At 49.9% G+C, this 115,343-nt stretch carries 118 protein-coding genes, 1 tRNA gene and 3 pseudogenes (1 of these 122 running past the window's edge); 70 read left to right on the top strand and 52 right to left on the bottom strand.

The genetic code is table 11. The features are described 5' to 3' along the window. Positions 1–39: 39 nt before the first annotated feature. The 4 genes from ghrA to WES_RS12780 all read left to right on the top strand — a co-directional run bounded on the left by ghrA (position 40) and on the right by WES_RS12780 (position 2,941). Positions 40–978, top strand: a complete 939-nt coding sequence (gene ghrA, locus WES_RS12795) for a glyoxylate/hydroxypyruvate reductase GhrA (protein ID WP_016158042.1) — start codon at positions 40–42, stop codon at positions 976–978. Between the two features lie 54 nt (positions 979–1,032). Beyond that, entirely contained in the window at positions 1,033–1,770 is a 738-nt protein-coding gene (locus tag WES_RS12790) for a phosphatase (RefSeq protein ID WP_000283652.1), read from the top strand. 23 nt (positions 1,771–1,793) lie between these two features. Then, positions 1,794–2,348, top strand: coding sequence for a molecular chaperone YcdY (gene ycdY / locus WES_RS12785; RefSeq protein WP_001001895.1), 555 nt, complete (start codon positions 1,794–1,796; stop codon positions 2,346–2,348). A gap of 101 nt (positions 2,349–2,449) precedes the next feature. Then, positions 2,450–2,941 (top strand): DUF1097 domain-containing protein, encoded by a 492-nt coding sequence (locus WES_RS12780; RefSeq protein ID WP_032147879.1) that lies wholly within the window; start codon positions 2,450–2,452, stop codon positions 2,939–2,941. Between the two features lie 62 nt (positions 2,942–3,003). Here WES_RS12780 and csgG read toward each other — a convergent pair whose 3' ends face one another. From csgG to csgD, 4 genes are read right to left on the bottom strand one after another with little or no spacing between them, the layout of a single operon-like run. After that, on the bottom strand, positions 3,004–3,837 hold the full coding sequence (gene csgG / locus WES_RS12775; RefSeq protein WP_001189336.1) for a curli production assembly/transport protein CsgG: 834 nt from the start codon (positions 3,835–3,837) through the stop codon (positions 3,004–3,006). Positions 3,838–3,863: 26 nt separating this feature from the next. Beyond that, the gene (gene csgF, locus WES_RS12770) at positions 3,864–4,280 is read right to left on the bottom strand and encodes a curli production assembly/transport protein CsgF (protein ID WP_001264079.1); all 417 of its coding nucleotides are present in this window, start codon (positions 4,278–4,280) and stop codon (positions 3,864–3,866) included. A gap of 23 nt (positions 4,281–4,303) precedes the next feature. Beyond that, positions 4,304–4,693 carry a curli production assembly/transport protein CsgE gene (gene csgE / locus WES_RS12765; RefSeq protein WP_000833234.1) on the bottom strand — a complete coding sequence of 130 codons (390 nt, stop codon included), beginning with the start codon at positions 4,691–4,693 and terminating at the stop codon, positions 4,304–4,306. Positions 4,694–4,697: 4 nt separating this feature from the next. After that, positions 4,698–5,348 (bottom strand): biofilm master transcriptional regulator CsgD, encoded by a 651-nt coding sequence (gene csgD, locus WES_RS12760; protein ID WP_000481491.1) that lies wholly within the window; start codon positions 5,346–5,348, stop codon positions 4,698–4,700. Positions 5,349–6,104: 756 nt separating this feature from the next. Here csgD and csgB point away from each other — a divergent pair. From csgB to clsC, 6 genes are all read left to right on the top strand, one after another. Then, on the top strand, positions 6,105–6,560 hold the full coding sequence (gene csgB / locus WES_RS12755; RefSeq protein WP_010345644.1) for a curli minor subunit CsgB: 456 nt from the start codon (positions 6,105–6,107) through the stop codon (positions 6,558–6,560). 40 nt (positions 6,561–6,600) lie between these two features. Further along, positions 6,601–7,059, top strand: a complete 459-nt coding sequence (gene csgA, locus WES_RS12750) for a curli major subunit CsgA (RefSeq protein WP_000771421.1) — start codon at positions 6,601–6,603, stop codon at positions 7,057–7,059. A gap of 58 nt (positions 7,060–7,117) precedes the next feature. Continuing rightward, complete coding sequence (gene csgC / locus WES_RS12745; RefSeq protein WP_000992819.1) at positions 7,118–7,450, top strand: curli assembly chaperone CsgC; 333 nt, start codon at positions 7,118–7,120, stop codon at positions 7,448–7,450. Positions 7,451–7,566: 116 nt separating this feature from the next. Then, positions 7,567–7,872 carry a hypothetical protein gene (locus WES_RS12740; RefSeq protein ID WP_000489601.1) on the top strand — a complete coding sequence of 102 codons (306 nt, stop codon included), beginning with the start codon at positions 7,567–7,569 and terminating at the stop codon, positions 7,870–7,872. Between the two features lie 93 nt (positions 7,873–7,965). Next, positions 7,966–8,499 carry an O-acetyl-ADP-ribose deacetylase gene (gene ymdB, locus WES_RS12735; RefSeq protein WP_016158043.1) on the top strand — a complete coding sequence of 178 codons (534 nt, stop codon included), beginning with the start codon at positions 7,966–7,968 and terminating at the stop codon, positions 8,497–8,499. Continuing rightward, a complete protein-coding gene (gene clsC, locus WES_RS12730) occupies positions 8,441–9,922 on the top strand; it encodes a cardiolipin synthase ClsC (protein WP_016158044.1) in 1,482 nt (493 codons plus the stop codon). The genes ymdB and clsC overlap by 59 nt, the downstream gene beginning before the upstream one ends. Positions 9,923–9,929: 7 nt before the next feature. Here the strand turns inward: clsC and mdoC are convergent, their stop codons facing one another. Continuing rightward, on the bottom strand, positions 9,930–11,087 hold the full coding sequence (mdoC, locus tag WES_RS12725; RefSeq protein ID WP_016158045.1) for a glucans biosynthesis protein MdoC: 1,158 nt from the start codon (positions 11,085–11,087) through the stop codon (positions 9,930–9,932). Between the two features lie 392 nt (positions 11,088–11,479). Between mdoC and mdoG the strand changes: the two genes are divergently transcribed. The 3 genes from mdoG (at position 11,480) to WES_RS12710 (ending at position 15,927) form a co-directional block, all read left to right on the top strand. Beyond that, on the top strand, positions 11,480–13,015 hold the full coding sequence (mdoG, locus tag WES_RS12720) for a glucans biosynthesis protein MdoG (RefSeq protein WP_072132895.1): 1,536 nt from the start codon (positions 11,480–11,482) through the stop codon (positions 13,013–13,015). After that, positions 13,008–15,551 carry a glucans biosynthesis glucosyltransferase MdoH gene (mdoH, locus tag WES_RS12715; RefSeq protein ID WP_010351277.1) on the top strand — a complete coding sequence of 848 codons (2,544 nt, stop codon included), beginning with the start codon at positions 13,008–13,010 and terminating at the stop codon, positions 15,549–15,551. Before mdoG ends, mdoH begins: the two co-directional genes overlap by 8 nt. 148 nt (positions 15,552–15,699) lie before the next feature. Further along, positions 15,700–15,927: a YceK/YidQ family lipoprotein gene (locus tag WES_RS12710; RefSeq protein WP_001237191.1), complete on the top strand. Its 228-nt coding sequence runs from the start codon at positions 15,700–15,702 to the stop codon at positions 15,925–15,927. On the opposite strand, the gene WES_RS12705 is transcribed toward WES_RS12710, so the two are convergent. From WES_RS12705 to lpxL, 3 genes are all read right to left on the bottom strand, one after another. Further along, complete coding sequence (locus tag WES_RS12705; RefSeq protein ID WP_000180062.1) at positions 15,928–16,302, bottom strand: MysB family protein; 375 nt, start codon at positions 16,300–16,302, stop codon at positions 15,928–15,930. Positions 16,303–16,384: 82 nt separating this feature from the next. Beyond that, positions 16,385–17,611 (bottom strand): multidrug efflux MFS transporter MdtG, encoded by a 1,227-nt coding sequence (gene mdtG / locus WES_RS12700; protein WP_000050574.1) that lies wholly within the window; start codon positions 17,609–17,611, stop codon positions 16,385–16,387. Positions 17,612–17,779: 168 nt separating this feature from the next. Beyond that, positions 17,780–18,700 carry a kdo(2)-lipid IV(A) lauroyltransferase gene (lpxL, locus tag WES_RS12695; protein ID WP_010351771.1) on the bottom strand — a complete coding sequence of 307 codons (921 nt, stop codon included), beginning with the start codon at positions 18,698–18,700 and terminating at the stop codon, positions 17,780–17,782. Between the two features lie 224 nt (positions 18,701–18,924). Between lpxL and WES_RS12690 the strand changes: the two genes are divergently transcribed. After that, the gene (locus tag WES_RS12690; protein WP_010351773.1) at positions 18,925–19,977 is read left to right on the top strand and encodes an oxygen-dependent tRNA uridine(34) hydroxylase TrhO; all 1,053 of its coding nucleotides are present in this window, start codon (positions 18,925–18,927) and stop codon (positions 19,975–19,977) included. Positions 19,978–20,018: 41 nt separating this feature from the next. On the opposite strand, the gene WES_RS12685 is transcribed toward WES_RS12690, so the two are convergent. The 9 genes from WES_RS12685 to mdtH form a co-directional block, all read right to left on the bottom strand. Continuing rightward, the gene (locus WES_RS12685) at positions 20,019–20,594 is read right to left on the bottom strand and encodes a YceI family protein (protein WP_000749186.1); all 576 of its coding nucleotides are present in this window, start codon (positions 20,592–20,594) and stop codon (positions 20,019–20,021) included. 1 nt (position 20,595) lies between these two features. Beyond that, positions 20,596–21,162, bottom strand: coding sequence for a cytochrome b (locus tag WES_RS12680; RefSeq protein WP_001131605.1), 567 nt, complete (start codon positions 21,160–21,162; stop codon positions 20,596–20,598). A gap of 261 nt (positions 21,163–21,423) precedes the next feature. Beyond that, positions 21,424–21,537 (bottom strand): YceO family protein, encoded by a 114-nt coding sequence (locus tag WES_RS12675; protein WP_001253739.1) that lies wholly within the window; start codon positions 21,535–21,537, stop codon positions 21,424–21,426. A 47-nt stretch (positions 21,538–21,584) separates the two neighbouring features. Continuing rightward, a complete protein-coding gene (gene solA / locus WES_RS12670) occupies positions 21,585–22,703 on the bottom strand; it encodes an N-methyl-L-tryptophan oxidase (RefSeq protein WP_000872757.1) in 1,119 nt (372 codons plus the stop codon). 114 nt (positions 22,704–22,817) lie between these two features. Next, a complete protein-coding gene (bssS, locus tag WES_RS12665) occupies positions 22,818–23,072 on the bottom strand; it encodes a biofilm formation regulator BssS (protein WP_000414435.1) in 255 nt (84 codons plus the stop codon). A 276-nt stretch (positions 23,073–23,348) separates the two neighbouring features. After that, the gene (gene dinI / locus WES_RS12660) at positions 23,349–23,594 is read right to left on the bottom strand and encodes a DNA damage-inducible protein I (protein ID WP_001217754.1); all 246 of its coding nucleotides are present in this window, start codon (positions 23,592–23,594) and stop codon (positions 23,349–23,351) included. Between the two features lie 73 nt (positions 23,595–23,667). Further along, positions 23,668–24,714: a dihydroorotase gene (gene pyrC, locus WES_RS12655; RefSeq protein ID WP_016158047.1), complete on the bottom strand. Its 1,047-nt coding sequence runs from the start codon at positions 24,712–24,714 to the stop codon at positions 23,668–23,670. A 105-nt stretch (positions 24,715–24,819) separates the two neighbouring features. Continuing rightward, positions 24,820–25,380 (bottom strand): lipoprotein, encoded by a 561-nt coding sequence (locus tag WES_RS12650; protein WP_016158048.1) that lies wholly within the window; start codon positions 25,378–25,380, stop codon positions 24,820–24,822. Between the two features lie 171 nt (positions 25,381–25,551). After that, entirely contained in the window at positions 25,552–26,760 is a 1,209-nt protein-coding gene (gene mdtH, locus WES_RS12645; RefSeq protein ID WP_016158049.1) for a multidrug efflux MFS transporter MdtH, read from the bottom strand. A 235-nt stretch (positions 26,761–26,995) separates the two neighbouring features. Here mdtH and rimJ point away from each other — a divergent pair, with 235 nt between their 5' ends. The 4 genes from rimJ (at position 26,996) to murJ (ending at position 30,808) form a co-directional block, all read left to right on the top strand. Further along, positions 26,996–27,580: a ribosomal protein S5-alanine N-acetyltransferase gene (gene rimJ, locus WES_RS12640; RefSeq protein WP_000468197.1), complete on the top strand. Its 585-nt coding sequence runs from the start codon at positions 26,996–26,998 to the stop codon at positions 27,578–27,580. A gap of 10 nt (positions 27,581–27,590) precedes the next feature. Next, positions 27,591–28,238, top strand: a complete 648-nt coding sequence (locus WES_RS12635) for a YceH family protein (protein ID WP_000877127.1) — start codon at positions 27,591–27,593, stop codon at positions 28,236–28,238. 1 nt (position 28,239) lies between these two features. Continuing rightward, positions 28,240–29,163, top strand: a complete 924-nt coding sequence (locus WES_RS12630; RefSeq protein WP_000736173.1) for a Gfo/Idh/MocA family protein — start codon at positions 28,240–28,242, stop codon at positions 29,161–29,163. Between the two features lie 109 nt (positions 29,164–29,272). Further along, on the top strand, positions 29,273–30,808 hold the full coding sequence (gene murJ / locus WES_RS12625) for a murein biosynthesis integral membrane protein MurJ (RefSeq protein WP_001050689.1): 1,536 nt from the start codon (positions 29,273–29,275) through the stop codon (positions 30,806–30,808). A 39-nt stretch (positions 30,809–30,847) separates the two neighbouring features. Here murJ and flgN read toward each other — a convergent pair whose 3' ends face one another. The 3 genes from flgN to flgA form a co-directional block, all read right to left on the bottom strand. Further along, positions 30,848–31,264: a flagella biosynthesis chaperone FlgN gene (flgN, locus tag WES_RS12620; RefSeq protein ID WP_000197370.1), complete on the bottom strand. Its 417-nt coding sequence runs from the start codon at positions 31,262–31,264 to the stop codon at positions 30,848–30,850. 4 nt (positions 31,265–31,268) lie between these two features. After that, positions 31,269–31,562 carry a flagellar biosynthesis anti-sigma factor FlgM gene (gene flgM, locus WES_RS12615; protein WP_000020871.1) on the bottom strand — a complete coding sequence of 98 codons (294 nt, stop codon included), beginning with the start codon at positions 31,560–31,562 and terminating at the stop codon, positions 31,269–31,271. 75 nt (positions 31,563–31,637) lie between these two features. Next, positions 31,638–32,297, bottom strand: coding sequence for a flagellar basal body P-ring formation chaperone FlgA (gene flgA / locus WES_RS12610; RefSeq protein ID WP_016158054.1), 660 nt, complete (start codon positions 32,295–32,297; stop codon positions 31,638–31,640). 153 nt (positions 32,298–32,450) lie between these two features. Between flgA and flgB the strand changes: the two genes are divergently transcribed. The 11 genes from flgB to flgL all read left to right on the top strand — a co-directional run bounded on the left by flgB (position 32,451) and on the right by flgL (position 42,383). After that, positions 32,451–32,867, top strand: coding sequence for a flagellar basal body rod protein FlgB (gene flgB, locus WES_RS12605; RefSeq protein WP_000884707.1), 417 nt, complete (start codon positions 32,451–32,453; stop codon positions 32,865–32,867). 3 nt (positions 32,868–32,870) lie between these two features. Beyond that, the gene (flgC, locus tag WES_RS12600) at positions 32,871–33,275 is read left to right on the top strand and encodes a flagellar basal body rod protein FlgC (protein ID WP_001196460.1); all 405 of its coding nucleotides are present in this window, start codon (positions 32,871–32,873) and stop codon (positions 33,273–33,275) included. A gap of 11 nt (positions 33,276–33,286) precedes the next feature. After that, complete coding sequence (gene flgD / locus WES_RS12595) at positions 33,287–33,982, top strand: flagellar hook assembly protein FlgD (protein ID WP_016158057.1); 696 nt, start codon at positions 33,287–33,289, stop codon at positions 33,980–33,982. A gap of 24 nt (positions 33,983–34,006) precedes the next feature. Continuing rightward, positions 34,007–35,212 carry a flagellar hook protein FlgE gene (gene flgE / locus WES_RS12590; protein ID WP_016158058.1) on the top strand — a complete coding sequence of 402 codons (1,206 nt, stop codon included), beginning with the start codon at positions 34,007–34,009 and terminating at the stop codon, positions 35,210–35,212. A 19-nt stretch (positions 35,213–35,231) separates the two neighbouring features. Further along, positions 35,232–35,987, top strand: coding sequence for a flagellar basal-body rod protein FlgF (gene flgF / locus WES_RS12585; RefSeq protein ID WP_016158059.1), 756 nt, complete (start codon positions 35,232–35,234; stop codon positions 35,985–35,987). 137 nt (positions 35,988–36,124) lie between these two features. Then, entirely contained in the window at positions 36,125–36,907 is a 783-nt protein-coding gene (gene flgG, locus WES_RS12580) for a flagellar basal-body rod protein FlgG (protein WP_000625837.1), read from the top strand. Between the two features lie 52 nt (positions 36,908–36,959). Next, positions 36,960–37,658 carry a flagellar basal body L-ring protein FlgH gene (flgH, locus tag WES_RS12575; protein ID WP_010354268.1) on the top strand — a complete coding sequence of 233 codons (699 nt, stop codon included), beginning with the start codon at positions 36,960–36,962 and terminating at the stop codon, positions 37,656–37,658. A gap of 11 nt (positions 37,659–37,669) precedes the next feature. Then, positions 37,670–38,767, top strand: coding sequence for a flagellar basal body P-ring protein FlgI (gene flgI / locus WES_RS12570; RefSeq protein ID WP_000589336.1), 1,098 nt, complete (start codon positions 37,670–37,672; stop codon positions 38,765–38,767). Next, a complete protein-coding gene (flgJ, locus tag WES_RS12565) occupies positions 38,767–39,708 on the top strand; it encodes a flagellar assembly peptidoglycan hydrolase FlgJ (RefSeq protein ID WP_016158060.1) in 942 nt (313 codons plus the stop codon). The genes flgI and flgJ overlap by 1 nt, the downstream gene beginning before the upstream one ends. 65 nt (positions 39,709–39,773) lie before the next feature. After that, entirely contained in the window at positions 39,774–41,417 is a 1,644-nt protein-coding gene (gene flgK, locus WES_RS12560; protein ID WP_016158061.1) for a flagellar hook-associated protein FlgK, read from the top strand. A gap of 12 nt (positions 41,418–41,429) precedes the next feature. Then, positions 41,430–42,383, top strand: a complete 954-nt coding sequence (gene flgL, locus WES_RS12555) for a flagellar hook-associated protein FlgL (RefSeq protein WP_016158062.1) — start codon at positions 41,430–41,432, stop codon at positions 42,381–42,383. Between the two features lie 194 nt (positions 42,384–42,577). On the opposite strand, the gene rne is transcribed toward flgL, so the two are convergent. Beyond that, complete coding sequence (rne, locus tag WES_RS12550; RefSeq protein WP_016158063.1) at positions 42,578–45,766, bottom strand: ribonuclease E; 3,189 nt, start codon at positions 45,764–45,766, stop codon at positions 42,578–42,580. A gap of 572 nt (positions 45,767–46,338) precedes the next feature. Here rne and rluC point away from each other — a divergent pair. Continuing rightward, positions 46,339–47,298 carry a 23S rRNA pseudouridine(955/2504/2580) synthase RluC gene (gene rluC / locus WES_RS12545; RefSeq protein ID WP_024191101.1) on the top strand — a complete coding sequence of 320 codons (960 nt, stop codon included), beginning with the start codon at positions 46,339–46,341 and terminating at the stop codon, positions 47,296–47,298. Positions 47,299–47,414: 116 nt separating this feature from the next. Here rluC and yceF read toward each other — a convergent pair whose 3' ends face one another. Next, a complete protein-coding gene (gene yceF, locus WES_RS12540) occupies positions 47,415–47,999 on the bottom strand; it encodes a 7-methyl-GTP pyrophosphatase (protein WP_010352275.1) in 585 nt (194 codons plus the stop codon). A gap of 198 nt (positions 48,000–48,197) precedes the next feature. Here yceF and yceD point away from each other — a divergent pair, with 198 nt between their 5' ends. The 14 genes from yceD (at position 48,198) to ptsG (ending at position 60,705) form a co-directional block, all read left to right on the top strand. Next, positions 48,198–48,719 carry a 23S rRNA accumulation protein YceD gene (gene yceD / locus WES_RS12535; RefSeq protein ID WP_001174481.1) on the top strand — a complete coding sequence of 174 codons (522 nt, stop codon included), beginning with the start codon at positions 48,198–48,200 and terminating at the stop codon, positions 48,717–48,719. 51 nt (positions 48,720–48,770) lie between these two features. Next, positions 48,771–48,944: a 50S ribosomal protein L32 gene (gene rpmF, locus WES_RS12530; RefSeq protein WP_000290727.1), complete on the top strand. Its 174-nt coding sequence runs from the start codon at positions 48,771–48,773 to the stop codon at positions 48,942–48,944. 80 nt (positions 48,945–49,024) lie between these two features. Continuing rightward, positions 49,025–50,095, top strand: coding sequence for a phosphate acyltransferase PlsX (gene plsX, locus WES_RS12525; protein ID WP_000197577.1), 1,071 nt, complete (start codon positions 49,025–49,027; stop codon positions 50,093–50,095). Positions 50,096–50,162: 67 nt separating this feature from the next. After that, a complete protein-coding gene (fabH, locus tag WES_RS12520) occupies positions 50,163–51,116 on the top strand; it encodes a beta-ketoacyl-ACP synthase III (protein WP_000288127.1) in 954 nt (317 codons plus the stop codon). A 15-nt stretch (positions 51,117–51,131) separates the two neighbouring features. Then, a complete protein-coding gene (fabD, locus tag WES_RS12515) occupies positions 51,132–52,061 on the top strand; it encodes an ACP S-malonyltransferase (RefSeq protein ID WP_016158065.1) in 930 nt (309 codons plus the stop codon). A 12-nt stretch (positions 52,062–52,073) separates the two neighbouring features. Continuing rightward, positions 52,074–52,808 (top strand): 3-oxoacyl-ACP reductase FabG, encoded by a 735-nt coding sequence (gene fabG / locus WES_RS12510; RefSeq protein ID WP_016158066.1) that lies wholly within the window; start codon positions 52,074–52,076, stop codon positions 52,806–52,808. Between the two features lie 210 nt (positions 52,809–53,018). After that, on the top strand, positions 53,019–53,255 hold the full coding sequence (gene acpP / locus WES_RS12505) for an acyl carrier protein (RefSeq protein WP_000103754.1): 237 nt from the start codon (positions 53,019–53,021) through the stop codon (positions 53,253–53,255). Positions 53,256–53,343: 88 nt separating this feature from the next. Continuing rightward, on the top strand, positions 53,344–54,585 hold the full coding sequence (gene fabF / locus WES_RS12500) for a beta-ketoacyl-ACP synthase II (protein ID WP_000044679.1): 1,242 nt from the start codon (positions 53,344–53,346) through the stop codon (positions 54,583–54,585). Between the two features lie 119 nt (positions 54,586–54,704). Next, complete coding sequence (gene pabC, locus WES_RS12495) at positions 54,705–55,514, top strand: aminodeoxychorismate lyase (protein ID WP_016158069.1); 810 nt, start codon at positions 54,705–54,707, stop codon at positions 55,512–55,514. A gap of 2 nt (positions 55,515–55,516) precedes the next feature. Next, positions 55,517–56,539, top strand: a complete 1,023-nt coding sequence (gene yceG, locus WES_RS12490; RefSeq protein WP_016158070.1) for a cell division protein YceG — start codon at positions 55,517–55,519, stop codon at positions 56,537–56,539. After that, complete coding sequence (gene tmk / locus WES_RS12485) at positions 56,529–57,170, top strand: dTMP kinase (RefSeq protein WP_016158071.1); 642 nt, start codon at positions 56,529–56,531, stop codon at positions 57,168–57,170. The genes yceG and tmk overlap by 11 nt, the downstream gene beginning before the upstream one ends. Next, on the top strand, positions 57,167–58,171 hold the full coding sequence (gene holB, locus WES_RS12480; RefSeq protein WP_001267911.1) for a DNA polymerase III subunit delta': 1,005 nt from the start codon (positions 57,167–57,169) through the stop codon (positions 58,169–58,171). The genes tmk and holB overlap by 4 nt, the downstream gene beginning before the upstream one ends. Before the next feature lie 10 nt (positions 58,172–58,181). Continuing rightward, complete coding sequence (locus WES_RS12475) at positions 58,182–58,979, top strand: metal-dependent hydrolase (RefSeq protein WP_016158072.1); 798 nt, start codon at positions 58,182–58,184, stop codon at positions 58,977–58,979. Positions 58,980–59,271: 292 nt separating this feature from the next. Beyond that, positions 59,272–60,705 (top strand): PTS glucose transporter subunit IIBC, encoded by a 1,434-nt coding sequence (gene ptsG / locus WES_RS12470; protein ID WP_000475698.1) that lies wholly within the window; start codon positions 59,272–59,274, stop codon positions 60,703–60,705. A gap of 59 nt (positions 60,706–60,764) precedes the next feature. Here the strand turns inward: ptsG and fhuE are convergent, their stop codons facing one another. Beyond that, positions 60,765–62,954 carry a ferric-rhodotorulic acid/ferric-coprogen receptor FhuE gene (fhuE, locus tag WES_RS12465; RefSeq protein ID WP_016158073.1) on the bottom strand — a complete coding sequence of 730 codons (2,190 nt, stop codon included), beginning with the start codon at positions 62,952–62,954 and terminating at the stop codon, positions 60,765–60,767. A 333-nt stretch (positions 62,955–63,287) separates the two neighbouring features. Here fhuE and hinT point away from each other — a divergent pair, with 333 nt between their 5' ends. From hinT to WES_RS12425, 8 genes are all read left to right on the top strand, one after another. Next, positions 63,288–63,647, top strand: coding sequence for a purine nucleoside phosphoramidase (gene hinT / locus WES_RS12460; RefSeq protein ID WP_000807125.1), 360 nt, complete (start codon positions 63,288–63,290; stop codon positions 63,645–63,647). A 2-nt stretch (positions 63,648–63,649) separates the two neighbouring features. Beyond that, positions 63,650–64,027 (top strand): YcfL family putative periplasmic lipoprotein, encoded by a 378-nt coding sequence (locus WES_RS12455; RefSeq protein ID WP_001225286.1) that lies wholly within the window; start codon positions 63,650–63,652, stop codon positions 64,025–64,027. 13 nt (positions 64,028–64,040) lie between these two features. Continuing rightward, positions 64,041–64,682 carry a penicillin-binding protein activator LpoB gene (gene lpoB / locus WES_RS12450; RefSeq protein ID WP_000164442.1) on the top strand — a complete coding sequence of 214 codons (642 nt, stop codon included), beginning with the start codon at positions 64,041–64,043 and terminating at the stop codon, positions 64,680–64,682. Further along, positions 64,663–65,487, top strand: coding sequence for a thiamine kinase (gene thiK, locus WES_RS12445; RefSeq protein WP_001116777.1), 825 nt, complete (start codon positions 64,663–64,665; stop codon positions 65,485–65,487). Before lpoB ends, thiK begins: the two co-directional genes overlap by 20 nt. A gap of 10 nt (positions 65,488–65,497) precedes the next feature. Beyond that, on the top strand, positions 65,498–66,523 hold the full coding sequence (gene nagZ, locus WES_RS12440; RefSeq protein ID WP_016158074.1) for a beta-N-acetylhexosaminidase: 1,026 nt from the start codon (positions 65,498–65,500) through the stop codon (positions 66,521–66,523). A 22-nt stretch (positions 66,524–66,545) separates the two neighbouring features. Further along, on the top strand, positions 66,546–67,088 hold the full coding sequence (ycfP, locus tag WES_RS12435; protein ID WP_016158075.1) for an alpha/beta hydrolase YcfP: 543 nt from the start codon (positions 66,546–66,548) through the stop codon (positions 67,086–67,088). Between the two features lie 401 nt (positions 67,089–67,489). Further along, the gene (gene ndh / locus WES_RS12430; protein WP_010352391.1) at positions 67,490–68,794 is read left to right on the top strand and encodes an NADH-quinone dehydrogenase; all 1,305 of its coding nucleotides are present in this window, start codon (positions 67,490–67,492) and stop codon (positions 68,792–68,794) included. Positions 68,795–69,020: 226 nt separating this feature from the next. Continuing rightward, positions 69,021–69,560 carry a glycine zipper 2TM domain-containing protein gene (locus WES_RS12425; RefSeq protein WP_010350841.1) on the top strand — a complete coding sequence of 180 codons (540 nt, stop codon included), beginning with the start codon at positions 69,021–69,023 and terminating at the stop codon, positions 69,558–69,560. A gap of 61 nt (positions 69,561–69,621) precedes the next feature. Here the strand turns inward: WES_RS12425 and comR are convergent, their stop codons facing one another. Beyond that, positions 69,622–70,254, bottom strand: coding sequence for a TetR family copper-responsive transcriptional repressor ComR (comR, locus tag WES_RS12420; protein WP_016158076.1), 633 nt, complete (start codon positions 70,252–70,254; stop codon positions 69,622–69,624). 240 nt (positions 70,255–70,494) lie between these two features. Here comR and bhsA point away from each other — a divergent pair, with 240 nt between their 5' ends. Further along, the gene (gene bhsA, locus WES_RS12415) at positions 70,495–70,752 is read left to right on the top strand and encodes a multiple stress resistance protein BhsA (protein ID WP_000800147.1); all 258 of its coding nucleotides are present in this window, start codon (positions 70,495–70,497) and stop codon (positions 70,750–70,752) included. Between the two features lie 80 nt (positions 70,753–70,832). Here bhsA and ldtC read toward each other — a convergent pair whose 3' ends face one another. From ldtC to WES_RS12400, 3 genes are all read right to left on the bottom strand, one after another. Beyond that, positions 70,833–71,795 (bottom strand): L,D-transpeptidase LdtC, encoded by a 963-nt coding sequence (gene ldtC / locus WES_RS12410; RefSeq protein WP_077637662.1) that lies wholly within the window; start codon positions 71,793–71,795, stop codon positions 70,833–70,835. A gap of 143 nt (positions 71,796–71,938) precedes the next feature. Beyond that, positions 71,939–75,385: a transcription-repair coupling factor gene (gene mfd / locus WES_RS12405; protein WP_024195118.1), complete on the bottom strand. Its 3,447-nt coding sequence runs from the start codon at positions 75,383–75,385 to the stop codon at positions 71,939–71,941. Between the two features lie 127 nt (positions 75,386–75,512). Continuing rightward, positions 75,513–76,583, bottom strand: a complete 1,071-nt coding sequence (locus WES_RS12400) for an acyltransferase family protein (protein ID WP_016158080.1) — start codon at positions 76,581–76,583, stop codon at positions 75,513–75,515. Positions 76,584–76,843: 260 nt separating this feature from the next. Here WES_RS12400 and lolC point away from each other — a divergent pair, with 260 nt between their 5' ends. From lolC to cobB, 5 genes are read left to right on the top strand one after another with little or no spacing between them, the layout of a single operon-like run. Next, entirely contained in the window at positions 76,844–78,043 is a 1,200-nt protein-coding gene (gene lolC, locus WES_RS12395) for a lipoprotein-releasing ABC transporter permease subunit LolC (RefSeq protein ID WP_016158081.1), read from the top strand. Further along, positions 78,036–78,737, top strand: coding sequence for a lipoprotein-releasing ABC transporter ATP-binding protein LolD (gene lolD, locus WES_RS12390; RefSeq protein WP_016158082.1), 702 nt, complete (start codon positions 78,036–78,038; stop codon positions 78,735–78,737). Before lolC ends, lolD begins: the two co-directional genes overlap by 8 nt. After that, positions 78,737–79,981 carry a lipoprotein-releasing ABC transporter permease subunit LolE gene (lolE, locus tag WES_RS12385; protein ID WP_016158083.1) on the top strand — a complete coding sequence of 415 codons (1,245 nt, stop codon included), beginning with the start codon at positions 78,737–78,739 and terminating at the stop codon, positions 79,979–79,981. Before lolD ends, lolE begins: the two co-directional genes overlap by 1 nt. Positions 79,982–80,009: 28 nt before the next feature. Then, positions 80,010–80,921 (top strand): N-acetylglucosamine kinase, encoded by a 912-nt coding sequence (nagK, locus tag WES_RS12380; RefSeq protein WP_016158084.1) that lies wholly within the window; start codon positions 80,010–80,012, stop codon positions 80,919–80,921. A gap of 15 nt (positions 80,922–80,936) precedes the next feature. Then, positions 80,937–81,758 (top strand): Sir2 family NAD+-dependent deacetylase, encoded by an 822-nt coding sequence (gene cobB, locus WES_RS12375; RefSeq protein ID WP_000952723.1) that lies wholly within the window; start codon positions 80,937–80,939, stop codon positions 81,756–81,758. Between the two features lie 138 nt (positions 81,759–81,896). On the opposite strand, the pseudogene WES_RS24485 reads toward cobB, so the two are convergent. The 5 genes and pseudogenes from WES_RS24485 to potA form a co-directional block, all read right to left on the bottom strand. Further along, a pseudogene (locus WES_RS24485) lies at positions 81,897–82,193 on the bottom strand (hypothetical protein); the annotation flags it as partial. 351 nt (positions 82,194–82,544) lie between these two features. Continuing rightward, entirely contained in the window at positions 82,545–83,591 is a 1,047-nt protein-coding gene (potD, locus tag WES_RS12365) for a spermidine/putrescine ABC transporter substrate-binding protein PotD (protein ID WP_000759309.1), read from the bottom strand. Then, positions 83,588–84,382, bottom strand: coding sequence for a spermidine/putrescine ABC transporter permease PotC (gene potC / locus WES_RS12360; RefSeq protein WP_000580316.1), 795 nt, complete (start codon positions 84,380–84,382; stop codon positions 83,588–83,590). The genes potD and potC overlap by 4 nt, the downstream gene beginning before the upstream one ends. Then, positions 84,379–85,236, bottom strand: a complete 858-nt coding sequence (potB, locus tag WES_RS12355; protein ID WP_000799415.1) for a spermidine/putrescine ABC transporter permease PotB — start codon at positions 85,234–85,236, stop codon at positions 84,379–84,381. The genes potC and potB overlap by 4 nt, the downstream gene beginning before the upstream one ends. Continuing rightward, positions 85,220–86,356 (bottom strand): spermidine/putrescine ABC transporter ATP-binding protein PotA, encoded by a 1,137-nt coding sequence (gene potA / locus WES_RS12350; RefSeq protein WP_000531593.1) that lies wholly within the window; start codon positions 86,354–86,356, stop codon positions 85,220–85,222. The genes potB and potA overlap by 17 nt, the downstream gene beginning before the upstream one ends. A 249-nt stretch (positions 86,357–86,605) precedes the next feature. Between potA and pepT the strand changes: the two genes are divergently transcribed. Further along, entirely contained in the window at positions 86,606–87,832 is a 1,227-nt protein-coding gene (gene pepT, locus WES_RS12345) for a peptidase T (RefSeq protein WP_016158086.1), read from the top strand. A gap of 48 nt (positions 87,833–87,880) precedes the next feature. Here pepT and roxA read toward each other — a convergent pair whose 3' ends face one another. The 8 genes from roxA to rluE all read right to left on the bottom strand — a co-directional run bounded on the left by roxA (position 87,881) and on the right by rluE (position 95,702). After that, positions 87,881–89,002: a [50S ribosomal protein L16]-arginine 3-hydroxylase gene (roxA, locus tag WES_RS12340; RefSeq protein ID WP_016158087.1), complete on the bottom strand. Its 1,122-nt coding sequence runs from the start codon at positions 89,000–89,002 to the stop codon at positions 87,881–87,883. A 75-nt stretch (positions 89,003–89,077) separates the two neighbouring features. Continuing rightward, positions 89,078–90,538, bottom strand: a complete 1,461-nt coding sequence (phoQ, locus tag WES_RS12335; RefSeq protein ID WP_000735426.1) for a two-component system sensor histidine kinase PhoQ — start codon at positions 90,536–90,538, stop codon at positions 89,078–89,080. Continuing rightward, positions 90,538–91,209, bottom strand: a complete 672-nt coding sequence (phoP, locus tag WES_RS12330) for a two-component system response regulator PhoP (protein WP_001265481.1) — start codon at positions 91,207–91,209, stop codon at positions 90,538–90,540. The genes phoQ and phoP overlap by 1 nt, the downstream gene beginning before the upstream one ends. Positions 91,210–91,366: 157 nt before the next feature. After that, positions 91,367–92,737, bottom strand: a complete 1,371-nt coding sequence (gene purB / locus WES_RS12325) for an adenylosuccinate lyase (RefSeq protein ID WP_016158088.1) — start codon at positions 92,735–92,737, stop codon at positions 91,367–91,369. A 3-nt stretch (positions 92,738–92,740) separates the two neighbouring features. Further along, positions 92,741–93,382: a high frequency lysogenization protein HflD gene (gene hflD / locus WES_RS12320; RefSeq protein WP_001297479.1), complete on the bottom strand. Its 642-nt coding sequence runs from the start codon at positions 93,380–93,382 to the stop codon at positions 92,741–92,743. 35 nt (positions 93,383–93,417) lie between these two features. Next, positions 93,418–94,524, bottom strand: coding sequence for a tRNA 2-thiouridine(34) synthase MnmA (gene mnmA, locus WES_RS12315; RefSeq protein WP_010345559.1), 1,107 nt, complete (start codon positions 94,522–94,524; stop codon positions 93,418–93,420). A 53-nt stretch (positions 94,525–94,577) separates the two neighbouring features. Beyond that, positions 94,578–95,039 carry a phosphatase NudJ gene (gene nudJ, locus WES_RS12310; protein ID WP_016158089.1) on the bottom strand — a complete coding sequence of 154 codons (462 nt, stop codon included), beginning with the start codon at positions 95,037–95,039 and terminating at the stop codon, positions 94,578–94,580. A gap of 9 nt (positions 95,040–95,048) precedes the next feature. Further along, the gene (rluE, locus tag WES_RS12305) at positions 95,049–95,702 is read right to left on the bottom strand and encodes a 23S rRNA pseudouridine(2457) synthase RluE (RefSeq protein ID WP_016158090.1); all 654 of its coding nucleotides are present in this window, start codon (positions 95,700–95,702) and stop codon (positions 95,049–95,051) included. Between the two features lie 170 nt (positions 95,703–95,872). Here rluE and icd point away from each other — a divergent pair, with 170 nt between their 5' ends. After that, entirely contained in the window at positions 95,873–97,123 is a 1,251-nt protein-coding gene (gene icd / locus WES_RS12300) for an NADP-dependent isocitrate dehydrogenase (protein ID WP_016158091.1), read from the top strand. 111 nt (positions 97,124–97,234) lie between these two features. Here the strand turns inward: icd and WES_RS24005 are convergent. Next, positions 97,235–97,508: pseudogene (locus WES_RS24005) on the bottom strand (IS3 family transposase); the annotation flags it as partial. Positions 97,509–98,338: 830 nt separating this feature from the next. On the opposite strand from WES_RS24005, the gene WES_RS12295 reads away from it, so the two are divergent. Continuing rightward, positions 98,339–98,414, top strand: a tRNA-Ile gene (locus WES_RS12295). 775 nt (positions 98,415–99,189) lie between these two features. Then, positions 99,190–99,544, top strand: a pseudogene (locus WES_RS12290) (hypothetical protein); the annotation flags it as partial. Positions 99,545–99,657: 113 nt separating this feature from the next. Here the strand turns inward: WES_RS12290 and WES_RS12285 are convergent. Together WES_RS12285 and WES_RS0121260 are read right to left on the bottom strand one after the other, a co-directional pair. After that, on the bottom strand, positions 99,658–100,374 hold the full coding sequence (locus WES_RS12285; protein ID WP_000532905.1) for a YebC/PmpR family DNA-binding transcriptional regulator: 717 nt from the start codon (positions 100,372–100,374) through the stop codon (positions 99,658–99,660). Between the two features lie 309 nt (positions 100,375–100,683). Continuing rightward, the gene (locus tag WES_RS0121260; protein ID WP_010345776.1) at positions 100,684–101,013 is read right to left on the bottom strand and encodes a YkgJ family cysteine cluster protein; all 330 of its coding nucleotides are present in this window, start codon (positions 101,011–101,013) and stop codon (positions 100,684–100,686) included. A gap of 871 nt (positions 101,014–101,884) precedes the next feature. Between WES_RS0121260 and WES_RS12280 the strand changes: the two genes are divergently transcribed. Beyond that, on the top strand, positions 101,885–103,408 hold the full coding sequence (locus WES_RS12280; RefSeq protein WP_016158094.1) for a cyclic diguanylate phosphodiesterase: 1,524 nt from the start codon (positions 101,885–101,887) through the stop codon (positions 103,406–103,408). 171 nt (positions 103,409–103,579) lie between these two features. Continuing rightward, the gene (gene ymgF, locus WES_RS12275; protein ID WP_001043534.1) at positions 103,580–103,798 is read left to right on the top strand and encodes a cell division-associated protein YmgF; all 219 of its coding nucleotides are present in this window, start codon (positions 103,580–103,582) and stop codon (positions 103,796–103,798) included. Positions 103,799–104,104: 306 nt separating this feature from the next. Here ymgF and WES_RS12270 read toward each other — a convergent pair whose 3' ends face one another. The 6 genes from WES_RS12270 to minC all read right to left on the bottom strand — a co-directional run bounded on the left by WES_RS12270 (position 104,105) and on the right by minC (position 107,190). Next, positions 104,105–104,440 carry a YmgD family protein gene (locus WES_RS12270; protein WP_000178040.1) on the bottom strand — a complete coding sequence of 112 codons (336 nt, stop codon included), beginning with the start codon at positions 104,438–104,440 and terminating at the stop codon, positions 104,105–104,107. A 3-nt stretch (positions 104,441–104,443) separates the two neighbouring features. Next, positions 104,444–104,788, bottom strand: coding sequence for a YMGG-like glycine zipper-containing protein (locus WES_RS12265; protein WP_000730702.1), 345 nt, complete (start codon positions 104,786–104,788; stop codon positions 104,444–104,446). Between the two features lies 1 nt (position 104,789). Next, positions 104,790–104,942 (bottom strand): hypothetical protein, encoded by a 153-nt coding sequence (locus WES_RS24725; protein ID WP_370906317.1) that lies wholly within the window; start codon positions 104,940–104,942, stop codon positions 104,790–104,792. A gap of 446 nt (positions 104,943–105,388) precedes the next feature. Continuing rightward, a complete protein-coding gene (gene minE, locus WES_RS12260) occupies positions 105,389–105,655 on the bottom strand; it encodes a cell division topological specificity factor MinE (protein WP_001185665.1) in 267 nt (88 codons plus the stop codon). A gap of 3 nt (positions 105,656–105,658) precedes the next feature. Then, entirely contained in the window at positions 105,659–106,471 is an 813-nt protein-coding gene (minD, locus tag WES_RS12255; protein WP_000101043.1) for a septum site-determining protein MinD, read from the bottom strand. Between the two features lie 23 nt (positions 106,472–106,494). Beyond that, positions 106,495–107,190, bottom strand: coding sequence for a septum site-determining protein MinC (gene minC / locus WES_RS12250; protein WP_010357020.1), 696 nt, complete (start codon positions 107,188–107,190; stop codon positions 106,495–106,497). 128 nt (positions 107,191–107,318) lie between these two features. Here minC and WES_RS12245 point away from each other — a divergent pair, with 128 nt between their 5' ends. From WES_RS12245 to WES_RS12235, 3 genes are all read left to right on the top strand, one after another. Further along, on the top strand, positions 107,319–107,612 hold the full coding sequence (locus WES_RS12245) for a YcgL domain-containing protein (RefSeq protein WP_001516252.1): 294 nt from the start codon (positions 107,319–107,321) through the stop codon (positions 107,610–107,612). 71 nt (positions 107,613–107,683) lie between these two features. After that, on the top strand, positions 107,684–108,343 hold the full coding sequence (locus WES_RS12240; RefSeq protein WP_000284295.1) for a fumarylacetoacetate hydrolase family protein: 660 nt from the start codon (positions 107,684–107,686) through the stop codon (positions 108,341–108,343). Between the two features lie 92 nt (positions 108,344–108,435). Beyond that, complete coding sequence (locus tag WES_RS12235) at positions 108,436–108,882, top strand: YcgN family cysteine cluster protein (protein WP_016158098.1); 447 nt, start codon at positions 108,436–108,438, stop codon at positions 108,880–108,882. Positions 108,883–109,425: 543 nt separating this feature from the next. On the opposite strand, the gene znuB is transcribed toward WES_RS12235, so the two are convergent. Both znuB and znuC read right to left on the bottom strand, forming a co-directional pair. Then, positions 109,426–110,211 (bottom strand): zinc ABC transporter permease subunit ZnuB, encoded by a 786-nt coding sequence (gene znuB / locus WES_RS12230; RefSeq protein ID WP_000571472.1) that lies wholly within the window; start codon positions 110,209–110,211, stop codon positions 109,426–109,428. Next, positions 110,208–110,963: a zinc ABC transporter ATP-binding protein ZnuC gene (znuC, locus tag WES_RS12225; protein WP_000202981.1), complete on the bottom strand. Its 756-nt coding sequence runs from the start codon at positions 110,961–110,963 to the stop codon at positions 110,208–110,210. The genes znuB and znuC overlap by 4 nt, the downstream gene beginning before the upstream one ends. Positions 110,964–111,041: 78 nt before the next feature. Here znuC and znuA point away from each other — a divergent pair, with 78 nt between their 5' ends. From znuA to lpxM, 3 genes are all read left to right on the top strand, one after another. After that, positions 111,042–111,974: a zinc ABC transporter substrate-binding protein ZnuA gene (gene znuA, locus WES_RS12220; protein ID WP_024195121.1), complete on the top strand. Its 933-nt coding sequence runs from the start codon at positions 111,042–111,044 to the stop codon at positions 111,972–111,974. Between the two features lie 15 nt (positions 111,975–111,989). Further along, complete coding sequence (gene mepM, locus WES_RS12215; protein WP_001184035.1) at positions 111,990–113,312, top strand: murein DD-endopeptidase MepM; 1,323 nt, start codon at positions 111,990–111,992, stop codon at positions 113,310–113,312. Between the two features lie 118 nt (positions 113,313–113,430). Beyond that, positions 113,431–114,402: a lauroyl-Kdo(2)-lipid IV(A) myristoyltransferase gene (gene lpxM / locus WES_RS12210; protein ID WP_010357026.1), complete on the top strand. Its 972-nt coding sequence runs from the start codon at positions 113,431–113,433 to the stop codon at positions 114,400–114,402. A gap of 121 nt (positions 114,403–114,523) precedes the next feature. Here lpxM and pyk read toward each other — a convergent pair whose 3' ends face one another. Beyond that, a protein-coding gene (pyk, locus tag WES_RS12205) for a pyruvate kinase (protein ID WP_000091160.1) crosses the window boundary here: on the bottom strand, positions 114,524–115,343 show its 3' portion. The gene runs 623 nt beyond the window's last position; only the last 820 of its 1,443 coding nucleotides appear in the window; its start codon lies beyond the right edge, outside the window; it ends in the stop codon at positions 114,524–114,526.

A 115,343-nucleotide genomic window follows, 5' to 3' on the forward strand; every position in this document is an offset into this window, starting at 1 on the left:
GCGCGGGTAAATTCCGCAAAACCGCTTTCGGGAGTCAGTATGGATATCATTTTTTATCATCCTGTGTTCGATACCGCCTGGTGGATTGATGCGCTGGGTAAAGCTATTCCTCAGGCCAGAGTCAGAGCATGGAAAACCGGTGATAATCATCCTGCGGATTATGCTTTGGTCTGGCATCCACCTGTTGAAATGCTGGCAGGTCGTGATCTTAAGGCTGTGTTCGCATTAGGTGCCGGCGTTGATTCGATTTTGAGTAAATTACAGACATACCCTGAAATGCTGAAACCGTCTATTCCACTTTTTCGCCTGGAAGATACGGGTATGGGCGAGCAAATGCAGGAATATGCTGTCAGTCAGGTGCTCCATTGGTTCAGACGTTTTGACGATTATCGAGCGCAGCAAAATGCTTCGCTTTGGCAACCTCTGCCTGAGTATCAACGGGAAGATTTTACTATCGGCATTCTGGGGGCTGGCGTATTGGGCAGTAAAGTCGCACAGAGCTTGCAGACCTGGTGTTTTCCACTGCGTTGCTGGAGCCGTAGCCATAAAAGCTGGCCCGGCGTACAAAGTTTTGCCGGAACTGAAGAGTTAGGAAAATTTTTGAGCCAATGCCGTGTATTAATTAATTTATTACCGAATACGCCTGAAACCGTCGGCATTATTAATCAACAATTATTAGAAAAATTACCGGATGGCGCATATCTCCTCAACCTGTCGCGTGGCGTTCATGTAGTGGAAGATGACCTGCTCGCGGCGCTGGATAGCGGTAAAGTTAAAGCGGCGATGCTGGATGTTTTTAATCGTGAACCTTTACCGCCTGAAAGCCCGCTCTGGCAACATCCACGCGTGACAATAACACCACATGTCGCAGCCATTACCCGACCCGTTGAAGCAGTGGAGTACATAGCACACACCATTACACAACTCGAAAAAGGGAAGACGGTCAGCGGACAAGTCGACCGTGTACGAGGCTACTAATAAACCATACGGATTCCTGCTATCCTTGGCGGGAATTGAATACAGGAGAGAGTTATGTATCCCGTCGACCTTCATATGCATACCGTTGCCAGTACACATGCATATAGCACATTAAGTGATTACATTGCCCAGGCCAAACAGAAAGGCATTAAACTTTTTGCAATCACCGATCATGGCCCTGATATGGAAGATGCACCGCATCACTGGCACTTTATTAATATGCGTATCTGGCCGCGAGTCGTCGATGGGGTGGGGATCCTGCGTGGCATCGAAGCCAATATCAAAAATATTGATGGTGAAATTGATTGCAGCGGCAAAATGTTTGACTCGCTGGATCTGATTATTGCTGGTTTTCATGAACCGGTTTTTGCGCCGCATGATGAAGCTACGAATACTCAGGCCATGATTGCCGCGATGGCGAGTGGGCATGTGCACGTGGTTAGCCATCCCGGAAATCCACGATATCCAATTGATTTTAAAGCTGTTGCTGAAGCTGCTGCTAAGTATCAGGTGGCGCTGGAAATCAATAACTCCTCATTCTTACATTCGCGTAAGGGCAGTGAAGATAACTGCCGTGCGGTTGCCGCTGCGGTGCGCGATGCCGGAGGTTGGGTCGCGTTAGGATCGGATTCTCATACCGCTTTTACCATGGGCGATTTTGAAGAATGCCGTAAGATCCTCGACGCAGTGGATTTTCCGGAAGAGAGAATATTGAATGTTTCGCCACGCCGTTTGCTGAATTTCCTTGAATCTCGCGGTATGGCGCCGATTGCGGAATTTGCTGATCTTTAATTGCTATTAACGGAAATAAATTAATGAACGAGTTTTCTATCCTGTGTCGTGTGCTGGGTTCGCTCTATTACCGTCAACCGCAGGATCCTTTACTGGTTCCGCTGTTTACCTTAATTCGTGAAGGGAAACTGGCGGCGAACTGGCCGCTGGAACAGGATGAATTGCTGGCGCGTTTGCAGAAAAGCTGTGATATGGCGCAAGTTTCTGCCGATTACAATGCATTATTCGTCGGTGATGAATGCGCAGTTTCACCTTATCGCAGCACCTGGGTTGAGGGAGCCACAGAAGCGGAAATCCGTACTTTCCTTTCTGAACGCGGGATGCCGTTAGCGGATACGCCAGCCGATCACATCGGTACTTTGCTGCTGGCCGCTTCCTGGCTGGAAGATCAGTCAACAGAGGATGAAAGCGAAGCTCTGGAAACACTGTTTAGCGAGTACTTGTTGCCCTGGTGCGGCGCATTTCTCGGAAAAGTAGAGGCTCATGCGACTACACCGTTCTGGCGCACCATGGCACCGCTGACCCGCGATGCAATCAGCGCAATGTGGGATGAACTTGAGGAAGAATCAGAGGAGTAAATGTGATCGGAATCACTCATTACTGCAATCTATATATAGCTGTTGCATAAAATGTGTGCTCGATCTCATTCATAGTCGCGTTTTCTGCTATTATGCGCGGCATGAACATACTTCTCTCTATTGCAATCACAACAGGCATTCTCTCCGGTATCTGGGGCTGGGTGGCTGTTTCCCTTGGCTTACTTAGCTGGGCAGGTTTCCTGGGCTGCACGGCCTACTTTGCCTGTCCGCAAGGTGGGCTAAAAGGGCTGGCTATTTCCGCTGCAACACTGCTTAGCGGCGTGGTGTGGGCGATGGTTATTATTTACGGCAGTGCTCTGGCACCACATCTGGAAATTCTCGGTTATGTCATAACCGGTATTGTCGCTTTTCTGATGTGTATTCAGGCGAAACAGGTGTTGTTGTCGTTTGTTCCGGGGACGTTTATTGGTGCATGTGCGACGTTTGCCGGGCAAGGGAACTGGAAGCTGGTGCTACCTTCGCTGGCGCTTGGGCTGGTGTTTGGTTACGCAATGAAAAACAGCGGTCTTTGGCTGGCGGCGCGCAGTGCTAAGTCCGCTCACCGTGAGCAACAAGTCAAAAATAAAGCGTGAGGAGCACTCACGCTTTAGATTGAATCGTAAAGGGCCGGAATAAACTCCGGCTTTTTTATGTATCAGGATTCCGGTGGTACTGATAAGTGACGGTATTTCACCAGAATGTCATTCTGCCGTTCTGATTTATTCTGCAAATCCCACAAGCCACGGTCGATGCCGTCGTTAATCAGGAAGATAACGCCTGTTTCGATGGCGGACATTAGACAGAGCATAACCGGTTCGTTAGAGGTATAACCCACTTCCCCTTCCAGTAACCGCTGGTAGTCAATAAAGCGGAAGACACCCGCCTGGACTTCATACGAAAGGATCGTCTTACTGGTGTTCACCGAAGAGAGGATCTCACCGGTACTCACATTGACGACGCGCAGGTTCACGGCAATCTGATCAAGTTGGTATTGCGTATCTGCACCAATACCAAAATATCTCGCCCCAACACCGCCCGATTTGACGTTGCTTTCATAACCAATAATAGAGCCTTCAACCATGATATTGGCTGCGGTCAGCGATTGAAGCGGGATTCGGTTGTTTACCGCGACAGTGCCGTTTTCCTGTGCCGCACGAATAATCTTGCGTTCGTTGAGCAGGTTTTGTAGGCCCTGACGTTCCAGCGGTATAAACCAGCGAGAATCTTTCAATGCCGTGACCAGCATCGCGGTGGCGCTTTGCGGAACAGCAGTGGAGAAGTTACTCGCCGGGTAGGGTTTAAATTGCCCGGTTTCGTCCTGAATGTTGTATACCGAAACAAAGATCTTACCTGTTGGCGCTGGCAGGTGGGTCAAATCTTTGTAGCTCTGGGCACGAGGCATTAATGTCGGTCTGGCGGCTTCTTTAGGTGGGGCGGTTAAGCACCCGCTCAGCAACATGACGGCAACCAAAACAAATAAGCGCTGCATGATTATTTTCCTTATGAAGCTGGGGCTTAAAAATCGGTTGAGTTATTTTGTAAACCCGAAACCTGGATGGTCGAGGTTTGTCCTGTCTTGCGATCCGTCACATTCAACTGCAATTGACCATCGCGGTTGGCAATATCAACAATATATTCATTGGTCACCATTCTTCCTGGCTGACCCGTATTAATATTTGTCAGCAACCCACCTAAAATTTGGGACTGGATGGCTTGAGTAAAGTTATCTAACGCCGATGGCGTTTCAATACCAAAGTCATCGTCATAGCTCGGATCTTTATACGAGTTCTGCGCCTGGGCACTATTTAATAAAAAAGCACCGTTATTCGGGTTACCACCAAAGTTTGGATTGCGGAACTGGAAAGTCATATTTCCTGCCCAACTTAATGGTGAAATAAGCATGAGTAGAACTACTGCATGTTTGACACGCATTGCAGCCTCCGAACAATTTTTATTTAAAATTCATCATGCGCCAAATCGCCCGTACTCAATAACGCCTGATTTATCTGGCGACGATTTAGTGCCTCTTCAGTTTGAATCAGTGCAAAGACAACAGTTTTCTCGAAGTCTCTTTTCAATGGGAATAAAAATGTCTGGAAAATAACGTCCTGATTCACCGTTATTGTGATCCAGCTTCCCCATCGTGCACTGGGTCTTTCATTAATTGTTAAGTTACCGGTGTAGTCACTTTCCCATTTATCACTAAAGGCACGGTAAAAATCATGGCCAATAGAGGAAACGGTATGGTCAGTTAACAATCCCGGTACTTCTACTTCAACGGCGTGAACATTTCCCGCAGCGAAGAGAAGTTCTACTGCTACAATCCAGCATAAATAACGTTTCATGGCTTTATCGCCTGAGGTTATCGTTTGCCCATGAGACCGCTTGTGTTCGGTTTTTAACTGCTATCTTTTTGAAAAGATTATAAAGATGCGTTTTTACCGTGTTTTCGCTGATGAACAGCGAACGAGCAATCTCGTTATTGGAGGCGCCGATACGCAGCTTATTAAGGATCTCTTTTTCCCTATGAGTAAGGAGGGCTGATTCCGTGCTGTTATAACGATAGTTACCGGAATGTGTAATCAAGTAACTGGCAAGCTTTTGCGTAAAGTAGCATTCACCACGTAAGACGCCTTGCAACCCATTGACTACGCGTTCTTGATCCTCCATGGCGTAAAAAACACCATTGATATGCGGCCAGTTTTCAATGTCGCGGTACGGGTAATCATCTGGAGTATTTAACAACAGCGTTTTAATGTTGTTGTGTTTTCTGCTTAATGTATCCTGCCAGTAATGAATGAGCTTTTTATCTGCTTCCATCATATCCAACAGAATAATGCAGCCAGAAGATATATCGTCCAGAGAACGTTGAATATTATGCAGTTTTCCTGTGATTGCCAGCGATTGTTTTAAATGCTGCAATAACGCGGTCGCCTGCAAAGAAGGTTTAGTGATCAACAGTAATGTATGACCATGAATACTATGGACTTCATTAAACATGATGAAACCCCGCTTTTTTTATTAATCGCACACCTGACAGCTGCCTTTATAAAATAGAGGCACCAGAAGTACTGACAGATGTTGCACTGCTGTGTGTAGTAATAAATCAACCCTAAATGGGTAAAATATAAAACTAATGGATTACATCTGATTTCAATCTAGCCATTACAAATCTTAAATCAAGTGTTAAACGTGTAACAAAATGTAATCTGGAATTTTAAAATGTTAACAAGGTGTGGTTATGGAGTTTAGAGTTGATAGAAAAGTTGTACATATTGCTTTTATTGCACAATTTTAAAAAGTCATACAAATGAAGCTAAGTCTATAATTATGCATATAAAAATTATTTCCACATAGTTCTTTTGTCGTGTGAAAATTTCTTACTTTCGCTGATGTTGCCCTTGGACAAATTTTTGCCGTAAAAAGACGCTGTTTGTCACGGCTTGTCAAACAGACATATCGACGTAATCTTCGCGAACCATGAAGGAAGGCTGACTGTTGATTTTTTGCTGTCAAAAAACGGTACTTTAAAAGAAAACAAAATAATTTTTGCGTAAATAACAGCGTATTTGCGAGAGTTTTAATACTTTGGTATGAACAAAAAAAGCAAAATACAACGCGCGGGTGAGTTATTAAAAATATTTCCGCAGACATACTTTCCATCGTAACGCAGCGTTAACAAAAAACGGTTTGCGTTAACAACCAAGTTGAAATGATTTAATTTCTTAAATGTACGACCAGGTCCAGGGTGACAACATGAAAAACAAATTGTTATTTGTGATGTTAACAATACTGGGTGCGCCTGGGATTGCAGCCGCAGCAGGTTATGATTTAGCTAATTCAGAATATAACTTAGCGGTAAATGAATTGAGTAAGTCTTCATTTAATCAGGCAGCCATAGTTGGTCAAGCTGGTACTAATAATAGTGCACAGTTACGGCAGGGAGGCTCAAAACTTTTGTCGGTTGTTTCGCAAGAAGGTAATAGCAACCGGGCAAAGATTGACCAGACAGGAGATTATAACCTTGCATATATTGATCAGGCGGGCAATGCCAACGATGCCAGTATTTCGCAAGGCGCATATGGTAATACTGCAATGATTATCCAGAAAGGTTCTGGTAATAAAGCAAATATTACGCAGCATGGTACTCAAAAAACGGCAATTGTAGTGCAGAGACAGTCGCAAATGGCTATTCGCGTGACACAACGTTAATTTCCATTCGACTTTTAAATCAATCCGATGGGGGTTTTACATGAAACTTTTAAAAGTAGCAGCAATTGCAGCAATCGTATTCTCCGGTAGCGCTCTGGCAGGTTCTATTCCTCAGTACGGCGGTGGCGGCGGTAACCACGGTGGTGGTGGCAATAACAGCGGCCCGAATTCAGAGCTGAATATTTACCAGTACGGTGGCGGTAACTCTGCTGTTGCATTGCAGGCTGATGCCCGCAACTCTGATCTGACTATTACCCAGCACGGCGGCGGTAACGGTGCAGACGTTGGACAAGGTTCTGATGACAGCTCAATTGAACTGACCCAGCGTGGCTTCGGTAACAGCGCCACTCTTGATCAGTGGAACGGTAAAAACTCTGAAATGACTGTTAAACAGTTCGGTGGTGGCAACGGTGCAGCAGTTGACCAGACTGCATCTAACTCCAGCGTCAACGTAACTCAGGTTGGCTTTGGTAACAACGCGACCGCTCATCAGTACTAATACAGAATTTGTATGACAGAAACAGGGCGTAAGCCCTGTTTTTTTTCGGGAGAATAGTATGAACGCGTTATTACTTCTCGCGGCGCTTTCCAGCCAGATAACCTTTAATACAACTCAGCAAGGTGACATGTACACCATTATTCCTGAAGTTACTCTGACGCAATCATGCTTGTGCCGGGTTCAGATATTGTCACTACGCGAAGGCAGTTCGGGACAAAGTCAGACGAAGCAAGAAAAGACCCTTTCATTACCCGCTAATCAACCCATTGCCTTGACGAAGTTGAGTTTAAATATTTCCCCGGACGATCGGGTGAAAATAGTTGTTACGGTTTCTGATGGACAGTCACTTCATTTATCACAACAATGGCCGCCCTCTTCAGGAAAGTCTTAATGTATTGATAGTTGAGCATAAAACGAGCCGGAAGAGAACGGTCTGATGCGAATCGACCAACCTGAAAGCATGGATAACCCCCTCAAGGATGATTAATCATTGAGGAAACAGAATAGATGTTCAGACCGTTGTTAAACTCCCTGATGCTCGGCAGCCTGGTTTTTCCTTTCTTTGCAACAGCGGAAAGCAATGCGCAAGGTGGCGTGATTCATTTTTATGGTCAAATCGTGGAACCCGCGTGTGACGTGATGCAAACGCCAGTTGAAATGACTTGTATGCAAAATGGTCCAGTACAGAGCAAAACGTATTCCAGCAAAGAGCTAATGAGTGGCAAAGTTAAAAATGCGCAAATTGCCTCAGTAAAAGTGCAGTATCTTGATGAGCAGAAAAAGCTGGCTGTGATGAACATCGAATATAACTAAGTTTCTGAACTACTCACGCTACTGACAAGAAAAATGCGATTTACCTAAAAACACTGCTGTACACTTAAGAAACAAGAGGTGTAAGGAGGCGTTATGAAATCGCGTATTCATGTTGTGCAGGGTGATATTACTAAACTAGCCGTTGATGTTATTGTTAATGCGGCTAATCCGTCACTAATGGGGGGCGGCGGCGTTGATGGCGTTATTCATCGCGCAGCCGGCCCAGCGTTGCTGGATGCCTGTTTGAAAGTTCGCCAGCAACAGGGCGATTGCCCCACGGGACATGCAGTGATTACTCTTGCAGGCGATCTCCCCGCCAAAGCTGTTGTGCATACCGTTGGGCCTGTGTGGCGCGGTGGCGACCAAAACGAAGACCAGTTATTGCAGGATGCCTATCTCAATAGTCTACGACTGGTAGCGGCAAACGGCTATGCGACAGTGGCTTTTCCTGCCATCAGTACCGGCGTTTATGGCTACCCGCGTGCTGCAGCGGCTGAAATCGCAGTAAAAACCGTTTCAGAATTTATTACCCGTCACGCTTTACCTGAGCAGGTATACTTTGTCTGTTATGATGCAGAAAATGCCCACCTCTACGAAAGACTCCTTACCCAACAAGGAGATGAATGATTTGCCCCGGCTGGCGAGCGCGGTGCTGCCGCTGTGCTCGCAACATCCTGGGCAGTGCGGCATTTTCCCCCTGGATAAAAGTCTGGATGCGTTCGCTGCACGATATCGTCTGGCAGAAATGGCGGAGCATACTCTGGATGTTCAGTATTACATCTGGCAGGACGATATGTCGGGGCGATTGCTATTTTCGGCTCTGTTAGCCGCAGCGAAGCGTGGCGTTCGCGTCCGTTTGTTGCTGGATGACAATAATACTCCCGGTCTTGATGATATTTTACGCTTGCTCGATAGTCACCCGCGTATTGAAGTTCGACTTTTTAATCCTTTCTCTTTCCGCCTGTTACGTCCGCTTGGTTATATCACCGATTTTTCCCGCCTCAATCGTCGTATGCACAATAAAAGTTTTACCATTGATGGTGTGGTGACGCTGGTGGGCGGGCGCAACGTTGGCGATGCCTATTTCGGTGCGGGAGAAGAGCCACTTTTTTCAGATTTAGATGTTCTGGCAATAGGGCCGGTTGTTGAGGACGTTGCCGATGATTTTGCCCGCTACTGGTATTGCAAATCAGTGTCACCATTGCAGCAGGTGCTGGATGTTCCCGATGGCGAAATGGCTGACCGTATTGAGCTACCTGCGTCCTGGTACAACGACACCGAGACACATCGCTATTTGCGCCAAATGGAGTTAAGTCCATTTATAAATCAACTGGTTGATGGAACGTTGCCGCTTATCTGGGCAAGAACGCGTTTATTAAGTGATGATCCGGCAAAAGGGGAGGGCAAAGCAAAACGGCATTCACTGTTACCGCAGCGCCTGTTCGATATCATGGGCTCACCCAGCGAACGTATTGATATTATCTCTTCCTATTTTGTGCCAACGCGCGCGGGAGTGGCGCAGCTTTTACGAATGGTGAGAAAAGGAGTCAGGATAGCCATCTTAACCAATTCACTTGCCGCTAACGATGTCGCTGTCGTTCATGCCGGGTATGCCCGCTGGCGCAAAAAGTTACTCCGCTATGGCGTGGAATTGTATGAACTGAAGCCGACGCGGGAACAGAGCGGCACGTTGCACGATCGCGGTATAACCGGTAATTCCGGCGCAAGCCTTCATGCCAAGACATTCAGTGTCGATGGCAAAATAGTGTTTATTGGCTCATTCAATTTCGATCCGCGTTCAACATTGCTCAATACTGAAATGGGCTTCGTGATAGAGAGCGAAGCGCTGGCACAATTAATCGATAAACGCTTTATTCAGAGCCAGTATGATGCGGCCTGGCAGCTCCGTCTGGATCGGTGGGGACGAATCAACTGGGTCGATCGCCATGGGAAGGAGGAAATTATCCTCAAAAAAGAACCCGCCACCAGTTTCTGGAAGCGGGTTATGGTCAGACTAGCGTCAATATTGCCCGTTGAATGGTTATTGTAAGTATGGTTTAGCGAGCTGGCGCTTTGTCATTCTCGCGTTTTACGATCGGTTTGCCGGAGAACAAAAACTTCAACAACGGAATGCGTAAATGAATTTCGTACAGAATTATCGCAATCCCTACCACAAATATCAGACCGCAGAGGAAACCCAGCAGATTTGATGTGATGTGCGGAGTGATGTAAGCACCGAAAAAGAGCGTTAATGGGTGATGAACCAGATAAATAAATAGCGATGCGTTTACAAAATAGGTTACCCGCGCCGACTGAAAATTAAGCAAACGGTGGCCGAAGGAGAAGACCACATTCACCATCCACAGGCCGAGCACCATCGTGATCACTGACTCGGTTTCATACATCCAGGCATCGCCGCTGCCGTAGCGTTGATTGAGCAAATAAGCAACAAATGCCAGTGCTGCTGCGAGAGTGCATCCACGAGACGGTGTGGTAAACAAGGCCTTAAGATTAGGGAAAATGAAAGCCAGCGCACCGAGAATAAAGAACGGCATATAAAACAGCGTCTGCATGAAAATAAAATTGAACATGCCATCGCTTAATATGGGTGGATAAACGATAAATAACGTTCTTCTTATTGCTGCATAGCCAATTCCCAGACAGAAAAATAGTATCGATAGCTTAACCATCGAGAAATTTTTATTCGTTTTATCTGAATTTTCTAAATTATTTCTTATTCGTTTAAATATCCATACGCAAAGTGTCGTCATAACGACCAACACCAGTAAAAACCACAGGTGCGAAATTAATTCCCAGGCCAGCGTATTATATTTGTCATACAATGATAGCCCAGACCAGCTTTCCGCTTTGCCTTTGACATATTGCAGCATAATGAATTGCGGCAAGGTGAGCAGGGGAATAGCCGTTAACATCGGGATCCCTACACGTTCAACGCGCACTTTCCACCATTTTTTCAATGGGTAGCGTAAAAACAGCATGTAGGAAAAATATCCGGAAATAACGAAAAATACCTGCATACGGAAGGCGTGGATGAAATCGTTAAAAAGCGTCAGCCACCATGACGGTTCTGCGCTGTTCACATGCCAGGTGTGGCTTGAATAGATTAAAGAAATATGAAAAGGGATCCCTAACAACATCAACCATGCGCGGATGGAGTCGAGGAAATATTCACGCTGCGCGGGTACTGGATTCATATATGGTTAACTAATCTCGGATTTTTCGTCTTATCCCTGCCGGGTAATGCCTTTAGGCTTTTGCCATAACGACACTGACCTGCCGCATGTGGTGCCGGCTTCAAATGTGTTTTTGCGCGGCATAGCCGCAATCACTAACCAAAATGGAAGCGCCTGTAAGACGGTTGATAAATAAATTTGCTGGCAAACCCTACACGAACTCGCTCCTTCTGTCTTTAGGAGAAGCACGGAAAGTGAAAACGGTTGCAATCAGGTGCTTAATCCATGAGCCGGCACGCTGAATAATACCGGGATTCTGTTGTCGGAATGGCTGGTTATCCATTAAAATAGATCGGATCGATATAAGCACACAAAGGGGGAAGTGCTTACTTATTATGAAACATAAACTACAAATGATGAAAATGCGTTGGTTGAGTGCTGCAGTAATGTTAACCCTGTATACATCATCAAGCTGGGCCTTCAGCATTGACGATGTCGCAAAGCAAGCTCAATCCTTAGCCGGGAAAGGCTATGAGGCGCCTAAAAGTAACTTGCCCTCCGTTTTCCGCGACATGAAATACGCGGACTATCAACAGATCCAGTTTAATCATGACAAAGCATACTGGAACAATCTGAAGACCCCATTCAAGCTCGAGTTCTACCATCAGGGTATGTACTTCGACACACCGGTCAAAATAAATGAAGTCACTGCAACGGCAGTAAAAAGAATCAAATACAGCCCGGATTATTTCACTTTCGGCGATGTTCAGCATGACAAAGACACGGTAAAAGACCTCGGTTTCGCCGGTTTTAAAGTGCTTTACCCGATCAACAGCAAAGATAAAAATGATGAAATCGTCAGTATGCTCGGGGCCAGCTATTTTCGCGTGATTGGCGCAGGTCAGGTTTACGGTCTTTCTGCCCGAGGCCTGGCAATTGATACCGCGTTGCCATCAGGTGAAGAATTCCCACGCTTTAAGGAGTTCTGGATCGAGCGTCCAAAACCGACCGACAAGCGTTTAACGATTTATGCGTTGCTTGATTCGCCGCGTGCGACAGGCGCTTATAAGTTTGTTGTTATGCCGGGACGTGACACGGTTGTTGATGTGCAATCGAAAATCTACCTGCGCGATAAAGTCGGCAAACTGGGTGTTGCGCCGTTAACCAGTATGTTCCTGTTCGGGCCGAACCAGCCATCTCCGGCGAATAATTATCGTCCGGAATTGCACGACTCCAACGGTCTGTCTATCCATGCTGGTAACGGTGAGTGGATCTGGCGTCCGCTAAACAACCCGAAACATCTGGCGATCAGCAGCTTCTCGATGGAAAACCCGCAAGGCTTCGGCCTGTTGCAGCGTGGCCGCGATTTCTCCCGCTTTGAAGATCTCGACGATCGTTACGATCTCCGTCCAAGCGCGTGGGTGACACCGAAAGGGGAGTGGGGAAAAGGCAGCGTTGAGCTGGTGGAAATTCCAACCAACGATGAAACCAACGATAACATCGTCGCTTACTGGACGCCGGATCAGTTACCGGAACCAGGTAAAGAGATGAACTTTAAATACACCATTACTTTCAGCCGTGATGAAGACAAACTTCACGCGCCTGATAACGCCTGGGTGCAGCAGACGCGTCGTTCAACGGGGGATGTGAAACAGTCGAACCTGATTCGCCAGCCTGACGGCACTATCGCCTTTGTGGTCGATTTTACCGGCGCAGAGATGAAAAAACTGCCAGAGGATACCCCGGTCACAGCACAAACCAGCATTGGCGATAATGGTGAGATTGTTGAAAGCACGGTGCGTTATAACCCGGTCACCAAAGGCTGGCGTCTGGTAATGCGCGTGAAAGTGAAAGATGCCAAGAAAACCACTGAAATGCGTGCTGCCCTGGTGAATGCCGATCAAACGTTGAGTGAAACCTGGAGCTACCAGTTACCTGCCAATGAATAAGACAACCGAGTACATTGACGCAATGCCCATCTCCGCAAGCGAGAAAGCGGCATTGCCGAAGACTGATATCCGCGCCGTTCATCAGGCGCTGGATGCTGAACACCGAACCTATGCGCGAGAGGATGACTCCCCGCAAGGGTCGGTAAAAGCACGTCTGGAACAAGCCTGGCCAGATTCACTCGCTGATGGACAGTTAATTCAAGACGACGAAGGGCGCGATCAGCTTAAGGCAATGCCGAAAGCAAAACGTTCTTCTATGTTCCCCGATCCGTGGCGTACTAACCCGGTTGGGCGTTTCTGGGATCGTCTGCGTGGGCGCGATGTAACGCCGCGCTATCTGGCGCGGTTGACCAAAGAAGAGCAGGAGAGCGAGCAAAAGTGGCGTACCGTCGGCACCATCCGTCGTTACATCCTGCTTCTCCTCACTCTGGCGCAAACCGTCGTCGCTACCTGGTATATGAAGACCATCCTGCCTTATCAGGGGTGGGCGCTGATTAATCCAGTTGATATGGTCGATCAGGATCTGTGGGTTTCCTTTATGCAGCTTCTGCCTTACATGCTGCAAACCGGTATTCTGATCCTCTTCGCTGTTCTTTTCTGCTGGGTGTCTGCCGGTTTCTGGACGGCGTTGATGGGCTTCCTGCAACTGCTTATTGGTCGCGATAAATACAGTATTTCCGCTTCAACCGTTGGCGATGAACCGTTAAATCCGGAGCATCGCACAGCATTGATCATGCCTATCTGTAACGAAGACGTGAATCGCGTTTTTGCAGGTCTGCGTGCAACGTGGGAATCAGTGAAAGCGACCGGTAATGCCAAACATTTTGATGTTTATATCCTGAGTGACAGCTACAACCCGGACATCTGCGTGGCAGAACAAAAAGCCTGGATGGAGCTGATCGCCGAAGTGCAGGGTGAGGGCCAGATTTTCTATCGCCGCCGTCGCCGTCGCGTGAAGCGTAAAAGCGGTAACATTGACGATTTCTGCCGTCGCTGGGGTAGCCAGTACAGCTACATGGTGGTGTTGGATGCGGACTCGGTGATGACCGGTGATTGTTTGTGCGGTCTGGTGCGCCTGATGGAAGCCAACCCGAACGCCGGGATTATCCAGTCGTCGCCGAAAGCGTCTGGTATGGATACGCTGTATGCACGCTGCCAACAGTTTGCGACCCGTGTCTATGGGCCATTGTTCACTGCTGGTTTGCATTTCTGGCAGCTCGGCGAGTCACACTACTGGGGGCATAACGCGATTATCCGCGTGAAACCGTTTATCGAGCACTGTGCGCTGGCGCCGCTGCCTGGCGAAGGATCATTTGCGGGTTCAATTCTTTCGCACGACTTCGTGGAAGCCGCACTGATGCGCCGTGCAGGCTGGGGGGTATGGATTGCTTACGATCTCCCTGGCTCTTATGAAGAGCTGCCGCCTAACCTGCTTGACGAGTTAAAACGTGACCGCCGCTGGTGCCATGGTAACCTGATGAACTTCCGTTTGTTCCTGGTTAAAGGGATGCACCCGGTTCACCGCGCGGTCTTCCTGACGGGCGTGATGTCTTATCTTTCCGCACCGCTGTGGTTTATGTTCCTCGCGCTCTCTACCGCATTGCAGGTTGTACACGCACTGACCGAACCGCAATACTTCCTGCAACCACGGCAGTTATTCCCGGTCTGGCCACAGTGGCGTCCTGAACTGGCGATTGCGCTGTTTGCCTCGACGATGGTGCTGCTGTTCCTGCCGAAGTTGTTGAGTATTTTGCTTATCTGGTGCAAAGGAACGAAAGAGTATGGCGGCTTCTGGCGAGTTACGTTATCGCTGCTGTTAGAAGTGCTGTTCTCTGTGCTGCTGGCGCCGGTGCGTATGCTGTTTCATACGGTATTTGTGGTTAGCGCCTTCCTCGGCTGGGAAGTGGTGTGGAATTCCCCGCAACGTGATGACGACTCTACCTCCTGGGGCGAAGCGTTTAAACGCCACGGCTCACAGCTGCTGCTGGGGTTAGTGTGGGCGGTCGGTATGGCGTGGCTGGATCTGCGTTTCCTGTTCTGGCTGGCACCGATTGTCTTCTCGCTGATTCTGTCACCGTTTGTTTCGGTGATCTCCAGCCGTACAACCGTTGGGCTGCGCACGAAACGCTGGAAACTGTTCCTGATCCCGGAAGAGTATTCACCGCCTCAGGTACTGATCGATACCGATCGTTTCCTTGAGATGAACCGTCAACGTTCTCTCGACGATGGCTTTATGCATGCAGTGTTTAATCCGTCGTTTAACGCTCTGGCAACGGCAATGGCCACCGCGCGTCACCGCGCCAGTAAGGTGCTGGAAATCGCCCGTGACCGCCACGTTGAACAGGCGCTGAACGAGACGCCAGAGAAACTGAATCGCGATCGTCGTCTGGTACTGCTAAGCGATCCGGTGACGATGGCTCGTTTGCATTTCCGCGTCTGGAATTCACCGGAGAGATATTCTTCATGGGTGAGTTACTACGAAGGGATAAAGTTGAATCCACTGGCATTGCGTAAACCGGATACGGCTTCGCAATAAAAGCGTAGATGCCTGCAATATATTGAATTTGCAAGGCTTCGTAGGCCGGATAGGGGCGTTCACGCCGCATCCGGCAAAACAACAAGCACTTTGTCAGCAATAAAAATACCGGCGTAATGCCGGTATTTTTTTACAGAAGAGGGTTCAAATGCGCTTAATTGTAGTAGGCATCATGGTTGCTTTGCTGAGTGGTTGTGGCAGCATCATTAGCCGCACCATACCGGGACAGGGGCATGGCAATCAATATTATCCCGGCGTGCAATGGGATGTACGTGACTCCGCATGGCGCTATGTCACGATCCTTGATCTCCCATTCTCTTTAGTCTTTGATACCTTACTGTTACCGATCGACATTCATCACGGAGCATATGAGTAATTAACGTTCATCCCACTCATCGGCTGCTGCGCGTCCTTCTTCGGTATCCAGCGGTGGCTCAAGCTGGAATTCACCTTCGTCCCATTCATGCAGAGTATTTTCTTCCTGCCATTCCTGGCGGATTTCAATCTCATCATAGTCGCCATCAAAGATGCTTTGTGCGGCTTCTCCACTGAACATTGGCAGGCATTCACCTTCTTCGCCTTCATCGGCGAGAAACTCAACCTGCCACATAATGTCGCCATCTTGCAGAATATATTTCTGGACATTGAACTGTTGCACATTTGCTTCTTCGGCGTCGATGCCGGGGTTGTCAGCAAGAAATTCTTCGCGTGCGGCATCAATGGCTTCTTCAAGCGTTGCGTACATAGTCATCACGACTCTCCCTTTGATTTGCTGAGGTGTTCAGGGAAAGAATAGCTGATTCTCCGCTTTTGCAAGTATGAAAGGCGAAAAATCAGTTCGATACCTGGGGGAGTCGGCGACGGCGCAGGCTGTTCCACGAATAGACCGCGTTAAACAAAACGACTCCGGCGGTAACCAGAAATACAGCACGAAAGCCGTAGTGTGCTGAAATAGCTGCGCCCATCAACGGCCCCGTAACGTTGCCAATATCGCGAAACGACTGGTTGTAGCTGAAAATGCGCCCGGCGATTTGGTTGGTCGAATTATAAACCAGCAACGTTTGTACGGCGGGGAGCAGAGCGCCGTCTGCGGCGCCGAGCAAAAAGCGTAAAATCCCCAGTTGCAGTGGTGTCTGGACATAAGACATTGGGATCAACAGCAGCACAGAAAAGATCAGCGCAGTTATCAGGATCTTTTCTGGCCCGATACGATCGCCAAGTTTACCGAGTCGTGGAGCACTTAGCAGTGCAGCCACGCCGGGCACGGAGGCGATCATGCCGCTAATAAAGGCGATATTACTGACATTTCCTGCCAGTTCGCGGACATACAGCGTCAGGATTGGCGCGATAGATCCAGTAGCAATCTGGATAATTAATGTTGTGACAAACAGGCTAAGTACCAGTTTCGGATTTTTAAGCGATGTTACGACTTCCCGCATGTGCAGCATCTCTTTTTTGCTGACGGGCTGGAATTTTTCTCTGATACAAAACAGGGTGACGAAAAAGCAGAGTATGAGCACACTGGCGGTAATAAAGAATACCGGACGTAAGCCGTAGTTATCAGCGAGTAAGCCACCAGCCATCGGGCCGAGCAACGCGCCGCTAACGCCGCCGGTGGAGAGCGTGCCCAGTGCCCAGCCGCTTTTATTACGCGGTACTTGTGTGGCGATAAGAGCATTGGCGTTGGGGACAAACCCGCCAAGCAAACCAAGCAGCGCCCGCAGGATCAGAAACTGCCAGATATTTTGCGCCAGCCCCATCAGCACCATCACGATGCCCATGCCGAGAGCAGAGCGCAATAACATGATTTTTCTGCCTTTGCGGTCGGCAAGCCCGCCCCAGAAAGGGGAGGCGATGGCGGAGAATAAAAAGGTAATACTGAAGACAATTCCCGACCACATATTCAGCGCGCTGTGGCCAGTGACGCCAAGTTGCTCAACGTAGAGGGGTAAGAATGGCATCACCAGACTGAAGGCGGCACCGGTAAGAAAACAACCTAGCCAGGCAACGATCAGGTTTCGTTTCCAGTTTATGGGGGTGTCATTTTCACAGAGTGACATAGCAATCCGCTGTTGGTGCGCCAGGCGCGGTGAATAAAAGGAGAAAAAGTAAGCACACTAATTATGCGCCTGACTTATAGGTGACGCAATGTACAGAGCTTTTATCGCTAAATCAGGGGGGGGCAGCGGTAATGCCGGATGCAGTTCGAAACATCCGGCAAGGGAGATTTAATAGCGTGAAGGTACGCCTTCCGGGCGCGTTTTAAAGCGACGATGCAGCCACATGTACTGTTCCGGTGCCATCATGATGCATTTCTCGACCACTTTATTCATCCACGCTGCGGTGACTTCGGCGTTATCCAGAGGCGGTGAACACTCTGGCGGCAGCATGATCAACTGATAGCCTTTGCCGTCTGGCTTACGACGCGGAACGAACGGCACCAGGCACGCACCAGACATTCTCGCCAGCATCCAGGTGCCACTGGTGGTCGCCGCCTGCTCAACAGCAAACAGCGGCACGAAAACGCTCGAGCGCGGACCGTAATCGTGATCCGGCGCATACCAGACCACTTCGCCTTTCTTTAGTGCCCGGATCATGCCTTTTAAATCTTTGCGATCAAGCATCGATTTATTCGAACGCAGGCGCCCCCAGGTTTGCAGCCAGTCGAGCAACGGATTATCGTTTGGGCGATAGACGCCGATACCCGGTTCCTGCATACCAAATTGCCTTGCGCCCAGCTCCAGCGTCAGAAAATGGATGCCGACCAACAGAATGCCGCGCTTTTGCGCCTGCACGTCACGGATATGTTCCATGCCAATCACTTCCGTCCAGCGGGCAATTCGACGATCCGACCAGAACCACGCCATGCCGGTTTCCATCAACCCCATACCAACGGATTCGAAATTCTTCACCATCATTTCATGGCGTTCTTGTTCGCTCATCTCCGGAAAGCACAGTTCCAGGTTGCGATATACAATTTTGGCGCGACGTTTCATAACATGTAACGCCAGTCGTCCTGCCGCAATGCCAAGGCGGTAGATAATCGGGTAGGGTAACTGAACGACTAACCAAAGTACGCCAATACCCAACCAGGTTAACCAATAACGCGGATGAAGCAGTGCGGTGGAGAACTTGGGTAGATTCGTCATATCAATCCTGTCTTTCAACCTATACGGGCAATTGTATGTATTGTCGCATTTTTTCGTCCGCAACCAAAATTTGTGACCGAAGACTGGGCGAAATTACCGCGTATGTAAATCATTAATAATTTTTAATGCGCAAATGTAGCGTAAAATGTATGGATGTTAATTGTCGATAATTGCTATATCATGCTGCGGATTTTTACTTTCCCACCCCGCAGGAACCGTACACCATGCCAGTGTTACACAACCGCATTTCTAATGACGCGCTGAAAGCCAAAATGCTGGCCGAGAGCGAACCACGCACCACCATTTCGTTCTATAAATATTTCCACATTACCGATCCCAAAACGACCCGTGATGCTTTATATCAGCTATTTACCGCGTTGAATGTCTTTGGACGGGTCTATCTGGCGCATGAAGGGATCAACGCACAAATCAGCGTACCGGCGAGCAACGTAGAGACATTTCGCGCACAGCTTTATGCTTTTGATCCTGCTTTAAACGGTTTACGTCTGAATATTGCGCTGGATGATGACGGGAAATCCTTCTGGGTGCTGCGCATGAAGGTTCGCGACCGAATTGTTGCCGATGGTATTGACGATCCTCAATTTGATGCCAGTAACGTGGGGGAATACCTGCAAGCAGCGGAAGTGAACGCCATGCTTGATGATCCCGATGCGCTATTTATCGACATGCGCAACCACTATGAATATGAAGTGGGGCATTTTGAAAACGCGCTGGAAATTCCGGCAGATACCTTTCGCGAACAACTGCCAAAAGCGGTTGAGATGATGCAGGCGCATAAAGATAAAAAGATCGTGATGTACTGCACCGGTGGTATTCGTTGCGAAAAGGCCAGTGCCTGGATGAAACATAACGGATTCAATAAAGTCTGGCATATTGAAGGCGGGATTATTGAATACGCTCGTAAGGCGCGTGAACAAGGTTTGCCTGTCCGCTTTGTTGGTAAAAATTTTGTTTTTGACGAGCGGATGGGCGAGCGGATCTCTGACGAAATTATTGCGCATTGTCATCAGTGTGGCACACCTTGTGACAGCCATACCAATTGTAGAAATGATGGCTGTCATCTGTTGTTTATCCAGTGTCCGGCGTGTGCCGAGAAATTCAAGGGCTGTTGTAGTGAGATTTGCTGTGAAGAAAGTGCATTACCGCCTGAAGAACAGCGCCGCCGTCGTGCCGGGCGAGAAAATGGCAATAAGATCTTTAATAAATCGCGTGGACGCCTGAACACGACGCTGGTCATTCCTGATCCAACAGAATAAACATTCGTGCCGGATGTGCGTCATCCGGCAACATCTATGCATTACTTCTGCTGTACACCTTCCACCGAAATAATCAGATCAACCTCCTGCGAAGCTGGACCTAAATCAGTCTTAATGTTGAAGTCTTTCAGCTTAATTTTGCCTTCTGCCTCGAAGCCCGCACGTTTACCGCCCCACGGATCGTCACCCTGACCAATCAATTTTGCTTCCAGCGTTACTGGTTTGGTTACGCCATTTAGTGTCAGATCACCCGTAATATCCAGTTCATCACCGTCTTTCTTCACGCTGGTAGAAGTGAACGTCGCCTGCGGATATTTTGCGGTATTGAGGAAATCTGCGCTGCGAAGATGCTTATCACGTTCGGCGTGATTGGTATCGACGCTGGTGGTGTTAATTGTCACATTCACTTTATCAGCAGCTGGGTTCTTTTCATCAAAGGTAAAAGTACCGTCGAAATCTTTAAAGGTGCCATATAACCAGCTATAGCCAAGGTGCTGGATGCGGAAATTGACAAAGGCGTGCTGACCTTCTTTGTCAATTTTGTAATCGGCGGCGACAGCTGAACCGGCAGAGAACATCAGGGAAGCAAAGGTTAAAGCAAGCAGGCTTTTTTTCATTTTATACTCCATAGTCAGATGACGATTTTCCCAGCATACGCTTCAGGGTGTCGTCTTTATCGATGAAATGATGCTTCAGGGCCATAAATCCGTGCATAACGGACAGTACGACGACGCTCCACGCGAGCCAAAAATGCAGGGCACCGGCAAGGTCAGCCTGTGCGCCAGCATCGGCAAGGGTCGCGGGGATGTCAAACCAGCCAAAAACGCTGATCGGTTTGCCATCGGCGGTCGAGATGAGATAGCCGCTGATGCCAATGGCGAAGAGCAAAAAGTACAGCGTGAGATGTCCAATTTGTGCGCCGAGACGCGTCATGGGCGAATAACTTTGCAATGGACCAGGCGGTGGGGATATAACGCGCCACAGAATGCGTATAACCAGCCCCATCATTAACAGAATACCGACGCTTTTATGCAGCTCTGGTGCTTTGTGATACCAGCCATCGTAATAACTGAGCGTTACCATCCATAGTCCTAAAGCAAACATGCCGTAGATAATGATTGCACTCAGCCAATGAAAGGCCATCGATATAACACCATAGCGTTTGGGGGTATTTGTAAGGGGCATAAATGCATCCGAAACTTATTTGCGAAAGAATGAAAATGGCGCGTTGGAGAATGAATTGCAACTGAAAAATAACAATTTGAATGATATTTATTTTTATTTCAATAATTTTGATTTAATAATGAAAGAATCTTCATAAGTTTAGTGGTTTCAGGATGAGGTATGTCAGGGGAATGCTACCAGGACAGAAATAAAGTTATTCAATTTTTCACGCCAAATGAAAGAGAGATTAAGGTTTTGTCAATTTATGTCAGTGGGGTGCGGTTAAAAATAAAACACGTAGATCAGATCCATAATTGCCAATAATCCCCAGAGAAAAAGATATAGCATGAGATGCTCGCGGATATTATTAATGAGATAGTTCACCAGCCGACGCATTAAAAACTCCTGTAAAAACGGCCTCATTTTTGAGGCCGTGATGATGATTATTTGAAGCGGGCAAGTCTGAATGGCGTCAAATCAAAATCGCTATTTATGCCTTGCGCAAAATCGGCGGCTATTTCCCCTAATACCGATGCAAATTTAAATCCGTGTCCACTCAGACCGGTAATCAGCAGCGTATTATCGTGACCGGGCAGGGTGTCGATAATAAAATCTTCATCAGGTGAATTATCGTAGGTACAGGAAGCGCCGTACAGGCAGCAACCAATGCCCGGCAGTATGCTACGTAAGAAGGGAAAGGCTTCAGAACCGTCACTGGCGATTTCAGCAAACGGAACGCGTTCATCTGCTGAATGAATCACCTGTCCACCATTGTGTTTGCCAATTTTTAGGGCGTCATTTTCGGCGGGAAAGCCGTAATATTGATCGCCATTGGGCAGTTCTCCGGTAAAGGCCGGAAATTTATTTTTCATACTATAACGACCATCGGCCTGATACCAGGCGAACACTTTGCGTACTGGCTGGACAGGGAGTTCTGGCAGCAGGTCTTTTACCCAGGTTCCCGCGCAGACGATCGCTTTTTTCGCCTGATACTCGCCGTCAGCTGTTGTAATGGTTACGCCGTTGTCATCATGGTGAATAGCGGTAACCGGGCAATTAAACAGTTGAGCACAGCCAGCTTCATTCGCCAGTTTGATCCAGGTTTTAATCGCCAGTTCGCTGCGCAGAAAGCCAGAATCAGCCTCAAACAAGCCGATGTAATTGTCAGGAACGCGTATTTCAGGCCAGCGAGCCATAATGGCCTGCGCATCCAGTTTTTCGACGTTGAGTTGCCATTGTTCCGCGCTGTGGGCGACATTGGCGAGGAATTCGGAGTCGGCAGGGCCGAGGTTGATGACGCCAGAGCGTACAAAAACGGGGTCTTCTTCGTTGTAACGGGTGAGTTCATCCCACAGGGTTTGCGCGCGAAGCACCAACGGAACATACTTTTCGCCTTCACCATAAGCATGGCGAATTAATCGTGTATCACCGTGGTGGCTGCCGTGTTGGTGCGGCGGCATATGGGCGTCGGTCATCAGCACTTTCAAACCGGCCCGAGTGGCATAATACCCGGCTGCAGCACCTACGGAACCGCTGCCAATAATGATGAGATCGTATTTCATTTTTTTCTCTCTGCTCTCATGGTTTAAGCAGAGTAATTAAGTGAATGCAGATATACAACCCAGAAATAGTAAAGGCACCAATCTGGTGCCTTTTGGGTGGATGGTCATGTCAAGTTAATGACGACGATACTCATTTACATGGAAATCACCAGATTCAATTTTGGCTATTCCTGCTTCTAATATCGAAATAAATTGTCTGGCAACATCAGTAGTTAACCAGAGTGTCTGACCAACTTCAGTCCCTTCCTGCTCGGACTTATTTGGGGTCTGGTAGTGCAAACGCAACATCAGAGCATCATAGCTATCAACGGTGCTGATGTCCCACCCTACGAGCGGATGAGTCTGAATGACTTCATTGTTTTTTTCCATCATGGCCCCCTAATTCGTGTTACTAGACAACGTTATTCGAGGTTCAATGCATTTTTATCTGAAGCAACTTCAGTATACCAATAAGTAAGGGTATCCACAGAATTTTTAAAGGGGGAAAGAGATATTTTTTTGTTTTTAAGATTTATATGAACAATAAAACAGCATGTCATTCATATTTTTTTAGCATATCGTGCAATTATTTTGAGGAAGTGTAGAAATTTTGTGCTGAAAATAAAAAAGCCGGGGCGACCCGGCAAAAACAAACATTACTGCATATTATTCGCTAACGAACCAGTCATCTGCGCTTTCCCATGTTTCTTGCAGAATTTCGCTAATGCGCTGTTTATCTTCTTTTGTTGCGCCAATAACCGATAAATTATTGGCTGCGGCATAACGAACAGAAACATGACCTTCGTTATCAGGAAACGCATATTGAATACGGCGGGAAAGTTCACCGGCCAGGGCGTCAATGGCTCCGGCAGGTAATGGAGAAGTTTTTGCTATGGTGACTTCAATTCTCATAATAGCCCCCTGTTTTACATACTGGTTATTTATACAGGTAAAATAACCTAATGACAACAGGGAACTACGTTTTTTATTGTTTAACTGTCCAGCGTACCGTTTCTCCGGCCAGGAATGGCACCAACGTGTCGTCAGTCAGAGTGATGCTTTCAGCCACTTTCTGCTCTTCGCGTACCAGTTCAATAAACGATTCGTTGACCGGTAAATCATAGAACTGCGGGCCGTTTAAAGAACAGAACGCTTCAAAGTGCTGTAACGCATTCATTTCTTCAAAGACAGTGGCGTAACTGCCCAGCGCCGTTGGTGCATTAAAACAGCCGGCACAACCGCAACTACTCTCTTTGCGATGACGCGCATGTGGCGCGGAGTCAGTCCCAAGGAAAACGCGACTAAAGCCACTGGCGACCAGTTCACGCAGCGCCTGTTGATGCACATTACGTTTGAGAATGGGCAGGCAGTACAGGTGCGGACGTACACCACCAACCAGCATGTGGTTACGGTTAAACATCAAATGTTGAGGGGTAATGGTAGCAGCCAGTAGTTTATTACCATCACGAACATATTCAGCGGCATCTTTAGTCGTGATGTGCTCAAAAACCACTTTCAGCCCAGCCAGGCGTTGGCGTAGCGGTTCCATAACAGTTTCAATAAAGCGGGCTTCACGGTCAAAAATGTCGATGTCGGCGTGTGTCACTTCTCCGTGTACCAGCAGTGGCATACCCATTTTTTCCATTCGCTCCAGTACGGGCATGATAGCGTCAACCGACGTCACGCCGTGGCTGGAGTTGGTGGTCGCGTTTGCCGGGTAAAGTTTTGCAGCGGTGAACACGCCTTCGTTAAACCCTCGCTCCAGTTCGTCTGCATCCAGTGAATCAGTTAAGTAGCAGGTCATCAGCGGGGTGAAGTCGTGCCCGGCAGGGACGGCGTCAAGAATACGTTGACGATAAGCCACGGCAGCCTCAACGGTCGTCACGGGCGGTGCCAGATTGGGCATAACGATGGCCCGACCATAGGTTTGGCTGGTATACGGCACGACAGTTTTTAACATGTCGCCATCGCGGAGGTGAAGGTGCCAGTCGTCTGGGCGGCGGATCTTTAATACCTGGGATGGTGCAGTCATTAATCTCTATGCTCCGGCTGAAGGGATGTTTTTGCCGGACACAAAGGATAAGCGGAAACGTTTTCCTTTGCACGAAAAATAAAGGGCGCGAATGCGCCCTCGTGTTTAATCAGTAAACGGAATGACAATTTCGCCAGGTTTCACCTCAATACCTTTCGCCAGTTTTTTCGCCATTGCTTCACCTTTGCTGCCATCTTCGCGCAGAATGTAAGCCGGTTGCTGGTTAAAGTAGTTGCGTAATGCCTGATTCAAATAGGGGAGCAACGTTTGCATCACTGTCTGCATTTTTTCCGGTTGTACCGTCGCATCGACCACTTCCATTTCCTTCAGGAAGATAGCGCCTTTTTCTTTATCGAAAACCGGCAGTGCTTTCAGTTTTAGTTTCATGGTCGCTTTCTGGCTGCCGAACAGGGAGTTCATATCCAGATTTGCATCCCCGGTTAAGGTTATCTTATTCGGCTCTTCGCGACCAATTTGGCTGGTCAGGTTTGTCAGAACAATATGGGCGTCAGCTACGCCGGGCAAACCGATATCTTTCGAGAAATTATTATGTTTCTCAAGCGACTGGTTAATTTCTTGTTCGCTAATCGTGTACTGGGTGAGTTGATTACAGCCAACGAGCAGGCCGCTGACGAACAATGCAGCGGCAAATAAAAACTTGTTCATGGTAGTCCTCGACATGAAATCTGCGTCAATATCCTGACACAACGCAGCATGTGCCACCAGCGTTAAACTCGCCAGCAGAAAAAACTGAATTCTGCGGCGGCTGGTAATAACAAGCTGTTAAGGCGCGTCAGTTTGACAGGGCGAGCAATGGTAACAGAACGCATCGCGTTTTCAGGCATCGCGTTCCAGCAACCGACGCGCAGCGCGCTTCTGGCTAAATTGCCAACCCAGAGCAAGAAAGGTGATTATGCCAATAATGCCCAACATCATCCACGGTAGCTCTGGTTGTTGTGCCGACTTACCCAGATCAAACAGCCAACCGCCGCCGATATAACCGATAGCGCCGCCAATCGCCAGACCCAGACGACTAAACCCCATATAGCTGCCGCGCGCTCGCGCATCCGCCAGCGAGGCGCTTAAGGTTTCACGCGCAGGTTCGGCAATGATCGACCCGATATAAAACAGACAAATCAGGGTGAAGAGTTGTTGCAGACTGCTGACCATTCCAACTGGCATCATGCTTAACGACATGACTAACAGCCCAGCCATCAACCGATGTTCCAGACGAAAACGCTTTTCGCTCCAGCGAGCGATAGGGTAGAACAAGGTTAAGGAGAGACATGCTTCAATGGCATACATCCATTTAACGGCAGAGGGTGCGCCAGCAACATCGTTGACCATAATCGGCAGCATCAGCATCACCTGAACGGCCAGCATGTAGTAGCCCGCCAGCGTCAGGACGTAAGTGACAAAACGTTTATCACGCATCACGCGAGCCATGCCTTCGCGGACTGGCGTGCGCACGGTAGAGAGTTTCCACGCCGGTAACAACCAGGCATTAAACGCTGCACACAGCACAAACAGAATCGCCCCCGTGGCGCAGACCAGGCGGAAATCATATTGCAACAGCCAGCTCCCCAACAATGCGCCAATGACCGCACCGGCACTGTCCTGCATCATTAACAACGAGAAAAAGCGGCCACGCTGCTGCGGGCGAATCAATTTGACCACCAGCGCCGAACGCGGCGGATCGAAAAGAGTGCCGCCAAGACCTGAGAGAAGGCAGGAAAACCACAGTAGCCAGGGCTCCTGAGCGATGCCCATGGTGGCGAATCCGGTGGCGCGCATCAGCATACCGGTGACAATCATCGGTTTAGCGCCAAAGCGGTCGGCAATTGCGCCGCCAAAAATACCCAACCCCTGCTGAATGAACTGACGCAGACCGAGGGCAATACCGACCATCACGGCGGCCCAGCCCATTTGATCAACGAAGCGGATGGAGATCAGCGGAAAGACAACAAAGAACCCCAGCACGACCAGCATATTATCGATGAGCAGGAAATATTTACCCAGGTTCCTCGCCTGCGACACGCGCGACATTTCCCCTCCCGGGAAATAAAAGATGAGCACTTTCTATTCTGCATGGTCGCTAATACTTTTCCCACAATTCCCGGGACAATATTTTTTTATCGAAAGCTCTCTTTGATAGAGAGTTTTTATCAAATATGTGAATAATGCAGGAAATGGTATTTGGGACTTTTCACAGGCTCTGGTTGCGCAGGTATAGTAATACTTACAGCGTATTAAAGACGTTACGGGAAGGAGTAGGTATAGAATGTTTGGCTATCGCAGTAACGTGCCAAAAGTGCGCTTAACCACGGACCGACTGGTCGTGCGTCTAGTGCATGATCGTGATGCCTGGCGGCTGGCGGACTATTACGCAGAGAATCGCCATTTCCTCAAGCCCTGGGAGCCAGTGCGCGACGAAAGCCACTGCTATCCTTCAGGCTGGCAGGCCAGGTTAAGCATGATTAATGAATTTCATAAACAAGGTTCTGCATTCTATTTTGGGTTGTTCGACCCGGATGAGAAAGAGATTATTGGCGTTGCCAATTTTTCTAATGTGGTGCGGGGATCTTTTCATGCCTGCTATCTCGGTTATTCGATCGGGCAAAAATGGCAAGGCAAAGGGCTAATGTTTGAAGCCCTGACCGCCGCCATTCGTTATATGCAGCGCACCCAACATATTCATCGCATTATGGCCAACTATATGCCGCACAATAAACGCAGCGGTGATTTACTGGCGCGACTGGGTTTTGAAAAAGAAGGCTATGCGAAAGATTATTTGTTGATTGATGGACAATGGCGCGATCACGTACTGACGGCATTAACCACCCCAGACTGGACGCCCGGCCGCTAAGGAGAATCTCATGAAATATCAACTTACTGCACTGGAAGCCCGCGTGATTGGCTGCTTGCTGGAAAAACAGGTGACAACGCCGGAGCAATATCCGCTTTCTGTAAATGGTGTAGTAACGGCCTGTAATCAGAAAACGAACCGTGAACCGGTAATGAATCTGAGTGAGTCCGAGGTGCAGGAGCAGCTGGATAATCTGGTCAAACGTCATTATTTACGCACGGTGAGCGGTTTTGGTAATCGGGTCACCAAATATGAGCAACGCTTTTGTAATTCAGAATTTGGCGATCTGAAACTAAGCGCCGCAGAAGTGGCGTTGATAACCACTTTGTTGTTACGCGGTGCCCAGACGCCAGGCGAATTGCGCAGCCGCGCGGCGCGGATGTATGAATTTAGCGATATGGCGGAAGTGGAGTCCACGCTGGAACAACTGACTAATCGTGAAGACGGTCCTTTTGTGGTTCGCCTGGCTCGCGAACCGGGTAAACGTGAAAGCCGCTATATGCATCTTTTCAGCGGTGAGGTTGAGGATCAGCCGGTGTTAACGGAGCCGTCGAACGCGGTTGACGGCGATTTACAGGCTCGTGTCGAAGCACTGGAAATCGAAGTGTCAGAACTGAAACAGCGTCTTGATTCATTGCTGGCCCATCTGGGAGATTAAAGTGAAAAAATTACGTATCGGCGTAGTGGGATTAGGCGGCATCGCGCAAAAAGCGTGGTTACCGGTGCTGGCGGCAGCATCAGACTGGACGTTACAAGGCGCGTGGTCGCCAACGCGTGAGAAAGCTCTGCCAGTTTGTGAAAGCTGGCGCATTCCCTACGCTGATTCGTTATCCAGCCTCGCCGTCAGTTGCGATGCAGTTTTCGTGCATTCAAGCACTGCCAGCCACTTTGAGGTTGTCAGTGCGCTGTTAAATGCGGGGGTGCATGTTTGTGTCGATAAACCGCTGGCGGAAAATCTGCGTGATGCCGAGCGGCTGGTGGAACTGGCAGCACGGAAAAAACTCACCCTGATGGTCGGTTTTAACCGCCGTTTCGCACCGCTCTACTGTGAGTTAAAAACGCAACTCGCTACGGCGGCCTCGCTAAGAATGGATAAGCATCGTAGCAATAGTGTCGGGCCGCACGATCTTTATTTCACGTTGCTGGATGATTATCTGCATGTGGTGGATACCGCGCTGTGGTTGTCTGGCGGCAAAGCCTCCCTGGATGGCGGCACGTTACTGACTAACGACGCTGGCGAAATGCTGTTTGCCGAGCACCATTTTTCTGCGGGTTCTTTGCAGATTACTACCAGTATGCATCGCCGTGCCGGAAGTCAGCGTGAAGCCGTGCAGGCCGTGACTGACGGTGCGCTCATCGACATTACGGATATGCGTGAATGGCGTGAGGAGCGCGGGCAGGGGGTAGTGCATAAACCGATTCCAGGCTGGCAGAGTACTCTCGAGCAGCGTGGATTTGTTGGTTGCGCACGTCACTTCATTGAATGCGTGCAAAATCAGACAGTTCCGCAAACCGCCGGTGAACAGGCTGTGCTGGCGCAGCGCATCGTTGACAAGATCTGGCGCGACGCGATGAGTGAATAAACCCTGTAACATCTGGCGGTAGCAATTCACCATAATCCAGGTAGACTATTCGCCTCTTTCAGCGCCTGCCTTGCAGGCGTTTTGCCCGTGGGTCTGGATTAGAACACCGATGAATTTATTAAAATCGCTGGCCGCCGTCAGCTCGATGACCATGTTTTCGCGTGTGCTTGGCTTCGCACGTGACGCAATTGTCGCCAGAATCTTTGGTGCAGGGATGGCAACCGACGCCTTTTTTGTCGCTTTTAAACTGCCTAACTTGTTGCGCCGTATCTTTGCCGAAGGGGCATTTTCCCAGGCATTTGTACCAATTCTGGCGGAATATAAAAGCAAGCAGGGTGAAGACGCCACGCGGGTCTTTGTCTCTTATGTTTCTGGTCTGCTGACTCTCGCGCTGGCGGTTGTGACGGTTGCCGGGATGCTCGCCGCGCCGTGGGTAATCATGGTGACCGCGCCGGGCTTTGCTGATACTGCCGACAAATTTGCCCTGACTACCCAGCTATTACAGATTACTTTTCCCTATATTTTGCTGATCTCCCTGGCGTCGCTGGTGGGGGCGATTCTCAATACCTGGAACCGTTTTTCGATTCCGGCATTTGCCCCGACGTTACTTAACATCAGCATGATTGGTTTTGCGCTGTTTGCCGCGCCGTACTTTAATCCGCCGGTGCTGGCGCTGGCGTGGGCTGTAACGGTGGGCGGTATCCTGCAACTGGTTTATCAGCTACCGCACCTCAAGAAGATAGGCATGTTGGTTTTGCCACGCATTAACTTCCACGATGCGGGTGCGATGCGCGTGGTGAAACAGATGGGGCCGGCGATTCTTGGCGTCTCTGTCAGTCAGATCTCCTTGATCATCAACACCATTTTTGCTTCGTTTTTGGCATCCGGTTCAGTCTCCTGGATGTATTACGCTGACCGTTTAATGGAGTTCCCGTCTGGCGTACTGGGCGTGGCGCTTGGCACCATTTTGCTACCATCGCTGTCGAAAAGTTTTGCCAGCGGCAATCACGATGAATACAACCGCTTGATGGACTGGGGGCTGCGTCTTTGTTTCTTGCTGGCGCTGCCAAGCGCGGTGGCGCTGGGTATCCTTTCCGGGCCGTTGACCGTTTCACTGTTTCAATACGGTAAATTTACCGCCTTTGATGCGCTGATGACCCAGCGGGCGTTAATTGCTTACTCGGTGGGTTTGATTGGCCTGATTGTGGTGAAAGTGCTGGCTCCGGGCTTTTATTCCCGACAGGACATTAAAACACCGGTAAAAATAGCCATCGTCACGCTGATCCTGACGCAATTGATGAACCTGGCGTTTATCGGCCCGTTGAAACATGCCGGATTGTCGCTTTCCATTGGTCTGGCGGCTTGTCTGAATGCTTCGTTGCTGTACTGGCAGTTGCGTAAGCAGAAAATTTTCACCCCGCAGCCCGGCTGGACTGCGTTTCTGCTGCGTTTGTTGGTAGCCGTATTGGTGATGTCTGGCGTGCTGTTAGGTATGTTACACATCATGCCAGAGTGGTCATTGGGCACTATGCCCTGGCGCTTACTACGCTTGATGGCGGTTGTTGTGGCGGGGATTGCGGCATACTTTGCCGCGCTGGCGGTGCTGGGCTTCAAAGTTAAAGAGTTTGCCCGTCGGACGGTGTAATAATGCGTTCCGGCCTGCATTGAAGGCCGGAGAAAATCTTCAGATAGATATCTTTTTACTGCCGCGATGGGACGTTGAGGTTTGACCGTTAGCCCCGTACAGCGTCGGTTCCTGATGCGGTTTCAGCATCTCCAGCGCCTGTTGATTGCGCTCAATCTGTCCTTCCAGTAACCAGCCGTTATGTTGATTTAACTGGCGCAGTTTCTGCGTTTTCACGGTAATTTCCCGCCAACGCTGCGCGATATCGTCGCTGTTTGCAGTATCCAGTGTTTGCCGACGTAACTGCTCAAGGTAATCCAGCGTTGCCAGCAGTGAGCTTTTTTGTTCTGTAATCCATTGCAACTGGCTGCCGTTGATCTGCCCCATAGAGAGATGTTGCTGCTCTTGATCCATCACCATTTTAAGCTCGTTAAGCACTGCGGACATCTGGTCGAGGATCTCTGCAAGACGCGTCATAAGCCTATTTACTCAGTAAGTCTTGTTGTACTTCGCTGATCAGTGCGTCGGCAATTTTGCCGATATCCATTTTTAGCTCGCCGTTACGAATCGCCTGTCTCAACGCTTCTACGCGTTCAAGATTGATATCACTGCTGCCTGGCTGCATCAATTTTGCCTGCGCATCGCTTAACGTGACGCTGGTGCTGGTGGCTGCGGTCGTTTTAGTCGAGCGGGTATTGGCTACCGGCGCGTCAGTGTTTTCGCGTGGCTGAACGGTGCTTACGGGCTTCAGAGGTGAAGTGCGGTCAATACTCATGGTTTATTCCTCATTGAGGGCGCTTTTATCATTTGTTGCTTATTTATCGGCAATAGTCGGTCAATCTTTAATAGCTTACAGGTTTATAAGAATATTCCCATCAGCATCCACCACGCCACTGACCACCTGACCCGACACCATGCGGACACGAGCATTTTGCGCGACGGCGGCATTGTTCAGTGCCTGACCTTCAGCATTGGCGCTGAATCCCTCGCCGCTGGCAATCACATTGACGCGTTGACCGGCTTTGACTCGCCAGGCCTGGCGCAGCATGGTTAGCTGTACAGGCTGTTCGGGCGCCAGATCGCGCAGGCTGACGGCATCAACAAGTTGATTGACATCCAGCACAGTACGCGGCGGTAAGGTATCCAGCCGTCCGCGCTTTAGTTTGACACTGCCAGATCCCAGCTTTCCTCCCCGCACAACGGGCATCGCAGCAACCACATAATTTCCCGTGGCCTGCACATTAACCTGCAAATATCGTTTGTCGTTGCCGCAGCGCGCCAGCACATTCACATTGCCCCACAGGCGAGAATTGCTGGTCATCGACAGCAACGGCTGTTCACACGGAGGCAGTAAATGGGGCGCAGTACGAATAGAGACCCGGACTTCATCACTCAACCCTGCCAGTTGTGCGGCAAAAAAGGTTTGCAATTGTGATGTGAGATCGCCAGCCGCACTCAGCGGACTGAACAGTATCGCGATGATCGCCATACAACGCTTCATTGCCAGCATTTTCGCCTCCAGCCATTTCTACGGGCCAAATTGTACCCGCGCGCTGTGACCATCAACGGCATAAATAGCGACCCATTTTGCGTTTATTCCGCCGATAACGCGCGCGTAAAGCCTTTAAGCTGACGGCAGAATTTTGATACCTGCGGAGGAGATATGCTCGACAAGCTCGATGCCGCCTTACGTTTTCAACAAGAGGCGCTCAATCTGCGCGCCCAGCGTCAGGAAGTGCTGGCGGCAAACATCGCCAATGCCGATACCCCTGGTTATCAGGCGCGCGATATAGATTTTGCTAGCGAACTTAAAAAAGTGATGCAGCGTGGACGGGATGAAACCAGCGTGGTCGCCCTGACTATGACCTCAACGCAACACATTCCGGCGCAGGCGCTGACGCCTCCTACCGCAGAACTGCAATACCGTATTCCGGACCAGCCTTCGCTGGACGGTAATACCGTCGATATGGATCGCGAACGTACCCAGTTTGCCGATAACAGCCTGCAATACCAGATGAGCCTTAGTGCGTTGAGCGGGCAAATCAAAGGCATGATGAATGTTTTACAGAGCGGAAATTAACGGATGGCACTGCTGAATATTTTTGATATCGCCGGATCGGCGTTAACTGCTCAGTCCCAGCGTCTGAACGTGGCGGCCAGTAATCTGGCGAATGCCGACAGTGTGACTGGCCCAGACGGACAACCTTATCGGGCAAAACAGGTGGTGTTCCAGGTGAATGCCGCGCCAGGCGCTGCAACGGGCGGCGTAAAGGTTGCCGATGTTATTGAAAGTCAGGCTCCGGACAAACTGGTTTATGAGCCGGGTAATCCTCTGGCGGACGCGAAGGGCTACGTGAAAATGCCAAACGTTGATGTTGTCGGGGAGATGGTTAACACCATGTCGGCGTCGCGCAGCTATCAGGCCAACGTGGAAGTGCTCAACACGGTGAAAAGCATGATGCTGAAAACCCTCACGCTCGGTCAATAAAGGAGAAAGCCATGTCCATTGCGGTAACCACCACCGATCCGACAAATATCGGCGTCAGCACTACCAGCAGTAGTTCGATCACGGGCAGTAACGCCGCAGATTTACAAAGCAGTTTTCTGACTTTGCTGGTGGCACAGCTGAAAAACCAGGATCCGACCAATCCAATGGAAAACAACGAGCTGACGTCGCAACTGGCGCAAATCAGCACGGTCAGCGGGATTGAAAAACTCAATACAACGCTCGGTTCGATTTCCGGGCAGATAGACAACAGTCAGTCGCTACAGGCCAGTAACCTGATTGGTCATGGTGTGATGATCCCCGGCACCACCATTCTTGCCGGAACCGGCAGTGAAGAAGGCGCGGTAACCACGACCACACCGTTCGGTGTTGAACTGCAACAGGCGGCAGATAAAGTCACTGCCACTATCACTGATAAAAACGGCGCGGTTGTGCGCACTATTGATATCGGTGAACTGACCGCCGGCGTCCATAGTTTCACTTGGGACGGTACGTTAACTGACGGCACAACCGCTCCAAATGGTTCTTATAACGTGGCGATTAGCGCCAGTAACGGTGGTACGCAGTTAGTGGCTCAACCGTTGCAGTTTGCTCTGGTGCAGGGCGTGATTCGCGGCAACAACGGGAACACACTGGATCTTGGTACTTACGGCACCACCACGCTCGACGAAGTACGGCAGATAATCTAAGCCTTCACATTTCAGGAGTCAGTCATGGCCTTTTCTCAAGCGGTAAGCGGATTAAACGCTGCCGCCACCAACCTCGATGTCATTGGCAACAATATCGCCAACTCCGCCACCTATGGCTTTAAATCCGGCACGGCTTCATTTGCTGATATGTTCGCGGGTTCTAAAGTGGGACTGGGGGTAAAAGTTGCCGGCATCACCCAGGATTTTACCGATGGCACGACCACCAATACCGGACGTGGTCTTGACGTTGCTATCAGCCAGAACGGTTTTTTTCGCCTGGTAGACAGCAACGGCTCGGTGTTTTACAGCCGTAACGGGCAATTCAAACTCGATGAAAACCGCAACCTGGTGAATATGCAAGGTTTGCAATTGACGGGCTATCCGGCAACCGGCACGCCACCGACCATTCAGCAAGGGGCGAATCCGACCAATATTTCGATTCCAAATACCCTGATGGCGGCAAAAACCACCACCACGGCGTCGATGCAGATCAACCTGAACTCCAGTGATCCGCTTCCGTCAGTGACTATCTTCGATGCCAGTAATGCGGATAGCTATAACAAAAAAGGCTCGGTGACTGTTTTCGATAGTCAGGGCAATGCTCACGACATGAACGTCTTTTTTGTGAAGACCGGGGATAATAACTGGGATGTTTACACCCAGGACAGCAGTGATCCAACAGGCACAGCGAACCACGCAACGACGCTAGCGTTTAATGCCAATGGCATATTGACTTCGGGGGGGACAGCGAACATTACCACTGGCGCAATTAACGGCGCAGATCCTGCCTCATTCTCGTTAAGTTTCCTCAATTCTATGCAGCAAAACACCGGCGCGAACAACATTGTGGCAACCACCCAGGACGGCTACAAACCTGGCGATTTGGTGAGCTATCAAATCAACGATGACGGCACGGTAGTCGGTAACTATTCCAACGAACAAACCCAGTTGCTGGGGCAGATTGTACTGGCGAACTTCGCTAACAACGAAGGACTGGCGTCCGAAGGCGATAACGTCTGGTCTGCGACGCAATCTTCTGGCGTGGCGCTGCTGGGCACTGCCGGAACGGGTAATTTTGGCAGTCTGACCAACGGCGCGCTGGAAGCGTCCAACGTCGATCTCAGCAAAGAACTGGTCAATATGATTGTCGCCCAGCGTAACTATCAGTCTAACGCCCAGACCATCAAAACCCAGGATCAGATCCTTAACACGCTGGTTAACTTACGCTAATCGCTGACGGGATAGCTCAATGGATCACGCAATCTATACCGCAATGGGCGCCGCCAGCCAGACGCTGAATCAACAGGCGGTAACCGCCAGTAATCTGGCCAATGCCTCTACGCCCGGTTTTCGCGCGCAGTTAAACGCCTTGCGCGCAGTGCCGGTGGAAGGGCTTTCTCTGCCCACGCGCACGTTGGTAACGGCGTCAACGCCGGGTGCAGACATGACACCCGGCAAGATGGATTACACCTCGCGCCCGCTGGACGTTGCATTACAGCAGGACGGCTGGCTGGCCGTGCAGACTACTGACGGCAGCGAAGGGTATACGCGTAATGGCAGCATTCAGGTTGATCCCACCGGGCAACTGACGATTCAGGGGCATCCGGTGATTGGCGAAGCGGGGCCAATTGCTGTGCCGGAAGGGGCAGAAATCACTATTGCCGCCGATGGCACTATTTCGGCGCTGAATCCCGGCGATCCGGCAAATACAGTCGCGCCAGTGGGTCGTCTGAAACTGGTGAAAGCCACGGGCAGTGAAGTACTGCGTGGTGATGACGGTATTTTTCGTTTAAGTGCGGAAAGCCAGGCAACGCGTGGCACGGTGCTGCAGACGGACCCGACGTTGCGCGTGATGCCGGGCGTACTGGAAGGCAGTAACGTCAATGCCGTTGCGGCAATGAGCGACATGATTGCCAGTGCGCGGCGTTTTGAAATGCAGATGAAGGTGATCAGCAGCGTCGATGATAACGCAGGCCGTGCCAACCAACTGCTGTCGATGAGTTAATTGAACGATTGATGACATTGCAATAAAAGCGCGCGGACTGTTCCCTCGCCCCTTTGGGGAGAGGGTTAGGGAGAGGGGAAATTCGCACCGCCGCGTGCTTTTGCTCTGCTTGTCAGCAATCCACCACAGGACATTTTATGATCAGTTCATTATGGATCGCTAAAACGGGTCTCGACGCCCAGCAAACCAATATGGACGTTATTGCCAACAACCTGGCAAACGTCAGCACCAACGGTTTTAAGCGCCAGCGGGCGGTGTTTGAAGATCTGCTTTATCAAACTATTCGCCAGCCTGGCGCACAGTCTTCCGAACAAACTACCTTACCATCCGGGTTGCAAATTGGCACCGGTGTGCGTCCGGTCGCCACTGAGCGTTTACACAGTCAGGGCAATCTGTCGCAAACCAATAACAGCAAAGATGTTGCCATCAAAGGGCAGGGTTTTTTCCAGGTCATGCTGCCGGATGGTTCATCAGCCTATACCCGTGACGGCTCTTTCCAGGTGGATCAGAACGGGCAACTGGTGACGGCCGGTGGCTTTCAGGTGCAGCCAGCAATCACCATTCCGGCGAATGCGTTAAGTATCACCATTGGTCGTGATGGCGTGGTAAGCGTTACCCAGCAAGGTCAGGCCGCTCCGGTTCAGGTTGGGCAACTCAATCTCACTACCTTTATGAACGACACCGGGCTGGAGAGTATTGGTGAAAACCTCTACACCGAAACGCAATCCTCCGGTGCGCCGAATGAAAGCACGCCAGGCCTGAACGGTGCAGGGCTGTTGTATCAAGGGTATGTTGAAACGTCTAACGTCAACGTGGCGGAAGAACTGGTCAATATGATTCAGGTGCAACGCGCTTACGAAATCAACAGTAAAGCGGTATCCACCACCGATCAGATGCTGCAAAAACTGACGCAACTCTAAGGCATAACCGGCGGCAGGTTCACCGGTTTACTGATTTTTGAAGATGATAGCCATGCAAAAAAATGCTGTGCACACTTACGCCATTTCCAGCTTGTTGGTGCTTTCACTATCCGGCTGTGCCTGGATACCCTCCACGCCGCTGGTGCAGGGGTCGACCAGTGCACAGCCGGTTCCCGGACCGACGCCCGTTGCCAACGGTTCTATTTTTCAGTCTGCCCAGCCGATTAACTATGGCTATCAACCGCTGTTTGAAGATCGCCGGCCGCGCAATATTGGTGACACGCTGACCATTGTGTTGCAGGAGAACGTCAGCGCCAGCAAGAGTTCCTCCGCTAATGCCAGCCGCGATGGCAAAACCAGCTTCGGTTTTGATACCGTGCCACGCTATTTGCAGGGGCTGTTTGGTAACGCCCGCGCCGATGTCGATGCCTCTGGCGGCAATAGTTTCAACGGTAAAGGCGGTGCTAATGCCAGCAATACCTTTAGCGGCACATTAACAGTGACGGTCGATCAGGTGCTGGTCAACGGTAACCTGCATGTAGTGGGCGAAAAACAGATCGCCATTAATCAGGGCACCGAATTTATTCGCTTCTCCGGCGTGGTCAATCCACGCACCATCAGCGGCAGCAATACCGTACCGTCTACTCAGGTGGCGGATGCGCGCATTGAGTACGTGGGTAACGGCTACATTAACGAAGCGCAAAATATGGGCTGGTTACAGCGTTTCTTCCTTAACCTGTCGCCAATGTAAGTGAGGCTGTGGTGATTAAATTTCTCTCTGTGTTCATTCTTCTGCTGGTTGCGACGGTGGCGCAGGCCGACCGTATTCGCGATCTCACCAGCGTTCAGGGCGTACGGCAAAACTCGCTGATCGGTTATGGCCTGGTCGTTGGCCTGGATGGTACGGGCGACCAGACGACCCAGACGCCGTTTACCACTCAAACGCTTAATAACATGCTCTCGCAGTTGGGTATTACCGTTCCGACTGGCACTAATATGCAACTCAAAAACGTGGCTGCGGTAATGGTGACGGCGTCGCTTCCGCCATTTGGTCGCCAGGGGCAAACCATCGACGTGGTGGTTTCTTCTATGGGGAACGCCAAAAGTTTGCGTGGCGGCACGTTGTTGATGACCCCGCTTAAGGGCGTTGATAGCCAGGTGTATGCGCTGGCGCAGGGCAACATTCTGGTTGGCGGCGCGGGCGCATCGGCGGGAGGCAGCAGTGTCCAGGTTAACCAACTGAACGGCGGACGGATCACTAATGGTGCGATTATTGAGCGCGAATTGCCCAGCCAGTTTGGCGCTGGCAATACCCTCAATTTGCAGCTCAATGAGGAAGATTTCACCATGGCGCAGGAAATTGCCGATACCATCAACCGCACACGTGGATACGGTAACGCTACGGCGTTAGATGCGCGAACCATTCAGGTGCGCGTGCCGAGTGGCAACAGTTCCCAGGTGCGTTTCCTTGCCGATATCCAGAATATGCAGGTTAATGTCATCCCGCAGGACGCCAAAGTGATTATTAACTCGCGTACTGGTTCAGTGGTGATGAACCGTGAAGTGACGCTGGACAGTTGCGCGGTAGCGCAGGGGAATCTCTCGGTTACGGTAAATCGTCAGGCTAATGTCAGTCAGCCTGACACACCGTTTGGTGGCGGGCAGACCGTGGTAACGCCACAAACCCAGATCGACTTACGCCAGAGCGGTGGTTCGCTGCAAAGCGTACGTTCCAGCGCCAGCCTCAATAACGTGGTGCGCGCGCTCAATGCGCTGGGCGCTACGCCGATGGATCTGATGTCCATACTGCAATCAATGCAAAGCGCGGGATGTCTGCGGGCAAAACTGGAAATCATCTGATGATTAGCGACAGCAAACTACTGGCGAGTGCCGCCTGGGATGCGCAATCGCTTAACGATCTGAAAGCGAAAGCGGGCGAAGATCCTGCGGCAAATATTCGCCCGGTTGCCCGCCAGGTGGAAGGGATGTTCGTGCAGATGATGCTGAAAAGTATGCGTGAAGCCCTACCGAAAGAGGGTCTGTTCAGCAGCGAGCACACTCGCCTCTACACCAGTATGTATGACCAGCAGATTGCCCAACAGATGACGGCGGGAAAAGGTCTGGGACTGGCGGAGATGATGGTTAAGCAGATGACGCCAGAACAACCACTGCCAGATGAAGCGACACCAGCGGCACCGATGAAATTCCCGCTCGAAACCGTGGTGCGTTATCAAAATCAGACACTCACGCAGCTGGTGCAAAAAGCCGTGCCACGCAACTACGATGATTCACTGCCTGGTGACAGTAAAGCATTCCTCGCCCAACTCTCATTGCCCGCACAACTGGCAAGCCAGCAAAGCGGTGTGCCACATCATCTGATCCTCGCCCAGGCTGCGCTGGAATCAGGCTGGGGTCAACGGCAAATTCGTCGTGAAAATGGTGAACCAAGCTATAACCTGTTTGGCGTCAAAGCCTCCGGCAACTGGAAAGGACCGGTGACTGAAATTACCACCACCGAATATGAAAACGGCGAAGCGAAAAAAGTGAAGGCGAAGTTTCGGGTTTACAGCTCTTATCTTGAAGCATTGTCGGATTATGTTGGACTGTTAACGCGTAATCCGCGTTACGCTGCCGTGACGACCGCCGCAAGCGCCGAGCAGGGGGCACAGGCATTACAGGACGCGGGCTATGCTACCGATCCTCACTATGCCCGCAAACTCACCAATATGATTCAACAGATGAAATCGGTAAGCGACAAGGTGAGTAAAACCTACAACATGAGTATCGATAATCTGTTCTGAACAACTCAAGTCCGGCGGGTGTCTGCCGATAATGCTCTGTAATTGAAAGCTTATAAGGAACCTCCATGTCCAGCTTGATCAATAACGCCATGAGCGGACTTAACGCGGCTCAGGCGGCGTTAAATACGGCGAGTAATAATATTTCCAGCTATAACGTTGCCGGATATACCCGTCAAACGACCATTATGGCGCAGGCCAATAGCACTCTGGGTGCAGGTGGCTGGGTTGGCAATGGCGTCTACGTTTCTGGCGTGCAGCGTGAGTACGACGCCTTTATTACCAACCAGTTACGTGCGGCGCAGACCCAGAGTAGCGGCCTGACTTCCCGCTATGAACAGATGTCGAAAATTGACAATATGCTCTCTGGTAGCACCACGTCGCTGGCAACACAGATGCAGGACTTCTTCACCAGTCTGCAAACGCTGGTCAGCAACGCGGAAGATCCAGCAGCACGTCAGGCGCTGATTGGTAAATCAGAAGGGCTGGTGAATCAGTTTAAAACCACCGATCAGTATCTGCGCGACCAGGACAAACAGGTCAATATCGCGATAGGTGCAAGCGTTGACCAGATCAACAATTACGCTAAACAAATCGCCAGCCTGAACGATCAAATCTCGCGCCTGACAGGTGTGGGGGCAGGGGCGTCACCCAACGATCTCCTGGATCAACGCGATCAACTGGTTAGTGAATTAAACCAGATTGTTGGTGTAGAAGTCAGCGTTCAGGATGGCGGCACTTATAACATCACGATGGCCAATGGTTACTCGCTGGTACAAGGTAGCACGGCGCGCCAGCTTGCGGCAGTACCGTCCAGCGCCGATCCTTCTCGTACCACTGTCGCTTATGTTGATGGGACAGCAGGCAATATTGAGATCCCGGAGAAGTTACTGAATACCGGGTCGCTGGGCGGCATTCTGACATTCCGTTCTCAGGATCTTGACCAGACGCGCAATACGCTCGGGCAACTGGCGCTGGCATTTGCCGAGGCTTTCAATACCCAACATAACAAGGGATTTGATGCCAATGGTAAGGAAGGGCAGGATTTCTTTGCCGTCGGGAAGCCGGCTGTACTGGAGAATACTAAAAACCAGGGTAACAGCGCGATTAGCGCCACCGTGACCGATGGCTCCGCCGTGCTGGCGACAGATTACAAAATCTCCTTTAGCAACGATCAGTGGCAGGTCACCCGCCTTGCCAGCAATACCACTTTTACGGTGACGCCTGATGCTGACGGTAAAGTCACGTTTGATGGTCTGGAGTTGACGTTTACTGGCACACCAGACGCTAACGACAGCTTTACGCTGAAACCGGTAAGCGATGCCATCGTCAACATGGATGTTTTAATCACCGATGAAGCAGAAATCGCCATGGCGAGTGATAAAACGGCTGGTGAGAGCGACAACCGCAATGGTCAGGCGCTGCTGGATTTGCAAAGCAACAGTAAAACGGTGGGCGGGGCGAAATCCTTTAACGACGCCTATGCCTCGTTGGTCAGCGACATCGGTAATAAAACCGCTACCTTGAAAACCAGCAGTACTACGCAGGGTAATGTGGTGACGCAGCTTTCTAATCAGCAGCAATCTATTTCCGGCGTCAACCTCGACGAAGAGTACGGCAACCTGCAACGTTTTCAACAGTATTACCTGGCGAATGCGCAGGTTTTGCAGACGGCGAACGCCATTTTTGATGCGCTGATTAACATTCGCTAAGGGAGAGAAAAAATGCGTTTCAGTACTCAAATGATGTACCAGCAGAATATGCGCGGTATCACCAGTTCTCAGGCTGAATGGATGAAGTACGGCGAACAGATGTCGACGGGTAAGCGAGTCGTTAACCCTTCAGATGATCCCATTGCTGCATCACAAGCCGTAGTGCTCTCACAAGCGCAGGCGCAAAACAGCCAGTACACGCTGGCGCGTACTTTTGCCACTCAAAAAGTGTCACTGGAAGAGAGTGTGCTTAGCCAGGTGACCACTGCTATCCAGAATGCTCAGGAGAAAATTGTCTATGCCAGCAACGGCACCTTGAGTGACGATGACCGGGCATCGCTGGCAACGGATATTCAGGGGCTACGTGACCAGTTGTTGAATCTGGCGAATACCACTGACGGTAACGGGCGCTACATTTTTGCGGGTTTTAAAACAGAAACCGCGCCGTTTAGCGAAGAGAAAGGTAAATATGTCGGCGGAACAGAAAGTATTAAGCAACAGGTCGATGCTTCGCGTTCGATGGTGATAGGGCATACCGGCGACAAAATTTTTAATAGCATTACCAGTAATGCTGTAGCGGAACCAGACGGTAGCGATTCTGAAACCAATCTTTTTGCCATGCTGGATAGCGCCATTGCGGCGCTTAAAACACCGATTGCGGATAGTGAAGCGGATAAAGAAACCTCCGCTGCGGCGTTAGATAAAACCAACCGTGGCCTGAAAAACTCGCTGAATAATGTGCTCACCGTACGCGCGGAATTAGGCACACAGCTGAACGAGCTGGAGTCGCTTGATTCTTTAGGTAGCGATCGCGCTTTAGGCCAAACGCAGCAGATGAGTGATTTGGTTGATGTGGACTGGAACGCGACTATTTCATCTTACATCATGCAGCAAACGGCGTTGCAGGCGTCGTACAAAGCGTTTACTGATATGCAGGGGTTATCGCTTTTCCAGCTCAACAAATAAGCACTTTTTCAAACATATCATGAAACTGGGTATGTTTTGTCTGCCTGCTCTGGGATCGCCGGGGCGGGCATTTTTTTGCCTGATTTGAGTAGTTGGCTAGCAAGAATGCCATTTGATGAATTTGAATCTGTTGATTCAAAGATGAAATAAAAAGCCCCAGCGATTGCCAGGGCTTGATTACTTTGAGCTAATGATTACTCAACAGGTTGCGGACGCGCAGGAGCGGCAGAGGCATGATGCGTTGCCGTATGACCACCTGCGGCACCTTTACCTTCGAAGGCAAAAGTAGGGCGCTGCCAGTCACTGTGACGCGGTGCTTCCGGAACATATTCCGGAGCCGGAGCGCGTGTCATCGGCGCGGTAGCGTGGTTATGCTCAGCTGCGACCTCAGGTTCAACAGCGGCTACCGTTTCAACTTCTGCTGCGACTTCAGCGACCACAGGTGCGGCAGGTTGAGCGACAACTTCAGGTTCGGCAACCACAACCCCGGCAGTTTCAGCCACTTCTTCAATATCTGCCGTCTCTTCCTGTGGTTCAACCACTGGCTCCGCATGTTCTGCAACGTCCTGTGCTACAGCAACATCAGCCTCGGCAATCACCTGTGGCTGTTCAGTTACCGCTGCGGCAATCACTTCAGGATGCGTCGTTTCAACCACTTCCGGTTGCGCTTGTGCAACCTGAACTGGTGCTTCTACGGTTTCGGTCACTTCTTCAATAACCGGCGCAGTAACGACGGGTTCGACGGCGGCGGCGACAGGAACTTCAGTCACCATCGGCTGCATCTGTACTTCTTCCTGTTCGCGTTGCTCTTCAACCTGTACATCTTGCGGACGTACTACCGGATAGCGAATCCAGACTTTGCCAGAGGCCAGTTCAGGAGACGCACACGCTACGGTTAATGGCATTGGTGACTGAACCGGATAACGCTCATCACGATAGCGGCGACGACGCTGACCACTCACGCGCAGGTGGCGCGGCGAGCGGCGAGAACGACGCGGCATACCACCGTTGTCACGGTTATCGGCATTGTTCTCTTCTTGTTGTTGTTCCGGCGCAGTTTGTGCAACGACTGGCAATGGTACTTTCACCAGTTCAGTACGCTGGGCAGGCGCTTCCTGCATAACAGGTTTGGCGGCGACGGTTTCTTCAACCACCGGTGCGGCTACTACTTCTTCCGCAACGCTTTGCTCGTAACGCACTTTCTGATTTAGCTGGCGCTGTTTACGACGCGGCTGAACCGGACGTACACGCTCCTCCTGTTCGGTTTCCTGAACAGATTGCTCTTCAACATTCAGTGCCTTCGCTTCTTGTTGTACCTGACGTTTATCATCGTTGCGGCGACGACTACGCTCACGACGCGGTGCTTGCTGCTCGTCGGTGGTACGCGCTTTTTCTGTTACATCAGTCTGCTGACGGTTCTCACGCGTCTCGGCAGTCTGCTGCTGTGACTGGCGACGATTACGACGGTTTTCTTCGCGATTATCGCTACCCTCTGTACGTTCGCTACGCGTGTCGCGGCGTTCATTACGGTCACGGCGATTATTCTGACGAGGCTTGCGGCGATCCTGTTGACGTTCCGGTTTCGCTTCTGCTTTCGGTGCAGGCTGCTCGGTTGGTTTGGTTTCTTCACCACCGCTGAACAGCGATTTCAGGGCGCTGAAGAGACGGCTTAACAGGCCTGGTTGGGCAGGAGCCGCAGGCGTAGTCGGCGCTGCTTTAGGCGCCGGAGCTGCTGCAGGTGCTACAGGTTCAGCCGGGGCTGGAGCAGGTGGCACATCCGGCATGGCAAAAGTTGCCAGTGCAGGTTGTTCCGGACGTTTACGCTCCGCAAACTCTTCTTCTGACGGCAGCGCCATTGCTTCTTCATGCAGCTTCGGCAGCATGTAGCTTAAGGTCGGCGTCTCTTCCCCTTTACGCACGCGCAGTACGTGGTAGTGCGGAGTTTCCATCTGATCGTTTGGTACAATCACACAGCGCACGCCGTCCTGACGGGTTTCAATTGCATTTACCGCAGAACGTTTTTCGTTCAGCAGGTAAGAGGCAATAGGGACAGGAACAATAGCGTGGACTTCCTGAGTGTTCTCTTTCAGGGCTTCTTCTTCAATCAGACGCAGAATAGAGAGCGACAGGGATTCATTATCACGCACGGTGCCAGTACCAGAGCAACGCGGGCAGACGTGATGGCTGGATTCACCCAGCGACGGGCTCAGGCGCTGACGGGACATCTCCAGCAGGCCAAAGCGAGAGATATGACTGATTTGAATACGCGCACGATCCTGACGTACTGCTTCACGCAGACGGTTTTCTACGGCACGCTGGTGGCGTACTGGCGTCATGTCGATGAAGTCGATAACAATCAGACCGCCGAGGTCACGCAGGCGTAGCTGACGAGCAATTTCATCGGCAGCTTCCAGGTTGGTGTTAAACGCGGTTTCTTCGATATCGCCGCCGCGAGTTGCACGAGCGGAGTTGATGTCGATGGCGGTTAATGCTTCGGTGCTGTCGATAACAATGGAGCCACCAGACGGCAGACGGACTTCACGCTGGAAAGCGGACTCGATCTGCGATTCGATCTGGTAGTGGCTGAACAGTGGAATTTCACCCGTGTACAGTTTGATTTTGCTGCTGAAATCCGGGCGACCTAATGCAGCGATATGCTGACGCGCCAGTTCGAGTACTTTCGGGTTATCGATAAGGATTTCGCCGATGTCCTGGCGTAAGTAATCGCGGAATGCGCGAACGATAACATTGCTCTCCTGATGGATCAGGAACGGAGCAGGGCGACTTTCAGCGGCTTTTTTGATTGCTTCCCAGTGTTTCAGACGGAAGCTTAAATCCCATTGCAGCGCCTCAGCAGATTTGCCGACGCCTGCGGTGCGCACGATAAGCCCCATGCCTTCAGGCAGTTCGAGGCTCGCCAGTGCTTCTTTTAATTCGGTACGGTCGTCGCCTTCAATACGGCGAGAAATGCCACCCGCGCGCGGGTTGTTCGGCATCAGAACCAGATAGCTACCCGCCAGACTGATAAAGGTGGTTAATGCCGCGCCTTTGTTGCCGCGCTCTTCTTTATCGATCTGAACAATGACTTCCTGACCTTCACGCAACACATCTTTAATGTTGGGGCGACCATGAGCACTGTAGTTAGCAGGGAAATATTCGCGGGCAATTTCTTTTAGTGGGAGGAAACCATGACGTTCAGCGCCGTAATCAACAAAAGCAGCTTCCAGACTCGGTTCAATGCGGGTGATTTTACCTTTGTAGATGTTCGCCTTTTTCTGTTCATGCCCTGGACTTTCGATATCCAGATCATACAGACGCTGCCCATCTACAAGGGCAACGCGCAACTCTTCCTGCTGAGTTGCGTTGATTAACATTCTTTTCATCGTAACTTACTCATTATTCTTACATTGACGACTAAGCTGCGGGCAAAGTAACGCCTTTCCGGGTGTGAACCGATGGCCTCGTGTCTAGTCGCGTCGCCAACCTCACGGTTATCGTCAGCTCAAAGAGGCGCAGAGTGTCGGTTGCCCGTTTTTCATGCGGAAAAACAGCGCAATTATCAGAGAAACAGACTGGGTATTACTCTCCAGAAATATTTCCATCTACCGGTAAGGACTGCAACCCGCAGCCCGCTAACTGCCTGAAAGATCAATACGTCTTACGCCATTGCTGCGTTGATGATCGGTCGGGCAAAATGGGGTATTCCGTAAAATTTCTTGTTTTAACAAGGTTGGACACGGAAACGTTCTCATTATTCCACTGCAAGCCTTGTTATAGCAAGATGACTTTTACCATTTATCACCCACTTACTCACAGTTTTTTCACTTCTTGCTGGCGATTGGTTTAATAACCATCAATTAAGTGATTGCACTGGGAAGTAATAAGGTGCAGAACTAAATATAAGCATAGAAAAATGAGTGGCGCGAATCCTGTTGGCTATTTAGAATCGCCCACCATGAAAACAGAGACTCCATCCGTAAAAATCGTTGCTATCACCGCTGATGAAGCGGGGCAACGTATCGACAACTTTTTGCGTACCCAATTGAAAGGCGTACCAAAAAGTATGATTTACCGTATTTTGCGTAAAGGCGAAGTGCGGGTGAACAAAAAACGTATTAAGCCTGAATATAAACTCGAAGCTGGTGATGAAGTGCGTATTCCGCCGGTTCGCGTTGCCGAACGGGAAGAAGAGGCCGTTTCGCCGCATCTGCAAAAAGTGGCGGCGCTGGCGGACGTCATCTTATATGAAGATGATCATATCCTGGTGCTCAATAAACCCTCAGGTACGGCGGTGCATGGCGGCAGTGGTTTAAGTTTCGGCGTTATTGAAGGGCTGAGGGCGTTGCGCCCGGAAGCGCGATTTCTTGAACTGGTGCATCGACTCGACCGGGACACTTCAGGTGTATTGCTGGTAGCGAAAAAACGTTCGGCGTTACGTTCTCTGCATGAGCAATTACGTGAAAAAGGGATGCAAAAAGATTACCTGGCGCTGGTACGCGGTCAGTGGCAGTCGCACGTGAAGAGTGTCCAGGCTCCGCTGCTGAAGAATATTCTGCAAAGCGGCGAACGTATTGTGCGTGTGAGCCAGGAAGGTAAACCGTCAGAAACGCGCTTCAAAGTGGAAGAACGCTATGCGTTTGCCACGCTGGTTCGTTGCAGTCCGGTTACCGGACGTACACACCAGATCCGTGTGCATACTCAATACGCTGGTCATCCGATTGCGTTTGATGATCGTTACGGCGATCGTGAGTTTGATCAACAGCTCACTGAGACCGGAACGGGGCTGAAGCGTTTGTTCCTGCACGCGGCAGCGTTGAAGTTTACCCATCCGGGAACGGGTGAGGTGATGCGTATCGAAGCGCCGATGGATGATGGTCTGAAGCGTTGTTTGCAGAAACTGCGTAATGCGCGTTAATACAAACATATAAGCCAGATATAATGGGTGGTAGACCTGATAAGGTGTTTACGTCGCGTCAGGCTGCCAGAACCGATTGCCGGATGCGGCGTAAATGCTTTATCCGGCAGACAAAACTACCCCATCAGCGGGTTTTTCCCTTCCCGACGTAACATCTGACAGAGCGCGATGAGCGGTAAACCAACCAGCGTGTTAGGGTCACGTCCTTCTAAACGTTCGAATAGCGTAATGCCAAACCCTTCACTCTTAAAACTGCCAGCGCAGTGTAGGGGATGTTCTTTACGCACGTAATTATCAATCTCCGCCTCGCTTAAGTGGCGGAAATGAACGTCAAAAGGTTCCACTTCCGTTTGCAGATGCCCGCTCGCCGAATTAAACAGCGCCAGCCCAGTATAGAAGGTGACAATATTGCCGCTGGCTTTGCGTAATTGCAGACGCGCATTTTCTTCCGTTAACGGTTTACCGGTGATTTCGCCATCAAGAACACACACCTGGTCTGAACCGATAATTAAATGAGAGGGATAACGTGATGCTAAGGATTGCGCTTTTTCTTGCGCCAGCCGGAGCACCAGCTGGCGCGGCGATTCATCGCTATGCGGGGTTTCGTCGACCTCCGGAGCGGCACATTCGAAAGAGATTTGTAGTTTTTCAAGTAAGGCGCGGCGCCAGGGCGAAGTGGAGGCTAAAATAAGTTTAGACATATTTTTTTCCATCAGATATAGCGTATTGATGATAGCCATTTTAAACTATGCGCTTCGTTTTGCAGGTTGATGTTCGTTATCAGCACTGAACGAAAATAAAGCAGTAACCCGCAATGTGTGCGAATTATTGGCAAAAGGCAACCACAGGCTGCCTTTTTCTTTGACTCTATGACGTTACAAAGTTAATATGCGCGCCCTATGCAAAAGGTAAAATTACCCCTGACTCTCGATCCGGTTCGTACGGCTCAAAAACGCCTTGATTACCAGGGTATCTATACTCCTGATCAGGTTGAGCGCGTCGCCGAATCCGTAGTCAGTGTGGACAGTGATGTGGAATGCTCCATGTCGTTCGCTATCGATAACCAACGTCTCGCAGTGTTAAACGGCGATGCGAAGGTGACGGTAACGCTCGAGTGTCAGCGTTGCGGGAAGCCGTTTACTCATCAGGTCTACACAACGTATTGTTTTAGTCCTGTGCGTTCAGACGAACAGGCTGAAGCACTGCCGGAAGCGTATGAACCGATTGAGGTTAACGAATTCGGTGAAATCGATCTGCTTGCAATGGTTGAAGATGAAATCATCCTCGCCTTGCCGGTAGTTCCGGTGCATGATTCTGAACACTGTGAAGTGTCCGAAGCGGACATGGTCTTTGGTGAACTGCCTGAAGAAGCGCAAAAGCCAAACCCATTTGCCGTATTAGCCAGCTTAAAGCGTAAGTAATTGGTGCTCCCCGTTGGATCGGGGATAAACCGTAATTGAGGAGTAAGGTCCATGGCCGTACAACAGAATAAACCAACCCGTTCCAAACGTGGCATGCGTCGTTCCCATGACGCGCTGACCGCAGTCACCAGCCTGTCTGTAGACAAAACTTCTGGTGAAAAACACCTGCGTCACCACATCACTGCCGACGGTTACTACCGTGGCCGCAAGGTCATCGCTAAGTAATCACGCATCTGCGTGATGAAGCTTAGTGAGGATTTTCCCCAGGCAACTGGGGAAAGACCAAACCGGGCGGCGACGATACCTTGACACGTCTAACCCTGGCGTTAGATGTCATGGGGGGTGATTTTGGCCCTTCTGTGACAGTGCCTGCAGCTTTGCAGGCACTGAACTCTAATTCGCAACTCACTCTTCTTTTAGTCGGTAACCCCGACGCCATCACGCCATTACTTGCTAAAGCTGATTTTGAACAACGTTCGCGTTTGCAGATTATTCCTGCGCAGTCAGTTATCGCCAGTGATGCCCGGCCTTCGCAGGCTATCCGCGCCAGTCGCGGTAGCTCAATGCGCGTGGCGCTGGAGCTGGTGAAAGAAGGTCGAGCGCAAGCCTGTGTCAGTGCTGGCAATACCGGGGCGCTGATGGGGCTGGCTAAATTATTACTCAAGCCCCTGGAGGGGATTGAGCGCCCGGCGTTGGTGACGGTGTTACCGCATCAACAAAAGGGCAAAACGGTGGTTCTCGATTTAGGAGCCAACGTCGATTGTGACAGCACAATGTTGGTGCAATTTGCCATTATGGGCTCAGTTTTGGCTGAAGAGGTGGTGGAAATCCCAAATCCTCGCGTGGCGTTGCTCAATATTGGTGAAGAAGAAGTAAAGGGTCTCGACAGTATTCGGGATGCCTCAGCGGTGCTTAAAACAATCCCTTCTATCAATTATATCGGCTATCTTGAAGCCAATGAGTTATTAACTGGCAAGACAGATGTGTTGGTCTGTGACGGCTTTACAGGAAATGTCACATTAAAGACGATGGAAGGTGTTGTCAGGATGTTCCTTTCTCTGCTGAAATCTCAGGGAGAAGGGAAAAAACGGTCGTGGTGGCTACTGTTATTAAAGCGTTGGCTACAAAAGAGCCTGACGAGGCGATTCAGTCACCTCAACCCCGACCAGTATAACGGCGCCTGTCTGTTAGGATTGCGCGGCACGGTGATAAAAAGTCATGGTGCAGCCAATCAGCGAGCTTTTGCGGTCGCGATTGAACAGGCAGTGCAGGCGGTGCAGCGACAAGTTCCTCAGCGAATTGCCGCTCGCCTGGAATCTGTATACCCAGCTGGTTTTGAGCTGTTGGACGGTGGCAAAAGCGGATCTCTGCGGTAGCAGGACGCTGCCAGCGAACTCGCAGTTTGCAAGTGACGGTATATAACCGAAAAGTGACTGAGCGTACATGTATACGAAGATTATTGGTACTGGCAGCTATCTGCCCGAACAAGTGCGGACAAACGCCGATCTGGAAAAAATGGTGGATACCTCTGACGAGTGGATTGTCACTCGTACTGGCATCCGCGAACGCCACATTGCCGCGCCAAACGAAACCGTTTCTACCATGGGCTTCGAAGCGGCGACGCGTGCAATTGAAATGGCGGGCATTGATAAAGACCAGATTGGCCTGATCGTTGTGGCAACAACTTCTGCCACGCACGCCTTCCCGAGCGCAGCATGTCAGATTCAAAGCATGTTGGGCATCAAAGGTTGCCCGGCGTTTGACGTTGCTGCAGCCTGTGCAGGTTTCACCTACGCGCTGAGCGTAGCCGATCAATATGTGAAATCTGGTGCGGTGAAGTATGCTCTGGTCGTCGGTTCCGATGTACTGGCGCGCACCTGCGATCCAACAGATCGCGGGACCATTATCATTTTTGGCGACGGCGCGGGCGCTGCGGTGCTTGCTGCCTCTGAAGAGCCTGGAATTATCTCCACGCATCTTCATGCCGATGGCAGCTATGGTGAATTGCTGACATTGCCTAACGCCGACCGTGTGAATCCAGAAAATTCAATTCATCTGACCATGGCGGGCAACGAAGTCTTCAAGGTTGCGGTAACCGAGTTGGCGCACATCGTTGATGAGACGCTGGCGGCAAATAACCTTGATCGTTCCCAACTGGACTGGCTGGTTCCGCATCAGGCGAACTTGCGTATTATCAGCGCGACGGCGAAAAAACTCGGCATGTCGATGGACAATGTCGTCGTGACGCTGGATCGACACGGTAATACCTCTGCCGCTTCTGTGCCTTGTGCACTTGATGAAGCTGTACGCGACGGGCGTATTAAGCCTGGACAGCTGGTTCTGCTTGAAGCCTTTGGCGGTGGGTTCACCTGGGGCTCCGCGCTGGTTCGTTTCTAGGATAAGGATTTAAAGATGACGCAATTTGCATTTGTGTTCCCTGGACAGGGCTCTCAAACCGTTGGGATGCTGGCTGATATGGCGGCGAGCTATCCTATTGTCGAAGAAACGTTTGCTGAAGCCTCTGCGGCGCTGGGCTACGACCTGTGGGCGCTGACCCAGCAGGGGCCTGCCGAAGAACTGAATAAAACCTGGCAAACCCAGCCTGCGCTGTTGACTGCATCTGTTGCGTTGTACCGTGTGTGGCAGCAGCAGGGCGGTAAAACACCGGCGATGATGGCCGGTCACAGCCTGGGTGAATACTCCGCGCTGGTTTGCGCTGGTGTGATTGATTTTGCTGATGCAGTGCGTCTGGTTGAGATGCGCGGCAGGTTCATGCAGGAAGCTGTACCGGAAGGGACAGGCGCAATGGCGGCAATCATCGGTCTTGATGATGCGTCTATTGCTAAAGCTTGCGAAGAAGCTGCAGAAGGTCAGGTGGTTTCTCCGGTAAACTTTAACTCTCCGGGTCAGGTCGTTATTGCCGGTCATAAAGAAGCGGTTGAACGTGCAGGTGCAGCCTGTAAAGCTGCGGGCGCAAAACGTGCGTTGCCGTTGCCAGTGAGCGTACCGTCTCACTGTGCGCTGATGAAACCGGCTGCCGACAAACTGGCTGTTGAATTGGCGAAAATCACCTTCAATACCCCAACCGTCCCGGTTGTGAATAACGTTGATGTGAAATGCGAAACTAATGGCGATGCTATCCGTGATGCGCTGGTACGTCAGCTGTATAATCCGGTTCAATGGACGAAATCTGTTGAATACATGGCAGCGCAAGGCGTTGAACATCTTTATGAAGTGGGACCAGGCAAAGTGCTTACTGGCCTGACAAAACGCATTGTCGACACCCTGACCGCCTCGGCGCTGAACGAACCTTCAGCGATGGCAGCGGCGCTCGAGCTTTAAAAGAGGAAAAACATGAATTTTGAAGGAAAAATCGCACTTGTAACCGGTGCAAGCCGTGGGATTGGTCGCGCAATTGCGGAAACGCTCGGAGCTCGTGGCGCGAAAGTTATCGGTACTGCGACCAGTGAAAGCGGTGCTCAGGCGATCAGCGATTATTTAGGTGATAACGGTAAAGGTCTGATGTTGAATGTGACCGACCCGGCATCTATCGAATCTGTTCTGGAAAAAATTCGCGCAGAATTTGGTGAAGTCGATATCCTGGTCAATAATGCCGGTATCACTCGTGATAACCTGTTAATGCGAATGAAAGATGATGAGTGGAACGATATTATCGAAACCAACCTTTCATCTGTTTTCCGTCTGTCAAAAGCGGTAATGCGCGCTATGATGAAAAAGCGTCATGGTCGTATTATCACTATCGGTTCTGTGGTTGGTACCATGGGAAATGGCGGTCAGGCCAACTACGCTGCGGCGAAAGCGGGCTTGATCGGCTTCAGTAAATCCCTGGCGCGCGAAGTTGCGTCACGTGGTATTACTGTAAACGTTGTTGCTCCGGGCTTTATTGAAACGGACATGACACGTGCGCTGAGCGATGACCAGCGTGCGGGTATCCTGGCGCAGGTTCCTGCGGGTCGCCTCGGCGGCGCACAGGAAATCGCCAACGCGGTTGCATTCCTGGCATCCGACGAAGCAGCTTACATCACGGGTGAAACTTTGCATGTGAACGGCGGGATGTACATGGTCTGACCGCGATTTGCACAAAATGCTCATGTTGCGCGCAGTCTGCGTGGTTATGAGTAATAATTAGTGCAAAATGATTTGCGTTGTTGGGGGGTATGGCCTCAAAATAACGTAAAATCGTGGTAAGACCTGCCGGGATTTAGTTGCAAATTTTTCAACATTTTATACACTACGAAAACCATCGCGAAAGCGAGTTTTGATAGGAAATTTAAGAGTATGAGCACTATCGAAGAACGCGTTAAGAAAATTATCGGCGAACAGCTGGGCGTTAAGCAGGAAGAAGTTACCAACAATGCTTCTTTCGTTGAAGACCTGGGCGCGGATTCTCTTGACACCGTTGAGCTGGTAATGGCTCTGGAAGAAGAGTTTGATACTGAGATTCCGGACGAAGAAGCTGAGAAAATCACCACCGTTCAGGCTGCCATTGATTACATCAACGGCCACCAGGCGTAAGTGAACATCTCCAGGCGGTCGTTCGACCGCCTGAGTTTTATCTTTTTGTCCCACTAGAATCATTTTTTTCCCTCCCTGGAGGACAAACGTGTCTAAGCGTCGTGTAGTTGTGACCGGACTGGGCATGTTGTCTCCTGTCGGCAATACCGTAGAGTCTACCTGGAAAGCTCTGCTTGCCGGTCAGAGTGGCATCAGCCTAATCGACCATTTCGATACTAGCGCCTATGCAACGAAATTTGCTGGCTTAGTAAAGGATTTTAACTGTGAGGACATTATCTCGCGCAAAGAACAGCGCAAGATGGATGCCTTCATTCAATATGGAATTGTCGCTGGCGTTCAGGCCATGCAGGATTCTGGCCTTGAAATAACGGAAGAGAACGCAACCCGCATTGGTGCCGCAATTGGCTCCGGGATTGGCGGCCTCGGACTGATCGAAGAAAACCACACATCTTTGATGAACGGTGGTCCACGTAAGATCAGCCCATTCTTCGTTCCGTCAACGATTGTGAACATGGTGGCAGGTCACCTGACTATCATGTATGGCCTGCGTGGCCCAAGCATCTCTATCGCGACCGCCTGTACTTCCGGCGTGCACAACATTGGTCATGCTGCGCGTATTATCGCGTATGGCGATGCTGACGTGATGGTTGCAGGTGGCGCAGAGAAAGCCAGTACGCCGCTGGGCGTTGGCGGTTTCGGCGCGGCACGTGCATTATCTACCCGCAATGATAACCCGCAAGCGGCTAGCCGCCCGTGGGATAAAGAGCGTGATGGTTTCGTACTGGGCGATGGTGCCGGTATGCTGGTGCTCGAAGAGTACGAACACGCGAAAAAACGCGGTGCGAAAATTTACGCTGAACTCGTCGGCTTTGGTATGAGCAGCGATGCCTATCATATGACGTCGCCGCCGGAAAATGGCGCAGGCGCAGCTCTGGCAATGGCAAATGCTCTGCGTGATGCAGGTATTGAAGCGAGCCAGATTGGCTACGTTAACGCGCACGGTACTTCAACGCCTGCTGGCGATAAAGCCGAAGCGCAGGCAGTGAAAACCATCTTCGGTGAAGCTGCAAGCCGTGTGCTGGTAAGCTCCACGAAATCCATGACCGGTCACCTGTTAGGTGCGGCGGGTGCGGTAGAGTCTATCTACTCCATCCTGGCGCTGCGCGATCAGGCTGTTCCGCCGACCATCAACCTGGATAACCCGGATGAAGGTTGCGATCTGGATTTCGTACCGCACGAAGCACGTCAGGTCAGCGGAATGGAGTATACCCTGTGTAACTCCTTCGGCTTCGGCGGCACTAATGGTTCTTTGATCTTTAAAAAGATCTAAGTTGCTATTTCCCACCTGTATAAAAGGTCCGCTTGCGGGCCTTTTTTCTTAGGTTTTATTCAGACTTGTTCCGCAGTGAACATGCTGCCACACTAACAATCCTCTGATAAGGAGCCGGTATGTTCTTAATTAACGGTCATAAACAGGATTCGCTGGCAGCAAGCGATCGGGCAACGCAATTTGGCGATGGTTGTTTCACCACAGCCAGAATTATCGACGGTGAAGTCAGTTTGTTATCCGCGCATATACAGCGACTACAGGAAGCCACTCAGCGGTTAATGATCGCCTGTGATTTCTGGCCGCAGCTTGAGCAAGAGATGAAAACGCTGGCAGCAGCACAGCAGAACGGTGTGCTGAAAGTGGTGATCAGTCGCGGCAGTGGTGGGCGAGGATACAGCACATTGAACAGCGGTCCGGCAACGCGCATTCTCTCCGTTGCGGCTTACCCTGCACATTATGACCGCTTACGCAAAGAGGGCATTACTCTGGCGCTAAGTCCAGTACGCCTTGGACGCAATCCTTATCTCGCAGGTATTAAACATCTTAATCGGCTTGAGCAAGTGCTAATTCGCTCTCATCTTGAGCAGACAAACGCCGATGAGGCGCTGGTTCTTGACAGCGAAGGGTGGGTTACGGAATGCTGTGCGGCTAATTTGTTATGGCGCAAGAGCAACGTAGTTTATACGCCGCGTCTGGATCAGGCTGGTGTCAACGGTATTATGCGACAATTCTGCATCCGTTTACTGGCACAATCCTCTTATCAGCTTGTCGAAGTACAAGCCTCGCTGGAGGAGGTGATGCAGGCAGATGAGATGGTAGTTTGTAATGCGTTGATGCCAGTGATTCCCGTGCGTGCCTGTGGCGAGGCCTCCTTTTCGTCAACAATGCTATATGAATATTTAGCCCCACTTTGTGAGCACCCGAATTAGTCATGAAAAAAGTGTTATTGATTGTTTTGTTATTGCTGGTGGTACTGGGTATCGCCGCTGGTGTGGGCGTCTGGAAGGTTCGCCACCTCGCCGACAGCAAATTACTTATTAAAGAAGAGACGATATTTACTCTGAAACCGGGGACCGGACGTCTGGCGCTCGGTGAACAGCTTTATGCCGATAAGATCATCAATCGCCCACGGGTATTTCAATGGCTGCTGCGTATCGAGCCGGATCTTTCTCATTTCAAAGCCGGGACTTACCGCTTTACACCGCAGATGACCGTGCGTGAGATGCTGAAATTGCTGGAAAGCGGTAAAGAAGCACAGTTTCCACTACGCCTGGTGGAGGGGATGCGTCTGAGCGATTACCTCAAGCAATTGCGTGAGGCCCCGTATATCAAGCATACGCTGAGCGACGATAAGTACGCCACCGTAGCGCAGGCACTTGAACTGGAAAACCCGGAGTGGATTGAAGGTTGGTTCTGGCCAGACACCTGGATGTATACCGCCAATACCACCGATATTGCGTTACTCAAGCGAGCGCACAAGAAAATGGTGAAAGCGGTAGAAAGCGCCTGGGAAGGGCGTGCGGACGGTCTGCCCTATAAAGATAAGAACCAGCTGGTAACGATGGCGTCAATTATCGAAAAAGAAACGGCCGTTGCCAGTGAACGCGATCAAGTTGCCTCGGTATTTATCAACCGCTTACGCATTGGTATGCGCCTGCAGACCGACCCGACGGTGATTTACGGGATGGGAGAGCGTTATAATGGCAAACTTTCTCGTGCAGATCTGGAAACGCCGACAGCGTATAACACCTACACCATAACTGGTCTGCCGCCAGGCGCGATTGCTACGCCGGGGGCAGATTCGCTGAAGGCTGCTGCGCATCCGGCGAAAACGCCGTATCTCTATTTTGTGGCCGATGGTAAAGGTGGTCACACGTTTAATACCAATCTTGCCAGTCATAACAAGTCTGTGCAGGATTATCTGAAAGTGCTTAAGGAAAAAAATGCGCAGTAAGTATATCGTCATTGAAGGGCTGGAAGGCGCAGGCAAAACCACCGCACGCAACGTGGTGGTTGAGACGCTTGAGCAACTGGGTATCCGCGACATGGTTTTCACTCGGGAACCCGGCGGTACGCAACTTGCCGAAAAGTTAAGAAGCCTGGTGCTGGATATCAAATCGGTAGGCGATGAAGTCATTACCGATAAAGCCGAAGTGCTGATGTTTTATGCCGCGCGTGTACAACTGGTAGAAACCGTCATCAAACCGGCACTGGCAAACGGCACATGGGTGATTGGTGATCGCCACGATCTCTCCACTCAGGCGTATCAGGGCGGTGGTCGTGGTATTGACCAGCATATGCTGGCAACGTTGCGTGATGCCGTTCTTGGGGATTTTCGCCCTGATTTAACGCTCTATCTCGATGTTACTCCAGAAGTCGGCCTTAAGCGCGCGCGTGCACGCGGCGAGCTGGATCGCATTGAGCAAGAGTCTTTTGATTTCTTTAATCGCACCCGCGCTCGCTACCTGGAACTGGCTGCGCAAGATAAAAGCATTCACACTATTGATGCAACACAATCGCTGGAAGCCGTCATGGACGCGATTCGCACCACCGTGACTCGCTGGGTTAAGGAGCAGGGCGAATGAGATGGTATCCATGGTTACGACCTGATTTCGAAAAACTGGTAGCCAGCTATCAGGCCGGAAGGGGTCACCATGCGCTGCTCATTCAGGCATTACCTGGCATGGGCGATGATGCCTTAATCTACGCTCTGAGCCGTTATTTACTTTGCCAACAACCGCAGGGCCACAAAAGCTGTGGTCATTGTCGCGGATGCCAGTTGATGCAGGCGGGGACGCACCCCGATTATTACACTCTTGCTCCCGAAAAAGGGAAGAATGCTCTGGGCATTGATGCCGTGCGTGAAGTCACCGAAAAGCTTAATGAACACGCACGATTAGGCGGTGCGAAAGTTGTCTGGGTCACCGATGCTGCCTTGCTGACCGATGCCGCTGCCAATGCTTTGCTGAAAACACTGGAAGAGCCTCCAGCGGAAACCTGGTTTTTCCTCGCTACACGAGAACTTGAACGCTTACTGGCAACACTGCGCAGCCGTTGTCGCTTGCATTATCTTGCACCGCCGCCGGAACAGTACGCAGTGAGCTGGCTTGCGCGTGAAGTGACAATGTCACAAGAGGCTATGCTAACCGCATTGCGCCTGAGCGCCGGTTCGCCTGGCGCTGCATTGGGGCTGTTTCAAGGGGATATCTGGCAGGCACGTGAGACACTTTGTCAGGCGTTGGCAAACAGCGTGCAATCTGGCGACTGGTATTCGATGTTGTCGGCACTTAACCACGAACAAGCTCCGGCGCGTCTGCACTGGTTGGCAACTTTGTTGATGGATGCGCTCAAACGCCATTATGGCGCTTCACAAGTCACCAATGTTGATGTTCCTGGCGTTGTCGCCGCGCTGGCAAACCAGCTTTCTCCCTCTCGCCTGCAGGCTATACTGGGGGATGTTTGCCAAAGTCGTGAGCAGTTAATTTCTGTCACAGGCGTAAACCGCGAGCTTGTCATTACCGATCTTTTACTGCGTATTGAGCATTACCTGCAACCGGACGTTGTGTTACCGGTTCCTCATCTTTAAGAGAGACATTATGTTTTTAGTCGACTCACACTGCCATCTTGATGGTTTGAATTATGAATCTTTACACAAGGACGTGGATGATGTTCTGGCGAAAGCCGCCGCGCGCGATGTGAAATTTTGTCTGGCGGTCGCCACGACATTGCCCGGTTACCTGCATATGCGGGATCTGGTTGGCGAACGTGACAACGTCGTTTTTTCTTGCGGTGTGCATCCGCTAAACCAGAATGATCCCTACGATGTGGAAGATTTACGCCGTCTGGCAGCAGAAGAGGGCGTTGTTGCGCTGGGTGAAACCGGGATGGATTATTATTACACGCCGGAAACAAAAGTCCGTCAGCAAGAATCCTTCATTCATCATATCCAGATTGGTCGCGAACTGAACAAGCCGGTTATCGTCCATACGCGTGACGCCCGCGCCGATACGCTGGCTATTCTGCGTGAAGAAAAAGTGACGGATTGTGGTGGCGTACTACACTGTTTTACAGAGGACAAAGAAACGGCGGGCAAGTTACTGGATCTCGGATTTTACATCTCCTTTTCCGGCATTGTGACCTTCCGTAATGCGGAACAACTGCGCGATGCCGCGCGTTATGTCCCGCTGGATCGGCTACTGGTGGAAACTGACTCGCCTTACCTGGCGCCAGTGCCACATCGAGGAAAAGAGAATCAACCTGCGATGGTTCGTGACGTTGCAGAATACATGGCTGTGTTGAAAGGTGTTGCCGTTGAAGAACTGGCGCAGGTAACCACCGATAACTTCGCCCGTCTGTTTCACATCGACGCTTCCCGCCTGCAGTCCATCAGTTGAATGAATTTTTTTTAAGCTCGTAATTAATGGTTAAAACGAGTAAAGTTCACCGCCGCAAATTGGGCGGTGGCTAACCATGCTTGAAACATTTTGACATATGTTTTGTCAAAATGTGCAACTTCGCTAAAGACCTGAAGTTGAAACGTGATAGCCGTCAAACAAATCGACACTGAATTATTTTACTCTGTGTAATAAATAAAGGGCGCTTAGATGCCCTGTACACGGCAAGGTTCTCCCCCCTTGCCACGCGTGAGAACGTAAAAAGCACCCATACTCAGGAGCACTCTCAATTATGTTTAAGAATGCATTTGCTAACCTGCAAAAGGTCGGTAAATCGCTGATGCTGCCGGTATCCGTACTGCCTATCGCAGGTATTCTGCTGGGCGTCGGTTCCGCGAATTTCAGCTGGCTGCCAGCCGTTGTATCGCATGTTATGGCAGAAGCAGGCGGTTCCGTCTTTGCAAACATGCCACTTATTTTTGCGATCGGTGTCGCCCTTGGCTTTACCAATAACGATGGCGTATCCGCTCTTGCCGCAGTTGTTGCCTATGGCATCATGGTAAAAACCATGGCTGTGGTCGCGCCGCTGGTACTGCATTTACCTGCTGAAGAAATTGCCGCTAAACATCTGGCGGATACTGGCGTACTTGGGGGGATCATCTCCGGTGCGATTGCAGCGTACATGTTTAACCGTTTCTACCGTATTAAGCTGCCTGAGTATCTTGGCTTCTTTGCCGGTAAACGCTTTGTACCGATCATTTCTGGTCTGGCTGCCATCTTTACTGGCGTTGTGCTGTCCTTCATTTGGCCGCCGATTGGTTCCGCAATCCAGACCTTCTCCCAGTGGGCTGCTTACCAGAACCCGGTAGTTGCATTTGGTATTTACGGCTTCATCGAACGTTGTCTGGTGCCGTTTGGTCTGCACCACATCTGGAACGTACCTTTCCAGATGCAGATTGGTGAATACACCAACGCAGCAGGTCAGGTCTTCCACGGCGATATTCCGCGTTATATGGCGGGTGACCCGACTGCGGGTAAACTGTCTGGCGGCTTCCTGTTCAAAATGTACGGTCTGCCGGCTGCTGCAATTGCTATCTGGCACTCTGCTAAACCAGAAAACCGCGCTAAAGTTGGCGGTATCATGATCTCCGCTGCGTTGACCTCGTTCCTGACCGGTATCACCGAGCCGATCGAGTTCTCCTTCATGTTCGTTGCGCCGATCCTGTACATCATCCACGCGATTCTGGCTGGTCTGGCATTCCCAATCTGTATTCTGCTGGGAATGCGCGACGGTACGTCGTTCTCGCACGGCCTGATCGACTTCATCGTACTGTCTGGTAACAGTAGCAAACTGTGGCTGTTCCCGATTGTCGGTATTGGTTATGCGATTGTTTACTACACCATCTTCCGTGTGCTGATTAAAGCTCTGGATTTGAAAACGCCGGGCCGCGAAGACGCAACTGAAGATGCGAAAGCAACCGGTACTAGCGAAATGGCTCCGGCTCTGGTTGCCGCATTTGGTGGTAAAGAAAACATCACTAACCTCGACGCATGTATTACTCGTCTGCGCGTCAGCGTTGCTGATGTGTCCAAAGTGGATCAGGCTGGCCTGAAGAAACTGGGCGCAGCGGGCGTAGTGGTTGCTGGTTCTGGTGTTCAGGCGATTTTCGGTACTAAATCCGATAACCTGAAAACCGAGATGGATGAGTATATCCGCAACAACTAATCAGTAGAATGTTGGGGAGACTAAGGCAGCCGAATGGCTGCCTTTTTTACAGGTGTTAATCAGAATTGATACGTGCCGGTAATACTGAAATTACGTGGTGCGCCGTAGACGATAGAACCTTCCACATTGGTATCGTAGGTTTTGTCGAACAGGTTATTGACGTTCCCCTGCAACGAGAAGTTTTTCGTCACCTGGTAGCGGGTGAACAGATCCACCAGCGCGTAGCTACCTTGCTCGGCGCGGAAGGTGCCATACGGTGTCACGGTGTCGGTATACACCCGATTTTGCCAGTTAACGCCGCCGCCGACCGTCAACTCTGGCATGACAGGCGACCGATAGCTGGTAAACATTTTAACCGTGGTACGTGGCAGATTCGGATTAACGGCATTCCCCTCGTTATCTTCCGCCACATAGCGCGTTGCGCCAAACGTCAGCTGCCAGTTATCGGTAATTGCGCCGTTAAGTTCAAATTCCACGCCTTTACTTACTGTCCCATCCACCGCTTTATAGGCGGTTTCGCCGTTACTGCCGGGGATAGGCATTCCGGTGGACTGGGCGACATTATCCTGCTCAATACGGAAGATGGCTAACGTGGTGGTCAGACGGCTATTCATCCAGTCTGATTTTAGACCCAGTTCGTAGTTGTTACCGGTGATTGGCGCCAGATATTTGCCCGAACTGTCGCGATCATTTTGCGGCTGGAAAATAGAGGTATAGCTGGCATAGGTCGACCAGTTGTCATTGATGTCAAACACCAGACCCGCATAAGGCGTAGTGTGGTTTTTCTCCATGCTGTAAGTCAGCGTATCAACCCGCCAGTTGGTATAACGTGCGCCGAGGATAAGATGCAGCGGATCGGCAAGGGTGACACGAGTGGCGGCATATAACGATTTCATATGTGTGGTATCGTCCTGCGCCAGGCTTTGCGGCGCCCAGTTAGTCTGCGGGAAGTTACCGTTGAAGTTGTAGAAACTGCCAATTTCATTGGGGAAAACGTTAGCCCAGGAGCTGAAATAGCGGTTGTTTTGTTTACTGTAGCTACCGCCGAGCATCAGATTGTGCTGGTGACCAAATAATTCATAACTGCCGTCGGCAAACAGATCCAGCGCGTCAACTTTACGTTTGCCACTGTTCCAGCCAGTGCCGCCAACATAATCAAATCCGGGGCCATAGCTGCCATATGGTCCCACCAGCGTTCCATCTGCTTTATTTACGTAGGCATCGACATACATCATTTTGCTGTCAAATTCGACTTCGGAATGGGTAGCATTCAGCGTCGCCTGCCAGGTATCGGCAAATCGCTGCTTCAGTGACAGAAAGACTTTGTTGATCTCTTTGTCGTTATACGCCCAGTCAGGCGCGGTACTGCGGGCGCGATCGTAACTGTTGCTGCTGCCATCGGTATTCCAGCGTGGCAGGCCGCCCCAGGTCGGGCTGTTAACATCAATACGTTGATATTCATAACCGGCAGAAAATGTGGTCAGCTCGCCCAAATCAGCATCCACAATGCCGGAGAAGAAAGTTTTTTCGCTATTGTAGCGATCCAGCCATAAATCGTTGTTCTGATAGCCGCCAACAATTCGTGCGCGGACTTTACCATCTTCCGTGAGCGGACTTTGTAAATCCGCCACATAACGTTCTTTGTTCCAGCTACCGTATTCCGCCGAGACATCGCCTTTAAATTCACGGCTGGTGGCGTGTTTGCGGACCATATTAATCGCCGCAGAAGGATTGCCGGTGCCGGTCATTAGCCCGGTCGCGCCACGCACCACTTCTACACGCTCGAACAGCGCCATATCCGTGAGTGCGTCGCCCAGATTCCAGCGCGATTCAAAATAGGTGGGGATGCCATCGACCATATAGTTATCGATCTGGAATCCACGCGAATAATAGAGGGTGCGGTCGGAGTCGGCCTGGCTTTTGCTTATCCCCAGAGTGTTTTCCATCACTTCGCCCAGCGTTTGCAGTTGCTGATCTTCCATTCGCTGCTGGCTGACAATAGTGACCGACTGTGGAATATCACGTTGAGTCATCTGCATTTTAGTACCTACAGAGGTAGACGTTACGCTGTAATCATTTTCGTCATTAACTGGAGCATTGGCAGCCCCTTCAACAATCACTGTTTCTTCGGCGGTTGGCACGGCCAGTGTAGCGGAAGGAAATAAAGCCAGAGCAATGCAGGCTGCGAGCAGCGACGGCGTGGCTGCGGCTTGATGCTGATTATCCCTGTTAAATTGTGTCGAAAGCATCTGAAATCTCTTGATTTATGTTGTAGTCAGGCTCATTCCAGAGGAGGGCGATGAGCAGTAATATTTAGCGCGCTAATAATTTTTCATGGTAATGAAAATGAGAAATATACGCATTCATATTTAACATGTAAACCAAAGAGAAAGTGTGTTTTCGGTTCATTCGCAGGCATAAAGGGGAATAATGGCGATGTATGCGGCAGTAAAACGGTTTTTTGCTTAATAAATCGTGGGTTAAGGTTGAAAGAGCGGGTTTAACTCGACCATACTCTATACTCGCAGTGTGGCGCGGCGTAGCATGGCGCAACGCATGACTATTTGAAAAAGGAAAATGTCGTGGCAGAAGAAACTATTTTCAGCAAAATTATTCGTCGTGAGATCCCCTCCGATATCGTCTACCAGGATGATCTGGTAACGGCGTTTCGCGATATTTCGCCGCAAGCGCCAACGCATATTTTAATCATTCCTAATATCCTGATTCCTACCGTAAACGACGTCTCTGCCGAGCATGAGCAGGCGCTGGGACGCATGATCACTGTAGCGGCAAAAATTGCTGAGCAAGAAGGCATTGCCGAAGATGGCTATCGTCTGATCATGAACACCAACCGCCATGGCGGGCAAGAGGTGTACCACATCCATATGCACTTGCTGGGTGGCCGTCCTCTGGGCCCAATGCTGGCGCATAAAGGTCTGTAACGATGAGAAAAGGATGCTTTGGGCTGGTGTCTCTGGCGCTGTTATTGCTGGTGGGGTGTCGTTCACATCCGGAGATTCCGGTGAATGAAGAACAATCTCTGGTGATTGAGTCATCTCTTCTGGCTGCGGGCATCAGTGCAGAAAAGCCCGTTCTTTCAATGTCTGATATTCAGCCTTCTGCATCCTCGACGCTTTATAACGAAAGGCAAGAACCCGTTACCGTTCATTATCGTTTTTACTGGTATGACGCCAGAGGACTGGAGATGCATCCTCTGGAAACGCCCCGCAGCGTTACCATTCCCGCACGTTCGGCGGTAACTCTGTACGGCAGCGCCAATTATCTGGGGGCGCACAAAGTCAGACTTTATCTATATTTGTAAGGGGTGAATCTTGATGACAAAAATGAGTCGCTACGCCTTAATCACCGCGCTGGCGATGTTTCTCGCCGGGTGTGTGGGGCAACGAGAACCAGCACCGGTAGAAGAGGTGAAACCTGCGCCGGAGCAACCTGCCGAGCCGCAACAGCCTGTACCAACCGTGCCATCGGTGCCGACGATCCCGCAGCAGCCAGGGCCAATTGAGCACGAAGATCAAACCGCACCGCCTGCGCCGCATATTCGTCATTATGACTGGAACGGTGCAATGCAGCCGATGGTCAGTAAAATGCTTGGGGCTGATGGTGTGACCGCAGGCAGCGTTCTGCTGGTTGATAGCGTTAACAACCGTACTAACGGCTCGCTGAATGCCGGAGAAGCGACCGAAACGCTACGTAATGCGCTGGCCAATAACGGTAAATTTACACTCGTTTCTGCCCAACAGCTTTCAATGGCCAAGCAGCAGTTAGGTTTGTCGCCGCAGGACAGTTTAGGCACTCGCAGTAAAGCGATTGGCATTGCCCGTAACGTCGGCGCTCATTATGTGCTGTACTCCAGTGCCTCTGGTAACGTCAACGCACCGACCCTGCAAATGCAACTCATGCTGGTGCAGACGGGTGAAATTATCTGGTCAGGTAAAGGTGCCGTTCAGCAACAATAATCCCATCACGCGCGACGAATTATTGTCGCGCTATTTCCCGCAGTATCATCCCGTCGCGACGTTTAATCATGGACTTAGCGGCGGGAGTTTTCTCATTGAACATCAGGATCTGCGTTTCGTTGTGCGTCAGACTCACGATCCTGATGCACCGCAGTCCGTGTTCCTGCGCCAGTATCGGGCGTTATCACGATTACCGGCATACCTTGCACCGAAGCCACATCTCTATATCCGTGGCTGGATGGTGGTTGACTATTTGCCCGGCGAGGTAAAAACGCAATTGCCGGATACCGACGAACTGGCAGGCTTGCTGTATTATCTGCATCAACAACCGCGCTTTGGCTGGCGAATAACCCTGCTGCCGTTACTGGAAAGGTACTGGCAGCGAAGCGATCCTGCGCGGCGGACAGCGGGTTGGCTGCGACTATTAAAACGTCTGCGCAAAATACGGGAACCACAGCCATTACGCTTAAGCCCATTGCATATGGATGTTCATGCCGGAAACTTAGTGCATAGTGCTTCTGGGTTAAAACTCATTGACTGGGAGTATGCTGGTGATGGCGATATCGCGCTGGAACTGGCGGCGGTGTGGGTGGAAAATACTGAGCAGCACCGGCAATTGGTCAATGACTATGCCGTGCGCGCAAAGATCAATCCGGCGCAATTATGGCGTCAGGTCAGGCGCTGGTTTCCCTGGTTGCTGATGCTCAAAGCAGGGTGGTTTGAGTACCGCTGGCAACAAAGCGGCGATCAACAATTTATCAGGCTTGCCGATGACACCTGGCGGCAGCTATCAATAAAACAATAAGGAGAGCAGTGTGGGTCCAGTAATGTTGGATGTTGAAGGTTACGAACTGGACGCGGAAGAGCGTGAAATACTGGCGCATCCGCTGGTGGGTGGGCTGATTCTCTTTACGCGTAACTATCATGATCCTGCCCAGTTACGCGAACTGGTGCGCCAAATCCGCACAGCTTCGCGCAATCACCTGGTGGTGGCGGTAGATCAGGAAGGTGGGCGCGTGCAGCGTTTTCGTGAAGGTTTTACCCGCTTGCCAGCGGCACAATCATTCGCTGCGCTGTTGGGAATGGAAGAAGGCGGCAAACTGGCACAAGAGGCAGGCTGGTTGATGGCCAGCGAAATGATCGCCATGGATATTGATATCAGCTTTGCACCCGTGCTGGATGTAGGGCACATTAGCGCGGCGATTGGCGAGCGTTCTTACCATGCCGATCCCGAAAAAGCCCTCGCAATCGCCAGCCGGTTTATTGATGGTATGCATGAAGCCGGAATGAAAACCACCGGTAAACACTTTCCAGGCCACGGTGCAGTAACGGCTGACTCACACAAAGAGACGCCGTGCGACCCACGTCCGCAAGCGGAAATTCGCGCCAAAGATATGTCAGTCTTCAGTACGTTAATTCGCGAACATAAACTCGACGCCATTATGCCTGCGCATGTGATCTACAGCGATGTTGATCCGCGTCCGGCGAGCGGTTCTCCCTACTGGCTGAAAACCGTTTTACGCCAGGAACTGGGGTTTGACGGCGTGATTTTCTCAGACGATTTATCGATGGAAGGCGCCGCGATTATGGGCAGTTATGCCGAACGTGGGCAGGCATCACTGGATGCGGGTTGCGATATGATCCTGGTCTGCAATAATCGTAAGGGAGCCGTCAGCGTGTTAGATAATCTGTCACCGATCAAGGCAGAGCGTGTTACACGTTTGTATCATAAAGGTTCATTTTCGCGACAGGAGCTGATGGACTCGACTCGCTGGAAAGAGATCAGCGCCCGTCTGAATCAGTTACATGAACGCTGGCAGGAAGAGAAAGCAGGTCACTAACCCTGGCTTATGTGAGGAAGCGATGATTATCTATTTACACGGTTTTGACTCTAACAGTCCGGGTAACCACGAGAAAGTTTTACAATTGCAGTTTATTGACCCGGATGTACGCTTGATAAGCTACAGCACTCTGCATCCGAAACACGATATGCAGCATCTGCTCAAAGAAGTAGACAAAATGCTGCAACTGAATGTTGGCGAGCGCCCGCTAATTTGCGGTGTCGGGCTGGGTGGTTACTGGGCGGAACGGATTGGTTTTCTCTGCGATATCCGCCAGGTGATCTTCAACCCCAATTTGTTCCCTTACGAGAACATGGAAGGGAAGATTGATCGCCCGGAAGAGTACACCGATATCGCGACTAAATGTGTGACCAATTTCCGTGAGAAGAATCGCGATCGTTGTCTGGTGATTTTGTCGCGTAACGATGAGGCGCTTAACAGTCAGCGGACATCTGAAGAGTTGCATCATTATTACGAGATTGTCTGGGACGAAGAGCAGACGCACAAATTCAAAAATATCTCCCCGCATTTGCAGCGCATTAAGGCGTTCAAAACCCTCGGTTAAAAGCTATCGTCGGTCGCATCAGGTAACCTTGCTGGTATCTGATGCGCCCCGGATTCTGTAGGTTGGATGAAGCGTCCACGCCGCATCCGACAGCCGTGCACCAATGCCTGATGCGATGCTGCGCATTGTATCTGGCCTACCAAATGCCCTCCATATACGCCTCACCCTCCCGATTCCGCTTAAATAATAAACAACAATCTCTGTTTTTTGATCTCACCCGGTAAATCCGCCTATCTTTTCAGCAACAAAACTTGATTCATATCAATTTTGGTATGACCAATGCACCATTCATGTTATTCTCAATAGCGAAGAGCATTTTCATCACTGTAACCTGCTGTTAATTAAGGGCTATGCACATAACCATTAATTAACAATTGGTTAATAAATTTAAGGGGGTCACGTTGACTACGCCATTGAAAAAGATTGTGATTGTCGGCGGCGGTGCTGGTGGGCTGGAAATGGCGACACAGCTTGGACATAAGCTGGGACGTAAGAAAAAAGCCAAAATTACGCTGGTAGATCGCAACCACAGCCACCTGTGGAAACCGTTGCTGCACGAAGTAGCGACTGGCTCGCTCGATGAAGGCGTCGATGCACTGAGTTACCTGGCTCATGCGCGTAATCATGGTTTTCAGTTCCAGTTGGGTTCTGTGGTTGATATCGATAGAGAAGCGAAAACAATCACCATTGCTGAACTGCGCGACGAGAAAGGCGAACTGCTGGTGCCGGAACGCAAAATCGCTTATGACACGCTGGTGATGGCGCTGGGCAGCACCTCTAACGATTTCAATACGCCGGGTGTAAAAGAGAACTGTATTTTCCTCGATAACCCGCATCAGGCGCGTCGTTTCCATCAGGAGATGCTGAATCTGTTTCTGAAATACTCCGCCAACCTTGGCGCGAATGGCAAAGTGAATATTGCGATTGTTGGCGGCGGCGCGACTGGCGTAGAACTCTCCGCTGAATTGCACAACGCCGTCAAGCAACTGCACAGCTACGGTTACAAAGGCCTGACCAACGAAGCGTTGAACGTAACGCTGGTAGAAGCGGGCGAACGTATTTTGCCTGCGCTGCCGCCACGTATCTCTGCTGCCGCCCACAATGAGTTAACGAAACTGGGCGTTCGCGTGCTGACGCAAACCATGGTCACCAGCGCCGATAAAGGTGGTCTGCACACTAAAGATGGCGAATATATTGAGGCTGATCTGATGGTGTGGGCTGCCGGGATCAAAGCGCCAGATTTCCTGAAAGATATTGGCGGTCTCGAAACCAACCGTATCAACCAGCTGGTGGTGGAACCGACGCTGCAAACCACGCGCGATCCAGACATTTACGCTATTGGCGACTGTGCGTCATGCCCGCGTCCGGAAGGGGGTTTTGTCCCGCCGCGCGCTCAGGCCGCACACCAGATGGCTACCTGCGCAATGAACAATATTCTGGCGCAGATGAATGGCAAACCGCTGAAAAATTATCAGTATAAAGATCATGGTTCGCTGGTATCGCTGTCGAACTTCTCTACCGTCGGTAGCCTGATGGGTAACCTGACGCGCGGCTCAATGATGATTGAAGGGCGTATTGCGCGCTTTGTGTATATCTCGTTGTACCGGATGCATCAGATTGCGCTGCATGGCTACTTCAAAACTGGACTAATGATGTTGGTAGGTAGTATCAACCGCGTTATCCGTCCGCGTTTGAAACTGCATTAATCAACTTGTACTGGCGGATGCGGCGTAAATGCTTTATCCGCCCTGGACAAATGGTACGAGCGGCAGGCCTGATAAGACGCGTTAAGCGTCGTATCAGGCATTCCTTCAGACTCCTCCGAATCGTTAAGTATTTCCTGCCATTCCTGCGCTTTTCATCTTCTGTCTGATGGTTGTTTCACCCCTTCGATTGCATGATTGACATAACTGCAAAGAAGGAGGTGTTCCCGTGAATAAATCAATGTTGGCGGGTATCGGGATTGGTGTCGCGGCTGCGCTGGGCGTAGCGGCAGTGGCCAGCCTGAACGTGTTTGAACGTGGCCCGCAATACGCTCAGGTTGTTTCTGCAATCCCAATCAAGGAAACAGTTAAAACACCGCGCCAGGAGTGCCGCAATGTCACAGTGACCCATCGCCGGCCGGTGCAGGATGAAAATCGCATCGCGGGTTCAGTTCTGGGCGCTGTGGCTGGTGGGGTGATAGGGCATCAGTTTGGCGGTGGTCGCGGTAAGGATGTTGCTACAGTCGTCGGGGCGCTTGGTGGTGGATATGCTGGTAACCAGATTCAGGGCTCTCTCCAGGAACGTGATACTTACACCACCACCCAACAGCGTTGTAAAACGGTGTATGACAAGTCAGAAAAAATGCTCGGTTATGATGTGACCTATAAGATTGGCGATCAGCAGGGCAAAATCCGCATGGACCGCGATCCGGGTACACAAATCCAATTAGATAACAACGGGCAACTGATTCTGAATAACAAAGTATAACAAGGCTGTACTCTGCAATTTAGCCCCTCATTCGCTCAGGCTGAGGGGCTTTTTTTGCGTTTTATTTCACCAGTTCGGGCCATAAACGCAAAGTGGTTTGGGCAATCTGCATCAGTTTTTCCAGCGATGCGCCTTCGCGGGCGCTGACCGACATTCCCTGAATAATACAATTAAGGAATTCCGCCAGATGCGTCACGTCACAGTGGGTCGGGATTTCCCCGCGCGCCTGTCGTTGACATAAAAACTGCTGCAAAGTGCGCTCTTGCATCGCATGGCGTGATTTCAACGTATTGGCGATATCTCCTGAATCCGGGGAGAGCGTGGTGCAGTTGTTGATCATAAAGCAGCCAGCAGGGGTATCTTTGCTGGTAAAGCAGTTGGCGATGGCAGCGAAATAGTCAGTCAGCGCAGACACCACGCTTTTCTCTTCACAAAACAGTTGTGCTTCGTGCTTTGCGGCAAAACGGTCGATATAGCGATCCAGTACGGCGCGGAATAATCCCTCTTTATTGGTGAACTCCGCGTATAGCGTTGGCGCTTTGGCTCCGGTCGCTTCGACGAGATCGGCAAGAGAAGTAGCTTCATAACCGTGCTGCCAGAACAACTTCATGGCCTTATCAAGCGCGGCTTCCCTGTCGAACACTTTTGGGCGACCACGGCTTTTTTTTACACAATGTGTTGAGTCAGTTGCCATGATGCCGTTGTACCTTTTAGCTGTGAATGAATGGTTATTATAAAAATAATCACTTCCGTTCACCAGTCCAGAAGTCAGAAAAATAATTGTTCTCTATTTGACTGAAATTTAAAGAATTTTCATTTAATTAATGAATGTTATAAAAAACGTCTTGTATGTGATCCAGATCACGTCTATTATTTAGTTATCGATCGTTAAGTAATTGCTTGCGACGCCATTCATCTGCATAAGGTCACTATTATGAAAAACGTAAAAACCCTCATCGCTGCGGCGATTTTAAGCTCCATGTCATTTGCCAGCTTTGCGGCTGTTGAAGTTCAGGCAACACCAGAAGGTCAACAAAAAGTGGGTACTATCAGTGCTAACGCGGGGACAAATCTGGGATCGCTGGAAGAACAACTGGCACAAAAAGCGGATGAGATGGGTGCTAAATCTTTCCGTATTACTTCAGTAACCGGTCCGAATACCCTCCACGGAACGGCAGTAATTTATAAATAAGCATTAACCCTCATTAATGCCTGTTATTGCTGCTTTTTCCCCGCAACACCCTGTGCTGCGGGGATTTTTTTGTCCGCGATTTACAGCGTTTGTTGATTCACTTGATGACGGCGCACATCAACCGGCATTCCGGAACGCACATCCATTACGCGCTGCATCACTTCGGCGTCAGTTTGCGCAGCATTTTTAAATGCCTGCATCGTACTGTTGAGCGTAATCGGCAACAATTGCGGATCGTCATCTATCTTCTCTGACAGCGGCTGATGCACTTCCACCAGACGTGCGCCGTTTGGTTCGGCAGAGACTTTAATCGGCGTGTTGATAATATTCACTTTGGTGCCGGGGCTGACCTGGCTGAAAAGTGTTTTGATATCGTCATCGCGCAAACGGATGCAGCCAGAGCTTACCCGCATACCAATACCGAAATCGGCGTTCGTACCGTGAAGCAAATAGACACCGCCATAGGCCGCCAGACGAATCGCATGATGGCCCATCGGGTTATCCGGTCCTGCCGGAACGACTGGTGGAAGCTCAATCCCCTGGGCTTTATAACGGGCGCGGATGTTTGCCGTCGGCGTCCAGGTTGGGTTTGCACGCTTGTCCGAAACGGTAGTCACCATTGTCGGCGTCAGTGTGTCACCCCCCAACTGACCAATGCCGATGGGGTACACGGTCACTGAATTTTTGCCCGGTGGGTAGTAATAGAGACGCAACTCTGCAATGTTGATCACAATGCCTTCACGCGGCGCGTCTGGCAGTAAAGTTTGCAATGGAATGGTTAACACACTGCCTGCGCGCGGTACATACGGATCAATACCGGGATTAGCCTGTAACAGAGCGAGGAAGCCGACGTTATATTTTTTCGCGATAGCTTCCAGCGAACCACCATCGTTTTCCACCACATGAAATTTGTTTTCGCCAACCAGACGACTACCCGCTGGCGGTAGCGGCCAGGTGTTGGCTTTTGCCGGTAGCACCAGAGCCACGGCAGCGGCGAACGTAAAAAACGTTAGCCAGCGAGAAAAACGCGTTTTGATCATCACCAAAAATCCATAATAAATATAAGGTTATTGTAATAAAAAGATAAGTCTGAATTATGGATGGTGGCAGTGTCGGATAGTGCAGGGAAGTGCAAAGAATTTGTAAATGTTGGGGATGGGGGCGCAGAAACGCCCCCGATTTGCCATTATGCGATCGCGTTCTCTTCCAGTTCACGCATAAACTGGCGCACCCATTCGATACGTTTTTTCCGTTCGCCCAAATCCTGAATAAACTTCAGGCGCGTCGGGCCATCGAGACGATAGTGCTGTGGCTGCTTTTGCAGCAAACCAATCAGCCAGGCAGGATTCACGTGATTCTTCTCGGCAAATTCGATCACGCCGCCTTTCTCATTCCCTTCCAGCTTCCTGATCCCCAGCTTCTGCGCTTGCTGGCGCAGACGGGCAATATCCAGCAGGGTACGCGCCGGATCCGGCAGCAGACCGAAGCGATCGATAAGTTCGACTTTGATCTCTTCCAGTTCGCTTTCCGTTTTGGCGCTGGCAATACGTTTATAGAACGACAGACGGGTATTTACATCAGGAATGAAGTCATCCGGCAACAGCGACGGCATCCGCAGTTCGACTTCCGTTTGCTGGCTGGTGAGATCTTCCAGCGACGGCTCGCGTCCGGCTTTCAGTGCATCGACGGCGTTTTCCAGCAACTCCATATACAGCGAGAAACCGATAGTTTCCATCGAACCACTTTGTTCTTCGCCGAGCAGTTCACCGGCACCGCGAATCTCCAGATCGTGCGTTGCCAGCGCAAAGCCCGCGCCAAGGTCTTCCAGAGACGCAATCGCTTCGAGACGTTTTTGCGCATCGGTAGTCATCGCTTTCGGATGCGGCGTCAGCAGCCATGCATATGCCTGATGATGCGAACGTCCGACGCGGCCACGCAGCTGGTGTAGTTGCGCCAGACCGAAGTGATCCGCGCGTTCAATAATAATGGTGTTGGCGGTAGGGATGTCGATCCCGGTTTCGATAATCGTGGTACAAACCAGCACGTTAAAACGCTGATGATGGAAATCATTCATCACCCGTTCCAGTTCGCGTTCGCGCATCTGCCCGTGACCGATGGCAATCCGCGCTTCTGGCACCAGTTCCGCCAGCCGTTCGGCGGCTTTCTGGATGTTTTCCACATCATTATAAAGATAGTAAACCTGCCCTCCGCGCAGAATTTCACGCAGGACAGCCTCTCTGACCACCAGACTGTCGTACTCACGGACAAACGTTTTAACTGCCAGACGACGGGCGGGTGGCGTGGCAATAATCGACAGATCGCGCATTCCGCTCATCGCCATGTTCAGCGTACGTGGGATCGGCGTTGCGGTAAGCGTCAGAATATCCACGTTCGCGCGCATCGCTTTAATGCGCTCTTTATGACGCACCCCGAAGCGGTGCTCTTCATCGACAATCAGCAGGCCTAAATCTTTAAACTTGACGTCACTTTGCAGCAGTTTGTGCGTACCGATCAGAATATCGATTTTCCCTTCCGCCACTTCCGTAAGGATTTGCGTCTGCTCTTTGGCGCTGCGGAAACGGGAGATCATTTCGATGCGTACCGGCCAGTTGGCGAAACGGTCGCGGAAATTGTCGTAATGCTGCTGTGCGAGAAGAGTCGTTGGCACCAGTACCGCCACCTGCTTGTGGTTCTCTACTGCCAGGAAAGCGGCGCGCATCGCCACTTCTGTTTTACCAAAGCCAACATCGCCGCACACCAGACGATCCATTGCCAGCGGCTGACACATGTCGCTAAGCACCGCATTAATCGCCTGCGCCTGATCCGGCGTGGTTTCGAACGGGAAGCTGTCGCAGAACAATTGGTATTGCTCGCGATCGTGTTTAAACGCGAAGCCCTCTTTGGCGGCGCGTTGCGCGTAGATATCCAGCAATTCCGCTGCCACATCACGCACTTTTTCCGCCGCTTTCTGCCGCGCCCGCGACCAGGCATCGCCGCCAAGTTTATGCAGCGGGGCATTTTCTTCCGCGCCACCGGCGTAACGGCTAATCAGATGCAGCGACGATACCGGGACATACAGTTTGGCGTCGTTGGCGTAAGTGAGCATCAGGTACTCGCCGGTAATGCCGCCAGCCTCCAGGGTGGTCATTCCGGCATAGCGCCCGACGCCGTGCTCCAGATGCACCACCGGCTGACCAATGTGCAGCTCCGCGAGGTTGCGGATCAGCGTGTCAGGGTTGATGGTGCGGCGTGAGTCCTGACGACGACGGGCAACGCGTTCACCGAGCAGATCGCTTTCGCAAATCAGCGCCAGATTACGTACCGTATCAACAAAACCATGTTCGGCAGCGCCAATCATCAGATAACGCCCACGGTCGCTGGCCTCATCGAGACGCATAATACGTTGTGGAGCTATTTTAATACGGGCGAGCAGTTCACCGAGTGCTTCACGGCGACCTTCACTTTCTACCGAGAACACCACCGGGCCGTCGAAAGATTCAAGAAATTTACGCAGCGCATCCAGCGGGGCTTTTTGCTGCGCCTGAACGGCAAGGTCTGGCAGTTTCTGAAAGCCTAAATTGGCATTCGCTGCTTTTGTCGGTAAATGTTCATTTTTTAGCTGTACACGCGGCCAGTTTTTCAGCTCTGAGAACAGTTCATCGACCCGCAGCCAGAGCGATTGTGGCGGCAGCAGTGGACGCATCGGATCGACGCCGCGATTCTCAAAACGCGCCAGCGTGTCAGCCTGGAAACGTTCGGCACTGTTTTCCAGATCGCCAGTATTCACCAGCAATGTATTGGCAGGGAAATAACTGAACAGTGGCGGCAACGGTTCGCTGAAGAATAGCGGTTGCCAGTACTCGATCCCGGCAGGCAATGTGCCTTTGCTCACTTGTTGATAAATATGTTCTGGATCGCGTTTTACTTCGAAAGAATCACGCCACTGACTGCGGAACAGTTCAATTGCCGCTTTATCGGTCGGAAATTCGTGCGCGGGTAGCAGGTTGATAGCTTCAACTTCCTCCAGCGTGCGTTGGCTATCGACATCAAATACTCGCAGGCTGTCGATTTCATCATCAAAGAAATCAAGACGATAAGGTAGCTCACTACCCATCGGGAAGAGATCCAGCAATGCGCCGCGCGTGGCGTATTCACCGTGCTCCATCACCTGATCAACATGGCGATAACCGGCGCTGTCCAGTTGGGTACGCAATGCATCTCGTGACAGACGCTGACCTTTTTTCATCACCAGCGCATGACCGTGGAGAAAACTGTGCGGGCAAACGCGCTGCATAAGCGTATTCACCGGAACAATCAGTACGCCACGTTGCATCGTTGGTAACTGGTAAAGGGTGGAAAGACGCGAGGAGATAATATCCTGATGAGGCGAAAAACTGTCGTAAGGGAGGGTTTCCCAGTCCGCCAGATTCATCACCATCTGGTCGGTGAACTGGCTGATTTCATCATGCAAACGTAGAGCATTTTGCATATCTGGTGCAATGAGCACCACCGGTCCGGTGTGACGTTCGGCAATTTCCGCTACCAGCGTCGCGCAGGCAGCGCCGGTTAACTCGCCCAGCAGACGCTGTTCACCCGCTTTGACGGGCAGCGTATAACGATATTGTTCAGGCATAACGGTTGTCAGATTCTCGTTAGGATATGCCTCAACATATGGGGGCATATCTCTGATAAGCAATGCTGTTCATTATCCGGAATCGACATGGTTTAGCAAATTGAATCGCCCCGGCTGGGGCGATGGCTTAGCGAGAATAACTGGTTGCAGGCAGAGAAGGCGGGGAGAACAACAGGTCGCTGAATGCGCGTTGTGAAAATTTTCGTACCAGCAAGCCAGCCAGTGTACAAATCAACAAACTGACAAAGGGATAAACCAGCAGGAGCGCCAGTTCGAGTTGCGGCGACCAGCGCGCCGCGTTCATTTGCGGAATCAGACTTAAGCTGAATATCTCTACCAGAATGCGATGGGTGGTGTAGATGGCAATGGTGTTGGAACCAATCACATTCAGCAGGCTGGAGGAGCGCATACCGAAACGCTGTTCGTACTGATAAAACAGCTTCATGATCACCACAATCGACACCAGCGACAACAGCAACGAAATATTAAACAACCAGGCACTGACCGCCAGAACGGCCAGCAGTGAAGACATCAGCAGATGGCGGCGCAACGGTACTTCTTTAACACAGGTCATTAATGTTGCGCCAAACCATGCGCCAAGGCTGTAATAAGGCAAATTGCGGATCACACTGTTCATTCCCCACCACGGCGTGGGAACGAAATTAACAGCCACACTCATCAGTACAAACAGGGCGAATAACGGCAGAGCCTGGCGATTAAAAATTTTACATATCACGAAATAGACAATTAAAGCGTACAGATACCACAAGCTGGTGCTGGCGGTGAGCATCCCGTGCAGGAATTCACCTGTGGAATCGGCATAAGCGGCATTGGAGGCATTGCTTAAATCGCGCTCAGGTGCCAGCCACTGATTCAGTGCGCTTAGCGCCAGCCACTGCACCACGCCCCAAAGCGCCAGCACCCAGAAGATGCTCCAGATGCGTTTATCGAGACAATTTCCCCACGGTACGCTGTCGATATAGCGGCGAATCAAATAGCCGGATATAAAGAAAAAAACCGGCATACGAAAGGGTGCAAGGTAAAGATTGAAATAGATCCAGCATTTGCTCAGGACTTCCGATAACGGATGCTGAAAAGTGGTCATATGCGGATAAAAGGTAATGACCGAGTGATAAATCACTACCAGACATATACATAACCCTTTGATCTGGTTAATCCATAGCTCTTTTTGTTTCATCAGGACAACACGCTCTTTTTATTTAACATGCTGTTGATCCTGAGGGGCCAGTCGCGTGGAGTAATGCGTATCTGTCTGTATTTGGTTATTTTTCAGATAAAGATCAGGCCACAAGGCCGATGAGAAAATGAGGCCCTTTAGTCGATTGATTTGCTGGTACTTTTCAGATTAGCCCTGACGATCACTTACAGTTCAGACGTTTACCCATCTTGCTTTCGCTTATATACTCGTGTCTTTGCTACAGCAACCAGACGGATTTCATGTACCAACCTGTCGCTCTATTTATTGGCCTGCGTTACATGCGTGGGCGTGCAGCGGATCGCTTCGGTCGTTTCGTCTCCTGGCTTTCTACCATCGGCATTACCCTCGGGGTGATGGCGCTGGTCACAGTATTGTCAGTGATGAACGGCTTTGAGCGCGAGCTGCAAAACAACATCCTTGGCCTGATGCCACAGGCAATTCTCTCTTCTGAGCATGGCTCTCTTAACCCGCAGCAACTCCCGGAAACGGCAGTCAAACTGGACGGCGTTAATCGCGTCGCACCTATTACTACCGGTGATGTGGTACTGCAAAGCGCGCGCAGCGTGGCGGTCGGGGTGATGCTGGGTATCGACCCGGCGCAAAAAGATCCACTAACGCCGTATCTGGTCAATGTGAAACAAACTGACCTCGAGCCGGGGAAATATAATGTCATCCTCGGTGAACAGCTTGCCTCACAGTTGGGCGTCAATCGCGGTGATCAAATCCGCGTGATGGTGCCATCTGCCAGCCAGTTCACGCCGATGGGGCGTATTCCAAGTCAGCGCCTGTTCAATGTGATTGGTACTTTTGCCGCTAACAGTGAAGTCGACGGCTATGAAATGCTGGTGAATATTGAGGATGCCTCGCGTCTGATGCGTTATCCGGCAGGCAATATCACCGGCTGGCGTCTGTGGCTGGATGAGCCGCTGAAAGTGGACTCGTTAAGCCAGCAAAAACTGCCAGAAGGCAGTAAATGGCAGGACTGGCGCGACCGTAAAGGTGAGCTGTTCCAGGCCGTGCGCATGGAAAAAAATATGATGGGCTTGCTGCTGAGCCTGATTGTCGCCGTTGCGGCGTTTAACATTATTACCTCGCTGGGGCTGATGGTGATGGAGAAGCAGGGCGAAGTGGCAATCCTGCAAACGCAGGGTTTAACTCCGCGACAAATCATGATGGTCTTTATGGTACAGGGTGCCAGCGCCGGGATTATTGGTGCGATCCTTGGAGCGGCGCTTGGCGCACTGCTTGCCAGTCAGCTGAATAATCTGATGCCGATAATCGGCGTCCTGCTTGATGGCGCGGCGCTGCCGGTCGCTATCGAACCTTTACAGGTCATTATTATTGCGCTGGTGGCGATGGCTATCGCGCTGCTTTCTACGCTTTACCCTTCCTGGCGCGCTGCCGCCACTCAACCCGCTGAGGCTTTACGTTATGAATAAGATCCTGTTGCAATGCGACAACCTGTGCAAACGCTATCAGGAAGGCAGTGTGCAAACCGACGTGCTGCACAATGTCAGTTTCAGCGTGGGCGAAGGCGAAATGATGGCTATCGTCGGTAGCTCTGGTTCTGGCAAAAGCACCTTGCTGCACTTGCTGGGTGGGCTGGATACGCCAACTTCCGGCGATGTGATTTTTAACGGTCAGCCGATGAGCAAACTATCGTCGGCGGCGAAAGCAGAACTGCGTAACCAGAAGCTGGGCTTTATTTATCAGTTTCACCACCTGCTGCCGGATTTTACCGCGCTGGAAAACGTGGCTATGCCGCTGCTGATTGGCAAGAAAAAGCCCGCTGAAATCAACAGTCGAGCGTTGGAAATGTTAAAAGCGGTGGGGCTGGAGCATCGCGCGAATCACCGTCCATCCGAACTTTCTGGCGGCGAACGTCAGCGTGTGGCGATTGCCCGTGCGCTGGTTAATAACCCGCGTCTGGTACTGGCGGATGAACCTACTGGTAACCTTGACGCACGTAACGCCGACAGCATCTTCCAGTTGCTTGGGGAGTTGAATCGCTTGCAGGGCACCGCTTTCCTGGTGGTTACTCACGACCTGCAACTGGCGAAACGTATGAGCCGCCAGTTAGAAATGCGTGATGGTCGTCTGACGGCGGAACTGAGCCTGATGGGGGCGAAGTAATGGCGATGCCTTTATCGTTATTAATTGGTCTGCGTTTTAGTCGCGGACGGCGGCGTGGCGGCATGGTGTCGCTGATCTCCGTCATTTCTACCATTGGCATTGCACTTGGCGTGGCGGTACTGATCGTCGGCTTAAGCGCGATGAACGGCTTTGAACGCGAACTGAATAACCGCATTCTGGCGGTAGTACCGCATGGCGAAATTGAAGCGGTGGATCAGCCGTGGACTAACTGGCAGGAAGCACTGAATAACGTGCAAAAAGTGCCAGGTATTGCCGCCGCTGCGCCGTATATCAACTTCACGGGGCTGGTGGAAAGCGGAGCGAATCTGCGCGCGCTTCAGGTAAAAGGGGTTGATCCGCAACAGGAACAGCGCCTAAGTGCGCTGCCCTCGTTTGTCCAGGGCGATGCCTGGAACAATTTTAAAGCCGGTGAGCAGCAGATTATTATCGGCAAAGGCGTAGCGGATGCGTTAAAAGTGAAGCAGGGCGATTGGGTGTCGATCATGATCCCAAATTCGAATCCCGAGCATAAACTGATGCAGCCAAAACGAGTGCGCTTGCAAATTGCCGGAATTTTGCAGCTGAGCGGTCAACTCGATCACAGTTTTGCCATGATCCCGCTGGCGGATGCCCAACAATATCTTGATATGGGTTCCAGTGTGTCAGGTATTGCCCTTAAAATGACGGATGTTTTTAACGCCAACAAACTGGTGCGTGACGCGGGCGAAGTGACCAATAGCTATGTTTATATCAAGAGCTGGATCGGCACTTACGGCTATATGTATCGTGATATCCAGATGATCCGCGCCATTATGTATCTGGCGATGGTACTGGTGATTGGTGTGGCCTGTTTTAACATCGTCTCCACTTTAGTGATGGCGGTAAAAGACAAGAGTGGCGATATCGCAGTATTAAGAACGCTGGGCGCGAAAGACAGTTTAATTCGCGCCATTTTTGTCTGGTATGGATTGCTGGCTGGGTTGTTCGGCAGCTTGTGCGGTGTGATTATCGGCGTGGTGGTTTCGCTGCAACTCACTCCGATTATCGAGTGGATTGAAGATCTGATCGGCCATCAGTTCCTCTCCAGTGACATTTATTTTATTGACTTCCTGCCATCGGAATTGCACTGGCTGGACGTCTTCTACGTACTGGTCACAGCATTGTTGCTGAGTCTTTTGGCAAGTTGGTATCCGGCGCGGCGCGCCAGTAATATTGACCCTGCGCGAGTCCTTAGCGGCCAGTAAAGGCAGTACATTAAAACAAGGAGCGGCAATGTATTACGGGTTTGATATTGGTGGAACAAAAATTGCGCTAGGTGTGTTTGATAGTGGTCGGCAGTTGCAGTGGGAAAAGCGGGTGTCGACGCCGCGTGACAGCTATGACGCTTTTTTAGATGCAGTATGCGAGCTGGTAGCCGAAGCTGATCAACGTTTTGGCTGTAAAGGTTCTGTCGGCATTGGTATTCCGGGAATGCCAGAAACAGATGATGGCACGCTGTATGCCGCCAATGTCCCCGCCGCCAGCGGTAAACCGCTGCGTGCCGACCTGAGCGCACGTCTTGAGCGCGATGTGCGACTGAATAATGACGCTAACTGTTTTGCCCTTTCTGAAGCCTGGGATGATGAATTTACCCAATATCCGCTGGTGATGGGGTTAATTCTCGGTACTGGCGTTGGCGGTGGACTGGTATTCAACGGTAAGGCGGTGACGGGTAAGAGCTACATTACCGGCGAGTTTGGTCATATGCGTCTGCCGGTCGATGCGTTAACCATGATGGGGCTTGATTTCCCATTACGCCGCTGCGGCTGTGGTCAGCATGGCTGCATTGAAAATTATCTGTCTGGTCGCGGTTTTGCGTGGCTGTATCAACACTATTATCATCAACCGTTGCAGGCTCCCGAAATTATTGCGCTTTATGATCAAGGCGATGAGCAGGCAAGGGCGCACGTTGAGCGTTATCTCGATTTATTAGCGGTTTGCCTGGGAAACATCCTGACCATTATTGACCCTGATCTGGTGGTCATTGGCGGTGGGTTATCCAATTTCCCGGCAATCACAACGCAACTGGCGGACAGGCTGCCTCGTCATCTCTTACCTGTAGCTCGTGTTCCGCGCATTGAACGCGCGCGCCACGGTGATGCAGGCGGAATGCGTGGAGCTGCCTTCCTACATCTAACCGATTAAACAACAGAGGTTGCTATGCTGTCGCGTCGGGGTCATCGGTTAAGTCGTTTTCGTAAAAATAAACGCCGCCTGCATGAGCGTTTACGTCAGCGTATTTTTTTCAGAGATAAAGTGGTGTCGGAAGCAATGGAAAAACCAAGAGTACTCGTACTGACAGGGGCTGGTATTTCTGCGGAATCAGGTATTCGTACCTTTCGCGCCGCAGATGGCCTGTGGGAAGAACATCGGGTTGAAGATGTTGCGACGCCAGAGGGCTTTGATCGCGACCCGGAACTGGTGCAAGCGTTTTATAACGCTCGTCGCCGACAGTTACAGCAGCCAGAAATACAGCCTAACGCTGCGCATCTTGCGCTGGCTAAACTGCAAGATGCCCTCGGCGACCGCTTTTTGCTGGTGACGCAGAATATCGATAACCTGCATGAACGCGCAGGCAATACCAATGTGATTCATATGCATGGAGAATTGCTGAAAGTACGTTGTTCGCAAAGTGGACAGGTTCTCGACTGGACTGGCGATGTTACGCCAGAAGATAAATGTCATTGCTGCCAGTTCCCGGCTCCGCTGCGCCCGCACGTGGTGTGGTTTGGCGAAATGCCGCTCGGCATGGATGAAATTTATATGGCACTGGCAATGGCAGATATTTTCATTGCCATAGGCACATCCGGGCATGTTTATCCGGCCGCCGGGTTTGTTCATGAAGCAAAATTGCATGGCGCGCACACCGTGGAACTGAATCTTGAACCGAGCCAGGTTGGTAACGAATTTGCCGAGAAATATTACGGTCCGGCAAGCCAGGTAGTGCCAGAGTTTGTTGAGAAGTTGCTGAAGGGCTTATAAAGCAGGAAGCATTGCCTGATGCGCTACGCTTATCAGGCCTACGATGGGGCGCAATTAATTGAATTTGCGGGTTTTGTAGGCCGGATAAGGCGTTCGCGCCGCATCCGGCATAATACACGCGCACTTTACCGGCCTCTTTTAACTTTTACTCGTCCATAACAGTGCTGCAAAAAACGTACAGACTCCAATCAGCACCGCCCAGAGCGGCGATATTTTAACAATCACAAAGCTATTATCGATATACAGGCATAAAGCCTGATAGCCCATATTGGCGACAGTCATGGCCACTGCAAATTTTAACGCATAAATAAAACGTGTCGTGTAGTAAAAGATCCAGGAAAATAAGACAAACGCTGCAGCCCAGGAGATAAAACCTAATGTCGAGGTGCTGCCTGGCGGATCATTCTCATGCTTTTGTTCGGGATGCGGATAATAGACATTGACTCTGTCACCTTCGCTATCTTCATAAAAATCACTACCAATACTCGAATTAAAAATTAGCGTGTAATCTGGTGTAGGGCGAAAGGCAACCACTGGATACCAGGAACCATTATCACCGACGTCGTTTGAGTGATTGTTGTACCAAACGGCATCAACAATGATTCCTTCTGTATGAACCGCGCTTTTGGTAAAAGTAAAATGGTAATAAAAGATAATTGCAGAAATAACGAGCAATATCAGACCAATACCGAGAAAAGCGCGGGATAACACTTTACTGTCCTGACTCATTAGCCACATCCTTGCTAAATAAAAAACGGGCGGTAATACCACCGCCCGCTTGCTGAATTAACGTCCTGCTTTCAGCTTCTGATAATACTCTTCATAAATGCTGCTGGCTGCGCCAACGTCATTCTGCCATTCACCATTTTTAATGGTTTCAGCATCCGGGTAGAGCGTTTTATCGTTCGCCACTTCCGGGCTTAACAGCTTACGCGCCGCAAGGTTTGGCGTTGGATAACCGATAGTTTCGGCAACCTGTTTTGCCACATCCGGGCGCAGCAGGAAGTTGATCAATTTCAGCGCGCCTTCTTTGTTTTTGGCATTTGCCGGGATCGCCAGGCTGTCCATCCAGAAAATGCCGCCTTCTTTCGGCCATACCACGTCAATTGGCGTACCCGCCTGGCGCGCAACGAAAGCAGAGCCGTTCCAGATCATGCCGAGGTTAACTTCGCCTTCCATGTACGGGTTAGCCGGGTTATCGGAGTTAAACGCTGCGACGTTTGGCATCAGTTTTTTCAGCTCGTTATATGCAGCTTCAATCTCTTTCGGATCGGTGGTGTTACCGGAGTAGCCCAGCTTACGCAGCGCCATCTGGAACACTTCACGGGCATCGTCGGTCAGCAGCAGGCTGCCTTTGTACTCAGGCTTCCACAGATCGGCCCAGCTGGTAACGGATTTCGGATCCACCGCATCACCGTTAACGCCAATCGCCGTCGCACCCCAGATATACGGAATGGAGTAGTCGTTATTCGGGTCAAACGGCTTGTTGAGCATGTCTGGATCGAGGTTGCTGAAGTTGCTTAACTTCGACTTGTCGATCTTCTGGATCATCCCTTCTTTACGCATTTTATCGACGTAATAGGTTGAAGGAACCACCAGGTCATAGGCACCGTCTTTGTACGTTTTCAGTTTTGCGTACATGGTTTCATTTGACTCGTAAGTCGAATAGATAACCTTAATACCGGTTTCTTTGGTGAACTGTTCAAGCAGTCCTGGAGGCACGTACTCGGTCCAGTTGTAGAAATACAGCGTGTTGTTGTCATCGGCGTGAGCGGCGCTCATGCCCAGTGCCAGAGCACCCGCCGCGAGCAGGTGGCGTGACCATTTTTTCATTTAACGTCCCCTGTGTTACCTTTCGTTTTATCACGAGCAATAAGCTGGCTGGCAATAACCATCACCAGCGACAGCACCAGTAATATGGTTGCCAGCGCGTTAACTTCTGGCGATACGCCGACTTTGACCATCGAATAAATTTTTAACGGCAGAATTTCATAGCTCGGTCCGGTGACAAACGACGAAACTACCACATCGTCCATCGACAGGGTAAAGCTTAGCACCCAGCCCGCCGCCACAGCCGGCATTGCCAGTGGCAAAATGATTTTCCGTAGAATGGTAAATTCGCTGGCGCCGAGATCTTTCGCCGCTTCCAGCATCCGCACATCAAAACCTTTCAGGCGCGAATACACCGTCACCACCACAAATGGCAGGCAGAAGGTGATATGCGAGAACAATAGCGACCAGAAGCCAAGCTGAATACCCAACAGCATAAACAGCACCAGCAGAGAAATCGCCATCACGATATCTGGCGACATCATCACCACAAACAGCATTCCGCTAACGAACGGCTTACCGCGAAAGCGATAACGGTACAGCGCAACCGCCGTCAGTGAACCGATAAGCGTAGCAAACGTCGCCGAGAACACCGCCATCGTCAGTGAATGTTGTGCCGCCTGTAACAAGCTGTCGTTGTTCATCAGCAGGCTATACCATTTGGTGGTAAAACCCTGCCAGTTAATGCCAAAGCGCGAGCTGTTAAAGGAGTTCACAATCAAAATAATGATTGGGATATACAGGTACGCGTAGATAGCGGTCATAAAACCGCCGCGAAGCAGTCGACCGATCATTCGAGTTCCACCTTCTTATTCAGCAAACGAGAAGCGCGCCAGTAAACCAGCAACATCAGACCCATTACGATAGTCAGCGTAATGCTGGTGGCAGCACCAAACGGCCAGTCACGAATATTAAGGAACTGTACCTTGATGACGTTACCGATCAGTAGGTTTTTCGCACCGCCCATCAGGTCGGATACATAGAACAAGCCCATGGCTGGCAGCATCACCAGCAGACATCCGGCAATAATTCCTGGCATCGTCAGCGGAATAATAATACGGATAAAAGTCTGCAGTTTGCTGGCACCGAGATCGCGTGCCGCTTCCAGTAAAGGTTTATCCAGTTTTTCAATACTGGAATAGAGTGGCATCACCATAAACGGTAGCAGAATGTAAACCAGACCGATAATCACCGCGCTGGGGGTGAACATGATGCGAATTGGGGTATCAATAACGCCCAGCCACAGCAGGAACTCGTTGAGATAGCCTTTGGTGCTGAGGAAAATTTTTAGCCCATAGATTCGAATCAGCGAGTTTGTCCAGAACGGAACAATCAGCAGAAACAGCAGCAGCGGTCGCACTTTATGCGGCAATTTTGCCAGAAACCAGGCAAACGGGTAGCCCAGTACCAGGCAGGCGAGAGTGGCGATCAGCGCCATATTCAGCGAGTGCACGAGCACTTCAAAATAGAGCGGATCGAGCAGACGTGTGTAGTTATCCAGCGTAAAGACCATTTTGACGAAACTGGCGTCGTCGCGGGTCAAAAAGCTGGTGCCAATGATCATCAGGTTGGGCAGAAAGACAAACAACACAAGCCAACCGACGATAGTGACAATCACTACATTCTGGAACTTACTTGTGTTCTTCATCAGCCAGTACGACCTCCCAGCTTTCTACCCAATTAATGGCCATTTTCTGGTCGAGAGAGTGGTCAAAGTCAGGATCGTCTTCATTAAAGAATTCGCTGACCATCACCATCTTGCCATTTTCCAGTTCGACAACTGACTCCAGCGTCATGCCTTTGTAGTTGCGTTCGCGAACGTAACCAATCAGCCCTTCGACGTGGTTGTCGTCGTTGATTTCGTCAACGCGTAAGTCTTCCGGGCGTAGCAGAACATGCAGTTTTTGCCCCGGCTCAACGGCGAAGTTAACGTAAATATTACACTCGCGGCCTTCAACGTTGGCGCGTACGCGTTGCTCGTCGAGACGTTCGATCACCGTGGCGTTAAACATATTGATTTCGCCAATGAACCCGGCAACGAACAGGTTTTTGGGCTCTTCGTAGATTTCACGTGGTGTGCCGTCTTGTTCAATGCGACCATCGCGCATCACCACAATCCGGTCAGACATAGTGAGTGCCTCTTCCTGGTCGTGGGTAACGAAGACGAAAGTAATGCCAAGTTTTCGCTGTAACGCTTTTAACTCGTTCTGCATCTGTTTGCGCAGTTTGTAATCCAGCGCGGAAAGCGATTCATCAAGCAACAACAGACGAGGCTTGTTAACCACCGCGCGGGCAATGGCCACGCGTTGCTGCTGACCGCCAGAGAGTTGATGCGGTTTGCGTTGAGCGAAGGTTTCCAGTTGTACCATCCGCAGGGCTTCCATCACGCGAGGCGTAATTTCAGCAGCGGGGGTTTTTTGCATACGCAAGCCAAAGGCCACATTTTCGAATACGGTCATGTGGGGGAATAACGCGTAGCTTTGGAAAACGGTGTTCACATAGCGGTTTTCCGCCGGAACGTGGGTGATGTCCTCGTTATCCAGCATGATGCGCCCGGAATCAACAGTTTCCAGACCCGCAATCAGGCGAAGAACGGTTGTTTTACCGCAGCCAGAAGGGCCAAGCAGCGTGAGGAACTCGCCATTGTTGATAGTCAGATCAAGCTGGGGAATGACTTCTTTACCATCAAAGCATTTGCGAATTCCCGCCAATTGCACCAGCGGTGAAAGCGAACTCGGTTGTTTATTCAATTTTTTACTCTGTCCCATGTAAACGCAACGGATGGCTTACCGATGCGGGGTTTGTGGTTAACCACCTTGGTGACTCTTAATGAGGGCGGTAATTCTACGGCAAACCATCGGAATCGCCAATCCTTGTTGTGAATTACTGGCTTAGCTTTATATTGATTAAGGTAATGTTGATAAATATTCCCGCTTGCAGGGGTAAAAGTGACCTGACGCAATATTTGTCTTTTCTTGCTTCTTAATAATGTTGTCACGAAAAGTGAGGGTGACTACATGGATAAACTACTTGAGCGTTTTTTGAACTACGTGTCTCTGGATACCCAATCAAAAGCGGGAGTGAGACAGGTTCCCAGCACGGAAGGTCAGTGGAAGTTATTGCATCTGTTGAAAGATCAGCTCGAAGAGATGGGGCTTATCAATGTGACCTTAAGTGAGAAAGGAACGCTAATGGCGACGTTACCGGCTAACGTTCCTGGCGATATCCCGGCGATTGGTTTTATTTCTCATGTGGATACCTCTCCGGATTGCAGCGGTAAAAATGTAAATCCGCAAATTGTTGAAAACTATCGTGGTGGCGACATCGCGTTGGGTATCGGCGATGAAGTTTTATCACCGGTTATGTTCCCGGTTCTGCATCAGCTTCTGGGTCAGACGCTGATTACCACCGATGGTAAAACCTTGTTAGGTGCCGATGACAAAGCAGGTATTGCAGAAATCATGACCGCGCTGGCGGTATTGCAACAGAAAAACATTCCGCATGGTGATATTCGCGTCGCCTTTACGCCAGATGAAGAAGTGGGGAAAGGGGCGAAACACTTTGATGTTGACGCCTTTGATGCCCGTTGGGCTTACACCGTCGATGGCGGTGGCGTAGGCGAACTTGAGTTTGAAAACTTCAACGCCGCATCGGTGAATATCAAAATTGTCGGTAACAACGTTCACCCAGGCTCGGCAAAAGGCGTGATGGTTAACGCGCTATCGCTGGCCGCACGTATTCATGCAGAAGTTCCGGCGGATGAAAGCCCGGAAACTACCGAAGGTTATGAAGGTTTTTATCACCTGACGAGCATGAAAGGCACCGTTGAGCGTGCCGATATACACTACATCATTCGTGATTTCGACCGTAAACAGTTTGAAGCACGCAAACGTAAAATGATGGAAATTGCCAAGAAAGTGGGCAAAGGGCTGCACCCTGACTGCTACATTGAACTGGTGATTGAAGACAGTTACTACAACATGCGCGAGAAAATTGTGGATCATCCGCATATTCTCGATATCGCCCAGCAGGCGATGCGCGATTGTGATATTGAACCGGATCTGAAACCGATCCGTGGCGGCACCGACGGCGCGCAGTTGTCGTTTATGGGATTACCGTGCCCGAACCTGTTTACTGGCGGTTACAACTATCATGGTAAACATGAATTTGTGACCTTGGAAGGAATGGAAAAAGCGGTGCAGGTGATCGTGCGTATTGCCGAGTTAACGGCGCAACGGAAGTAAGCGAAAAGGGATGCGGCATGTGATGCCGCATCCGGCTTACATTCAAACTTACCCTTCGAAGAACCAATACCCGCTATTGACCAGCGCCGCGAGCATCGCGAGGAATGACGGATCTTCCAGCGCATCGCCAAAATTCTCGGCGGTCAGCACAATATTGCTGGCGAGCGCATCCTGCGCCGGACGGTGCGGAGAATCGATCTTTTCACCATTGGCGTATACATCATCACCAATGCGCAATACGCGCAGACCACCCAGGCGCACCAGCACATCACCTTGTTTCAGCGCATCGTAGATTTCATCCGGCTGATAAGGCGGCTCTGGCGGCGCGATATCCAGTTCATGACGTGACTGGGAAATAAACTCGCCAAACCATTGTTTAAAGTGTTCCGGCTGGTTGATCAATTCGAGCATCATCTCACGCAGTTTATCCATCTCCTGCGGCAGAACATCAGCCGGATGGGCGCGAGGAGGAACATCCGGATCGCTGTAATAATTACCGCCCAGCTCACGTTGCAGAACATAATCAGCAAAACCGCTGATCAGCTCCCGCGTATTAGGTGCACGAAAACCGACAGAGTAGTTCATCGCATTTTCCAGCGCGTAGCCTTCGTGCGGGAATCCCGGTGGAATATAAAGAATATCGCCAGGCTCCAGTTCTTCGTCGATAATTGCTTCAAACGGATCGACCTGTAACAGATCCGGGTGCGGACAATGCTGTTTCATTTGCAGCTTTTCGCCGACCCGCCAGCGACGACGACCGGTGCCCTGGATAATAAACACGTCGTACTGATCGAGATGCGGGCCGACGCCACCACCAGGTACGGAAAATGAGATCATCAGATCGTCAATGCGCCAGTCCGGTAATTCACGGAACGGACGCATCAGCGCGGCGGTTGGTTCATGCCAGTGATTCACTGCCTGCACCAGCAATGACCAGTTGGTCTCACCGAGATGATCGTAGCTTTCGAACGGGCCGTGGCTGACCTGCCATTTGCCATCCTGGTGACTGACCAGTCGACTGTCGACTTCGCTTTCCATCGCCAGACCCGCCAACTCGTCTGGAGAGATTGGGTCAATAAAATTATTAAAGCCGCGTTTTAACACTACCGGACGTTTCTGCCAGTGGCGTTCAAGAAAATCGGGCCAGTTAAGGGTAAGTTGGTATTCCATGTTAAGCGTCCATAGGCGGGTATCTGCAACCGATTATAACGGATGCTTAACGTAATGCGTGAAGAAAGGGCATATTTATTCACTCTTTGGCGCAGAATGCTGGCGACCAAAAATCACTTCCATTCGTGCACCGCCGAGCATACTCTCTCCGGCGATGATTTTTCCGTCGTATTGCTCGGTAATTTCGCGTGCGACAGCCAGACCAACACCTTGTCCTGGACGCAAGGTATCAACCCGTTGACCACGGTCGAAGACCACTTCACGCTTGCTTTTCGGGATACCGGGGCCATCATCCTCGACCACAATATAGAGATGATCATCGGTTTGTCTGGCTGAAATTTCGACAAACTCAAGACAGTATTTACAGGCGTTATCCAGTACGTTGCCCATCACTTCGACAAAATCGTTCTGCTCACCCACAAAGCTGATTTCTGGCGAGATATCGAGGGAAATATTAACCCCTTTACGCTGATAAACTTTGTTCAGTGCTGAGGTGAGATTGTCCAGCAGTGGGGCGACAGGATGCAACTCGCGGCTAAGTAATGTACCACCGCGCATACTGGCGCGATGCAGGTAGTAGCCAATTTGCTGCGAGATGCGGCTGATTTGTTCCAGCATTACCGGCTCTGCTTCGCTGACGCTCATCTTCTCACTACGCATGGAACGTAGCGTACTTTGCAGCACCGCCAGCGGTGTTTTTAGACTGTGCGTCAGGTCGGTGAGCGTGGTGCGGTATTTGTCGTAACGTTCACGCTCGCTTTTTAATAGCCGGTTCAGGTTACGTACCAGGCTGGTAAGTTCCCTTGTGGTGGTAGGGTTGAGTAGTTCCCGGTTGTGCTCTTCCAGTTCGCGGACTTCTTTTGCCAGGGCTTCGATGGGGCGTAAACTCCACCATGCGGCGACCCATAACAGAGGGATCACTAACAGCAGGTTGGCTGAGAGCACATAGACAAACCAGCTCCACACCATATAGGAACTTTTAAGCTCTACAGGGATGGTATCAACCACCACAATGGTTAATTTTGGCATCTGCGGCGTTGCCGGATAGATGTTTACTGCCACCGAGTGAGTCATCTCAGCGTCGTCGTCATCCTCCCGTACCTCCTGCAACTGTTGCTGTATAGAATGATCTTCACTCAGCAAGATACTGGTATCGTTAACATCCGCTTCTATTTCATGGAAGCCATTAGATTTTAGCCAGTCAGGCTGGATCATTTTCATCAGCCAGGGAACGTCACGCTGCGCCCATAAAAGCTGCCCGTTCTCATCATAGATCAGTGTCATAGTAGGACTTTGCTTGTCGATATTTTCGGGCAATTCGACATGCAATTTGTTGTTTTCCCACTTCGCGAGGGTATAGAACAGGTTGCTCTCGCCACGTAACAGCCGAAACGTGGTTTTATCGAAACTGACGCTATAACCGATCAGCGCGACCATCCCGTAGGCAAGCGAAAGCACCAGCACTACCGCTGCTGTTGCCAACAGAAAACGTACCCGTAGCGAGAGTGGGGAAAAAAGACGCAGTAATTTTTTCATCAGCGCAATTCGAACAGATAGCCCTGGCCGCGAACGGTGGTAATCACTTCTTGCGGATATTGCGCCTGAATTTTCTTACGCAGTCGACCCATTAATACATCAATGGTATGGCTTTCCCGCAGTTCGGCATCCGGATAGAGCTGTAACATCAGCGAATCTTTGCTGACCACTTTGCCGTTATTACGGATTAGCGTTTCCATAATGGTGTATTCAAACGCGGTCAGTTTGATCACTTCGTCATTAATGGATAATTCACGGCGGGAGAGATCAACCTGAAACGGTGGCAGCGAAATAACCTGTGAAGCCAGACCGCTATTACGCCGCATCAACGCCTGCATACGCGCCATCACCTCTTCAATATGAAACGGTTTGGTCACGTAATCATCAGCACCGGCACTTAAGACTTCGACTTTGTCCTGCCAGCTTTCACGGGCGGTTAATACCAGAATCGGTAGTGAAACATCATTGCTACGCCAGCGGCGGATCAGCGACAGGCCATCTTCATCAGGCAAGCCAAGATCGACAATGGCAATATCCGGTAAATGTTCATTGAGATAATAATCTGCTTCTTTGGCATCTTCTGCGTCATCGACCTGATGACCAGCGTCCTGAATCTGAACTTTAAGATGGTGACGTAACAACGCATTGTCTTCGACAACCAGTACGCGCATTTTTATTCTCCCTGTCTTAATTATTAAAATAGTGTAACGCGATTATGTGTTTATGGGAGTAAACATTAATTAAACCAGCGGGTAGGGGAGGTAATACAGGAAAAGATTCGCTTAAGAAGCAGGCCGGACAGCATCGCCATCCGGCCTTGACAGGGGATTATTTCAGCTCATCAACCATCGTGATGGCACGACCAATATAATTAGCCGGCGTCATCGCTTTCAGGCGCGCCTTCTCTTCTTCTGGCAGCGCCAGACCGTCGATAAATTGCTTCATGCCTTCGGCGTCAACGCGCTTACCGCGAGTCAGCTCTTTCAGTTTTTCATACGGTTTTTCAATGCCATAGCGACGCATGACTGTCTGGATCGGCTCAGCCAGCACTTCCCAGTTGTGATCCAGTTCATCCAGCAGATGGTCACGGTTCACTTCCAGTTTGCTCACGCCTTTGAGGGTAGACTGGTAAGCAATCAGTGCATAACCAATACCCACACCAAGGTTACGCAGCACGGTAGAGTCGGTCAGGTCACGCTGCCAGCGGGAAACCGGCAGTTTGCTTGCCAGGTGCTGCAATACCGCGTTAGAAAGCCCCAGGTTCCCTTCGGAGTTTTCGAAGTCGATCGGGTTAACCTTATGCGGCATGGTGGAAGAACCAATCTCACCGGCGATGGTTTTCTGTTTGAAGTGGTTAAGGGCGACATAGCCCCAGACGTCACGGTCGAAGTCGATCAGGATGGTATTAAAGCGCGCAACGCAATCAAACAGTTCGGCAATGTAGTCGTGCGGTTCAATCTGGGTGGTGTACGGATTCCACTGAATACCCAGCGAGGTGACGAACTCTTCGCTGAACTGATGCCAGTCAACTTCCGGATAAGCAGCGATGTGAGCGTTATAGTTACCGACCGCACCGTTGATTTTGCCGAGGATCTCCACCTGGTTAAGCTGGCGGTACTGGCGCTCCATACGGTAGGCGACGTTTGCCATCTCTTTACCGATGGTTGACGGCGTGGCTGGCTGACCGTGGGTACGGGACAGCAGCGGGATATCGCGATACTGAACGGCGAGATCTTTAATGCCATCAATCAGTTGACGCCAGTACGGCAGGATAACTTCATCACGCGCGGTTTTCAGCATCAACGCGTGGGAGAGGTTATTGATATCTTCCGAAGTACAGGCAAAGTGAATGAATTCAGATACCGCGTGCAGTTCCGGGATATCTGCCACTTTTTCTTTCAGGAAATACTCAACCGCTTTAACGTCGTGGTTAGTGGTACGCTCGATGGTTTTGATGCGTGCAGCATCTTCTTCGCTGAAATCGGCGACAATTGCATCAAGGTAACCGATTGCGTCGGCAGCAAAAGCAGGAACTTCCTTGATCGCTGCGTGCGCGGCCAGTTTTTGCAGCCAACGTACTTCAACTTGTACACGGAATTTCAGCAAACCGTATTCGCTGAAAATCCCGCGCAGCGCGCTGACTTTATCGCCGTAGCGTCCATCGACAGGGGAAACGGCGGTCAGTGAGGATAATTCCATAGATCACAACTCCGGGGTTAAATGAGCAAGAATTTGTTTTGCCTGAGTGGTCAGGCGATTACGAGAAAACATCAGTTGCAGACGTCCACCGCCGACCTGGTGCCAGAGCACAGCGGCGCGAATGCCTGCCAGCAGGGTTGCGCGAACTTTCGCCTGCACCTGCGGGCTTTGCAATACAGCAGGGGATCCGGTGACCTGAATGCGTGGGCCAAGCGGGCTGATAACATCAACATAGATGGCAGCCATCGCGCTCATCAGCGTTTCGGACTGTAAATCGAAGTGTTCGAGCTGGCGTTGCAGGCCGTTAATCCGGTTACCCAGAGTGTCGAGCGCACCTTTGGCAGATGAAAGTTTACGCTCAAGCACCATCAGGCTAAGGGTGTAGCGGGTTAACTCAGCGTTCAAGCCCTGACGGCTGCTGGCATTGAGCACGCCGAGCAGGGTTTCCAGCCCGACGCGCAGGTTGGCTTCGCTACCGCCAAAAACCGCCAGCGTGGAGCTGGGGTTCATATCAATAATACTGTTGAGTGAAACGTGTAGCGCATCGGCATCACAATGCCCCTGGTGAGCGAGTTGTTGCACCAGGCGAGCCGACTGACAAATACCGGCCAGGGCGAGGGTGATGTCATAGTAATTCTTTGCCACGTTCACTGCTTCCTTGTTTTAAGTAAAGAAAATAATCAGACCGGCAGCGGCAGACGCTGCTCAATGATACCGCCACCGAGACACACTTCACCGTTGTAGAAGACGGCAGACTGACCCGGCGTAACAGCGGCAACCGGCTCATCGAAAATCACTTCAATGCGATCGTCGTCCAGCGCCTTGACGGTGCACGGGATGTCGGTCTGGCGATAGCGGGTTTTCACCGTGCAACGCATAGTGCCGGTGAAGGGTTCACGATCGACCCAGTGCAACTGCTGGGCAATCAGCCCGACAGACATCAGACGTGGATGTTCATGACCCTGTGCGACAACCAGAATGTTATTCTCGACGTCTTTATCGACGACGTACCACGGTTCTTCGGTGCCGTCTTTGGTGCCACCGATACCCAGACCTTTACGCTGACCGAGGGTGTGATACATCAGTCCCTGGTGTTCGCCAATTTCATCGCCATCAACGGTAATGATTTTGCCCGGTTGCGCCGGGAGATAACGACCCAGGAACTCGCGGAATTTACGTTCGCCAATAAAGCAGATGCCGGTAGAGTCTTTTTTCTTCGCGGTGACCAGACCAAGATCTTCTGCAATCTTACGCACCTGCGGTTTTTCCAGTTCGCCGACCGGGAACAGGCTTTGCGCAATCTGCTCATGGCTGAGCGTATAAAGGAAGTAGCTCTGGTCTTTATTGCTGTCCAGACCACGCAGCAGGCGGCTCTTGCCATCGACATCTGCCCGACGCACGTAATGGCCGGTAGCGATATAATCGGCACCTAAATCTTCGGCGGCAAATTCGAGGAAGGCTTTAAATTTGATCTCTTTGTTGCACAGAATATCCGGATTCGGCGTGCGACCGGCTTTATATTCGGCAAGGAACAGTTCAAAGACGTTATCCCAGTACTCGGCAGCAAAGTTTACGGTGTGCAGTTCAATGCCGAGCTTGTCGCAGACAGCCTGGGCATCAGCCAGATCCGCTGCAGCCGTGCAATATTCCTCACCGTCATCTTCTTCCCAGTTCTTCATAAACAGGCCTTCGACCTGATATCCCTGTTGTTGCAACAGCCAGGCAGAAACGGAGGAATCGACACCGCCGGACATGCCGACGATTACTTTTTTTGCGGTTTCAGACATTGGATTACTCACGACATTGAACTTCAAGGCGGCGTATTCTATCACGCAGCCTTTTAGATGACACCCTTTGTAAAAGGCCAGTTAAAATCGCCAATCATCTCCAGCGGATAGCGTTGCCCGCTTTGATAACAACGAATACTTTCCGCCACCAGCGGCGAGCGCAGATTTGACGCCTGTAAAATTTCTTCGGCGCTGACCCAACGGCAGTAGTCGATATCGCTGTCATGAGGCTGGGTCGGGCATATTTGCTCAAGCTCAATGGCAAACAGGAAACGCAAAAACGGCGTTTTATCTGGCGCAATCCACTGATGCATACGAATAAAGTGTTGCGGTTGCGCGCTGATGCCGGTTTCTTCCCACAGCTCACGGGCGGCGGCTTCCACTAAGGTTTCATCTGCTTCCAGATGCCCGGCAGGTTGGTTCCATAACGCTTTACCATTAATCGTCTCTTCAACGACTAAAAATTTGCCTTCTGCGTGCACCACGCAAGCAACGGTAACGTGCGGTTTAAACATTTTGCATCCTTAATCTGTCGCTTCTCGCCATTCGCCGTTGGCAAGATTATCCAAAGAGTAATCACCCATTGCATAGCGAATCAGTCGCAGCGTGGGGAAACCAACATGGGCGGTCATGCGGCGCACCTGGCGATTACGTCCTTCATATAAGGTGATCTTCAGCCAGCTGGTGGGAATACTTTTGCGTTCACGAATTGGCGGATTACGCGGCCATAACCACTCCGGTTCTTCAACCAGGTCCACACCTGCGGGCAGGGTAGGGCCATCATTTAAGGTTACGCCATTGCGCAAGGCTTCAAGTGCATCTTGTGTGGGAATGCCTTCTACCTGCACATAATAGATTTTTCCGGTACGTTTTCCCGGCTGGGTTAAACGCGCCTGTAACGCGCCATTATTGGTCAGTACCAGTAACCCTTCGCTATCGCGGTCAAGACGACCTGCCGCATAAACGCCCTGAACCGGGATGAATTCTTTTAATGTTTTACGCCCGGCTTCATCGGTGAACTGCGGAAGAACATCGTAGGGTTTATTGAACAGGATCACGCGCGTGGGCTGGTTTTCAGGTTTGCGCCTGGTGGAACGTTGCGAGCTGAATCGCTTAACCTGGTGATTTCTAAAAGAAGTTTTTTGCATGATATTTTCAGGGATTATGAATTGCCGCATTATAGCCTAATAACGCGCATCTTTCATGACGGCAAACAATAGGGTAGTATTGACAAGTCAATTACAAATCATTAACAAAAATTGCTCTAATGCATCCGTATCGCAGGACGCAAACGCATGTGCAACGTGGTGGCAGGCGAGCAAACCAGAAGCGCTCGAAGGAGAGGTGAATGGAAAGTAAAGTAGTTGTTCCGGCACAAGGCAAGAAGATCACCCTGCAAAACGGCAAACTCAACGTTCCTGAAAATCCGATTATCCCTTACATTGAAGGTGATGGAATCGGTGTAGATGTAACCCCAGCCATGCTGAAAGTGGTCGACGCTGCAGTCGAGAAAGCCTATAAAGGCGAGCGTAAAATCTCCTGGATGGAAATTTACACCGGTGAAAAATCCACACAGGTTTATGGTCAGGATGTCTGGCTGCCTGCTGAAACCCTTGATCTGATTCGTGAATATCGCGTTGCCATTAAAGGCCCACTGACCACTCCGGTTGGTGGCGGTATTCGTTCTCTGAACGTTGCCCTGCGCCAGGAACTGGATCTCTACATCTGCCTGCGTCCGGTACGTTACTATCAGGGCACCCCAAGCCCGGTTAAACACCCTGAACTGACCGATATGGTTATCTTCCGTGAAAACTCGGAAGACATTTATGCGGGTATCGAATGGAAAGCTGACTCTGCCGACGCTGAGAAAGTGATCAAATTCCTGCGTGAAGAGATGGGCGTGAAGAAAATTCGCTTCCCGGAACATTGCGGTATCGGTATTAAGCCATGTTCGGAAGAAGGCACCAAACGTCTGGTTCGTGCAGCGATCGAATACGCAATTGCTAACGACCGTGACTCTGTGACCCTGGTGCACAAAGGCAACATCATGAAGTTCACCGAAGGCGCGTTTAAAGACTGGGGCTACCAGCTGGCGCGTGAAGAGTTTGGCGGTGAACTGATCGACGGCGGCCCGTGGTTGAAAGTTAAAAACCCGAACACCGGCAAAGAGATCGTCATTAAAGACGTGATTGCTGATGCATTCCTGCAACAGATCCTGCTGCGTCCGGCTGACTACGACGTTATCGCCTGTATGAACCTGAACGGTGACTACATTTCTGATGCCCTGGCAGCACAGGTTGGTGGTATTGGTATCGCACCTGGCGCAAACATCGGTGACGAATGCGCACTGTTTGAAGCCACCCACGGTACTGCGCCGAAATACGCCGGTCAGGACAAAGTTAACCCAGGCTCTATCATCCTCTCCGCTGAGATGATGCTGCGCCATATGGGCTGGACTGAAGCGGCTGACCTGATTGTTAAAGGTATGGAAGGCGCAATCAACGCGAAGACCGTAACCTATGACTTCGAACGTCTGATGGAAGGCGCTAAGCTGCTGAAATGTTCAGAGTTTGGTGATGCGATCATCAAGAATATGTAATCACTACATGTGTTAAATATTATAACGGGCGTATAACACGCCCGTTTTTTTGTTAGCTTGCTAAGGGTTATCAAAACCCCCTGATAGTTTGGTGGGGCAGATAGCAGTTCTACTCATTGTGGCGATGCTTTTTTCTCCGGCCGAACCGTGGCTGATGGCATGTAGCTCAAGTACCTGACAGCGTAATACGGCACGTCTGCCGTCTGGTTAGTATTTGTAGCTACTGCGATGAACCCTGAACACGTGGCAGAGAGTGACCACAGGATAACGCGCCCTGAGTTTCCCGATTATCGAGAACTGTTCAAGGGAGCCGCATCAAGAGCACGGTAGCCTTTTTAAATATTTCGTTTTCCATTTCAATTCGTTGTCGCTTTTTCTTTAGCTTACTTTTCCCGTATCTGTGATAAGTTAAGCGCAATGATAGACTTTTTATGTCTGTGTTAGGATATTAATACAAACCCGCAGATATACAGTTTTTTGCATCGATAATTCACAGATAAATCCGAAAAAATCTTCGCCAGCGGACTGTCGGAGATGAAATGTTATGTTCAGCAATTTCGGAAAACTGACTTGTTGATATATAGTGTGGTCTGTAAATACATTGATTGTGAACGTCAATATCTTGTCAGGGTCTCACTACATAGTCGCAATGCATCATTCAGAACCTTATAACTCTCCTGTGTTGCATCTTTTATACCAGTCTCCCTTATTGGTCTTCCTTCTGTTGAATATTCGATCCAGAATGAACCAGAGAAGTTTGACATTTTGTATGTTGCGAATTCTTTTGCATTAATAGGCAGCCTGGTGCCATTGAGATCCATTATATAACCACTTTCATGGATGGACCTGGAAAGGCAATTGATTATTTCGTTTATTGGTACACTACTGTCTAAGTGAGGATGCTCCACAACGGCTCCTGTACAGAGAATACTTAGAAATATTATAAAAACATTTTTTTTCATAGTTAAGATATTTTGTAATGTTTTTGATATGTGGTCTATCTTGGTGATAGATATTGAATCCTTTTATTTCAACATGTGATGAAATTTTTGTTTTGATAATGGTTAAAGCCTTATTGTTTTTATAAGGTGATATAAATCATCAAAATATACAATACGATTAATGCCTTTATTGGATAAGAAAATATCAATTTTTCTTTTATTTCTAATGCGATAATGTATATATGTACTTCTAATGGAGTAAATGTGTTTTTCTGGCCCTTTAGCTCAGTGGTGAGAGCGAGCGACTCATAATCGCCAGGTCGCTGGTTCAAGTCCAGCAAGGGCCACCAACAATACAGCCATTAGCTCAGCAGGCAGAGTCACTGACTTGTAACTAATGGGGCACCAGTTCAATTCAGGTAGTCGGTACCATGCGTTGGTGTTAAAAAATCATCGCATGGTGACTCCTCTGTGCGAAGGGGGAGATCCGCAGGCCGCTATCACTCCTTTTTCTTTATTTGAGCAAATTTTGATATTGTGCCGAAATAGTATAAATCTGCCGTTGAGTGGATTTTGTTGTTTCGGATGCAGGAAAACCCGTAATTATAATATTCCGATAACAAATTAATTGTATTTGATAAAATTATGTATTTTCGAGATTATGGTATTGATACCATTTTTCTTATTTGTTAAAAAAAATATCTGCATGGTGAATCCCCCTGTGCGGAGGGGCATATCAGCAAGGTTGCAATTATCCTTCGGCTTTAGCGGCAATATTGCGGGTTCGGATGCTGATGCCGGACTCACCGGGAGGCACCCGGCACCATGCAGATGATGGAACATTGCGCATACAAAAACCTGCCCTTCTCCGGAAGGGCTTTTTTATGGGCAAGTATCATGAGTTATATATTGGATATTTTTATTATCTTTCGATATTAGTTACAAGGTACAGGGCTGTGCAATACCTTAACCTATATGTAATGTGTTGAATTCATAATATTGCCAGTAGGCGCCCTTTTTATTTGCTGACGTTAGCCTCGTTGCTCACTGCAATCTGATTTATTCAACAGTCCTTCTTCAGGGTGATATCGATAATCAGAGGTATCAGAAGCTGAGGACGTTTCCTTTACGGATATGCAGCTGCGCCAGTGCGATGTTGCTGCACTTGATGCGAAATACACAAAGGAGTTAGCCGTTGCGAAAGCAGAATGCTGTGTATGTGGAGATCCCGTCGAAAATGAGCGTGTCGAGGTTTATGGGCTATCTGAAGAGTAAACGCAGTCTGATGCTCTATGAGCAATTTAGAGATCTAAAATTCAAATACAGGAACAGGGAATTTTGGTGTAGAAGTTATTATTTAGATACGCTGGGTAAGAACACAGCAAAGATACAAGAATATATAAAGCACCAGCTCGAAGAAGATAAAATTGGCGAACAATTATTGAACCCATATCCAGGCAGCTCGTTTACGGGTCGTAAGTAACAAAGTTGAATGCAAATGATAGATCATATGCACCAGTTAGGGCGCGGCTGGAAACAGAACCTTATAGGCGCATTTGAAAAACCTCCGGCATAGCCGGAGGATATTTATAATTAGAGATTAGCAACGTTATGATAAACTTTTTGGACATCATCATCATCTTCGAGGGCATCAACAAGCCCTTCAAAGATTTCTAAATCTTCTGGTGAAAGTTCAACTTCTGATTGAGCAATCAATTCTAATTCTGTTGTTGAAAACTCAGTAATGCCGGCAGCTTTCAGAGCTGCAATTCCTTTGTGAAGATCTGTAGGTTCAGTATAAATAACGATGCTTCCTTCTTCTTCAGTTACATCACGAACATCTACTTCGGCATCGAGCAAGATTTCAAAAATATGGTCAGGATTTGTTCCTTTAAATACAATCACACCAGTATTGTCAAACATATAGCTGACAGAACCTGCTGCTCCAATATTTCCGCCTTTTTTATTGAAAATTGTGCGAATATTAGCAATTGTACGATTAACATTTGAAGTCAACGTTTCAGCGATAATCATTGAACCATTTGGTCCAAAGCCTTCATAACGTCCTTGTACGAACGTTTCATCTCCGCCACCTTTGGCTTTATCAATGGCTTTATCAATAACGTGTTTTGGAACTTGTGCCTGCTTCGCACGTTCAATAACGAATTTTAAAGATGTGTTTAATTCTGGGTCTGGTTCACCTTGTTTAGCGGCAGCATAGATTTCCACACCGAATTTTGCATATATTTTAGACGTTGCACCGTCTTTAGCCGTTTTTTTAGCAACAATATTGGCCCATTTACGTCCCACTGGAATGATCTCCTCGAAATTTATTTACATTACTGACAAGTTGATAACCTGTGTTTATTCGCCATATTATAGCATAACACGGAAAAAATCGTCTATGAAAAATAAAATATGATAATGTTACAGATGTACTTTTATTTTATCAATGGTTAATAATTGTTGATGAGCTGTTTTATAATTTATTTTGGTTTTCTCCTGTATTTATTTTTAATGGTTTGACCGCGACAGTAATGTCGCGGCATATTTAGTTTTGCTACCTGGATATATTGTTGAGGATGACGATCGTACGGGGCTAATTAAATTTGAAAAAATTTAAATTGGAGGTAGTCCATATTTGGCTCGGGCGCGATTACAAGCCTCATTAATTTCACCATGCTCGCCTGACATGGCGAATTCTCTACATGTGGATGAGCGGTTTTTATATATTGTGCAGCAGGCGTTTTTTCCAGGCGTTCCTGCCAGGGCAATACAGCGTGGGTTCTTCTGGTTAGTACCGCGCATACATCGGTGGTAAGGGGATATCTGCTCAGTAAGATGAGCCGGTATGGTTCCACCTGCATCATCAGCTTCGGCCCAGTAAAAAGAGACGCGGAAAAATGCACAACAGGCACCACACGCCATGCATGGATTCAGATTGCTCATAATTCACCAGTACTTCTATATAAATATCACAACAAAACCGCAGACACGACGTATAAAGGCGCGTGCCTGCGGCAGGCTGGCGAACTTTCTATAGTGCGAGTATTGAATGATTACCAGCCGTTATCAATTTTACATATCTATTTAGATATGACCAGACAAGTTGAATGCAACCATGAAGAGTTAATCTTTACAATTTGTAACATGGGGGGGAATGTCTTACGTAACCAGAGTTCGCATTATATGGTTTCTATTGCCTGACTTGCTAAATAAGAATCTATCGCGCTCTTTCTAATTCTAACTGGTTATAGATGTTATCAGAAAAAGTTATTTCTCTGGTTTTCAGGAATGTAAAAAAATACACGTTTTGACTTGTACAAGTTATATCACTGCTCTCGGTTTTTTACATTCATTCCAGTGACATTGCTGCATGTAATGAATCTGATTTTGGATGCCGCTATTGATGGATACGGTCTGTTATGAGCAGGTGCCGTGTGCGATTGAAGAAAAAGCTGGGTCGCGTAGAGTAACAATTTACAATGCCTTACCTCGGTATCACCTTTACTGTCCCCATCGACGTTGTACCAGTTCAGCATATCCTTACTCATTGATACAGTTAAGTATTAAAGGATGAGTACACAGAGAACGTTGCCTACCCAATATTCTTGTTCTGGTTTGTTGCTCAATACGTCTTCTCTGCCTTAGGGGCAATCAATTAACGCGCACTTGAGATTTTCATCCAACATTGAAGGCATTACGGCATGGTGGGTAAAATTTCATCAAGAACGTGGATATTTCTGATTCTCTCTACCATGCTCTCTGTAGACGCCAGATTGAGCGAATGAACAGAGAATAATGGTCCTGGGACACGCGAATGCGCAATACACTTATCCCCATCCTCGTTGCGGTGTGCCTGTTTATTACTGGCGTCTCTATTTTGAATATTCAGCTCTGGTATTCCGCAAAAGCAGAGAGTCTTGCAGGGGCGAAGTACGCCGCCAACAACATTAATCATATTCTTGAGGAAGCGTCACAGGCGACTCAAACGGCAATGGAAATTGCAGGGAAGAGGTGCGATCTGGATGAACAATATCAGCTAGGTACAGAAGCCGCGCTGAAACCCCATCTGCGGACGATCATCATTCTCAAACAAGGTGCAGTCTGGTGTACATCGCTGCCGGGTAATCGAGTACTGCTATCTCGTATTCCTGTGATACCTGACAGTAATTTGCTGTTGGCTCCGGCGCTTGACACTGTAAATAGATTACCCATTCTGCTCTATCAGATTCAGTTCGCTGAGACGCGTATTCTGGTGACTATTAGCGACCAGCATATCCGTGGGGCGCTCCATGTGCCGTTGAAGGGGGTGAAATATAGTTTGCGCGTGGGGGATAATATTATTGGGCCGTCGGGAGATGTGACAACTCTCAATGGCAGACATCAACTTTCTGGACGGGTTAACTCCACTGAATATCATTTCAGTATTATCTATAACCAGCCGCCACTATTTAGCTTTACCAGAATGATAGACAAAGGATTGGGTATTTTGATATTCAGCTTGTTAATATCCTGTTCCGCTGCCTTTTTACTTGATAAATATTTCAATAAAACAGACACACCTGAAGAGATTCTGCGTAGAGCGATAAGTAATGGTGAGATTGTGCCTTTTTACCAACCGGTAGTTAATGGTCGGGAAGGGACGTTACGCGGCGTAGAAGTCCTTGCCCGATGGAAACACCCACGTGGAGGATATATTTCACCTGCAGCGTTTATTCCACTTGCTGAAAAATCAGGGTTGATAGTTCCGCTCACTCAAAGTTTGATGAGTCAGGTCGCCACACAAATGAACGCGATCGCCAGTAAACTACCGGAAGGATTTCATGTTGGGATCAATTTTAGCGCCTCGCATATTATTTCGCCGACATTTGTTGAAGAATGTCTGACATACCGCGACAGCTTCACTCGCCATGATTTGAATCTCGTTCTTGAAGTTACCGAGCGTGAAGCGTTGCATGTTGATGAAAATTTGGTTCAGCGATTGAACATTCTGCATGAAAATGGTTTTGTAATCGCGCTGGATGATTTTGGTACGGGCTACTCAGGGCTTTCTTATCTCCATGATCTGCACATCGATTATATTAAGATTGATCACAGTTTCGTCGGTCGGGTCAATGCAGATCCTGATTCCACCCGGATTCTGGACTGTGTGCTGGATCTGGCGCGCAAACTTTCTATCAGTATTGTCGCCGAAGGCGTCGAGACGAAGGAGCAGCTCGACTATTTGAACCAGAATAATATTACGTTCCAGCAAGGGTACTATTTCTATAAACCGGTGACGTATATTGAACTCGTCAAAATTATTCTGTCAAAACCGAAGGTGAAAGTGGTTGTTGAGTGAATATTGTACTAATTGATATAGCATGATGATGTTTGGCTGAAAATTGATCAGCAAGGCGATGAAATGGTGCAATTGTAGACAGGTAATTAGCTCGTTGCTTCTTGTTACTATTGTTCATTATTTTGTTTGCTATAATTGTCTGAAGATTTTGTCAGGATCACCGTAAGTAGCATGAACAAAAGTAATAGCCTGGATTATTTCTCTTTGTATATCATCTTTTCCATTGCGTTTATGCTGATCTCCATCCTGATTATCCTGGTCGCCAAACCCAGCATCTGGCTAGGAGAAGTGCTTGTTACCATAAATTTAATCAATGCACTGGTTTGGTTGGTAATCAATTTGCTTAACCGGTTAAGAGAGAAGCTGGTAAGCCAAAGGGATCAGCATTAACCCTTCTTTTCAATACGTTTTGACAATTTGGGCTGACAGATATTTGATCAGAAATGCTTATAAATCCAATCAGTAAGATGATTAATCTTTGAAACTGGAAAAACTGGTCAGGTTTAGTTTTGGGGAAATTACTCTGCGGTGAGGAGTGTGTATACGGATATGATTGCAGTAAAATAGTTTTTGATACAGTGAAAACTGACGGAATAAACCAAAGCCAAATACTAACACTTCATTTTTGTTTATAAGCATATCCATCCGCTAAAAATATACCGCGTCGAATAAATCGACGCGGTACTACATTAACTATTATTTTTTGCCGATGGCACGCATGGTGTCATCAATTGCGGTAATTAACAGCATTTGCGGATCTTTAGCACAAACCTGATTCAGTTTTTCTACCACTTTGGCACTCAGTTCTGGAGATTGCTCAATTTTTAAATCACGGCTAGTAACGCTGGCATTACCCATTACCGCGACGATATCTGCAACCTGTGCGCTGTCAGTTTTTGCCATTTCGTTGGCTTCTGCGCAAGTAATGTAGGTTTCTGCCGGCAGGCCGTTCTTAATATTATAATCCTGCGCCCAGGTCATTGGTGCGAAAACAAACAGTCCAGCCAGTAAAGCAAATTTTTTCATCGTCATACCTTATTTCATTTTACCCAGAATGGCACCACCTGTACCACCAATCACAGCACCTTTAATCGCGCCTTCCAGACCATTGCCGGTCAGGACGCCTGTAACTGCGCCAACGGCCGCGCCTACTTTTGCGCCTTTACGGGCATTTTTACCATCGCGACCTTTTTCAGTTACTGCGCCAACACCTGCACCTACAGCAGCACCTTTCAGTACGCCATTTACACCATTGCCAGTCAGTAAGCCTACGCCTGCGCCTAACAATGCGCCTTTAGTGGTGCGATTCATATCCGCCATGGCTGGCGTGGAGCAGAGTAATATTGAGATGAGCCCGAAGGCGAGTGTTTTTTTCTTCAACTTAGATGTCCGGTATTAAGTAAGTTGCACACACAATAATTTCGTCTTCAATTAAGAGCAGCTTAACTAAAGAACGCTCGATATTATTCAGATCATTCAAAATGAGCGCGGTTTGTATAATAAGAGTTATGTTTTTTGCTTGAATGGGAATAATCTTAAATAAGAATTAACTCATTGATTTTGAATATTTTATTCAAGAAATGTCATCAAATGTTAACATTGCATTGCAAAGGTAAGGCAATCTGAAATATCAATATTATTGTGTAATTTATATGTGAACAATATTTATCAGAAAACGTAATGTCAGTGATTTTATTGTGGTGGCGATAATGTGAATTAGTTGCGACTTAATTTGACGCTAAAGCTTGAAGGGGGTGTGTTACCGTTTATACAAAACAGGAGGTAATTCCCATTTCCTGTACTAACAACGCAGCAACCAAATGAGCGAACTCAACAGAGGGAAGGGGGCTGTGCCTGGACGCCGATGACAACATTACTTAATAGCGAACCGGGGAAGAGAAAAATTTAACCAGGGTGTAATCTGACAGATACCTGTATAAATAACCGGTAACTGTCAGATCGGACCTGAGCTAATACAGCTTATTTCAGCTCTTCTGCTTCCGGCAGGGTCACGTTCAACTCAAGAATGGAAATATCACCATCTTTTTGCTCAAGCTGTACGGTCACCATCTCGGGATCGATTTGTACGTATTTACAAATGACCTCAAGAATATCTTTACGCAACTGGGGCAGATAGTGTGGTTCTGCATCGCTGCGACGGCGTTCAGCAACAATAATTTGCAACCGTTCTTTTGCAATGTTGGCCGTGTTTTTCTTCCGTGAGAGAAAGAAATCGAGTAATGCCATAACTTATCCTCCGAACAAGCGTTTGAGGAAGCCTTTCTTCTCTTCTTCAATGAAGCGGAAAGGACGTTCTTCTCCCAACAGACGTTCTACGGTATCAGCGTAGGCTTTACCCGCATCGGCGTTGATATCGAGAATAACCGGTTCCCCCTGGTTAGAGGCGCGCAATACTGATTGATCCTCTGGGATCACGCCGACGAGCTTGATGCGCAGGATCTCCAGCACGTCTTCCATGCTCAACATGTCTCCTTTGTGCACGCGACCAGGGTTATAGCGCGTTAACAGCAGGTGCTCTTTAATGGGTTCTTCGCCGTTTTCTGCGCGACGTGATTTCGACGCCAGAATACCTAAAATACGGTCAGAGTCACGAACTGATGAGACTTCCGGGTTGGTGGTAATAATGGCCTCATCAGCGAAATAAAGAGCCATTAATGCACCGGTTTCAATACCCGCCGGTGAGTCACAAACGATAAACTCAAAGTCCATCGCTTTCAGGTCATCAAGAACTTTGGCCACCCCTTCGCGGGTGAGGGCGTCTTTATCGCGAGTTTGCGATGCCGGGAGAATATAGAGGTTATCAGTACGCTTATCCTTAATTAACGCCTGATTTAGCGTTGCATCGCCCTGAATGACGTTGACGAAATCGTAAACGACCCGGCGCTCGCAACCCATAATCAGGTCGAGATTACGCAAGCCGATATCAAAATCGATCACGACAGTTTTCTTTCCCTTCTGGGCCAAACCAGTGGCGATGGCCGCGCTGGAGGTTGTCTTTCCAACGCCCCCTTTCCCCGAAGTAACAACAATAATGCGTGCCATAAAAATTCCTTGTTAAAAAGGGATCAATTTAACGATTGAACGGTCAAAGCGTTTTCGACTAATTGCAGTCGTGCCGCTTTGCCATAAAATTCTGCTGGGATTTTATCGCTCAGCCAGTATTCACCGGCGATAGAGACCAGTTCTGCCATCAGACTCGTACAAAATATTTGTGCTTCCCGGTCACCACTTGCCCCGGCTAGCGCACGACCGCGCATCATGCCATAGACATGAATGTTACCATCTGCGATCAATTCTGCCCCTGCGCTAACATGGCTTGTAACAATCAGATCACATTGTGGCGCATAAATGCGCTGACCGGAACGTACAGGGGTATCTATTAAGCGTGTTTTTGTGTCCGGTGTTGTATTTTTCGCAGGAACCTGGGGAGTCGGTGCTGGACGTGGCGCTTTTTCCTTTCCTTCAGTCAGGATTGGTAACCCCATCTTTTCGATTTCAGCTTTCAGCTTCGCATTTTTGCAGCCACTGACACCAATGATCCGCAAGCCTGTTGCTGAGATAGCTTTGTGCATTGCTGGCCAGTTGACCTGTTCTTCGAGGCCACTGACATTGAGTACGATGGGAGCATGATTTAAAAATGCCGGAGCCTGAGCGATTTTGTCTTCCAGCGCCTGATGAATAACCTTAGGTTCTGCCTCATGCAGATGAACCACAGATAAGGTGAAGCTGCTACCTTTAAGCTCGATTGGCGTGTTTGACATCCTGGCCTTACTCAATTAGCTAATTACCATCATCATCAGCGTGCGATGATATTACGAAGACTATAAGGCATGTTATAGTCTGGATTATATTGAGGCAAGTCACCCCCCCATTTATTCAGAGTAAAATTATGTTTTGTGTGATCTATCGAAGTAGTAAACGTGACCAGACCTATTTATATGTTGAAAAAAAAGACGACTTTTCACGTGTTCCAGAGGAGCTGATGAAAGGTTTTGGTCAACCGCAACTTGCGATGATTCTTCCATTGGACGGGAGAAAGAAACTGGTAAATGCCGATATTGAGAAAGTTAAACAGGCCTTAGCTGAGCATGGCTATTATCTTCAATTGCCACCACCTCCTGAGGATTTGCTGAAGCAACATCTTTCTGTGATGGCGAAAAATACAGACAGCACTAAAAAATAACCAATATCCGGCGGTGGCATCATATTTGTCGGAGCGGGTTTTAAGATCCACGATGAAGTGAGAGGAGCGTTATGTATCAACATCACAACTGGCAAGGTGCGCTGCTGGATTATCCGGTGAGTAAAGTAGTTTGTGTTGGCAGTAATTATGCCAGGCATATTAAAGAGATGGGGAGTGAAGTGCCTGAAGAGCCCGTGTTGTTCATTAAACCTGAAACGGCACTGTGCGATCTGCGCCAGCCATTGGCTATCCCCTCAGATTTCGGTGCGGTTCATCATGAAGTGGAACTGGCTGTGTTGATTGGCGCGACGCTACGTCAGGCCACGGAAGAGCATGTGCGAAAAGCTATTGTGGGTTACGGCGTGGCGCTCGATCTGACATTACGTGATATTCAGGCAAAAATGAAGAAAGCCGGGCAGCCGTGGGAAAAGGCCAAAGCGTTTGATAATTCTTGTCCACTTTCCGGGTTTATTCCCGCCGCAGAGTTCACTGGCGATCCGCAAAATACATCGCTGGGGCTAAGCGTAAACGGCGAACAACGCCAACAAGGTACGACTGCGGACATGATCCATAAAATCGTTCCGCTGATTGCTTATATGAGCAAGTTTTTTACCCTCAAGGCCGGTGACGTTGTGTTAACAGGCACGCCTGATGGTGTCGGCCCGCTACACAGTGGCGATGAACTGACTGTTACTTTCGATGGTCATTCTTTGACAACTCGCGTTTTGTAATACTTTTTTGCCGCCTGAATGAGGCGGCAAAACTTGCATCGCTGTGCCAGACTGGTTATAAGGTGCGTTTTAACGTAATGGCGGAACACCTGATGAGCGATATACCTTTCTGGCAAAGTAAAACCCTTGATGAAATGAGCGATGCTGAATGGGAGTCGTTGTGTGATGGTTGTGGTCAGTGCTGCCTGCATAAACTGATGGATGAAGACACCGACGAAATCTACTTCACTAACGTCGCTTGCCGTCAGCTTAATATTAAAACCTGTCAATGTCGGAACTACGAACGCCGCTTCGAGTTTGAACCCGACTGCATTAAATTAACCCGCGAAAACCTGCCAACATTCGAATGGCTACCGATGACCTGTGCTTATCGGTTGCTGGCGGAAGGGAAGACATTGCCACAATGGCATCCACTGATGACTGGTTCGAAAGCGGCAATGCACGGTGAGCGAATCTCTGTACGTCATATTGCGGTGAAAGAATCAGAAGTGATCGACTGGCAGGATCATATACTCAATAAACCGGACTGGGCGCAGTGAGTAGTTGAAACAGAAGGGGTTACTTTCTCGTTTTGAACGGGGCACTGTTGGTGCATCAGAACTGAAATTTACATCCAGAATTGCCAGGGGATTGTCATTATTATTTGCCCCCAATGCGAACAGAAAAATGCCCCTCTGTGCAGTAATGAAGATTGGATTTACTCCTGCACTTAATGCCCGGCGAGCAAATGTGCTGCAATTCATACACCTTACGAACTTATACTGATACTCCTATTTCTCGGTGCTACATTCCTGTATTTATTGCCAGTTTCCAGAGACTGCTTATCTGCTCACTCACGTTTTTTCGAGAGAACGATGATATTTTTCGCGGGTTAGTGGATCTGGTTTCGCTTTTTCGTGGAGAAATAACTGCAAAGGAAAATTCTTAATATCGTCGTTTAATTTGTCGAATGCGGACATGGATTTTATGCAGACCATATAAACATTCTCTGGTCGCTCGTTCTTACAGAATGGTTTTTTGGTGATACTCGTAATGCGGTGACCTGGTCGATGAAACTGGCACTGTATAGTGCCAGTCGCAATTTAGTTGGCCTGCTTTTTCATCATACTGATAATAAACAACAGCGCCGCACACAGCACCACCGACGGGCCTGCTGGCGTATCGTAAAACGCGGAAAAGGTTAAACCACCAGTTACGGCAATCATCCCCACCAAAACCGCGACACCAGCCATCTGCTCCGGCGTGCGGGCAAAACGACGTGCAGTAGCCGCAGGAATAATCAGCAGCGAGGTAATAATCAACGCGCCGACAAATTTCATTGCCACGCCAATCGTCAATGCCGTCACCAGCATCAACAATAATTTTACGCGCTGTAATTTTACGCCATCGACAAACGCCAGATCCGGGCTAATCGTCATCGACAGTAAATTGCGCCATTGCCAGAACAGAATTGCCACCACGATGACCACGCCAATCGCAATGGAGATAAGATCTTCCGGCGTCACTGCCAGCAAATCACCGAACAGATATGCCATCAAGTCAACGCGAATGTTAGACATCAGGCTGACGACGACCAGACCCAGCGACAAAGCACTGTGCGCCATAATTCCCAATAATGTATCGATCGCCAGTTGTGGGCGCTTTTCCAGCCATACCAGACCGCCCGCCAGCAGCAGCGTAACCGCAATCACTGCATAGAAAGGATTCACATCCAGTAGCAGGCCAAACGCGACGCCAAGTAAAGATGCATGCGCCAGCGTGTCGCCGAAATAAGACATACGGCGCCAGACAACAAACGAACCCAGCGGACCTGCAGCACAGGCCAGCATGATCCCGGCTAACCAACCAGGAAATAATAATTCAATCATGAGCGATCATTTCCCCGACGCAGAATAATCCGCCCCTGTAAATCATGGCGGTGATTATGATGATGGCGATATATACCCAGCTGCTCAGCACCGCGAGGTCCAAACATCGAAATAAATTCTGGATGCAGGGAAACGACTTCCGGTGTGCCGGAACAACAGATGTGGTGATTGAGGCAAAGTACTTCATCGGTTTTTGCCATCACCAGATGCAGATCGTGAGAAACCATTAATACGCCACAATCCAGTTCGCGACGCAGTTGATCAATCAGGTCGTACAACGCAACCTGACCATTTACATCCACGCCTTGAGTGGGTTCATCCAGCACTAATAATTGCGGTTGATTTAACAACGCGCGCGCCAGCAGTACACGCTGCGTTTCGCCGCCAGAGAGCTTTTGCATTGGCGCGTCAATCAGATGTCCGGCCTGAACGCGTTTCAGTGCGGGCAGAATGTCTTCTTTATATGTACCGGGGCGTAAGCGTAAAAAACGGTTTACGGTCAGTGGCAACGTGGTGTCGAGATAGAGCTTTTGCGGCACGTAGCCGATACGCAGTTTTCCGTGGCGCTTGATAACACCTTCATCTGGTGTTACCAGCCCGAGCACAACCCGCACCAGCGTCGACTTACCTGCGCCGTTCGGCCCAAGTAAGGTCAAAATTTTTCCAGGTTTAAGTTCCAGCGACACATCAGAGAGGACGCGGCGTTGGCCAAAAGAAACCGAGACATTTTCCAGGGAAACCAGACTTGTCATGTTAATTTTAGTCTTGCAGTAGTCATGAAATGTTATAATATCACACTTCTTGTATTCATTACGATGATTGGTCGCATTATGTTACATAAAAAAACGCTTCTTTTCGCAGCATTATCTGCCGCTCTCTGGGGTGGTGCAACACAGGCGGCAGATGCCGCCGTTGTTGCTTCGCTTAAACCTATTGGATTCATCGCTTCCGCCATTGCTGATGGGGTAACAGAGACTGAAGTATTACTGCCTGATGGTGCTTCTGAACACGATTATTCACTGCGTCCATCGGATGTAAAACGCTTACAGAACGCGGACTTAGTCGTCTGGGTTGGCCCGGAGATGGAAGCGTTTATGCAAAAGCCGGTGAGCAAATTACCTGAGGCGAAACAGGTAACGATTGCGCAGCTAGATGATGTGAAACCGATGCTGATGAAAAGTATTCACGGCGATGATGATGATCATAACCACGCGGAAAAAAGTGACGAAGATCACCATCACGGCGATTTCAACATGCATCTTTGGCTCTCCCCAGAGATAGCGCGGGCTACAGCGGTTGCAATCCATGAAAAATTAGTGGAACTTATGCCGCAAAGTCGAGCCAAACTTGACGCCAACCTGAAGGATTTTGAGGCACAATTAGTTGCAACCGATAAACAGGTTGGTAATGAGCTCGCGCCGCTCAAGGGAAAAGGTTATTTCGTTTTTCATGATGCTTACGGCTACTTCGAAAAACAATTCGGACTGACACCGCTTGGTCATTTTACCGTTAACCCAGAGATTCAACCGGGCGCGCAGCGTTTACATGAAATAAGAACACAGTTGGTTGAGCAAAAAGCAACCTGCGTTTTTGCTGAACCACAGTTCAGGCCAGCGGTCGTTGAAAGCGTCGCACGAGGGACATCCGTTCGTATGGGAACGTTGGATCCCCTTGGGACGAATATCAAACTGGGTAAAACAAGCTATTCAGAATTTCTGAATCAATTAGCCAACCAGTACGCGAGCTGCCTGAAAGGAGATTAATGAGGAAGTGATTACGTGCAACAGATAGCCCGCTCTGTCGCCCTGGCGTTTAATAATTTACCGCGACCACACCGCGTTATGTTGGGGTCGCTCACCGTTCTTACTCTGGCCGTCGCTGTCTGGCGGCCCTATGTTTACCACCGCGACGCCACGCCAATTGTCAAAACTATTGAGCTGGAACAAAACGAAATCCGTTCACTTTTACCTGAAGCCAGTGAACCGATTGATCAAGCCGCACAAGAAGATGAAGCCATTCCGCAAGATGAACTGGACGACAAGATCGCCGGAGAAGCGGGTGTGCATGAATATGTTGTTTCCACAGGCGATACGCTAAGTAGCATCCTCAATCAATATGGTATTGATATGGGTGATATCACCCAACTGGCTGCTGCGGATAAAGATCTGCGTAACCTGAAAATTGGTCAACAACTCACCTGGACATTAACCGCAGAGGGCGATTTACAACGTCTGACCTGGGAAGTTTCTCGTCGGGAAACGCGTACCTATGACCGCACTGCAGCAAACGGTTTTAAAATGACCAGCGAAATGCAGCAAGGGGAGTGGGTTAATAATCTACTGAAAGGCACTGTAGGGTCGAGCTTTGTTGCCAGCGCCAGAAGTGCTGGTTTAACCAGTGCTGAAGTGAGCGCAGTGATTAAAGCGTTACAGTGGCAGATGGACTTTCGGAAGGTTAAAAAAGGCGATGAATTTGCGGTATTAATGTCACGTGAAATGCTTGATGGCAAACGTGAACAAAGCCAGTTACTGGGCGTACGTTTGCGTTCTGAAGGTAAAGATTACTACGCTATCCGTGCCGAAGATGGCAAGTTCTATGATCGTAACGGTACTGGTCTGGCGAAAGGATTCTTGCGATTCCCGACGGCGAAGCAGTTCCGTATCTCGTCTAACTTTAACCCGCGTCGTCTGAACCCGGTAACAGGCCGCGTTGCGCCGCACAGGGGCGTTGATTTCGCGATGCCACAGGGTACGCCGGTACTTTCGGTGGGTGACGGTGAAGTGGTTGTAGCCAAACGCAGTGGCGCCGCAGGTTATTATGTTGCGATCCGTCATGGCCGCACCTATACCACGCGTTATATGCACCTGCGCAAGATTCTGGTGAAACCGGGGCAGAAGGTAAAACGTGGCGATCGTATCGCGCTTTCTGGTAATACCGGGCGTTCAACCGGGCCGCATTTGCACTATGAAGTATGGATCAACCAGCAGGCCGTAAACCCGCTGACGGCGAAACTGCCGCGTACCGAAGGGCTGACTGGCTCCGATCGCAGTGAGTTCCTGGCGCAGGCCAAAGAGATTGTGCCGCAGCTACAGTTTGATTAATTAACACCCATTCGCAGCCGGTACGCAGTCAGTACCGGCTTTTTTATTTGGTGCGGGGCAAGTTGCGCCGCTACACTATCAGCAGATTGATATTTGCCTTATCCGAAACTGGAAAAGCATGGAAACGAAAAAAAATAATAGTGAATACATTCCTGAGTTTGATAAATCCTTTCGCCATCCGCGTTACTGGGGAGCCTGGTTGGGTGTGGCGGCGATGGCCGGCATTGCCTTAACCCCTCCGAAATTCCGCGATCCCATTCTGGCGCGGCTGGGACGTTTTGCCGGACGATTGGGTAAAAGCTCACGTCGTCGTGCGTTAATCAATCTGTCTCTTTGCTTTCCAGAACGTAGCGAAGCTGAACGCGAAGCGATTGTGGATGAGATGTTTGCCACAGCGCCGCAGGCGATGGCGATGATGGCAGAATTGGCGATACGCGGGCCGGAAAAAATTCAGCCGCGCGTAGACTGGCAGGGACTGGAAATCATCGAAGAGATGCGGCGTAACGACGAGAAAGTGATCTTTCTGGTGCCGCACGGCTGGGCGGTAGATATCCCCGCGATGCTGATGGCCTCGCAAGGGCAGAAAATGGCGGCGATGTTCCATAATCAGGGCAATCCGGTTTTTGATTATGTCTGGAACACCGTGCGTCGTCGTTTTGGCGGTCGTCTACATGCGAGGAATGACGGCATAAAACCGTTCATCCAGTCGGTTCGTCAGGGGTACTGGGGCTATTATTTGCCCGATCAGGATCATGGCCCGGAGCACAGTGAATTTGTTGATTTCTTTGCAACCTATAAAGCGACGCTGCCCGCGATTGGTCGTCTGATGAAAGTGTGTCGTGCGCGTGTCGTACCGTTGTTTCCGATTTATGACGGCAAGACACATCGTTTGACGATTCAGGTGCGCCCGCCGATGGATGACTTGTCAGAGGCAGATGACCATACCATTGCGCGGCGGATGAATGAAGAAGTCGAGATTTTTGTTGGTCCGCGACCAGAGCAATACACCTGGATTTTAAAATTGCTCAAGACTCGCAAACCGGGCGAAATCCAGCCTTATAAACGTAAAGATCTTTATCCTATCAAATAGAAAAAGCCTCTCACGAAGAGAGGCTTTCGTCTGATGATAAGTTCAAGTTTGCTTCAAATCTGTTGAATTATCATTGAATTGCAGGCCGGACAAGGCGTTTTCACCGTATCCGGCAATGTACTTACTCTACGGTTAAAATACGCGTGGTATTGGTAGAACCCACGGTACTCATCACATCGCCCTGGGTGACAATTACCAGGTCACCAGACATCAGGTAGCCTTTATCGCGCAGCAGATTTACCGCTTCGCTGGCAGCAACCACGCCATCATTCGCGCTGTCAAAATAGACCGGCGTTACACCACGATAAAGCGCAGTCAGGTTCAGGGTGCGCTCATGGCGAGACATCGCAAAAATTGGCAGTCCGGAGCTGATACGGGAAGTCATCAGCGCGGTACGACCTGATTCGGTCATGGTGATGATAGCGGTAACACCTTTCAGGTGGTTAGCCGCATACATCGCGGACATGGCGATAGCTTCTTCCACATTGTCGAATTGAACGTCCAGACGATGTTTAGACACGTTGATGCTTGGGATTTTTTCCGCACCCAGGCAAACGCGCGCCATGGCTGCAACGGTTTCTGACGGATACTGACCCGCAGCAGTTTCTGCAGACAACATTACTGCGTCAGTACCATCCAGCACGGCGTTTGCCACGTCCATAACTTCTGCTCGAGTCGGCATTGGGTTGGTAATCATTGACTCCATCATCTGGGTCGCAGTGATTACCGCGCGGTTCAGCTGACGCGCGCGACGAATCAACGCTTTCTGAATGCCGACCAGTTCAGGATCGCCAATTTCTACGCCGAGGTCGCCACGTGCAACCATCACCACGTCAGAGGCGAGAATAATGTCGTCCATCGCGTCCTGGCTGCAAACGGCTTCTGCACGTTCAACCTTGGCGACAATTTTCGCATCACAACCTGCGTCGCGCGCCAGACGG

The sequence above is a fragment of the Escherichia sp. KTE31 genome, from assembly GCF_000407925.1.
Lineage (GTDB): Bacteria > Pseudomonadota > Gammaproteobacteria > Enterobacterales > Enterobacteriaceae > Escherichia > Escherichia ruysiae.

Bases quoted from the DNA above. Each gene is read 5' to 3' on its own strand.
- ghrA (WP_016158042.1), top strand. From the start codon at position 40: ATGGATATCATTTTTTATCATCCTGTGTTCGATACCGCCTGGTGGATT.
- pyrC (WP_016158047.1), bottom strand. From the start codon at position 24,714: ATGACTGCACCATCCCAGGTATTAAAGATCCGCCGCCCAGACGACTGG.
- ycfP (WP_016158075.1), top strand. From the start codon at position 66,546: ATGATTATCTATTTACACGGTTTTGACTCTAACAGTCCGGGTAACCAC.
- nudJ (WP_016158089.1), bottom strand. From the start codon at position 95,039: ATGTTTAAACCGCACGTTACCGTTGCTTGCGTGGTGCACGCAGAAGGC.
- nagK (WP_016158084.1), top strand. From the start codon at position 80,010: ATGTATTACGGGTTTGATATTGGTGGAACAAAAATTGCGCTAGGTGTG.
- flgE (WP_016158058.1), top strand. From the start codon at position 34,007: ATGGCCTTTTCTCAAGCGGTAAGCGGATTAAACGCTGCCGCCACCAAC.
- WES_RS12790 (WP_000283652.1), top strand. From the start codon at position 1,033: ATGTATCCCGTCGACCTTCATATGCATACCGTTGCCAGTACACATGCA.
- potB (WP_000799415.1), bottom strand. From the start codon at position 85,236: ATGAAGAACACAAGTAAGTTCCAGAATGTAGTGATTGTCACTATCGTC.
- rne (WP_016158063.1), bottom strand. From the start codon at position 45,766: ATGAAAAGAATGTTAATCAACGCAACTCAGCAGGAAGAGTTGCGCGTT.
- WES_RS0121260 (WP_010345776.1), bottom strand. From the start codon at position 101,013: ATGAGCAATCTGAATCCATGCATGGCGTGTGGTGCCTGTTGTGCATTT.
- csgB (WP_010345644.1), top strand. From the start codon at position 6,105: ATGAAAAACAAATTGTTATTTGTGATGTTAACAATACTGGGTGCGCCT.
- phoQ (WP_000735426.1), bottom strand. From the start codon at position 90,538: ATGAAAAAATTACTGCGTCTTTTTTCCCCACTCTCGCTACGGGTACGT.
- rluE (WP_016158090.1), bottom strand. From the start codon at position 95,702: ATGCGGCAATTCATAATCCCTGAAAATATCATGCAAAAAACTTCTTTT.
- mfd (WP_024195118.1), bottom strand. From the start codon at position 75,385: ATGCCTGAACAATATCGTTATACGCTGCCCGTCAAAGCGGGTGAACAG.
- csgE (WP_000833234.1), bottom strand. From the start codon at position 4,693: ATGAAACGTTATTTATGCTGGATTGTAGCAGTAGAACTTCTCTTCGCT.
- WES_RS12280 (WP_016158094.1), top strand. From the start codon at position 101,885: ATGCGCAATACACTTATCCCCATCCTCGTTGCGGTGTGCCTGTTTATT.
- yceG (WP_016158070.1), top strand. From the start codon at position 55,517: ATGAAAAAAGTGTTATTGATTGTTTTGTTATTGCTGGTGGTACTGGGT.
- flgC (WP_001196460.1), top strand. From the start codon at position 32,871: ATGGCACTGCTGAATATTTTTGATATCGCCGGATCGGCGTTAACTGCT.
- WES_RS12705 (WP_000180062.1), bottom strand. From the start codon at position 16,302: ATGACTATGTACGCAACGCTTGAAGAAGCCATTGATGCCGCACGCGAA.
- WES_RS12635 (WP_000877127.1), top strand. From the start codon at position 27,591: ATGAAATATCAACTTACTGCACTGGAAGCCCGCGTGATTGGCTGCTTG.
- ymgF (WP_001043534.1), top strand. From the start codon at position 103,580: ATGAACAAAAGTAATAGCCTGGATTATTTCTCTTTGTATATCATCTTT.
- flgK (WP_016158061.1), top strand. From the start codon at position 39,774: ATGTCCAGCTTGATCAATAACGCCATGAGCGGACTTAACGCGGCTCAG.
- purB (WP_016158088.1), bottom strand. From the start codon at position 92,737: ATGGAATTATCCTCACTGACCGCCGTTTCCCCTGTCGATGGACGCTAC.
- flgJ (WP_016158060.1), top strand. From the start codon at position 38,767: ATGATTAGCGACAGCAAACTACTGGCGAGTGCCGCCTGGGATGCGCAA.
- minC (WP_010357020.1), bottom strand. From the start codon at position 107,190: ATGTCAAACACGCCAATCGAGCTTAAAGGTAGCAGCTTCACCTTATCT.
- ptsG (WP_000475698.1), top strand. From the start codon at position 59,272: ATGTTTAAGAATGCATTTGCTAACCTGCAAAAGGTCGGTAAATCGCTG.
- lpxL (WP_010351771.1), bottom strand. From the start codon at position 18,700: ATGACGAATCTACCCAAGTTCTCCACCGCACTGCTTCATCCGCGTTAT.
- icd (WP_016158091.1), top strand. From the start codon at position 95,873: ATGGAAAGTAAAGTAGTTGTTCCGGCACAAGGCAAGAAGATCACCCTG.
- csgC (WP_000992819.1), top strand. From the start codon at position 7,118: ATGAACGCGTTATTACTTCTCGCGGCGCTTTCCAGCCAGATAACCTTT.
- flgF (WP_016158059.1), top strand. From the start codon at position 35,232: ATGGATCACGCAATCTATACCGCAATGGGCGCCGCCAGCCAGACGCTG.
- pabC (WP_016158069.1), top strand. From the start codon at position 54,705: ATGTTCTTAATTAACGGTCATAAACAGGATTCGCTGGCAGCAAGCGAT.
- mdoC (WP_016158045.1), bottom strand. From the start codon at position 11,087: ATGAATCCAGTACCCGCGCAGCGTGAATATTTCCTCGACTCCATCCGC.
- lolC (WP_016158081.1), top strand. From the start codon at position 76,844: ATGTACCAACCTGTCGCTCTATTTATTGGCCTGCGTTACATGCGTGGG.
- WES_RS12740 (WP_000489601.1), top strand. From the start codon at position 7,567: ATGTTCAGACCGTTGTTAAACTCCCTGATGCTCGGCAGCCTGGTTTTT.
- lolD (WP_016158082.1), top strand. From the start codon at position 78,036: ATGAATAAGATCCTGTTGCAATGCGACAACCTGTGCAAACGCTATCAG.
- flgL (WP_016158062.1), top strand. From the start codon at position 41,430: ATGCGTTTCAGTACTCAAATGATGTACCAGCAGAATATGCGCGGTATC.
- flgH (WP_010354268.1), top strand. From the start codon at position 36,960: ATGCAAAAAAATGCTGTGCACACTTACGCCATTTCCAGCTTGTTGGTG.
- mdoG (WP_072132895.1), top strand. From the start codon at position 11,480: ATGATGAAAATGCGTTGGTTGAGTGCTGCAGTAATGTTAACCCTGTAT.
- ymdB (WP_016158043.1), top strand. From the start codon at position 7,966: ATGAAATCGCGTATTCATGTTGTGCAGGGTGATATTACTAAACTAGCC.
- znuB (WP_000571472.1), bottom strand. From the start codon at position 110,211: ATGATTGAATTATTATTTCCTGGTTGGTTAGCCGGGATCATGCTGGCC.
- fabH (WP_000288127.1), top strand. From the start codon at position 50,163: ATGTATACGAAGATTATTGGTACTGGCAGCTATCTGCCCGAACAAGTG.
- fabD (WP_016158065.1), top strand. From the start codon at position 51,132: ATGACGCAATTTGCATTTGTGTTCCCTGGACAGGGCTCTCAAACCGTT.
- rluC (WP_024191101.1), top strand. From the start codon at position 46,339: ATGAAAACAGAGACTCCATCCGTAAAAATCGTTGCTATCACCGCTGAT.
- rimJ (WP_000468197.1), top strand. From the start codon at position 26,996: ATGTTTGGCTATCGCAGTAACGTGCCAAAAGTGCGCTTAACCACGGAC.
- fabG (WP_016158066.1), top strand. From the start codon at position 52,074: ATGAATTTTGAAGGAAAAATCGCACTTGTAACCGGTGCAAGCCGTGGG.
- lpxM (WP_010357026.1), top strand. From the start codon at position 113,431: ATGGAAACGAAAAAAAATAATAGTGAATACATTCCTGAGTTTGATAAA.
- mdtG (WP_000050574.1), bottom strand. From the start codon at position 17,611: ATGTCACTCTGTGAAAATGACACCCCCATAAACTGGAAACGAAACCTG.
- WES_RS12240 (WP_000284295.1), top strand. From the start codon at position 107,684: ATGTATCAACATCACAACTGGCAAGGTGCGCTGCTGGATTATCCGGTG.
- WES_RS12650 (WP_016158048.1), bottom strand. From the start codon at position 25,380: ATGAACAAGTTTTTATTTGCCGCTGCATTGTTCGTCAGCGGCCTGCTC.
- znuA (WP_024195121.1), top strand. From the start codon at position 111,042: ATGTTACATAAAAAAACGCTTCTTTTCGCAGCATTATCTGCCGCTCTC.
- potA (WP_000531593.1), bottom strand. From the start codon at position 86,356: ATGGGACAGAGTAAAAAATTGAATAAACAACCGAGTTCGCTTTCACCG.
- mdtH (WP_016158049.1), bottom strand. From the start codon at position 26,760: ATGTCGCGCGTGTCGCAGGCGAGGAACCTGGGTAAATATTTCCTGCTC.
- yceD (WP_001174481.1), top strand. From the start codon at position 48,198: ATGCAAAAGGTAAAATTACCCCTGACTCTCGATCCGGTTCGTACGGCT.
- potC (WP_000580316.1), bottom strand. From the start codon at position 84,382: ATGATCGGTCGACTGCTTCGCGGCGGTTTTATGACCGCTATCTACGCG.
- WES_RS12710 (WP_001237191.1), top strand. From the start codon at position 15,700: ATGCGCTTAATTGTAGTAGGCATCATGGTTGCTTTGCTGAGTGGTTGT.
- dinI (WP_001217754.1), bottom strand. From the start codon at position 23,594: ATGAGAATTGAAGTCACCATAGCAAAAACTTCTCCATTACCTGCCGGA.
- yceF (WP_010352275.1), bottom strand. From the start codon at position 47,999: ATGTCTAAACTTATTTTAGCCTCCACTTCGCCCTGGCGCCGCGCCTTA.
- WES_RS12780 (WP_032147879.1), top strand. From the start codon at position 2,450: ATGAACATACTTCTCTCTATTGCAATCACAACAGGCATTCTCTCCGGT.
- potD (WP_000759309.1), bottom strand. From the start codon at position 83,591: ATGAAAAAATGGTCACGCCACCTGCTCGCGGCGGGTGCTCTGGCACTG.
- clsC (WP_016158044.1), top strand. From the start codon at position 8,441: ATGATGCAGAAAATGCCCACCTCTACGAAAGACTCCTTACCCAACAAG.
- mnmA (WP_010345559.1), bottom strand. From the start codon at position 94,524: ATGTCTGAAACCGCAAAAAAAGTAATCGTCGGCATGTCCGGCGGTGTC.
- WES_RS12235 (WP_016158098.1), top strand. From the start codon at position 108,436: ATGAGCGATATACCTTTCTGGCAAAGTAAAACCCTTGATGAAATGAGC.
- flgM (WP_000020871.1), bottom strand. From the start codon at position 31,562: ATGAGTATTGACCGCACTTCACCTCTGAAGCCCGTAAGCACCGTTCAG.
- flgD (WP_016158057.1), top strand. From the start codon at position 33,287: ATGTCCATTGCGGTAACCACCACCGATCCGACAAATATCGGCGTCAGC.
- cobB (WP_000952723.1), top strand. From the start codon at position 80,937: ATGCTGTCGCGTCGGGGTCATCGGTTAAGTCGTTTTCGTAAAAATAAA.
- flgA (WP_016158054.1), bottom strand. From the start codon at position 32,297: ATGCTGGCAATGAAGCGTTGTATGGCGATCATCGCGATACTGTTCAGT.
- lpoB (WP_000164442.1), top strand. From the start codon at position 64,041: ATGACAAAAATGAGTCGCTACGCCTTAATCACCGCGCTGGCGATGTTT.
- csgG (WP_001189336.1), bottom strand. From the start codon at position 3,837: ATGCAGCGCTTATTTGTTTTGGTTGCCGTCATGTTGCTGAGCGGGTGC.
- minE (WP_001185665.1), bottom strand. From the start codon at position 105,655: ATGGCATTACTCGATTTCTTTCTCTCACGGAAGAAAAACACGGCCAAC.
- flgB (WP_000884707.1), top strand. From the start codon at position 32,451: ATGCTCGACAAGCTCGATGCCGCCTTACGTTTTCAACAAGAGGCGCTC.
- comR (WP_016158076.1), bottom strand. From the start codon at position 70,254: ATGGCAACTGACTCAACACATTGTGTAAAAAAAAGCCGTGGTCGCCCA.
- phoP (WP_001265481.1), bottom strand. From the start codon at position 91,209: ATGCGCGTACTGGTTGTCGAAGACAATGCGTTGTTACGTCACCATCTT.
- holB (WP_001267911.1), top strand. From the start codon at position 57,167: ATGAGATGGTATCCATGGTTACGACCTGATTTCGAAAAACTGGTAGCC.
- WES_RS12675 (WP_001253739.1), bottom strand. From the start codon at position 21,537: ATGCGTCGGCTGGTGAACTATCTCATTAATAATATCCGCGAGCATCTC.
- bhsA (WP_000800147.1), top strand. From the start codon at position 70,495: ATGAAAAACGTAAAAACCCTCATCGCTGCGGCGATTTTAAGCTCCATG.
- znuC (WP_000202981.1), bottom strand. From the start codon at position 110,963: ATGACAAGTCTGGTTTCCCTGGAAAATGTCTCGGTTTCTTTTGGCCAA.
- csgF (WP_001264079.1), bottom strand. From the start codon at position 4,280: ATGCGTGTCAAACATGCAGTAGTTCTACTCATGCTTATTTCACCATTA.
- ycdY (WP_001001895.1), top strand. From the start codon at position 1,794: ATGAACGAGTTTTCTATCCTGTGTCGTGTGCTGGGTTCGCTCTATTAC.
- minD (WP_000101043.1), bottom strand. From the start codon at position 106,471: ATGGCACGCATTATTGTTGTTACTTCGGGGAAAGGGGGCGTTGGAAAG.
- csgA (WP_000771421.1), top strand. From the start codon at position 6,601: ATGAAACTTTTAAAAGTAGCAGCAATTGCAGCAATCGTATTCTCCGGT.
- pepT (WP_016158086.1), top strand. From the start codon at position 86,606: ATGGATAAACTACTTGAGCGTTTTTTGAACTACGTGTCTCTGGATACC.
- solA (WP_000872757.1), bottom strand. From the start codon at position 22,703: ATGAAATACGATCTCATCATTATTGGCAGCGGTTCCGTAGGTGCTGCA.
- flgN (WP_000197370.1), bottom strand. From the start codon at position 31,264: ATGACGCGTCTTGCAGAGATCCTCGACCAGATGTCCGCAGTGCTTAAC.
- WES_RS12400 (WP_016158080.1), bottom strand. From the start codon at position 76,583: ATGAAACAAAAAGAGCTATGGATTAACCAGATCAAAGGGTTATGTATA.
- fhuE (WP_016158073.1), bottom strand. From the start codon at position 62,954: ATGCTTTCGACACAATTTAACAGGGATAATCAGCATCAAGCCGCAGCC.
- WES_RS12475 (WP_016158072.1), top strand. From the start codon at position 58,182: ATGTTTTTAGTCGACTCACACTGCCATCTTGATGGTTTGAATTATGAA.
- WES_RS12680 (WP_001131605.1), bottom strand. From the start codon at position 21,162: ATGCCCCTTACAAATACCCCCAAACGCTATGGTGTTATATCGATGGCC.
- WES_RS12685 (WP_000749186.1), bottom strand. From the start codon at position 20,594: ATGAAAAAAAGCCTGCTTGCTTTAACCTTTGCTTCCCTGATGTTCTCT.
- csgD (WP_000481491.1), bottom strand. From the start codon at position 5,348: ATGTTTAATGAAGTCCATAGTATTCATGGTCATACATTACTGTTGATC.
- WES_RS12690 (WP_010351773.1), top strand. From the start codon at position 18,925: ATGCCAGTGTTACACAACCGCATTTCTAATGACGCGCTGAAAGCCAAA.
- mdoH (WP_010351277.1), top strand. From the start codon at position 13,008: ATGAATAAGACAACCGAGTACATTGACGCAATGCCCATCTCCGCAAGC.
- roxA (WP_016158087.1), bottom strand. From the start codon at position 89,002: ATGGAATACCAACTTACCCTTAACTGGCCCGATTTTCTTGAACGCCAC.
- acpP (WP_000103754.1), top strand. From the start codon at position 53,019: ATGAGCACTATCGAAGAACGCGTTAAGAAAATTATCGGCGAACAGCTG.
- bssS (WP_000414435.1), bottom strand. From the start codon at position 23,072: ATGGAAAAAAACAATGAAGTCATTCAGACTCATCCGCTCGTAGGGTGG.
- rpmF (WP_000290727.1), top strand. From the start codon at position 48,771: ATGGCCGTACAACAGAATAAACCAACCCGTTCCAAACGTGGCATGCGT.
- WES_RS12270 (WP_000178040.1), bottom strand. From the start codon at position 104,440: ATGACGATGAAAAAATTTGCTTTACTGGCTGGACTGTTTGTTTTCGCA.
- lolE (WP_016158083.1), top strand. From the start codon at position 78,737: ATGGCGATGCCTTTATCGTTATTAATTGGTCTGCGTTTTAGTCGCGGA.
- WES_RS12455 (WP_001225286.1), top strand. From the start codon at position 63,650: ATGAGAAAAGGATGCTTTGGGCTGGTGTCTCTGGCGCTGTTATTGCTG.
- flgG (WP_000625837.1), top strand. From the start codon at position 36,125: ATGATCAGTTCATTATGGATCGCTAAAACGGGTCTCGACGCCCAGCAA.
- WES_RS12245 (WP_001516252.1), top strand. From the start codon at position 107,319: ATGTTTTGTGTGATCTATCGAAGTAGTAAACGTGACCAGACCTATTTA.
- tmk (WP_016158071.1), top strand. From the start codon at position 56,529: ATGCGCAGTAAGTATATCGTCATTGAAGGGCTGGAAGGCGCAGGCAAA.
- murJ (WP_001050689.1), top strand. From the start codon at position 29,273: ATGAATTTATTAAAATCGCTGGCCGCCGTCAGCTCGATGACCATGTTT.